Annotated in this window: 107 protein-coding genes (2 of these 107 cut by a window edge); 35 read left to right on the top strand and 72 right to left on the bottom strand. The window is 60.3% G+C overall.

What is annotated here, in order from left to right; translation table 11 throughout:
- From CAF79_RS07890 to CAF79_RS07850, 9 genes are all read right to left on the bottom strand, one after another.
- A protein-coding gene (locus tag CAF79_RS07890; RefSeq protein WP_256579247.1) for a phage tail protein crosses the window boundary here: on the bottom strand, positions 1-88 show its start. Its footprint begins 2,657 nt before the window's first position; only the first 88 of its 2,745 coding nucleotides appear in the window; it begins with the start codon at positions 86-88; the stop codon falls past the left edge of the window.
- Entirely contained in the window at positions 89-724 is a 636-nt protein-coding gene (locus CAF79_RS07885; protein WP_085697354.1) for a phage tail protein I, read from the bottom strand.
- A complete protein-coding gene (locus CAF79_RS07880) occupies positions 721-1,716 on the bottom strand; it encodes a baseplate J/gp47 family protein (RefSeq protein ID WP_085697353.1) in 996 nt (331 codons plus the stop codon). The genes CAF79_RS07885 and CAF79_RS07880 overlap by 4 nt, the downstream gene beginning before the upstream one ends.
- Positions 1,713-2,045, bottom strand: coding sequence for a phage baseplate protein (locus CAF79_RS07875; protein WP_085697352.1), 333 nt, complete (start codon positions 2,043-2,045; stop codon positions 1,713-1,715). Before CAF79_RS07875 ends, CAF79_RS07880 begins: the two co-directional genes overlap by 4 nt.
- A 14-nt stretch (positions 2,046-2,059) precedes the next feature.
- A complete protein-coding gene (locus CAF79_RS07870) occupies positions 2,060-2,668 on the bottom strand; it encodes a phage baseplate assembly protein V (protein WP_085697351.1) in 609 nt (202 codons plus the stop codon).
- Between the two features lie 3 nt (positions 2,669-2,671).
- Positions 2,672-3,193 (bottom strand): hypothetical protein, encoded by a 522-nt coding sequence (locus CAF79_RS07865; RefSeq protein ID WP_085697350.1) that lies wholly within the window; start codon positions 3,191-3,193, stop codon positions 2,672-2,674.
- A gap of 72 nt (positions 3,194-3,265) precedes the next feature.
- The gene (locus CAF79_RS07860; RefSeq protein WP_085697349.1) at positions 3,266-3,604 is read right to left on the bottom strand and encodes a phage holin family protein; all 339 of its coding nucleotides are present in this window, start codon (positions 3,602-3,604) and stop codon (positions 3,266-3,268) included.
- Between the two features lie 144 nt (positions 3,605-3,748).
- On the bottom strand, positions 3,749-4,168 hold the full coding sequence (locus CAF79_RS07855) for a tail fiber assembly protein (RefSeq protein ID WP_085697348.1): 420 nt from the start codon (positions 4,166-4,168) through the stop codon (positions 3,749-3,751).
- A gap of 554 nt (positions 4,169-4,722) precedes the next feature.
- Positions 4,723-5,457, bottom strand: a complete 735-nt coding sequence (locus tag CAF79_RS07850) for an XRE family transcriptional regulator (protein ID WP_041475154.1) — start codon at positions 5,455-5,457, stop codon at positions 4,723-4,725.
- 210 nt (positions 5,458-5,667) lie between these two features.
- Between CAF79_RS07850 and mutS the strand changes: the two genes are divergently transcribed.
- Both mutS and fdxA read left to right on the top strand, forming a co-directional pair.
- On the top strand, positions 5,668-8,250 hold the full coding sequence (gene mutS, locus CAF79_RS07845) for a DNA mismatch repair protein MutS (RefSeq protein WP_085697347.1): 2,583 nt from the start codon (positions 5,668-5,670) through the stop codon (positions 8,248-8,250).
- A gap of 163 nt (positions 8,251-8,413) precedes the next feature.
- Positions 8,414-8,737, top strand: coding sequence for a ferredoxin FdxA (fdxA, locus tag CAF79_RS07840; RefSeq protein WP_007908827.1), 324 nt, complete (start codon positions 8,414-8,416; stop codon positions 8,735-8,737).
- Between the two features lie 488 nt (positions 8,738-9,225).
- Here fdxA and rpoS read toward each other — a convergent pair whose 3' ends face one another.
- The 8 genes from rpoS to CAF79_RS07800 form a co-directional block, all read right to left on the bottom strand.
- Positions 9,226-10,233: an RNA polymerase sigma factor RpoS gene (gene rpoS, locus CAF79_RS07835; protein WP_007954831.1), complete on the bottom strand. Its 1,008-nt coding sequence runs from the start codon at positions 10,231-10,233 to the stop codon at positions 9,226-9,228.
- A 106-nt stretch (positions 10,234-10,339) separates the two neighbouring features.
- Complete coding sequence (locus CAF79_RS07830; RefSeq protein WP_085697346.1) at positions 10,340-11,221, bottom strand: peptidoglycan DD-metalloendopeptidase family protein; 882 nt, start codon at positions 11,219-11,221, stop codon at positions 10,340-10,342.
- A gap of 211 nt (positions 11,222-11,432) precedes the next feature.
- Positions 11,433-12,068 carry a protein-L-isoaspartate(D-aspartate) O-methyltransferase gene (locus CAF79_RS07825; RefSeq protein WP_170844894.1) on the bottom strand — a complete coding sequence of 212 codons (636 nt, stop codon included), beginning with the start codon at positions 12,066-12,068 and terminating at the stop codon, positions 11,433-11,435.
- 41 nt (positions 12,069-12,109) lie between these two features.
- Positions 12,110-12,859 carry a 5'/3'-nucleotidase SurE gene (gene surE / locus CAF79_RS07820; RefSeq protein WP_085697345.1) on the bottom strand — a complete coding sequence of 250 codons (750 nt, stop codon included), beginning with the start codon at positions 12,857-12,859 and terminating at the stop codon, positions 12,110-12,112.
- Positions 12,847-13,905: a tRNA pseudouridine(13) synthase TruD gene (gene truD, locus CAF79_RS07815; protein WP_011332702.1), complete on the bottom strand. Its 1,059-nt coding sequence runs from the start codon at positions 13,903-13,905 to the stop codon at positions 12,847-12,849. Before truD ends, surE begins: the two co-directional genes overlap by 13 nt.
- Positions 13,902-14,375 (bottom strand): 2-C-methyl-D-erythritol 2,4-cyclodiphosphate synthase, encoded by a 474-nt coding sequence (gene ispF, locus CAF79_RS07810; RefSeq protein WP_064593803.1) that lies wholly within the window; start codon positions 14,373-14,375, stop codon positions 13,902-13,904. Before ispF ends, truD begins: the two co-directional genes overlap by 4 nt.
- Positions 14,376-14,418: 43 nt before the next feature.
- Positions 14,419-15,264, bottom strand: coding sequence for an S-formylglutathione hydrolase (gene fghA / locus CAF79_RS07805; RefSeq protein WP_085697344.1), 846 nt, complete (start codon positions 15,262-15,264; stop codon positions 14,419-14,421).
- 55 nt (positions 15,265-15,319) lie between these two features.
- Positions 15,320-16,432 (bottom strand): S-(hydroxymethyl)glutathione dehydrogenase/class III alcohol dehydrogenase, encoded by a 1,113-nt coding sequence (locus tag CAF79_RS07800; RefSeq protein WP_085697343.1) that lies wholly within the window; start codon positions 16,430-16,432, stop codon positions 15,320-15,322.
- Positions 16,433-16,547: 115 nt separating this feature from the next.
- Between CAF79_RS07800 and CAF79_RS07795 the strand changes: the two genes are divergently transcribed.
- Positions 16,548-17,444, top strand: coding sequence for a LysR substrate-binding domain-containing protein (locus CAF79_RS07795; RefSeq protein ID WP_007954817.1), 897 nt, complete (start codon positions 16,548-16,550; stop codon positions 17,442-17,444).
- Here CAF79_RS07795 and ispD read toward each other — a convergent pair.
- From ispD to rpsB, 23 genes are all read right to left on the bottom strand, one after another.
- The gene (ispD, locus tag CAF79_RS07790) at positions 17,441-18,148 is read right to left on the bottom strand and encodes a 2-C-methyl-D-erythritol 4-phosphate cytidylyltransferase (RefSeq protein ID WP_085697342.1); all 708 of its coding nucleotides are present in this window, start codon (positions 18,146-18,148) and stop codon (positions 17,441-17,443) included. The genes CAF79_RS07795 and ispD overlap by 4 nt on opposite strands.
- A complete protein-coding gene (gene ftsB / locus CAF79_RS07785) occupies positions 18,145-18,423 on the bottom strand; it encodes a cell division protein FtsB (protein ID WP_085697341.1) in 279 nt (92 codons plus the stop codon). The genes ispD and ftsB overlap by 4 nt, the downstream gene beginning before the upstream one ends.
- 171 nt (positions 18,424-18,594) lie before the next feature.
- Positions 18,595-19,884, bottom strand: coding sequence for a phosphopyruvate hydratase (gene eno / locus CAF79_RS07780; protein WP_085697340.1), 1,290 nt, complete (start codon positions 19,882-19,884; stop codon positions 18,595-18,597).
- 156 nt (positions 19,885-20,040) lie between these two features.
- Entirely contained in the window at positions 20,041-20,886 is an 846-nt protein-coding gene (gene kdsA / locus CAF79_RS07775) for a 3-deoxy-8-phosphooctulonate synthase (RefSeq protein ID WP_085697339.1), read from the bottom strand.
- Between the two features lie 5 nt (positions 20,887-20,891).
- Positions 20,892-22,523, bottom strand: a complete 1,632-nt coding sequence (locus tag CAF79_RS07770; RefSeq protein WP_085697338.1) for a CTP synthase — start codon at positions 22,521-22,523, stop codon at positions 20,892-20,894.
- 274 nt (positions 22,524-22,797) lie between these two features.
- Complete coding sequence (gene tilS / locus CAF79_RS07765; protein ID WP_085697337.1) at positions 22,798-24,126, bottom strand: tRNA lysidine(34) synthetase TilS; 1,329 nt, start codon at positions 24,124-24,126, stop codon at positions 22,798-22,800.
- Positions 24,127-24,273: 147 nt separating this feature from the next.
- A complete protein-coding gene (locus tag CAF79_RS07760; RefSeq protein WP_064379018.1) occupies positions 24,274-25,221 on the bottom strand; it encodes an acetyl-CoA carboxylase carboxyltransferase subunit alpha in 948 nt (315 codons plus the stop codon).
- Between the two features lie 139 nt (positions 25,222-25,360).
- Complete coding sequence (gene dnaE, locus CAF79_RS07755; protein ID WP_085697336.1) at positions 25,361-28,882, bottom strand: DNA polymerase III subunit alpha; 3,522 nt, start codon at positions 28,880-28,882, stop codon at positions 25,361-25,363.
- A gap of 76 nt (positions 28,883-28,958) precedes the next feature.
- A complete protein-coding gene (rnhB, locus tag CAF79_RS07750) occupies positions 28,959-29,585 on the bottom strand; it encodes a ribonuclease HII (protein WP_139832574.1) in 627 nt (208 codons plus the stop codon).
- Between the two features lie 11 nt (positions 29,586-29,596).
- On the bottom strand, positions 29,597-30,727 hold the full coding sequence (gene lpxB, locus CAF79_RS07745) for a lipid-A-disaccharide synthase (RefSeq protein ID WP_085697334.1): 1,131 nt from the start codon (positions 30,725-30,727) through the stop codon (positions 29,597-29,599).
- Between the two features lie 2 nt (positions 30,728-30,729).
- On the bottom strand, positions 30,730-31,506 hold the full coding sequence (lpxA, locus tag CAF79_RS07740) for an acyl-ACP--UDP-N-acetylglucosamine O-acyltransferase (RefSeq protein ID WP_085697333.1): 777 nt from the start codon (positions 31,504-31,506) through the stop codon (positions 30,730-30,732).
- Positions 31,503-31,943: a 3-hydroxyacyl-ACP dehydratase FabZ gene (gene fabZ / locus CAF79_RS07735; protein ID WP_003222142.1), complete on the bottom strand. Its 441-nt coding sequence runs from the start codon at positions 31,941-31,943 to the stop codon at positions 31,503-31,505. Before fabZ ends, lpxA begins: the two co-directional genes overlap by 4 nt.
- 106 nt (positions 31,944-32,049) lie before the next feature.
- On the bottom strand, positions 32,050-33,105 hold the full coding sequence (gene lpxD / locus CAF79_RS07730; RefSeq protein WP_085697332.1) for a UDP-3-O-(3-hydroxymyristoyl)glucosamine N-acyltransferase: 1,056 nt from the start codon (positions 33,103-33,105) through the stop codon (positions 32,050-32,052).
- Between the two features lie 3 nt (positions 33,106-33,108).
- The gene (locus CAF79_RS07725; protein WP_003222140.1) at positions 33,109-33,612 is read right to left on the bottom strand and encodes an OmpH family outer membrane protein; all 504 of its coding nucleotides are present in this window, start codon (positions 33,610-33,612) and stop codon (positions 33,109-33,111) included.
- A gap of 45 nt (positions 33,613-33,657) precedes the next feature.
- The gene (bamA, locus tag CAF79_RS07720) at positions 33,658-36,033 is read right to left on the bottom strand and encodes an outer membrane protein assembly factor BamA (protein WP_085697331.1); all 2,376 of its coding nucleotides are present in this window, start codon (positions 36,031-36,033) and stop codon (positions 33,658-33,660) included.
- Between the two features lie 74 nt (positions 36,034-36,107).
- A complete protein-coding gene (gene rseP / locus CAF79_RS07715) occupies positions 36,108-37,460 on the bottom strand; it encodes a sigma E protease regulator RseP (protein ID WP_085697330.1) in 1,353 nt (450 codons plus the stop codon).
- Between the two features lie 53 nt (positions 37,461-37,513).
- Complete coding sequence (ispC, locus tag CAF79_RS07710) at positions 37,514-38,704, bottom strand: 1-deoxy-D-xylulose-5-phosphate reductoisomerase (RefSeq protein ID WP_085697329.1); 1,191 nt, start codon at positions 38,702-38,704, stop codon at positions 37,514-37,516.
- Positions 38,701-39,507, bottom strand: coding sequence for a phosphatidate cytidylyltransferase (locus CAF79_RS07705; RefSeq protein WP_007954781.1), 807 nt, complete (start codon positions 39,505-39,507; stop codon positions 38,701-38,703). Before CAF79_RS07705 ends, ispC begins: the two co-directional genes overlap by 4 nt.
- Entirely contained in the window at positions 39,507-40,262 is a 756-nt protein-coding gene (gene uppS, locus CAF79_RS07700) for a polyprenyl diphosphate synthase (protein ID WP_085697328.1), read from the bottom strand. The genes CAF79_RS07705 and uppS overlap by 1 nt, the downstream gene beginning before the upstream one ends.
- A 14-nt stretch (positions 40,263-40,276) precedes the next feature.
- A complete protein-coding gene (gene frr, locus CAF79_RS07695; protein ID WP_065259188.1) occupies positions 40,277-40,834 on the bottom strand; it encodes a ribosome recycling factor in 558 nt (185 codons plus the stop codon).
- Positions 40,831-41,574 carry a UMP kinase gene (gene pyrH / locus CAF79_RS07690; protein ID WP_011332683.1) on the bottom strand — a complete coding sequence of 248 codons (744 nt, stop codon included), beginning with the start codon at positions 41,572-41,574 and terminating at the stop codon, positions 40,831-40,833. Before pyrH ends, frr begins: the two co-directional genes overlap by 4 nt.
- Before the next feature lie 210 nt (positions 41,575-41,784).
- The gene (gene tsf / locus CAF79_RS07685; protein ID WP_085688730.1) at positions 41,785-42,648 is read right to left on the bottom strand and encodes a translation elongation factor Ts; all 864 of its coding nucleotides are present in this window, start codon (positions 42,646-42,648) and stop codon (positions 41,785-41,787) included.
- Between the two features lie 190 nt (positions 42,649-42,838).
- A complete protein-coding gene (rpsB, locus tag CAF79_RS07680; protein WP_008052780.1) occupies positions 42,839-43,576 on the bottom strand; it encodes a 30S ribosomal protein S2 in 738 nt (245 codons plus the stop codon).
- Positions 43,577-43,950: 374 nt separating this feature from the next.
- Here rpsB and map point away from each other — a divergent pair, with 374 nt between their 5' ends.
- The 4 genes from map (at position 43,951) to CAF79_RS07660 (ending at position 49,618) form a co-directional block, all read left to right on the top strand.
- Entirely contained in the window at positions 43,951-44,733 is a 783-nt protein-coding gene (gene map, locus CAF79_RS07675; RefSeq protein ID WP_039769663.1) for a type I methionyl aminopeptidase, read from the top strand.
- Between the two features lie 40 nt (positions 44,734-44,773).
- Positions 44,774-47,476 (top strand): [protein-PII] uridylyltransferase, encoded by a 2,703-nt coding sequence (locus CAF79_RS07670; protein ID WP_085697327.1) that lies wholly within the window; start codon positions 44,774-44,776, stop codon positions 47,474-47,476.
- 43 nt (positions 47,477-47,519) lie between these two features.
- On the top strand, positions 47,520-48,719 hold the full coding sequence (dapC, locus tag CAF79_RS07665) for a succinyldiaminopimelate transaminase (RefSeq protein WP_085688736.1): 1,200 nt from the start codon (positions 47,520-47,522) through the stop codon (positions 48,717-48,719).
- Between the two features lie 164 nt (positions 48,720-48,883).
- Complete coding sequence (locus tag CAF79_RS07660; RefSeq protein WP_085697326.1) at positions 48,884-49,618, top strand: peptidase M12; 735 nt, start codon at positions 48,884-48,886, stop codon at positions 49,616-49,618.
- 114 nt (positions 49,619-49,732) lie between these two features.
- On the opposite strand, the gene CAF79_RS07655 is transcribed toward CAF79_RS07660, so the two are convergent.
- Positions 49,733-51,364, bottom strand: coding sequence for a Na+/H+ antiporter (locus tag CAF79_RS07655; protein ID WP_085697325.1), 1,632 nt, complete (start codon positions 51,362-51,364; stop codon positions 49,733-49,735).
- Between the two features lie 182 nt (positions 51,365-51,546).
- On the opposite strand from CAF79_RS07655, the gene CAF79_RS07650 reads away from it, so the two are divergent.
- The 4 genes from CAF79_RS07650 (at position 51,547) to CAF79_RS07635 (ending at position 54,709) form a co-directional block, all read left to right on the top strand.
- Positions 51,547-51,909, top strand: coding sequence for an ArsC family reductase (locus CAF79_RS07650; RefSeq protein ID WP_003222107.1), 363 nt, complete (start codon positions 51,547-51,549; stop codon positions 51,907-51,909).
- A gap of 31 nt (positions 51,910-51,940) precedes the next feature.
- Positions 51,941-52,975, top strand: coding sequence for a 2,3,4,5-tetrahydropyridine-2,6-dicarboxylate N-succinyltransferase (gene dapD / locus CAF79_RS07645; RefSeq protein WP_085697324.1), 1,035 nt, complete (start codon positions 51,941-51,943; stop codon positions 52,973-52,975).
- Positions 52,976-53,099: 124 nt separating this feature from the next.
- Complete coding sequence (locus CAF79_RS07640; protein WP_085697475.1) at positions 53,100-54,305, top strand: aminotransferase class V-fold PLP-dependent enzyme; 1,206 nt, start codon at positions 53,100-53,102, stop codon at positions 54,303-54,305.
- Positions 54,302-54,709 (top strand): SufE family protein, encoded by a 408-nt coding sequence (locus CAF79_RS07635; protein ID WP_085697323.1) that lies wholly within the window; start codon positions 54,302-54,304, stop codon positions 54,707-54,709. The genes CAF79_RS07640 and CAF79_RS07635 overlap by 4 nt, the downstream gene beginning before the upstream one ends.
- Positions 54,710-54,844: 135 nt before the next feature.
- On the opposite strand, the gene tcdA is transcribed toward CAF79_RS07635, so the two are convergent.
- On the bottom strand, positions 54,845-55,663 hold the full coding sequence (gene tcdA, locus CAF79_RS07630; protein ID WP_039769652.1) for a tRNA cyclic N6-threonylcarbamoyladenosine(37) synthase TcdA: 819 nt from the start codon (positions 55,661-55,663) through the stop codon (positions 54,845-54,847).
- Positions 55,664-55,937: 274 nt separating this feature from the next.
- On the opposite strand from tcdA, the gene CAF79_RS07625 reads away from it, so the two are divergent.
- The 4 genes from CAF79_RS07625 to CAF79_RS07610 all read left to right on the top strand — a co-directional run bounded on the left by CAF79_RS07625 (position 55,938) and on the right by CAF79_RS07610 (position 61,156).
- Positions 55,938-58,529 carry a glycosyltransferase gene (locus CAF79_RS07625; RefSeq protein ID WP_085697322.1) on the top strand — a complete coding sequence of 864 codons (2,592 nt, stop codon included), beginning with the start codon at positions 55,938-55,940 and terminating at the stop codon, positions 58,527-58,529.
- Between the two features lie 212 nt (positions 58,530-58,741).
- Positions 58,742-59,893, top strand: a complete 1,152-nt coding sequence (dapE, locus tag CAF79_RS07620; RefSeq protein WP_085697321.1) for a succinyl-diaminopimelate desuccinylase — start codon at positions 58,742-58,744, stop codon at positions 59,891-59,893.
- Positions 59,893-60,702, top strand: coding sequence for a putative RNA methyltransferase (locus CAF79_RS07615; protein WP_085697320.1), 810 nt, complete (start codon positions 59,893-59,895; stop codon positions 60,700-60,702). The genes dapE and CAF79_RS07615 overlap by 1 nt, the downstream gene beginning before the upstream one ends.
- 76 nt (positions 60,703-60,778) lie before the next feature.
- The gene (locus CAF79_RS07610) at positions 60,779-61,156 is read left to right on the top strand and encodes a hypothetical protein (RefSeq protein ID WP_085697319.1); all 378 of its coding nucleotides are present in this window, start codon (positions 60,779-60,781) and stop codon (positions 61,154-61,156) included.
- A gap of 135 nt (positions 61,157-61,291) precedes the next feature.
- Here CAF79_RS07610 and CAF79_RS07605 read toward each other — a convergent pair whose 3' ends face one another.
- Complete coding sequence (locus tag CAF79_RS07605; RefSeq protein ID WP_007954750.1) at positions 61,292-61,501, bottom strand: cold shock domain-containing protein; 210 nt, start codon at positions 61,499-61,501, stop codon at positions 61,292-61,294.
- 237 nt (positions 61,502-61,738) lie between these two features.
- Between CAF79_RS07605 and plsB the strand changes: the two genes are divergently transcribed.
- The 4 genes from plsB to CAF79_RS07585 all read left to right on the top strand — a co-directional run bounded on the left by plsB (position 61,739) and on the right by CAF79_RS07585 (position 66,175).
- Positions 61,739-64,237, top strand: coding sequence for a glycerol-3-phosphate 1-O-acyltransferase PlsB (gene plsB / locus CAF79_RS07600; protein WP_085697318.1), 2,499 nt, complete (start codon positions 61,739-61,741; stop codon positions 64,235-64,237).
- Between the two features lie 92 nt (positions 64,238-64,329).
- On the top strand, positions 64,330-65,016 hold the full coding sequence (locus CAF79_RS07595) for a hypothetical protein (RefSeq protein ID WP_085697317.1): 687 nt from the start codon (positions 64,330-64,332) through the stop codon (positions 65,014-65,016).
- Between the two features lie 45 nt (positions 65,017-65,061).
- Positions 65,062-65,460 carry a YbaY family lipoprotein gene (locus CAF79_RS07590; protein ID WP_085697316.1) on the top strand — a complete coding sequence of 133 codons (399 nt, stop codon included), beginning with the start codon at positions 65,062-65,064 and terminating at the stop codon, positions 65,458-65,460.
- Positions 65,461-65,485: 25 nt separating this feature from the next.
- The gene (locus CAF79_RS07585) at positions 65,486-66,175 is read left to right on the top strand and encodes a DUF4197 domain-containing protein (protein WP_085697315.1); all 690 of its coding nucleotides are present in this window, start codon (positions 65,486-65,488) and stop codon (positions 66,173-66,175) included.
- Here the strand turns inward: CAF79_RS07585 and CAF79_RS07580 are convergent.
- From CAF79_RS07580 to CAF79_RS07570, 3 genes are all read right to left on the bottom strand, one after another.
- Positions 66,172-67,566, bottom strand: a complete 1,395-nt coding sequence (locus CAF79_RS07580; RefSeq protein WP_085697314.1) for a Fic family protein — start codon at positions 67,564-67,566, stop codon at positions 66,172-66,174. The genes CAF79_RS07585 and CAF79_RS07580 overlap by 4 nt on opposite strands.
- 223 nt (positions 67,567-67,789) lie before the next feature.
- Entirely contained in the window at positions 67,790-70,858 is a 3,069-nt protein-coding gene (locus CAF79_RS07575; protein WP_085697313.1) for an efflux RND transporter permease subunit, read from the bottom strand.
- 6 nt (positions 70,859-70,864) lie between these two features.
- Positions 70,865-71,965, bottom strand: a complete 1,101-nt coding sequence (locus CAF79_RS07570) for an efflux RND transporter periplasmic adaptor subunit (protein ID WP_085697312.1) — start codon at positions 71,963-71,965, stop codon at positions 70,865-70,867.
- A 94-nt stretch (positions 71,966-72,059) separates the two neighbouring features.
- Here CAF79_RS07570 and CAF79_RS07565 point away from each other — a divergent pair, with 94 nt between their 5' ends.
- A complete protein-coding gene (locus CAF79_RS07565; RefSeq protein ID WP_085697311.1) occupies positions 72,060-72,695 on the top strand; it encodes a TetR/AcrR family transcriptional regulator in 636 nt (211 codons plus the stop codon).
- A 61-nt stretch (positions 72,696-72,756) separates the two neighbouring features.
- Here CAF79_RS07565 and CAF79_RS07560 read toward each other — a convergent pair whose 3' ends face one another.
- The gene (locus CAF79_RS07560; RefSeq protein ID WP_085697310.1) at positions 72,757-73,539 is read right to left on the bottom strand and encodes a class I SAM-dependent methyltransferase; all 783 of its coding nucleotides are present in this window, start codon (positions 73,537-73,539) and stop codon (positions 72,757-72,759) included.
- Positions 73,540-73,632: 93 nt separating this feature from the next.
- Here CAF79_RS07560 and CAF79_RS07555 point away from each other — a divergent pair, with 93 nt between their 5' ends.
- On the top strand, positions 73,633-74,247 hold the full coding sequence (locus tag CAF79_RS07555) for an energy transducer TonB (protein ID WP_085697309.1): 615 nt from the start codon (positions 73,633-73,635) through the stop codon (positions 74,245-74,247).
- Between the two features lie 4 nt (positions 74,248-74,251).
- On the opposite strand, the gene CAF79_RS07550 is transcribed toward CAF79_RS07555, so the two are convergent.
- From CAF79_RS07550 to ppc, 7 genes are all read right to left on the bottom strand, one after another.
- Positions 74,252-74,944: an extensin family protein gene (locus tag CAF79_RS07550; protein WP_085697308.1), complete on the bottom strand. Its 693-nt coding sequence runs from the start codon at positions 74,942-74,944 to the stop codon at positions 74,252-74,254.
- A 2-nt stretch (positions 74,945-74,946) separates the two neighbouring features.
- The gene (locus CAF79_RS07545) at positions 74,947-75,783 is read right to left on the bottom strand and encodes an oxaloacetate decarboxylase (RefSeq protein WP_085697307.1); all 837 of its coding nucleotides are present in this window, start codon (positions 75,781-75,783) and stop codon (positions 74,947-74,949) included.
- 32 nt (positions 75,784-75,815) lie between these two features.
- Positions 75,816-76,676, bottom strand: a complete 861-nt coding sequence (locus CAF79_RS07540; RefSeq protein WP_085697306.1) for a DUF72 domain-containing protein — start codon at positions 76,674-76,676, stop codon at positions 75,816-75,818.
- Positions 76,676-76,984, bottom strand: coding sequence for a hypothetical protein (locus CAF79_RS07535; RefSeq protein WP_007954720.1), 309 nt, complete (start codon positions 76,982-76,984; stop codon positions 76,676-76,678). Before CAF79_RS07535 ends, CAF79_RS07540 begins: the two co-directional genes overlap by 1 nt.
- A gap of 172 nt (positions 76,985-77,156) precedes the next feature.
- On the bottom strand, positions 77,157-77,831 hold the full coding sequence (tsaB, locus tag CAF79_RS07530; protein ID WP_085697305.1) for a tRNA (adenosine(37)-N6)-threonylcarbamoyltransferase complex dimerization subunit type 1 TsaB: 675 nt from the start codon (positions 77,829-77,831) through the stop codon (positions 77,157-77,159).
- Between the two features lie 94 nt (positions 77,832-77,925).
- On the bottom strand, positions 77,926-78,576 hold the full coding sequence (adk, locus tag CAF79_RS07525) for an adenylate kinase (protein WP_085697304.1): 651 nt from the start codon (positions 78,574-78,576) through the stop codon (positions 77,926-77,928).
- A gap of 289 nt (positions 78,577-78,865) precedes the next feature.
- On the bottom strand, positions 78,866-81,496 hold the full coding sequence (gene ppc / locus CAF79_RS07520; protein ID WP_085697303.1) for a phosphoenolpyruvate carboxylase: 2,631 nt from the start codon (positions 81,494-81,496) through the stop codon (positions 78,866-78,868).
- 214 nt (positions 81,497-81,710) lie between these two features.
- On the opposite strand from ppc, the gene CAF79_RS07515 reads away from it, so the two are divergent.
- From CAF79_RS07515 to CAF79_RS28720, 4 genes are all read left to right on the top strand, one after another.
- Positions 81,711-82,055, top strand: coding sequence for a hypothetical protein (locus CAF79_RS07515; protein WP_011332654.1), 345 nt, complete (start codon positions 81,711-81,713; stop codon positions 82,053-82,055).
- Positions 82,056-82,422: 367 nt separating this feature from the next.
- Complete coding sequence (locus CAF79_RS07510; RefSeq protein WP_085697302.1) at positions 82,423-82,827, top strand: DUF4398 domain-containing protein; 405 nt, start codon at positions 82,423-82,425, stop codon at positions 82,825-82,827.
- A gap of 55 nt (positions 82,828-82,882) precedes the next feature.
- Complete coding sequence (locus CAF79_RS07505; protein ID WP_085697301.1) at positions 82,883-83,671, top strand: OmpA family protein; 789 nt, start codon at positions 82,883-82,885, stop codon at positions 83,669-83,671.
- A 306-nt stretch (positions 83,672-83,977) separates the two neighbouring features.
- On the top strand, positions 83,978-85,294 hold the full coding sequence (locus CAF79_RS28720) for a transposase (RefSeq protein ID WP_139832566.1): 1,317 nt from the start codon (positions 83,978-83,980) through the stop codon (positions 85,292-85,294).
- A 102-nt stretch (positions 85,295-85,396) separates the two neighbouring features.
- Here CAF79_RS28720 and CAF79_RS07500 read toward each other — a convergent pair whose 3' ends face one another.
- From CAF79_RS07500 to CAF79_RS07435, 15 genes are all read right to left on the bottom strand, one after another.
- The gene (locus CAF79_RS07500) at positions 85,397-85,726 is read right to left on the bottom strand and encodes a hypothetical protein (RefSeq protein ID WP_085697300.1); all 330 of its coding nucleotides are present in this window, start codon (positions 85,724-85,726) and stop codon (positions 85,397-85,399) included.
- Positions 85,723-86,637 (bottom strand): alpha/beta hydrolase, encoded by a 915-nt coding sequence (locus CAF79_RS07495; RefSeq protein ID WP_085697299.1) that lies wholly within the window; start codon positions 86,635-86,637, stop codon positions 85,723-85,725. The genes CAF79_RS07500 and CAF79_RS07495 overlap by 4 nt, the downstream gene beginning before the upstream one ends.
- A 147-nt stretch (positions 86,638-86,784) precedes the next feature.
- On the bottom strand, positions 86,785-88,062 hold the full coding sequence (locus CAF79_RS07490) for a flavohemoglobin expression-modulating QEGLA motif protein (protein WP_085688808.1): 1,278 nt from the start codon (positions 88,060-88,062) through the stop codon (positions 86,785-86,787).
- Positions 88,063-88,095: 33 nt separating this feature from the next.
- A complete protein-coding gene (locus tag CAF79_RS07485) occupies positions 88,096-88,650 on the bottom strand; it encodes a hypothetical protein (protein ID WP_085688811.1) in 555 nt (184 codons plus the stop codon).
- A gap of 69 nt (positions 88,651-88,719) precedes the next feature.
- On the bottom strand, positions 88,720-89,424 hold the full coding sequence (locus CAF79_RS07480; protein ID WP_011332647.1) for a TetR/AcrR family transcriptional regulator: 705 nt from the start codon (positions 89,422-89,424) through the stop codon (positions 88,720-88,722).
- Positions 89,425-89,542: 118 nt separating this feature from the next.
- Entirely contained in the window at positions 89,543-91,042 is a 1,500-nt protein-coding gene (gene lysS / locus CAF79_RS07475; protein WP_085697298.1) for a lysine--tRNA ligase, read from the bottom strand.
- Positions 91,043-91,111: 69 nt separating this feature from the next.
- Positions 91,112-92,207, bottom strand: a protein-coding gene (prfB, locus tag CAF79_RS28715; protein WP_139832565.1) for a peptide chain release factor 2 whose coding sequence is annotated in 2 segments (ribosomal slippage) — positions 91,112-92,134 and positions 92,136-92,207 — 1,095 coding nt in all. Because the reading frame shifts where the segments join, the coding sequence is not laid out codon by codon here.
- Between the two features lie 106 nt (positions 92,208-92,313).
- On the bottom strand, positions 92,314-93,315 hold the full coding sequence (locus CAF79_RS07470; protein WP_011332645.1) for a PleD family two-component system response regulator: 1,002 nt from the start codon (positions 93,313-93,315) through the stop codon (positions 92,314-92,316).
- 48 nt (positions 93,316-93,363) lie between these two features.
- The gene (locus tag CAF79_RS07465; protein WP_085697297.1) at positions 93,364-94,374 is read right to left on the bottom strand and encodes a chemotaxis response regulator protein-glutamate methylesterase; all 1,011 of its coding nucleotides are present in this window, start codon (positions 94,372-94,374) and stop codon (positions 93,364-93,366) included.
- Positions 94,371-96,671 carry a hybrid sensor histidine kinase/response regulator gene (locus CAF79_RS07460; RefSeq protein WP_085697296.1) on the bottom strand — a complete coding sequence of 767 codons (2,301 nt, stop codon included), beginning with the start codon at positions 96,669-96,671 and terminating at the stop codon, positions 94,371-94,373. The genes CAF79_RS07465 and CAF79_RS07460 overlap by 4 nt, the downstream gene beginning before the upstream one ends.
- Positions 96,668-97,351 (bottom strand): chemotaxis protein CheW, encoded by a 684-nt coding sequence (locus CAF79_RS07455; protein ID WP_085697295.1) that lies wholly within the window; start codon positions 97,349-97,351, stop codon positions 96,668-96,670. The genes CAF79_RS07460 and CAF79_RS07455 overlap by 4 nt, the downstream gene beginning before the upstream one ends.
- Positions 97,348-98,625, bottom strand: coding sequence for a protein-glutamate O-methyltransferase CheR (locus CAF79_RS07450; protein WP_085697294.1), 1,278 nt, complete (start codon positions 98,623-98,625; stop codon positions 97,348-97,350). Before CAF79_RS07450 ends, CAF79_RS07455 begins: the two co-directional genes overlap by 4 nt.
- A complete protein-coding gene (locus tag CAF79_RS07445) occupies positions 98,622-99,158 on the bottom strand; it encodes a chemotaxis protein CheW (RefSeq protein WP_085697293.1) in 537 nt (178 codons plus the stop codon). Before CAF79_RS07445 ends, CAF79_RS07450 begins: the two co-directional genes overlap by 4 nt.
- Entirely contained in the window at positions 99,158-100,780 is a 1,623-nt protein-coding gene (locus tag CAF79_RS07440; protein WP_085697292.1) for a methyl-accepting chemotaxis protein, read from the bottom strand. The genes CAF79_RS07445 and CAF79_RS07440 overlap by 1 nt, the downstream gene beginning before the upstream one ends.
- 260 nt (positions 100,781-101,040) lie before the next feature.
- Positions 101,041-101,763, bottom strand: coding sequence for a tellurite resistance TerB family protein (locus CAF79_RS07435; RefSeq protein WP_085697291.1), 723 nt, complete (start codon positions 101,761-101,763; stop codon positions 101,041-101,043).
- Between the two features lie 176 nt (positions 101,764-101,939).
- Between CAF79_RS07435 and CAF79_RS07430 the strand changes: the two genes are divergently transcribed.
- From CAF79_RS07430 to CAF79_RS07395, 8 genes are all read left to right on the top strand, one after another.
- Positions 101,940-102,854 carry a LysR family transcriptional regulator gene (locus CAF79_RS07430; RefSeq protein WP_085697290.1) on the top strand — a complete coding sequence of 305 codons (915 nt, stop codon included), beginning with the start codon at positions 101,940-101,942 and terminating at the stop codon, positions 102,852-102,854.
- Between the two features lie 99 nt (positions 102,855-102,953).
- The gene (locus CAF79_RS07425; RefSeq protein WP_085697289.1) at positions 102,954-104,441 is read left to right on the top strand and encodes a gamma-aminobutyraldehyde dehydrogenase; all 1,488 of its coding nucleotides are present in this window, start codon (positions 102,954-102,956) and stop codon (positions 104,439-104,441) included.
- Between the two features lie 82 nt (positions 104,442-104,523).
- Entirely contained in the window at positions 104,524-105,675 is a 1,152-nt protein-coding gene (gene ydcS, locus CAF79_RS07420; RefSeq protein ID WP_085697288.1) for a putative ABC transporter substrate-binding protein YdcS, read from the top strand.
- A 214-nt stretch (positions 105,676-105,889) separates the two neighbouring features.
- Positions 105,890-106,927 carry an ABC transporter ATP-binding protein gene (locus CAF79_RS07415; protein WP_085697287.1) on the top strand — a complete coding sequence of 346 codons (1,038 nt, stop codon included), beginning with the start codon at positions 105,890-105,892 and terminating at the stop codon, positions 106,925-106,927.
- 1 nt (position 106,928) lies between these two features.
- Entirely contained in the window at positions 106,929-107,864 is a 936-nt protein-coding gene (locus CAF79_RS07410) for an ABC transporter permease (protein ID WP_007954664.1), read from the top strand.
- Positions 107,854-108,663, top strand: coding sequence for an ABC transporter permease (locus CAF79_RS07405; RefSeq protein WP_085697286.1), 810 nt, complete (start codon positions 107,854-107,856; stop codon positions 108,661-108,663). Before CAF79_RS07410 ends, CAF79_RS07405 begins: the two co-directional genes overlap by 11 nt.
- Before the next feature lie 166 nt (positions 108,664-108,829).
- The gene (locus CAF79_RS07400) at positions 108,830-110,254 is read left to right on the top strand and encodes a gamma-aminobutyraldehyde dehydrogenase (protein ID WP_085697285.1); all 1,425 of its coding nucleotides are present in this window, start codon (positions 108,830-108,832) and stop codon (positions 110,252-110,254) included.
- Positions 110,255-110,399: 145 nt separating this feature from the next.
- Positions 110,400-111,884, top strand: coding sequence for an APC family permease (locus CAF79_RS07395; protein ID WP_085697284.1), 1,485 nt, complete (start codon positions 110,400-110,402; stop codon positions 111,882-111,884).
- A 58-nt stretch (positions 111,885-111,942) separates the two neighbouring features.
- Here CAF79_RS07395 and CAF79_RS07390 read toward each other — a convergent pair whose 3' ends face one another.
- Complete coding sequence (locus CAF79_RS07390; RefSeq protein WP_085697283.1) at positions 111,943-112,500, bottom strand: hypothetical protein; 558 nt, start codon at positions 112,498-112,500, stop codon at positions 111,943-111,945.
- A gap of 5 nt (positions 112,501-112,505) precedes the next feature.
- A complete protein-coding gene (locus tag CAF79_RS07385; protein ID WP_085697282.1) occupies positions 112,506-113,087 on the bottom strand; it encodes a ComF family protein in 582 nt (193 codons plus the stop codon).
- A gap of 345 nt (positions 113,088-113,432) precedes the next feature.
- On the opposite strand from CAF79_RS07385, the gene CAF79_RS07380 reads away from it, so the two are divergent.
- Complete coding sequence (locus tag CAF79_RS07380) at positions 113,433-113,924, top strand: Bro-N domain-containing protein (RefSeq protein WP_085697281.1); 492 nt, start codon at positions 113,433-113,435, stop codon at positions 113,922-113,924.
- 55 nt (positions 113,925-113,979) lie between these two features.
- Here CAF79_RS07380 and CAF79_RS07375 read toward each other — a convergent pair whose 3' ends face one another.
- Positions 113,980-114,165 (bottom strand): hypothetical protein, encoded by a 186-nt coding sequence (locus CAF79_RS07375; protein ID WP_007954656.1) that lies wholly within the window; start codon positions 114,163-114,165, stop codon positions 113,980-113,982.
- Positions 114,166-114,567: 402 nt separating this feature from the next.
- Between CAF79_RS07375 and CAF79_RS07370 the strand changes: the two genes are divergently transcribed.
- Positions 114,568-115,343, top strand: partial view of a glucan biosynthesis protein D gene (locus CAF79_RS07370; protein ID WP_085697280.1) — the start only. It continues 853 nt past the right edge of the window; the window shows 776 of its 1,629 coding nt (coding positions 1-776); the start codon lies at positions 114,568-114,570; the stop codon falls past the right edge of the window.

Genomic DNA, 115,343 nt, shown 5'->3' with positions numbered 1-115,343 from the left:
GCGTCAGCTTGATCGGCAGGCCCGCAGCCTTGCACGCCGTTTCGTAGGCAATCCCTGCGTTGGTGAGCAGGGTGTAATAGTCAGCCATTCAGGCCCCCTGAGGATAAATAGTGGATGTTTCGACGGTGTACAGAGCGGCCGCCATGAAGGCCTCGCCGGATGTCTCGAGCCCTTCGAGGAACACCGGATAGACCGTGGTCAGTTCGCCGCAAAAGGTCGCGGCGCCGATGACGTGATTGCCGAAGGCGCTGAGGCCGACCGACACCGACAGCACGTCCCGCTCGCTCTTGGCATCAGCCAGGCGTCGGTCGAGACGGGCGTCGATTTCTTCGCTGTAGGGTTGTTCGCTGAAGGCCCGCACGGAAAAGCTGTAAGGCTCGCCGGGCGGGGTCTGTTCGTACCAGGCGCGAATCTCGGGCCTGAGCTGCAAACCCTTGGCGGCGTTTTCCAGCGCCTTGCGAGTGCCGGCCTGGCGCGCGGTGGGCCAGGCCAGTTCGACGGTCAGGCGCTTTTCCGCTTCCGGTGCGTCGGTGCTCCATTCGGCCACTCCACGATCCGCGGCGAGATACGGCAGAAACGCGACGGGCGTAGAGGCAGGATTCATCAGTTCGGGAAACGGCGGCGCGATGCGATCAAGCAACGCGCCGAAGCCGATATCGAGCGCCCGTTCCAGCGCCGAGCTGTTGGCCGGCAGCAGAGTCGGACGCGGTGTCTGATCCGTCATAGCGTCTGCACCTCGACTTCGACTGCCGTGCAGTACGGCGCTTGAAACGCCGAGCACACAATGGGCGCCAGCGGTTCAAGGATCTGCAATTGCACGGCGCCGGCGCTGTGCAGCGTGTAGTCGATCCAGCTCGGATCGACCCGGCCTTCCAGGCGATGGCAACTGTCGGCGTAGGCTTGCAGATGTTGCTCGGCGGCGACCTTGGTCAGGCCCGAATCCGGGCCGGAATTGATCTTTGCCACGACGCGGATTGTGTAGCGCTGAATCTCGGCACCTTTGACCGTGACTTTGTCGGTTTCCGGACAAACATCGGGCCGGGCAAAGTGTTGGCGTACACCTTCGAGCAACGTCGCGGATGGCGTACCGTCGCCTTCGCGGGCAAGCACGGTGACTTGCACTTCACCCGGCGCGGTACGACGGCCATTACCGTCCTTGACCTGCGCGGCGAGGCCATCCGGGTCGAAGGTGTAAGTGACGTTTACCACGCCCGTATCGGTGGATTCGACTTTCACCGCCGGCCGCTCGCCGAGGGTGAACACCTCGCGACGGTACTGCATCCGCGAGCCGGCGGCCGGAGCGTGGGGCGCTAGGTAATAGCGCAACCGGGCGTCATCGTCGCTCTCGTAAATCGCGGGCACCGGCGGGAATGCCGCCGCGTCGCCCGGATCGAGCAATTGGCGCTCCAGGCCCATGTCCGCGAGCCGCGCATCAAGGTTGCTGCCGGTGGCCCACCACGCCAGCATCTGCTTGATCCGGGCGTTGTATTTGCGTTCATGGGTTTGCAAGCGAACGCAGAAAGCCTCGAGGGCCAACGTCAGCAACTCGCTTTCGTTGTCCAGGCTGGTCTTGAGTTTTTCCGCGCTCTGCGGCGAGCGTGCGCCGACGTACTCGATGACGAAAGTCTTGAACTCGGCGAGCAGATCCTCGAAGGCATCGACCTTGATCAAGGAGGGTTCGGCCAACTGGTTCTGGCCGGGGATCAACATGCTCATGTCACGACCTCGAAAGTCTGTTGGCGGTTTTTCCAGGTGCCGGCAAACCGCAGCAACAGACCGGCGCCCTGTCGGGTGGCGACGATCACAGCGGGCTGGAAATCGCCGATGCCGTTTTGCGGGTTGTAGAACGCCTGGGCTGCGTGGCTCTGGGCGAGCAACAGAACGTCGTCGCCCAGGTTTTGCCCCAGCAACGTGGGGATCAACGAACCATAAAGGGGCCTTTTTTGCCGGGTGCCCAGCGGCGTGGTCAGGGCCCGGGTCGCGCGCTGCACGAATTGCAGCCAGTCGTCGACCGTGGCCCCGCTGTCTCTATCGATTCCGATCATGGGAAGCTCTTGATTCAGGGGCTGATGACGCGGCCCTGGTGATCCACCAACGGGCCGCTGAAGTGCACGCCCGAGGCGTCGATGGTCAGGCCGACCGAGCCCAGTTGCAGGGTGATCGCTTGCGGGGTCATCGCCAGCCGTGCCGGGCCGATGCTCAGTTCAAGCGATTCGCGAGAGCCGCTGAAGGCTGCCGGACCGTTTTGCCAGTGCAGGGTGTGCGTGGCGTCGTCGTAGCCGCTTTCGCTGCCGTCCTGATGAACACGACGCGTCAGCGTCGGTACGGTGGAGGCCGGTGGAAAACGGTCACTGTTCAGGCCGAACAACGCCACGCTCTGCGCACCGCTTTCGCCGCTGCCGTAGTTGAACAGCAGACACTGCTCACCCACCGTCGGGATCCGCGACTCGCTCTGCGCGCCGGCGCTGGGGTTGAAGAATTTGATGGCCGGGGTGAGCAGTCCACCGTGGCTGACCCGGCAGGTGTTGCTCGCGGCATCGACGTCCTGGCAGATGCCGATGCGGCAATAACTCTCGGCGCGCCGGTGCAGGTCGTCGATCTCGGCGTCCATTTCCGCCAGGCGTTCGATGATCGGGCCCAGTTGCATTCGCAGTAACGCGTCGAACATCGGTCAGGCCTCCAGCGAGGTGTATTGGTCGGGGTCGTCGATGTCGCTGACTTCCCAGGTGCGGGCGAATTTCGGCGTGCCGAGCGGGTCGTCGAGCAGGGTCGGGCCCAGGTAAAGGGTCTGATTGAACGACAGCGTCCAGGCTTTGTTTGGCTGGTCGGCGCGGATGAGCAATGACGGCATTCCATCGATGTTCATCGGCAGATCGCATTGATCGCCGGACAGGCCCCAGCGGTTGTCGGTGACCAGGTTCTTCAGGGTGGCAATGAGATCGCACGCGGCAAACGCTGTAGCGGAAACCGCCGGAATCACTTGCAGCGTCAACGTGAGCACATGAGCAATGCGCCCGTTGGCGGCGCGCTCTCCCGGTGCATTTCGCTCGATGTCGATCAGCACCCAGGCTTTGTCGCCGGGGGCCGTGAAGTCATCGTGATGACCGACCTGCACATTCAGATCGACGCTGTTACGCAAGGCTGTGGCGATTGCCGTGAACAGCTGCGAAGGCTGCTGGATCGGTGTGGGCATGCTTGACCTCCTTTTCTGATGTCCACGCGAAGTCCCGCCGCACAGCGTGCAGCGAGACAGGAAAGTGAGGGGTTATTGCGGATCGCGCGGGGGAACTTCGCAGACGCCGATGCGCTTGGCCGCCCAGCGTTCGTAAAGACCGATGGCCACGTCGGCGCCTGCCATGGCGGTCAGGCAACCGAACGCGCCAGCGGCCCAGATCGACAAGCCTGCGGCGTATAGCAGCATGATCGCCGACACGCCGCAGATCATGCAGGCGCCAGAGCGCAGGGCCAGCCGCCGCAGCAAAGGCCAGCCACGGGCGCCATCCTTGTCGGCGCGCCACATTTCGCCGGAAACCCCGCCGGCCACGGCAAGGAGGATGACCAGCCAGACAGGCATGTCCGCCAACGCTTGTTGCTCGTTTGTCATGTCACGCCTCCGTAGGTGATTGATTAGTCTTGTGTATTGAGTTCAAACGGTTTCTCTCGAGGCGGGCATTCCAAAAAGCCCGGCGCTGAGGCCGGGCTTTTCAGTAGTGCGCTCCTGATGCAACGGTTGGCCGATGCGACCGGATCAGAACGGTGCCACCGGCCAGGTAACTGTGTACGGATAGCCGGACTGTTTCGACATATCGCCCAGATCAATGCAGTACTGCTTGTAAGCCAGCAACTGAGTCTGGTCTTCAGGTGTGGCAACGCTGAGGTCGACTTTGTATTGCAGCGGATGTACCAACAGCCACTTGCTGGCAGCTGTCAGCAATTCAAGAGCGGTCTGGGCCACATCTTTTTCGAGGTCCTGGACGGTTGGCTCACTGAAGACCCAGTCAACATAATTTGTAGTTGTCGCTTTCCATCCCACCTGAACGGCGGTGTTTGCGGTGATCTCAACCCACAAACCATCCCCGTCCGTTGGGGCTACTTCAGCGTCCACAATCTGCGTGACTTTGTTGAACGGCTTCGAATAATCGGTTTTAACCAACGCATAGCGATTCATCTACTTCTCCCTTTAATAGTTACTGGCGAATATCGCCCTTGGTTCTGCTCTCCTGAACGTACGCACCATTGTCTAGAGCGGAGTAAATATCAGGCAGGCATTCCAAAAAGCCCGGCAACTCGCCGGGCTTTTCAGTAATGCGCTCCTTCGCCTTCCTTCAATCCTGTGCTCGTGAAGGAAGCTGACTTTTCGGCGCTACTGGCGCGGTACGAGTCCATTCAAATTGTTTTTCCGACCGCGGTCCCTGCCCGCCGGATAACTGCTTCTGGTGCTTTACGCTGCACACCCGGGTCAGTTGCCAACCCTCTGAACCGTTGAGGCCGGTTCATCGCTGCCTGTTCTTGTGGAACTAAAGAGCTGTTGTTGCCAGCCGCTTTGTCGAGCGGCTTGGTGGCAAGAATATGCATGGATGCATATACAGTCAATGCGTAAATGCATTTATTTATGCACAAGAAATGCGCGGATGCATGAAAGCCCCGCCGTTCAAGGGTTGGCCGGTTTTCTACAGGCGAAAAAAAACCCGCAGAGGCGGGTTTTGTCAGAAAGGAATCAGGTTACCGGGCGTACATGCCCCACCAGAAGACGTGACCGAGGATGACGATCTGCTCTTCCTGCATATCCTGGAAGCTGTAGTCCTCGTCCGGGTGTTCATCGCGATTGAAGCTGCGCAGACGGATACCGGTAGGCAGGCGATAGAGCTGCTTCACTCGCAATTGACCGTTGTGGTTGATCGCATAAAGATCGCCATCGATGATGTCGCCGATCCCGCACTTGCCGGCGTTGACCCCGACCGTGGCGCCGTCGCGCAGCACCGGCAACATGCTGTTGCCGCGTACCGTCACGCATTTGGCCTGATCGAACTGCACACCGTTATGGCGCAGGCTGCGCTTGCCGAAGCGCAGGCTGGAGCGTTCGCTCTCTTCGATGACGAATCTTCCTGATCCAGCAGCCAATTCAACCTCGCGAAGAAAGGGCACCGACACCTCGTCGTCATCGACTGGCGTGTCGTCGTCCCACAGGCTTATGTCCTTGAGTTCGGAATGCAACTCGTCGCGTCCGGCGTTGGCGGCGGGCGCAACGTCCGCGCGCCCGCGCAACTGATCGGTGCTCACGGCAAAGTATTCGGCGATCTTCGAGATGTGTTTATCCGAAGGATCGACGATCTTCCCGCTGAGAATCCGCGAGAGCGTGGATTGAGGCACGCCGGTGCGACGGTGGAGCTCCGTGGGGGAGATCCCGTGCTGGTCGAGCAGTGCTCTTAAGACGGTAGATACGTTGCGTTTTTGCATAACGCGCATAGTGCTTGAAGTTTTTCGCGAAGACAAATGCTGATTTGCATAAATCGTGCATAGTCGACCTTTTCAAGCCAGATAGCTGTCACCCGGCCGCGATGCCTGCGTCCGACAGACCGCCCATGGTAACCTTGCGCCCATCGCGGAAATGCCCGGCCACTGCCGCGCTTTTGCCCCACACCTTTGAACGAGTTGCCTGACAATCCGATGAATAAAGCCGTCTCCGACCTGTCCTCCCACACTCCGATGATGCAGCAGTACTGGCGCCTGAAGAATCAGCACCCGGACCAGCTGATGTTCTACCGCATGGGCGACTTCTACGAGATCTTCTACGAAGACGCGAAGAAGGCGGCCAAGTTGCTGGACATCACCCTGACCGCGCGCGGGCAGTCGGCAGGTCAGGCGATTCCGATGTGCGGGATTCCGTATCACGCGGCGGAAGGCTACCTGGCGAAGCTGGTCAAGCTCGGCGAATCGGTGGTGATCTGCGAGCAGGTCGGCGACCCGGCCACCAGCAAAGGTCCGGTGGAGCGCCAAGTGGTGCGGATCATCACCCCGGGCACCGTCAGCGACGAGGCGTTGCTGGATGAGCGTCGCGACAACCTGATCGCGGCGGTGCTGGGCGACGAGCGTCTGTTCGGTCTGGCGGTGCTGGACATCACCAGCGGCAACTTCACCGTGCTTGAGATCAAGGGCTGGGAAAACCTGCTGGCGGAGCTTGAGCGGGTCAACCCGGTCGAGTTGCTGATCCCGGATGACTGGCCAAAGGATCTGCCGGCGGAAAAACGCCGTGGGGTACGTCGTCGCGCACCGTGGGATTTCGAGCGCGACTCGGCGCTGAAAAGTCTCTGTCAGCAATTCTCCACCCAGGATCTGAAAGGCTTTGGCTGCGAAACCCTGACCCTGGCGATCGGCGCCGCCGGTTGCCTGCTGGCATACGCCAAAGAAACCCAGCGCACCGCCCTGCCCCACCTGCGCAGCCTGCGCCATGAACGGCTGGACGACACCGTGGTGCTGGACGGCGCCAGCCGCCGTAACCTTGAACTTGATACCAACCTGGCCGGTGGCCGCGACAACACCCTGCAATCGGTGGTCGACCGTTGCCAGACCGCCATGGGCAGCCGCTTGCTGACCCGTTGGCTCAATCGTCCGCTGCGCGACCTGACCGTGCTGCTGGCTCGCCAGACCTCGATCACTTGCCTGCTCGACCGCTATCGCTTTGAAAACCTGCAACCGCAGCTCAAGGAAATCGGCGACATCGAGCGGATCCTGGCGCGGATCGGCTTGCGCAATGCCCGCCCTCGCGATCTTGCCCGCCTGCGTGATGCACTCGGTGCGCTGCCTGAACTGCAAGCGGCGATGACCGATCTGGAAGCACCGCACCTGCAACGTCTGGCGTCCACCACCAGCACCTACCCGGAACTGGCGGCGCTGCTGGAAAAAGCCATCATCGACAATCCGCCGGCGGTCATCCGTGACGGCGGCGTGCTGAAGACCGGTTACGACAGCGAGCTCGACGAGCTGCAATCGCTGAGTGAGAACGCCGGCCAGTTCCTGATCGATCTGGAAGCCCGGGAAAAGGCGCGCACTGGCCTCGCCAACCTGAAAGTCGGCTACAACCGCATCCACGGTTACTTCATCGAACTGCCGAGCAAGCAGGCTGAATCGGCGCCGGCAGACTACATCCGCCGTCAGACCCTTAAAGGTGCCGAGCGCTTCATCACACCAGAACTGAAAGAGTTCGAAGACAAGGCGCTGTCGGCCAAGAGCCGCGCTCTGGCTCGCGAGAAGATGCTCTACGAGGCGTTGCTGGAAGATCTGATCAGCCAATTGCCGCCGCTGCAGGACACCGCTGGCGCGCTGGCCGAACTGGACGTACTGAGCAACCTCGCCGAGCGTGCGCTGAATCTCGACCTGAATTGCCCGACCTTCGTCAGCGAACCGTGCATGCGCATTTCCCAGGGTCGTCACCCGGTGGTCGAGCAAGTGCTGACCACGCCGTTCGTGGCCAACGACCTTAGCCTCGATGACAACACTCGCATGCTGGTGATCACCGGCCCGAACATGGGCGGTAAATCCACTTATATGCGCCAGACTGCACTGATCGTGCTGCTGGCACACATCGGCAGCTTCGTGCCGGCCGCCAGCTGCGAACTGTCGCTGGTGGACCGGATCTTCACCCGGATCGGTTCCAGCGATGACCTCGCCGGTGGTCGCTCGACCTTCATGGTGGAAATGAGCGAAACCGCGAACATCCTGCACAACGCCACCGAGCGCAGCCTGGTGCTGATGGACGAAGTCGGTCGCGGCACCAGCACTTTCGACGGTTTGTCGCTGGCATGGGCGGCGGCTGAGCGACTGGCTCAGCTGCGTGCCTATACTCTGTTTGCGACGCACTATTTCGAACTGACCGTGTTACCGGAGGCCGAACCGTTGGTGGCCAACGTGCACCTCAATGCGACCGAGCACAACGAACGCATCGTGTTCCTGCACCATGTGTTGCCAGGCCCAGCCAGCCAAAGCTACGGTTTGGCTGTGGCGCAACTGGCCGGTGTACCGAGCGAAGTCATCTTGCGTGCTCGCGAGCATCTGAGCCGCCTGGAAGACACCGCACTGCCCCATGAAGCGCCGAAGCCGGCAGCCAAGGGCAAACCGGCGACGCCGCAGCAGAGCGATATGTTTGCCAGCCTTCCGCATCCGGTGCTGGATGAATTGGCCAAACTGGATCTGGATGACGTCACGCCGCGTCGTGCACTCGAAATGCTCTATGCACTAAAGAACCGGATATAAGCACCGACGAACCGGATATAACGCAAACGGCTTCAAGCTGTTAGAATCTCGCGCGGTTCGGGATGCTGCTGGCTAATAGCCTGGCTGGCAGACATCGCTCCCGAACCTGGCGACCCCAACCGTGAAGGGGCAACGCTGCCGCCGCCTGAGGAGAAAATTAGAAATGACCTTCGTCGTCACCGACAACTGCATCAAGTGCAAGTACACCGACTGCGTAGAAGTCTGTCCGGTGGACTGCTTCTACGAAGGCCCGAACTTCCTGGTCATTCACCCGGACGAGTGCATCGACTGCGCCCTGTGCGAACCGGAATGCCCGGCCGTGGCCATTTTCTCCGAGGACGAAGTTCCGGAAGAAATGCAGGAATTCATTCAGCTGAACGTAGAGCTGGCCGAGATCTGGCCGAACATTACCGAGAAAAAAGAATCGCTGCCGGATGCCGAAGAGTGGGATGGCGTCAAAGGCAAGATCAAAGACCTCGAACGCTGATCTGTTCCGCGTTTTGAAGAGAAGGCCCCTCGCGGGCCTTTTTGCTTTTTCGGATTTGGCTATTTTCAGGCAAAAAAAGGGGCGGTTTGACCCGCCCACATTTTTTCCCTATTCCCTGTGTTCCTTTTCATCGTCCTGATGAATCGCGTCCTGCGATGTCCATTCCCCTCTTCCTTGAAGGGCGCGTCTATCCGTCGACACAACCCAGATACTAGAGATTTCGCCGATGGGCACAACTGGCCGCCAGCGTACTAATCCTTGGTCACAAGCCTTTAACATTGAAAAATAACCATATAAATCAATAGATTATGAATATAAAACGAGCGCTATAGCCTTCAGCGGCAGGGTAAAAATAACGAACACTTACGATACAGTCAGCAAAGGCTTACAAAGTAAACCTACAAGGCGGGAAAACCTCCCGCTTCCAGAGCGCAAATAAAAAGCCCCGAACCAGTCGGGGCTTTTTGCATAGCGGTCACGCGGGCGGCTTATTGGAACAGCGACTCGCTCGACAGGCCGTTTTTCTCGAGAATTTCCCGAAGGCGTTTGAGGCCTTCCACCTGGATCTGTCTCACCCGTTCCCGGGTCAGGCCGATCTCCAGGCCTACATCTTCCAGCGTGCTGCTCTCGTGGCCGCGCAAGCCGAAGCGGCGCACGACCACCTCGCGTTGCTTGTCGGTCAGTTCCGAGAGCCATTGATCAATGCTCTGCGACAGGTCGTCATCCTGCAGCAGTTCACATGGATCGGTCGGACGATCATCCGTCAAGGTGTCCAGCAGGGTTTTATCCGAATCCGGACCCAGCGAGACATCGACCGAAGAAACCCGCTCGTTCAGGCCCAGCATGCGCTTGACCTCGCCCACCGGTTTTTCCAGCAGGTTGGCGATTTCTTCGGGTGAGGGTTCGTGGTCGAGCTTTTGCGTCAGCTCCCGTGCGGCCCGCAGGTACACGTTGAGCTCCTTGACCACGTGGATCGGCAACCGGATGGTCCGGGTCTGATTCATGATCGCGCGTTCGATGGTCTGACGGATCCACCAGGTCGCGTAGGTCGAGAAGCGGAAGCCGCGCTCGGGATCGAACTTTTCCACCGCGCGGATCAGTCCGAGGTTGCCCTCTTCGATGAGATCCAGCAGCGACAGCCCCCGATTGACGTAACGCCGGGCGATTTTGACCACCAGCCGCAGGTTACTTTCAATCATGCGCTTGCGCCCGGCAGGGTCGCCACTTTGCGACAAGCGCGCAAAATGAACTTCTTCTTCCGGGGAGAGCAGTGGGGAAAAGCCGATTTCGTTGAGGTACAGCTGCGTGGCATCGAGTGCCCGAGTGTAATCGATGTACTTGTGTTGTTTAAGTGAAGCGGAGTGTTTGGATTTGGCACGAACGGAAGGTGGAGCAGCCCCTTCATCATTCGACATCGAATCCGAATCGATGCCGGTCTCCATCAGGAGAACCTCATCGTCGATGTCAAACTCCGGCACTTCTTTACTGAGAGCCATTGTTATAGTCCTTTGGTGAGTTCGACCCCAAGCTCAAGCGGCGCCTTTATCCTTGGCAACGCTGGAGCCTGTCCCCTCTACGTGAAGAAACAGGCTGGTCTGCAAATCAACGTCTTGGCAGGAACTGCAGCGGATCTACAGGTTTACCTTGTCGGCGAATCTCAAAATGCAGTTTCACCCGGTCTGTACCCGTTGACCCCATTTCGGCAATTGTCTGTCCGACCTTGACCTGCTGCCCCTCCCGTACCAACAGCCGACGGTTGTGTCCGTAAGCACTGACGTAGGTTTCGCTGTGTTTGATGATGACTAATTCGCCGTAGCCCCTTAAGCCACTCCCGGCGTAAACCACCGTCCCATCAGACGCAGCTAAAACAGGCTGTCCCAAATCTCCGGCGATATCAATTCCTTTATTCAAACTACCGTTTGAAGAGAATTTACCAATCAGAATGCCATTAGATGGCCATCCCCAGCCGGTCGGGGCCGGGCCCGGTGGAGGCAGTGGAGCAGGCGAGGGCTTGCTGGCGACGGACGGTACAACCGCCGTGGAAGCGGCCCCGGAACCCGTGGTTGTGGTGGTCGTCGTGCCATTTGCCTGACGCCGGATAACCGTGGTTTTGCTGGACGAAGACGCTGAAGAACCGGAGTTGCTGACGACCGCCGTCGGCGTTGAACCGGTGCGACCGTCGAAGCGAATCGTCTGACCCGGATGTATCGTGTATGGCGTAGGAATATTGTTCCGGGCGGCGAGGGCTTTGTAGTCCCAGCCGTAGCGAAAAGCGATGGAAAACAACGTATCGCCCGGACGGACTACATACTGCCCGGTCGTTACGACCGGACGTTGGGCCACCGAATTGTTGCGATCGACGACCCGGACGTTGTTCGATTTTGTGCTGGAGCAACCGACCAGCAAGGTGCTCAAGACAAGGCCAGTCACCAGGCGCTGAAAGCTCGTGTTACCCATACGCTGCGCAATGACTGTGAGACTCACCCGCCGCTCCCTTTGTGGTGGCTGAAAAATGTGGAGTGCCGATTCCGGCATGAAACTTCGCAAGTATAACGGGCGCAACCGGCTTTACCTTTATAGAAGCGCTATCGCTCGGCGCACACGTTTGCCTGTAGACGATCCATCCTGTTTAAACATTCACTGCCGCTGTAAGACAGGCACGTTCGACAGGAATTCAGCATCCTGGAACAAATGCTCAGGCCAGCGGACCGTTGAGCAATGGCACGAAACGTACCGCCCCCAAAACGTGCCGGGAGAAGCCGTTTTCTTCGCGCACGATCAGCATCAATTGCTGCACTTCACCCGAGCCGACCGGGATTACCATCCGCCCGCCCGGTGCCAGTTGATCCAGCAAAGCCTGAGGCACATCGGTCGCCACCGCAGTGACAATGATGCCGTTGTACGGCGCCAGCGCCGGCCAGCCTTCCCAGCCATCACCCCAACGAAACACTACGTTGCGCAGGTTGAGCTCGACCAGGCGTTCCTTGGCCCGATCCTGCAGCACCTTGATGCGCTCCACCGAGAACACCCGCTCGACCAGTTGCGACAGCACCGCCGTCTGATAACCGGAACCGGTGCCGATCTCCAGTACCTTATCCAGCGGCCCGGCCTCCAGCAGCAGTTCGCTCATGCGCGCCACCATATAAGGCTGGGAAATGGTCTGGTTGTTGCCGATCGGCAGTGCGGTGTCCTCGTAGGCACGGTGTGCCAGCGCTTCATCGACGAACAGGTGTCGCGGGGTCCGACGGATCACTTCCAGCACGCTGGCGTTGGAAACACCCTCTTCGTACAGACGCTGAATCAGGCGCTCTCGGGTTCGCTGGGACGTCATCCCGATGCCGCTGCGCAGCCTGTCGTCTTGTTCACGAGCCATTAATTGAGCCCCTCCAGCCAGCCGTCGAGACTTCTGAAGGCATCATTGAAGGTGCGATCGAGCTGCAACGGAGTGATGGATACGTAACCCTGCATCACCGCATGGAAATCGGTACCCGGCCCGCCGTCTTCCGCGTCACCTGCCGCCGCGATCCAGTAACCGGCCTTGCCGCGCGGATCCACGACTTTCATCGGTGCCGCCGCACGGGCGCGATGGCCGAGACGGGTCAGTTGAATGCCGCGAATGCGATCGATCGGCAGATTAGGAATGTTCACGTTCAACACCGTGCGCGGTGGCAGATCGAGCCTGGCGTGGGCTTCGACCAGTTTGCGCGCAAAGTAGGCCGCCGTAGGCAGGTTGTCGACCAGCCGCGAAACCAGCGAGAAGGCAAACGACGGGCGCTCGAGAAAGCGGCCCTCGAGGGCGGCTGCCACCGTTCCGGAATACAGCACGTCATCACCCAGGTTGGCGCCGAGGTTGATGCCCGAAACCACCATGTCCGGCACGCGTTCCAGCAAACCGTTGAGCCCCAGGTGGACGCAGTCGGTCGGCGTGCCATTGAGGCTGATAAAACCGTTGTCCAGGTATTGCGGGTGCAACGGACGGTCGAGTGTCAGCGAACTGCTGGCACCGCTCTTGTCCTGTTCCGGGGCGATAGCCACGCACTCGGTGTAATCCGCCAGCGCAGCATAAAGCGCGGCAAGACCGGGCGCAGTCACCCCATCATCGTTAGAAATCAGAATACGCATGGGCTGTCCGTCTGCCCCACCGGCACCAGATCAACGAGTTCGCGCACCAATACGGTGGCGAAGCATCCGGCCGGGAGGACGAATTCCAGTTGCAGAATGTCAGGCTCGGGATAATGCCACGTCAACCCGCCAATGGGCAGCCGCAGGATGCGACGTTCGTGGCTCATACCGGCATTAATCAACCAATCACGCAGATCCGCCTCGCGTGCGGCAATCCCCTGCTCCAGATCATGGACAACCCCTGCCGCCGGCGAGTCACCTTCGCCCCACTGCGGGCCGGTCGGGTGCAGGTCGAGAATCGCCAGACGCGGGTCACTGCACTCGGCTTCACCTGCCGGAAAAAAGCTGCGGCTGTCGGTGAACGCCAGCAGATCGCCGACCTGGGCACGTTGCCAGGTGCCATCGGCCACCCGCGCCGCGAGTACCTGATTGAACAGAAAACTGCGCGCGGTCGACAGCAGGCGCGAACGCACGTTGCGCTGCTCCGGCAGTGCCTTGCGCGCCGCCCACGAACGGGCATCGACGACATTGCCGCCATCATGGCCGAAACGCTGAGCGCCGAAGTAGTTCGGGATACCTTGTTTGGCGATCAGTTGCAGACGCTCGTCGATGGCGGCTTTGTCGCCATTGAACTGGGTCAGGCGCAAGGTGAAACCGTTGGCCGAATGCGCACCGCGTTGCAGCTTGCGCTTGTGTCGTGTGGTCTTGAGGATTTTCAGCGTATCGTTTTCCGCCGCCGACAGATCCGGATCAGCCTTGCCCGGCAGTTGCACGCTGAACCACTGGCGGGTCAGCGCCTGACGATCCTTCAGGCCGGCATAGCTGACCGTACGCAATGGCACGCCGGCAGCCTTGGCGATGCGTCGTGCCGCTTCTTCGGTGTTCAGACCGCGCTTTTCCACCCAGATCCACAGGTGCTCACCATCACCGCTGAAGGGAATGTCGAGCACTTCATCGACCTGGAAATCTTCGGCGATGGCTTTCAGTACCGCGGTGCCAAGGGCGTCACCATAGGCCCGCGGGCCAAGCAGTTGCAGTTCGTTCATGCGCGCAGCAACAAGGCAACGGAATGCACGGCAATGCCTTCTTCGCGACCGACGAAGCCGAGCTTCTCGGTGGTGGTGGCTTTCACGTTCACTTGATCCGGTTCTACTTGCAGATCCGCGGCAATCAGCGCGCGCATCGATTCGATATGGGGGGCCATTTTGGGGGCCTGAGCAACGATGGTGTTGTCGACGTTGCCGACCTTCCAGCCTTTGGCGTGGATCAGGCTGACCACATGCCGCAGCAGCACACGACTGTCGGCGCCCTTGAATTGCGGGTCGGTGTCCGGGAAATGCTTGCCGATATCACCCAGCGCAGCCGCGCCGAGCAAGGCATCGCTCAAGGCGTGCAGCAGGACGTCACCGTCGGAGTGAGCGAGCAGCCCGAAGCCGTGTGCGATTCGCACGCCGCCCAGAGTAATGAAATCGCCTTCAGCGAAACGGTGCACATCATAGCCGTGGCCAATACGCATAAAAAAACGCCCCGAATTTTGTCAGGGCGTGATTCTACCTGCATTAACCCTTCAGAGCGCGCGCGTGATGCTGCAAGTGGTCGTCAATGAAGCTCGCAATGAAGAAATAGCTGTGGTCGTAGCCCGGTTGCAGGCGCAACGTCAGCGGATGACCCGCTTGCTTTGCCGCTTGTTGCAGGGCTTCGGGTTTGAGCTGGGTGGCGAGGAAGTCGTCGCGGTCACCCTGATCAACCAGCAAAGGCAGTTTCTCGTCCGCGTCGGCGATCAGTGCACAGGCATCCCATTCGCGCCATTTCGAACGGTCTTCGCCCAGATAGCGGCTGAACGCTTTCTGACCCCACGGGCAATCCATCGGATTGTTGATCGGCGAAAACGCTGACACCGACTGGTAACGTCCCGGATTGCGCAACGCACAGACCAGCGCACCGTGACCGCCCATGGAGTGGCCGCTGATGCTGCGCTTGTCCGAGGCCGGGAAATGCGCTTCAACCAGTGAAGGCAATTCCTGCACGACATAGTCATGCATCCGATAGTGACGCGACCATGGTTCCTGCGTGGCATTCAGATAGAACCCGGCACCGAGACCGAAATCCCAGGCCCCGTCAGGATCCCCCGGTACATCCGGGCCACGCGGGCTGGTGTCCGGCGCCACGATGATCAGGCCGAGTTCGGCCGCCATACGCATCGCGCCGGCTTTCTGCATGAAGTTCTCGTCCGTGCAGGTCAGGCCCGACAGCCAGTACAGCACCGGCAACTTGCCGCCCTGCTCTGCCTGCGGCGGCAGGTACACGGCGAACACCATGTCGCAGCCCAGCACCTCGGATCGATGCCGATAGCGTTTGTGCCAGCCGCCGAAACTTTTCTGACAGGAGATGTTTTCCAGACTCATGTAGGACTCCTACGCAACCACGGCTGCACACTGGCAACCGTGGCATCGCGATTGATCAGAAATGAATGACGGTACGGATGCTCTTGCCTTCGTGCATCAGGTCGAAGGCCTTGTTGATGTCTTCCAGGCCCATGGTGTGGGTGATGAAGGTGTCCAGCGGGATTTCGCCGCTCTGTGCCATGTCGACATAGCTTGGCAATTCGGTACGGCCACGCACGCCGCCGAACGCCGAACCGCGCCAGACGCGACCGGTCACCAACTGGAATGGACGGGTGGCGATTTCCTGGCCAGCACCGGCCACGCCGATGATCACCGACTCGCCCCAGCCTTTATGGCAGCACTCGAGGGCTGCGCGCATCAGTTGCACGTTGCCGATGCATTCGAAGGAGAAGTCGACGCCGCCATCGGTCATGTCGACGATCACTTCCTGGATCGGACGATCGAAGTCTTTCGGGTTCACGCAGTCGGTGGCACCCAGTTGCTTGGCGATTTCGAACTTGGCCGGGTTGATGTCGATGGCGATGATGCGCGAAGCCTTGGCCTTCACTGCACCAATCACCGCCGACAGACCGATACCGCCGAGACCGAAGATGGCCACGGTGTCGCCCGGTTTGACCTTGGCGGTGTTGATCACCGCACCGATCCCGGTGGTCACGCCGCAACCGAGCAGGCAGACCTTTTCCAGCGGCGCATCCTTGGAGATCTTGGCCACGGAGATTTCCGGCAGCACGGTGTACTCGGAGAACGTCGAGGTACCCATGTAGTGGAAAATCGTTTGGCCCTTGTAGGAAAAGCGCGAAGTGCCGTCCGGCATCAGGCCCTTGCCCTGGGTGGTGCGAATGGCCTGACACAGGTTGGTCTTGCCCGACTTGCAGAACTTGCACTGGCCGCATTCCGGGGTGTACAGCGGAATGACGTGGTCGCCGACGGCCACGGAAGTCACGCCTTCGCCGATCGCTTCAACGATGGCGCCACCCTCGTGGCCGAGGATCGACGGGAAGATACCTTCCGGGTCAGCACCGGACAGGGTGTAAGCGTCAGTGTGGCAAACCCCGGAAGCCACCACGCGCAGCAACACTTCACCGGCCTTGGGCATGGCGACATCGACTTCTACGATTTCCAGCGGCTTCTTGGCCTCGAAGGCAACGGCGGCGCGCGACTTGATCATGCTGACTCTCCAGTGAATCCATTGAATAAAAACCAGACAAGGAGTGTAGTCCAGCGCCGCTTGATGAATAATCCGGGCAAAAGCAAAACATTATTGCCATACAGGGATAATCCCGATGTCTGAAAACCGCTGGGAAGGCATCGACGAGTTCGTCGCCGTTGCCGAATGCAGCCAATTCACCGCGGCTGCCGAACGCCTGGGCGTTTCTTCCTCGCACATCAGTCGACAAATCGTACGACTGGAAGAGCGTTTGCAGACGCGACTGCTGTACCGCAGCACCCGGCGCGTCACACTGACCGAAGCCGGCCAGACCTTCCTGCAACATTGTCAACGCCTGCAGGACGGTCGCGAAGAAGCGTTGCGCGCAGTCGGCGACCTGACCAGCGAACCCAAAGGCATGCTGCGTATGACCTGCGCCGTGGCGTATGGCGAACGCTTCATCGTGCCGCTGGTGACGCGCTTCATGGGTCACTACCCGCAACTGCGCATCGACATCGAACTGACCAACCGTCAACTCGATCTGGTGCACGAAGGCCTGGACCTGGCGATACGTCTGGGGCGTCTTCAGGATTCCCGGCTGGTGGCGACCCGACTGGCACCGCGGCGCATGTATTTGTGTGCGTCGCCCTCCTACCTGGAACGGTACGGGCGCCCACACAGCCTGTCGGAACTAGGGCGACACAATTGCCTGATCGGCAGCTCGGACATCTGGCAGCTTGAACAAAACGGGCGGGAATTTTCCCAACGGGTGCAGGGAAACTGGCGCTGCAACAGTGGGCAAGCAGTGCTGGATGCAGCCTTACAAGGCGTCGGATTGTGTCAGCTGCCGGACTATTACGTGCTGGAACATCTGCACAGCGGTGCGTTGATTTCTTTGTTGGAGGCGCATCAACCGCCGAATACGGCAGTGTGGGCGTTGTATCCACAGCAGCGGCACTTGTCGCCCAAGGTGCGCAAGCTGGTGGATTTTCTCAAGGAAGGTTTGGCCGAGCGGCCGGAGTACCGGATTTAACGACGATTGGCCCAGCGCTGGCGCAACCATTCGAGATCTTCGGGGCGGGTGACTTTCAGATTATCCGCGCGGCCTTCGATCAGGCGCGGCGCCAACCCGGCCCACTCCATCGCCGAAGCTTCATCGGTGATGACTGCATCCGCCACCAGACTGTCAGCCAAAGCCCGGTGTAAGGCACCGAGTCGGAACATCTGCGGCGTATAGGCTTGCCAGATCACGCTGCGATCCACGGTTTCCAACACTCGACCGTGTTTGTCGACCCGTTTCAGGGTGTCCTTCGCCGGCACGGCCAGCAAGCCGCCGACCGGATCGTTTGCCAGTTCAGCGAGCAGTTTGTCGAGATCGTCACGGCTCAGATTGGGCCGTGCCGCATCGTGCACCAGCACCCAATCCTCATCGTCGGCACCTTGGGCATGCAGATGAAGCAAGGCATTGAGTACCGAGCCGGAACGTTCGGCTCCACCGTCGACCCGCTGAATTCGCGGATCGCTGGCGCTGGCCAGGTTCGGCCAGTAAGGGTCATCGACGGCAAGACTGACCACCAGCCCCTTGAGGCTCGGGTGATCGAGGAAACAGCCGAGGCTGTGTTCGAGAATTGTGCGCCCGCCCAGTTGCAGATATTGCTTGGGACGGTCCGCGGCCATACGGGCACCGATGCCCGCGGCAGGAATCACGGCCCAGAAGGCCGGCAGGGAATCGATCATTGGGCCAACTGGTAAAGGGTTTCGCCGTCCTTGACCATGCCCAGTTCGTGACGAGCCCGCTCTTCAACGGTCTCCATGCCTTTCTTCAACTCGCTGACTTCAGCGTCCATCACCCGGTTGCGCTCCAGCAAGGCTTCGTTCTCGGCGTGCTGTTCAGCAATCTGCTGATTCAGCTCGGCGACTTGCGCCAGACTGCCATTGCCCACCCACAGGCGGTACTGCAGACCGGCCAGCAGCAAGAGCAAGACGAGAAACAACCAGTAAGGACTGCGCATCGAATATCAGGTATCCAGTGAAAAAAGACAGCCACGCCAAAACTTTGAAGCATCTGATAGCACGAAGCCTGGAATATCCAGGCTTGTGCATATAAGGCATCAGATTAGTGGCAAATCCATCGCTGTCACGACTTTTCCGACACAATCCGGTGTCTTTCTATCATTTACTGCTCAGCCGCGAAACTCGCTGCGACCGTTGTACTTGGCCTTGCCATTCAACTGCTCTTCGATACGCAGCAGTTGGTTGTACTTGGAAACGCGGTCGGAACGGCACAGAGAGCCGGTCTTGATCTGGCCAGCCGAAGTACCCACGGCCAGGTCGGCGATGGTCGAATCTTCGGTTTCGCCCGAACGGTGCGAGATCACGGCGGTGTAACCGGCAGCCTTGGCCATCTGGATGGCTTCCAGGGTTTCGGTCAGGGTGCCGATCTGGTTGAACTTGATCAGGATCGAGTTGGCGATCTTCTTGTCGATGCCTTCTTTCAGGATCTTGGTGTTGGTCACGAACAGGTCGTCGCCAACCAGTTGGGTCTTGGCGCCGATCTTGTCGGTGAGGATCTTCCAGCCAGCCCAATCGGACTCGTCCAGACCGTCTTCGATCGAGATGATCGGGTAACGTTCAGTCAGACCTTTGAGGTAGTCGGCGAAACCTTCAGCGGTGAACACCTGGCCTTCGCCGGACAGGTTGTACTTGCCGTCTTCGAAGAACTCGCTGGCCGCGCAGTCCAGAGCCAGAGTCACGTCGGTGCCCAGCTTGTAACCAGCGTTGGCAACGGCTTCGGAAATCACTTTCAGCGCGTCTTCGTTGGAAGCCAGGTTCGGCGCGAAACCGCCTTCGTCACCCACGGCAGTGCTCAGGCCACGGGCCTTCAGAACGGCTTTCAGGTGATGGAAAATCTCGGTGCCCATGCGCAGGCCTTCCGAGAAAGACTTGGCGCCGACCGGCTGAACCATGAATTCCTGGATGTCGACGTTGTTGTCGGCATGTTCGCCACCGTTGATGATGTTCATCATCGGAACCGGCATCGAGTAAACGCCCGGGGTGCCGTTCAGGTTGGCGATGTGAGCGTACAGCGGCAGGTCCTGATCCTGTGCAGCTGCCTTGGCCGCAGCCAGGGAGACGGCGAGGATGGCGTTGGCGCCCAGGGTCGCTTTGTTTTCAGTACCGTCCAGCTTGATCATCGCGTGATCCAGGGCTTTCTGGTCGCTTGGGTCGGTGCCCAGCAGCAGATCGCGGATCGGACCGTTGATGTTGGCTACCGCCTTGAGCACGCCCTTGCCCAGATAACGGCTCTTGTCGCCATCACGCAGCTCGAGCGCTTCACGCGAGCCAGTGGATGCACCGGACGGCGCGCAGGCGCTGCCGATGATGCCGTTGTCGAGAAGCACGTCCGCTTCCACGGTGGGATTGCCACGGGAGTCGAGAACTTCACGACCTTTGATGTCGACGATTTTTGCCATTGTTGTAAACACTCCAAAGTTGACGAAAACGACGCAGCTAGAGGAAATCTTTTTACCGTCGGCAAGTGTTGTGCAACGGGCAGCTTGCAGACGACAACGCTCATACCCGAGGGCATGAGCGACAAATCGTGCGGTACTTTACCGGAGAATTGAGGTTTACGCGGTTTCTACCGTCGGAAAACTCTTCACCAGTTCGTCCAGGGCTTTGAGCTGGGCCAGGAATGGCTCCAGTTTGTCCAGACGCAAGGCGCAAGGGCCGTCGCATTTGGCGTTGTCCGGATCCGGGTGCGCCTCGAGGAACAGGCCCGCCAGCGACTGGCTCATGCCAGCCTTGGCCAGGTCGGTGACCTGGGCGCGGCGACCGCCGGCGGAGTCGGAACGACCGCCCGGCATCTGCAGCGAATGGGTCACGTCGAAGAATACCGGGTACTCGAACTGCTTCATGATGCCGAAGCCGAGCATGTCGACCACGAGGTTGTTGTAGCCGAAGCTCGAACCGCGCTCGCAGAGGATCAACTGATCGTTACCCGCTTCCACGCACTTGTTCAGGATGTGTTTCATTTCCTGAGGTGCGAGGAACTGGGCTTTCTTGATGTTGATGACGGCATTGGTCTTGGCCATCGCGACAACCAGATCGGTCTGGCGCGACAGAAAGGCCGGCAGCTGGATGATGTCGCAGACCTCGGCGACGACTGCGGCCTGGTCAGGCTCGTGGACGTCGGTGATGATCGGCACGCCGAAGGCTTGTTTGATGTCCTGGAAGATGCGCATGCCCTCTTCCAGGCCAGGACCGCGATAGGAGGTCACAGAAGAACGGTTGGCCTTGTCGAAACTGGCCTTGAACACGTAAGGGATACCTAGTTTTTCGGTGACCCTCACATACTCTTCGCAAACCTGCATGGCCATGTCACGGCTTTCCAGCACGTTCATGCCACCGAACAGCACCATGGGCTTGTCGTTGGCAATCTCGATGTCGCCGACGCGGATGATCTTCTGTGCCATCGGGGTTACGCCTTCTTCTGATGTTGAGCCAATGCTGCTTTGACGAAGCCGCTGAACAGCGGATGGCCATCGCGTGGCGTCGAGGTGAACTCTGGGTGGAACTGGCAAGCGACGAACCATGGATGATCCGGTGCTTCGACCACTTCAACCAGCGCGGCATCGGAAGAACGACCGGAAATCTTCAGGCCGGCCTCGATGATCTGCGGCAGCAGGTTGTTGTTCACTTCGTAACGGTGACGATGACGCTCGACAATCACATCCTTGCCGTAGCAGTCGTGCACCTTGGAGCCGGGTTCGAGTAGGCATTCCTGAGCGCCGAGGCGCATGGTGCCGCCCAGGTCGGACGCTTCGGTACGCACTTCAACGGCGCCGGTGGCGTCTTCCCACTCGGTGATCAGACCGACAACCGGATGGCCGCTGGCGCGATCGAACTCGGTGGAGTTGGCATCTTTCCAGCCCAGCACGTTACGGGCGAACTCGATGACCGCCACTTGCATGCCCAGGCAGATACCCAGGTACGGAACCTTGTTTTCGCGAGCGTACTGAACGGCAGTGATCTTGCCTTCCACGCCACGCAGACCGAAGCCGCCCGGAACGAGAATCGCGTCGACGCCTTCCAGCAGCGCGGTGCCCTGGTTCTCGATGTCTTCGGAATCGATATAGCGCAGGTTGACCTTGGTACGGTTGGTGATGCCGGCGTGACTCATCGCTTCGATCAGCGATTTGTAGGCGTCCAGCAGCTCCATGTACTTGCCGACCATCGCGATGGTGACTTCGTGCTCTGGATTGAGCTTGGCATCGACGACCTTTTCCCACTCGGACAGGTCGGCGCCGTTGCATTGCAGGCCGAATCGCTCGACGACGAAATCGTCCAGACCCTGAGCGTGCAGCACGGCCGGGATCTTGTAGATGGTATCGACGTCTTCCAGGGAGATCACCGCACGTTCTTCAACGTTGGTGAACAACGCGATCTTGCGACGCGACGACACATCCACCGGATGGTCGGAACGGCAGATCAGCACGTCTGGCTGCAGACCGATCGAACGCAGCTCTTTTACCGAGTGCTGGGTTGGCTTGGTCTTGGTTTCGCCAGCGGTGGCGATGTACGGAACCAGGGTCAGGTGCATCAGCATCGCGCGCTTGGAACCGACTTCCACACGCAACTGGCGAATGGCTTCGAGGAACGGTTGCGATTCGATGTCGCCAACGGTACCGCCGATTTCCACCAGGGCCACGTCGGCATCGCCGGCACCCTTGATGATGCGACGCTTGATTTCGTCGGTGATGTGCGGAATCACCTGGATGGTTGCACCCAGGTAGTCACCACGGCGCTCTTTGCGCAGCACGTGCTCGTAGACACGGCCGGTGGTGAAGTTGTTGTTCTGGGTCATGGTCGTGCGGATGAACCGCTCGTAGTGGCCCAGGTCCAGGTCGGTCTCGGCGCCGTCGTGGGTGACGAACACTTCACCGTGCTGGAACGGGCTCATGGTGCCCGGGTCGACGTTGATGTACGGATCCAGCTTCAGCATGGTGACCTTAAGCCCCCGCGCCTCCAGGATGGCCGCCAATGAAGCCGATGCAATGCCTTTCCCCAAAGAAGAAACAACACCGCCCGTGACGAATATGTAGCGCGTCATGAAAAACCCTAGAAGTCTGCGTTAAAGCGGTCCGAGCCGCCGGGGAAAGCGAAGGAAGGCCGAAGCCCCCGATCACCTGCATTAATCACAGTGCACCTTTCAAAAAAACCGCCGCGTTGGGACAGACCGGAAGTGAAAACACCGGTACGTTGCTCGCTACACATTTTTTGGAATCGCCCAGCAAAGACTGCTTGGTAATCGGCAACTCCTGCAATTCAGGCGAATCCACAGAAGTTGTATCAAGAAGGGAGCGTAGTCTACCGGAATGCCCCCTTCATCTCAAACCTTGATCTTCGTCCGAAGGCTGCCAATGCAATCGCCAGCCTTGCAGCGCATTGCCGTCGAGCCCCGGCAGGTTCGCCACGGCGAGCAATTCTTCATCGCGAAACAGCAGCGGCAATCTGCCACGCACGAAACCCGGCACCGCGCGCTCATTGAGCAGGCGCTTGAGATCGCGATGACCGCGCCCTGCCAGATCCATCACCTCGCCGCCCTGACGGTAGCGGATTTGCAGCGGCCCCACGGGAGTCTGGCCGATGAACGTGACACGCCCGTTATGGGGCAAGCGTAGCGCTGACGACAGGTCGTGCCAGCTGCCGCTGACCACCGGCGTACGCAACCATTGCCCGCTGAGCCACCACAGACGACCGACGCTTCGGTGTAGCTCGCCATCCGCCAGACGCCACACCGGAGCGGCATCGTTACCGGCATCGCGCAGGTCGATCCAACCCGACCAATGGTCGGTATCCGGCAGTCGGGTCAGCGGCTCAAGCCAGTGACTGAGAGCGTTTCGCTGACGGGCATCGGACAAGCCCGCGATCGCCGCAAACTCCAGTGATGGCAATCCTGACCACTCGAAACCACCGGGCATGCTCGCTTGAGCCAGATCGATTTGCGCCAGCTCATCGAGCAAGCCTTGCGCCTCACGCAGATGCGCCGCACTGCGGGCCATGCTGGCGTGAGCCTGAGGCCAGCGACCAGCCAGCAGCGGTATGACCTGGTGGCGCAGGTAGTTGCGCGAAAACTGTCGATCCTGATTCGACGGATCCTCGACCCAGAGCAGGCCATGGTCCTGTGCATAGGCTTGCAGCTCTGAACGCGTGACGTCGAGCAACGGCCGAACCAGACTGCCCTGCCCCAGCGCTCGCGTGGCCGGCATTCCGGACAGCCCGCGCACACCGGCGCCACGCAGCAGGCGGAACAACAGCGTTTCGGCCTGATCGTCGCGGTGCTGGCCCGTCATCAAGACATCATTGATCCGAGTCGCCGAAGTGAATGCCGCATAACGAGCATCCCGCGCCGCACGCTCAAGGCTGGCGCCCTTTTGCACAGTCACGTGAACAATCTGCAATGGAATGCCCAAGGCATCACAGACAGCCTGGCAATGCGCCGGCCACGCATCGGCCGCGGCCTGAAGACCGTGATGAACATGGATTGCGCGTAGCGGCGGAAGGGATTCGGATTTGGCGAGAGTTGCCAGAAGGTGCAGCAGGACGGTGGAGTCGAGGCCGCCCGAGAAAGCGATACGCCAATGAGCCGCATCGAGCCAGGGCGTGAGACTGCGCAGAAGCCTGGAAGGCAAATCAATCGAGGGCTGACCCATTTTTCTACCTTTTCACAAACCAAATGTGGGAGCGGGCTTGCTCGCGAAAGCGGTGAAACAGCCAACACAGTTGTTGAATGTTACATCGCATTCGCGGGCAAGCCCGCTCCCACAGTGTTTTGCATTGTCAGCCAAAACGGCGTTCGATCAGAGGCCGTAGCTCATCAGACGATCGTAACGACGCTTGAGCAGCGCTTCGTTGTCGAACTTCTTCAGCATCGCCAGTTGCGAGCTCAGCTCGGCGCGGATCGATGCGGCGGCCGCAGCCGGGTCGCGGTGAGCGCCGCCCAGAGGCTCGCTGATCACTTTGTCGACAATGCCCAGGCCTTTCAGACGCTCGGCGGTGATACCCATCGCTTCAGCAGCATCCGGCGCCTTCTCTGCGGTTTTCCACAGAATCGAAGCGCAACCTTCCGGCGAGATCACCGCGTAAGTCGAGTACTGCAGCATGTTCAACTGGTCGCACACGCCGATCGCCAGTGCGCCGCCCGAACCACCTTCACCAATCACGGTGGCGATGATCGGGGTTTTCAGACGAGCCATGACGCGCAGGTTCCAGGCGATCGCTTCGCTCTGGTTGCGCTCTTCGGCGTCGATCCCTGGGTAGGCGCCCGGGGTGTCGATGAAGGTCAGGATCGGCATCTTGAAACGCTCGGCCATTTCCATCAGGCGGCAAGCCTTGCGGTAGCCTTCCGGACGCGGCATGCCGAAGTTGCGGCGTACCTTTTCACGCACTTCACGGCCCTTCTGGTGACCGATCACCATCACTGGCTGGTCTTCCAGACGTGCCACGCCGCCCACAATGGCTGCGTCGTCGGAGAAGTGACGGTCACCGTGCAGTTCGTCGAACTCGGTGAAGATGTGGTCGATGTAGTCCAGGGTGTAAGGACGTTTCGGGTGACGCGCCAGACGTGCGATCTGCCAGCTGGTCAGCTTGCCGAAGATGTCTTCGGTCAGCGTCTTGCTCTTGTCCTGCAGGCGGGAGATCTCATCGCCGATATTCAGCGAATTGTCATTACCGACCAAGCGCAACTCTTCGATCTTGGCTTGCAGGTCGGCGATCGGCTGTTCGAAATCTAGAAAATTCGGGTTCATAGGCGTCCGTCTTGGGTCGTGTCCCAAATGAGCTTGGGCCGGCCGGTTGTCTATTCGCGCCCTACCTTAAGGGAGAGGCGCGCTGAGGTCGAGATTAAAAATTCAGGTTGTGGGCAGGCGCTTTGATTGCACCTGCCGGTCAACGGTATTGGAGGAAGACGTTGTCTCGCCCGAACTGGTCACGCAGGGCTTGAATCAAGGCATCCGCCGGGTCGATCCGCCAGGTCTCGCCAAACTGCAGCAAGGTCTTCGCATCGGGACTGGTGTATTCCATGGTGATCGGGCACGCCCCGCGATGACGCTTGAGCAAATCACCCAACCAGCGTAGCTGATCGCCTTTAAGATCCTGGGTCTGCAACTTCAGGCGCAGACTCTCGGCGAGGTTGGTGCGCGCATCTTCCATGCTCATCACCCGCTTGACCCGCAGCCGCAGGCCACCGGAGAAGTCATCGTTGCTGACCTCACCTTCGACCACCACCATCGCATCGGTCTGAAGCAGCGATTGCGCGGAGTGAAACGCATCGGCGAACAGCGACGCCTCGATCCGCCCGGAGCGGTCGTCGAGGGTGATGAAGCCCATCTTGTCGCCCTTCTTGTTCTTCATCACCCGCAGGGCAATGATCATCCCCGCCACGGTCTGGGTGTCCCGGGCCGGTTTCAGGTCGATGATGCGCTGACGGGCAAACCGGCGGATTTCACCTTCGTATTCGTCGATCGGATGGCCGGTCAGGTACAGGCCAAGAGTGTCCTTTTCACCCTTGAGGCGTTCCTTGAGGGTCAACTCCTTGGCCTTGCGATGCAGCGCGTAAACGTCTGCGTCTTCCTCGACGAACAACCCGCCGAACAGGTCGGCATGACCACTGTCTCGGGTGCGCGCAGTCTGTTCGGCCGACTTGATGGCTTCTTCCATCGCCGCCAGCAAGACCGCGCGATTGCGGTCGATATTGGCCTGATAAGCCTTTTGCTCGTCATGGAAGAACGGACCGAGGCGATCCAGCGCGCCGCTGCGGATCAGACCGTCCAGCGTGCGCTTGTTGATGCGTTTGAGGTCGACCCGGGCGCAGAAGTCGAACAGATCCTTGAACGGACCGGCCTGACGGGCCTCGGTGATCGCCTCCACCGGGCCTTCGCCGACGCCTTTGATTGCGCCCAGACCATACACGATTCGGCCTTCGTCGTTCACCGTGAACTTGAACTCCGAAGTGTTCACGTCCGGCGCGTCGAGCCGCAGCTTCATCGTGCGCACTTCCTCGATCAAGGTCACGACCTTGTCGGTGTTGTGCATATCCGCCGACAGTACCGCAGCCATGAACGGCGCCGGGTAGTGAGCCTTCAGCCAGGCAGTCTGGTACGACACAAGACCGTAGGCGGCGGAGTGGGATTTGTTGAAGCCGTAACCGGCGAATTTCTCTACCAGGTCGAAAATGTTACCGGCCAGATCCGCGTCGATGTTGTTCTTCGCGCAACCCTCGATGAAACCGCCGCGTTGCTTGGCCATTTCCTCAGGTTTCTTTTTACCCATCGCCCGACGCAGCATGTCCGCACCACCGAGGGTGTAACCGGCCATGACCTGGGCGATCTGCATCACCTGTTCCTGATACAGGATGATGCCGTACGTCGGCGCCAGCACCGGTTGCAGGCCTTCGTACTGGTAATCCGGGTGCGGATACGCCAGTTCCGCGCGACCGTGCTTACGGTTGATGAAGTCATCCACCATGCCCGATTGCAGCGGGCCCGGACGGAACAGGGCCACCAGTGCGATCAGGTCTTCGAGGCAGTCGGGCTTGAGCTTTTTGATCAGCTCTTTCATGCCACGGGATTCAAGCTGGAACACCGCGGTGGTTTCAGCTTTTTGCAGCAGCTGATAAGTCGGCTTGTCATCGAGCGGGATGAACGCGATGTCCAGCGGTGGCTCGTTGACCTTGGCGCGGTCGCGGTTGATGGTCTTGAGCGCCCAGTCGATGATCGTCAGGGTCCGCAAGCCGAGGAAGTCGAACTTCACCAGACCCGCTGCCTCGACGTCGTCCTTGTCGAACTGGGTTACCAGACCGTCGCCGGCCTCGTCGCAATAGATCGGCGAGAAGTCGGTCAGTTTGGTCGGCGCGATCACCACACCACCGGCGTGCTTACCGACGTTACGCACCACACCTTCGAGCTTGCGTGCCATTTCCCAGATTTCCGCCGCTTCTTCATCGACCTTGATGAAGTCGCGCAGGATTTCTTCCTGTTCGTAGGCCTTTTCCAGGGTCATGCCGACTTCGAACGGAATCATCTTCGACAGGCGATCCGCCAGGCCGAACGACTTGCCCTGGGCCCGCGCAACGTCGCGGACCACAGCCTTCGCCGCCATGGAACCGAAAGTGATGATCTGGCTTACAGCGTTGCGACCGTATTTTTCGGCCACGTAATCGATCACCCGGTCGCGACCATCCATGCAGAAGTCGACGTCGAAGTCGGGCATCGATACCCGTTCCGGGTTGAGGAAACGTTCGAACAGCAAGTCATATTCCAACGGGTCGAGGTCGGTGATCTTCTGTACATAGGCCACCAGCGATCCGGCACCCGACCCCCGGCCCGGTCCCACCGGCACGCCGTTGTTCTTGGCCCACTGGATAAAGTCCATCACGATCAGGAAGTAACCGGGGAACCCCATCTGAATGATGATATCCAGCTCGAAATTCAGCCGGTCGACGTAGACCTGACGCTTGGCCTCGTAATCTTCGGTGGTGTCCTTGGGCAGCAGCACGCTGAGGCGCTCTTCCAGACCATCGAACGACACCTTGCGGAAATACTCGTCGATGGTCATGCCATCGGGGATCGGGTAGTCAGGCAGGAAGTGCTTGCCCAGCTTCACGTCGATGTTGCAGCGCTTGGCGATCTCGACGGTGTTTTCCACCGCATCCGGCAGGTCGCTGAACAGCTCGGCCATTTCCTCGGCGCTTTTCAGATACTGCTGGTCGCTGTAGTTCTTTGAACGGCGCGGATCGTCGAGGGCCCGGCCTTCGCCGATGCAGACGCGGGTTTCGTGAGCCTCGAAATCCTCCTGCTTGATGAACCGCACATCGTTGGTGGCGACCAGCGGAGCACCGAGCTTGTCGGCCAGGGCGACGGCGCCGTGCAGCTGTTCTTCATCGTTCGGACGGTTGGTGCGCTGGACTTCCAGATAAAAACGATCCGGGAACACCGCCATCCATTCGCGCGTCAGGGTTTCGGCCTCGGCGGGATTGCCGCCGATCATGGCCATGCCGATCTCGCCCTCTTTGGCGGCGGACAGCATGATCAGGCCTTCGTTGGCCTCGGCGACCCATTCGCGCTCGATGATGATCATGCCGTTGCGCTGACCTTCGATGAAGCCACGGGAAATCAGCTCGGTCAGGTTGCGATAGCCCTGGGCATTCATGACCAGCAGGCTGATGCGGCTCAGCGGACCATCGGGGTCCTTGTTCGACAGCCACAGGTCGGCGCCGCAGATCGGCTTGATCCCGGCGCCCATGGTGTTTTTATAGAACTTGACCAGCGAACACATGTTGTTCTGATCGGTCACCGCAACGGCCGGCATGCCCATGCCGGTCAGGGCCTTGACCAGCGGTTTGATCCGCACCAGCCCGTCGACCAGGGAGTATTCAGTGTGCAGGCGTAGATGAACGAATGAAGCCGGCATAGTGATCCTGTCCAGTTACATAGAGACAACAAGGCCCGGATTGTACCGGGCCTCGAATAAAACATCAGCCTCGCCGCTAAACCGGCGTCAGGCCTTCCAGCGCTTCATAAGCCTGCCGAACCGGGGCAAAAGAACGCCGATGAATCGGCGTCGGCCCCAAACGCACCAGCGCTTCCAGATGAACGGGCGTCGGGTAACCTTTGTGGCCACCGATGCCGTAACCCGGATAGATCAATTCGAACGCCGTCATCTCGCGATCGCGGCTGACCTTGGCCAGAATCGAGGCCGCGGCGATGGCCGGGACCTTGCTGTCGCCCTTGACCACCGCTTCGGAACGCATCGGCAGTTTCGGGCAGCGATTGCCATCGATCATCGCCAGTTTCGGCTGGATGTGCAGGCCGGCGACCGCGCGCTGCATGGCCAGCATGGTGGCATGAAGGATGTTCAGTTCGTCGATCTCTTCGACTTCGGCGCGGGCGATGCACCAGCTCAAAGCCTTCTCGCAGATTTCGTCGTAAAGCTTTTCGCGCTTGGCTTCGGTGAGTTTTTTCGAGTCGTTGAGACCGAGAATCGGGCGGTTCGGGTCGAGGATCACCGCCGCCGTGACGACCGCACCGCACAACGGGCCGCGACCGACTTCATCGACACCGGCCACCAGTTCTTCGACTTCGGCGACCAAGGTGAAATCCAGGCCCATCTGCATGCTTGTCTTGCTCATCGTGTTTGCCCGATCAGGTTCAGAACGGCGTCAGCCGCCTGATTGGAAGCGTCCAGGCGCAGAGTGCGATGGATCTCGTCGAAGCCACGAGTCTGCTCTTCGCCACCGTCGATCAAAGGCGACAGGGTCTGGGCAAGCGCTTCGACCGTCGCATCATCCTGCAACAATTCCGGGACCAGCAATCGCTGAGCCAGCAGGTTCGGCAGGGACACGTACGGACTCTTGACCATGCGTTTGAGAATCCAGAACGTCAGCGGCGCAAGCCGGTAGGCCACGACCATCGGACGTTTGTACAGCAGCGCTTCCAGGGTTGCCGTACCCGACGCGATCAGTACCGCATTGCAAGCTGCCAGGGCCAGATGGGATTTGCCATCGAGCAGGGTCACCGGCAGATCGCGACCGGCCAGCAGCTCTTCGAGTTGGGCACGACGCTCGGGGTTGGCGCACGGTATGACGAAACGCACGCCGGGACGCATGGCACGCAGACGTTGGGCGGTATCGAGGAACAGCGCACCCAGACGACTGACTTCGCCGCCCCGACTGCCGGGCATCAAAGCCACCAGCGGACCGTCCGGCAGACCGAGTTCGGCACGCGCCGCACTGCGATCGGCCTCCAGTGGAATGGTGTCGGCCAGCGTATGGCCGACGAACCGCACCGGTACGCCCTTCTCTTCGTAGAATCTGGCTTCGAATGGCAGCAGCGTGAGCATCAGGTCGCAGCCTTCGCGGATCTTCAGGACCCGCTTCTGCCGCCATGCCCACACCGAAGGGCTGACGTAGTGCACGGTCTTGATCCCGGCCTGACGCAGCTTGAGTTCGATATTGAGGTTGAAGTCCGGCGCATCGATGCCGATGAATACATCCGGTTTTTCAGCGATAAGCGTCGCGATCAGGTCCTTGCGGCGCTTGAGCAGTTCACGCAGCCGCCCCAGGACTTCCACCAGCCCCATGACCGACAAACGCTCCATCGGAAAATAGGAGGTCAGGCCCTCGGCCTGCATCAACGGACCGCCGACACCGATGAACTCCACCGCAGGATGCTGTGCCTTGAGGGCGCGCATCAGCCCGGCGCCCAGAATGTCACCGGAAGCCTCCCCCGCCACCAGCGCAATACGCAGATTGGCCATGGTCAGCGGGTGATGCCGCGAGTCGACGACTGGATGGAGTCACGGAACATCGCGACTTCCGGGAACTGGGCAGAGGGTTCGGCCAGTTCGGCCAGCGCCTGTTCGACTGTCAGACCCTGGCGATACACGGTTTTGTACGCGCGGCGCAGAGCGTGAATGGCGTCTTCGCTGAAACCGCGACGGCGCATGCCCTCGAAGTTCATGCTGCGCGCTTCGGCCGGGTTGCCAAATACGGTGACGAACGCTGGTACATCCTTGCCGATCGCAGTGCCCATGCCGGAAAAGCTGTGGGCGCCGATATGGCAATACTGATGCACCAGGGTGAAACCGGACAGAATCGCCCAGTCAGCGACGTGCACATGGCCGGCCAGCGCGGTGTTGTTGACCAGGATGCAGTGATTGCCGATGACGCTGTCATGGCCGATGTGGGCATAGGCCATGATCAGGTTGTGATCGCCCAGGGTCGTTTCGGACCGATCCTGAACGGTGCCACGGTGAATCGTCACGCCTTCGCGGATGACGTTGTGGTCACCAATCACCAGGCGGGTTTCTTCGCCCTTGTATTTCAGGTCCGGCGTGTCTTCGCCTACCGAGGAAAACTGGTAGATGCGGTTGTGCTTGCCGATACGGGTCGGACCTTTGAGGATCACGTGTGGCCCGATGACCGTTCCCTCGCCGATTTCCACACCTGCACCGATGATCGACCACGGGCCGACCTCGACGCCATCAGCCAGGACGGCCGACGGATCGATGATTGCGCGAGGGTCAATCAAACTCATAGCTTGCGTTCCGCACAGATGATTTCAGCCGAGCAGACCGGCTTGCCATCGACCGAAGCCTGGCATTCGAACTTCCAGATCTGACGCTTGCAACTGATGAACTTGGCTTCGAGGATCAACTGATCGCCCGGCAGCACTGGCTGGCGGAAGCGCAGTTTGTCGGAACCGACGAAGTAGTAGAGGGTGCCGTCGGCGGGTTTCACGTCAAGCATCTTGAAACCAAGGATCCCGGCAGCCTGAGCCATGGCTTCGATGATCAGCACGCCCGGCATGATCGGGTGCGCAGGGAAGTGACCATTGAAGAACGGTTCGTTGATGCTGACATTCTTGTAGGCGCGAATGCGCTTGCCTTCCGTATCCAGCTCCACTACCCGGTCCACCAGCAGGAACGGGTAACGGTGAGGCAGGTATTCGCGAATCTCGTTGATGTCCATCATTTCGGGGGGAAGCCTATGTAAAGATTGGGAGCGCGACTGACGCGCACTCCTCTAGCAAATCAAGGAGGCAGTCCAGAGGCTGTGCACACTTGATATGGAAATGGTATCAGCCTTCAGATGAAGCATTACCGTCAGGGGTCACTTCCCCGGACCGCTTTTCCAGCTGTTTCAAACGTCGCGCGATGTCATCGAGCTGACGAATACGGGCCGCGCTTTTGCGCCATTCGGCCGCAGGTTGCATAGCTGTGCCGGAAGAGTAGGCGCCCGGCTCGGTAATCGAGTGGGTCACCATGGTCATTCCGGTCAGGAATACGTTGTCGCAAATATCGATGTGCCCTACCAGGCCAACCCCCCCGGCGAGCATGCAGTGCTTGCCGATCTTGGTGCTGCCGGAAATCCCCACGCACGCGGCCATGGCGGTGTGGTCACCGACCTGCACGTTGTGGGCGATCTGAATCTGGTTGTCTAGCTTCACGCCATTGCCGATCACGGTATCGGCCAGTGCGCCGCGGTCGATGGCGGTATTCACGCCGATCTCCACATCGTCGCCGATGGTCACGCCACCGATCTGGGCGATTTTCTGCCAGATGCCCTTCTCGTTAGCAAAGCCGAAGCCTTCACCGCCAAGCACGGCACCGGACTGAATCACCACACGTTTGCCGATGCGTACGTCGTGATACAGCGTGACCCGGGGTGCCAGCCAGCCGCCCTCACCGATTTCGCTTCGGGCACCGACGACGCAATGCGCACCGAGCGTTACGTCTGCGCCGATTCGCGCACCGGACTCGATCACCACGAAGGGACCGATACTGGCGCTCGGATCGACCACGGCATCCTCGGCAATCACCGCCGTCGAGTGAACGCCGGCAGTTGCCTTGGGCTTCGGATCGAACAAATGGGAAATGCGTGCGTAAGCCAGATAAGGATCCGGCACCACCAGCGCATCACCGGCATAACTTTCGGCGTCGGCAGCCTTGAGCAACAGGGCCGCGGCTTGCGAGTTAGCCAGGTATTTACGGTATTGAGGGTTTGCCAGAAAGCTCAACTGAGCTGGGCCAGCCTCCTGCAAGGTGGCTAGCCCAGTAATTTGCTTCTCGGGGTCGCCACTCAGGGTAGCGCCGAGGAGCTCGGCCAACTGGCCGAGCTTGATGGTCACGGTCATGGGTTACTTCAGCTGATTCATGCGCTCGATAACCTGGCGCGTGATGTCGTACTGAGGTTTGACATCGATGACTGCGCCACGCTCGAACACCAGGTCAAAACCACCTTTCTTGATAACTTCTTCCACTGCGCTATCCAGTTTCGGCTTCAGTTGCTTGAGCATTTCGCGGTCGGCAACAGCCTTGGCTTCGTTCAGTTCCTTGGATTGGAACTGGAAGTCACGGGCCTTTTGCTTGAACTCGAGCTCCAGACGCTCGCGCTCGCCTTGCTGCATCTTGTCGCCACCGGCCATCAGACGGTCCTGAATGCCCTTGGCGCTGCTCTCCAGGGTCTTGAGCTTGGTCAGTTGCGGGCCGAACTTCTTCTCGGCGTCCACGGCGTATTTCTTGGCCGCGTCAGATTCCAGCAGAGCCATCTGATAGTTCAGAACAGCGATTTTCATGTCGGCAAATGCCGGACCTGCCACCAGTACGGAGGCCAGAAGAACCAATTGAGTCAACTTACGCACGATGCACTCCTACAAAATCCATTGTCGTTGTCTTGGGTCAGACGCTTAGAACGTCTGGCCGAGGGAGAATTGGAACACTTGAGTTTCAGCGTCATCCGGTTTCTTGATCGGCATCGCCAGCGCAAAACTCAGCGGGCCCAGTGCGGTGACCCAGGTTACGCCGACACCGACGGAACTGGCCATGTTGCTCAGACTGATGTCGTTGCATTGGGTGTTCGATTTCGTACCGTTGGCGTTCGTAGTATCGGAACACTTGGAGTCGAATACGTTACCGACATCCCAGAATACCGAAGTACGCAGGGAACGCTGATCCTTGACGAACGGCAGCGGGAACAGAACTTCAACACCGCCCTGGATCAGGACGTTACCACCGAACGGCAGCGGATCCTGGTCCGGGTCTCTCAGGGTGCCTGGGTTACTACCCGTACTTGGCGTGCTTCGCGGGCCAAGGGTGCTGTCTTTGAAACCACGGACCGAGTTGAAACCACCAGCATAGTAGTTTTCATAGAACGGCAAGCCGTCGGTCGAACCGTAACCGTCGCCATAACCCAGTTCGGTGTGTAGACGCAGGGTGTAGTTTTCGCTGATCGGCTGGAACAGCTGGCCACGGTAATCAAGTTTGTAGAACGACAGATCGCTGCCTGGAATGGTGGTTTCCAGCGTCAGGCTCTGGGAACGACCGCGGGTCGGCAGTACACCCTTGTTCAAGGTGGATTCGGACCAGCCGGCCGAAGCCTTGAAGTTCAGGTACTTGTCGCCTTCCTTGTTAACGAAGTCGAAAATCTCGTCAACGGTGTAGGTACCCGTCTTGATCTCGTCCTGCTGAGCGGACAGACCGAAGGTCAGACGCGAAGTCTCGCTGATCGGGTAGCCCACGTTCACGCCGGCACCCAGGCTGTCTACCGCATAGCTCGCTACGTCGACGTCGAGGTCTTTGTAGTCGGTGGTGCGGTAGAACGCGTTGTAACCCAGGCTCACGCCATCGGCGGTCCAGTAGGGGTCAACGTAGCCGAAGTTGTAGCGGCTCTGGTATTCGCTGCGGGTCAGGCCCACGCTCACACGGTTACCAGTACCGAGGAAGTTGTTCTGGGTGATCGAACCACCGAGGATCAGACCGGCGCTCTGGGCGAAACCGACGCTGGCGGTGATCGAACCGGAAGCCTGTTCTTCAACGCTGTAGTTCACGTCAACCTGGTCGTCGACACCTGGCACGGCCGGGGTCTCAACGTTGACTTCTTTAAAGAAGCCCAGACGCTCCAGACGAGTCTTGGACTGGTCGATCAGGTAGGTCGAAGCCCAGCCACCTTCCATCTGACGCATTTCACGACGCAGCACCTCGTCCTCGGACTTGGTATTGCCACGGAAATTGATGCGGTTGACGTAGGCACGCTTGCCCGGATCGACAGCAAACAGGATATCGACGGTGTGATCTTCATCGTGCGGTTGTGGCACGCCGTTGACGTTGGCGAAGGTGTAACCCTCGTTACCCAGACGACGGGTGATCAGTTCGGACGTGGTGGTCATCAGCTTGCGCGAGAACACCTGACCTTTCTGCACCAGCAAGAGCGACTTGACCTGGTCTTCAGGGACTTTCAGGTCACCGCTGAGTTTGACGTCACGAACGGTGTACTTTTCGCCTTCGTTAATGTTGACGGTGATGTAGACGTGCTTCTTGTCCGGGGTGATCGACACCTGGGTCGAAGCGATATCCATGTTGATATAGCCGCGGTCCAGGTAGTAGGAGCGCAGACGCTCCAGGTCACCGGACAGCTTTTCACGGGCGTACTTGTCGTCGTTCTTGAAGAACGACAGCCAGTTGGTGGTTTTCAGTTCGAACAGGTCGGTCAGGTCTTCCTCGGGGAAAACCGTGTTGCCTACCACATTGATGTGCTGAATGGCTGCGACGGTGCCTTCGTTGATCTTCACTTTCAGACCGACACGGTTGCGCGGCTGCGAGACCACTTCTGTATCGACGGTCGCCGAGTAACGACCTTGCGCAACATATTGACGTTGCAGCTCGTTACGAACACCTTCGAGGGTCGCGCGCTGGAAGATTTCGCCTTCGGCCAGACCGGATTGTTTGAGGCCCTTCATCAGGTCTTCGGTGGAGATCGCCTTGTTGCCTTCGATCTCGATACTGGCGACCGAGGGACGCTCGACGACAGTGATCACCAGAACGTTGCCTTCGCGGCCCAGCTGGATATCTTGAAAGAAACCGGTTTTGAACAACGCACGAGTGGATTCCACCAGGCGACGATCATCCGCCTGCTCGCCGACGTTCAACGGCAAGGCACCAAAGACGCTACCCGCGGAGACCCGCTGGAGGCCATTGACGCGAATATCAGAGATAGTGAAGGACTCGGCGTGAACTTCGGCGATCATCAATACGGTGAGAACCGCAGTTAGCAGCAGACGTTTCATGAAGTCCTTTCTTATTCCAACTGGCAATAAACAAACTGCCGCAAAATGCGGCAGATTCGCAATTCAGCGAAGCGTTACAGTCGACCCAGATCGTTGACCAGAGCAAGCAACATCACTCCGACCACCAAGCTGATACCGATCTGTATCCCCCAACCTTGCACCCGATCCGACAAGGGACGACCACGCGCCCACTCGATCAGATAAAACAACAAATGCCCCCCATCCAGTACAGGAATGGGCAGCAAATTCAGAACCCCCAGGCTAATACTCAGATAAGCAAGGAAATTCAGGAAATCAGCGACGCCCGACTGGGCAGAAGCGCCCGCCACTTTAGCAATGGTTATCGGTCCACTCAAGTTTTTTACCGAGAGCTCGCCGAAGAGCATTTTCTTCAGTGAATCCAGCGTCAGGACGCTCATGGTCCAGGTACGACGGGCACCCTCGCCAATCGCTGCCAAAGGCCCGTAACTGACCTCGCGGATCATCTCCGGCGGCCAGTCGACTGCCTTCACACCTGCCCCCAGGTAACCGCTTGGCGACTTTTTATCTCCACGCGCGGCCAGTGTCACAGGGACGTCGATTTGAACACCGTCACGCTCTACGCGCAGCACGATTTTGGTATCAGGACGCGTACGAACGGTGTCGACCACCTGTTGCCAGTCATCCAGCGCCTTGCCATCGAGCGTCAGCAGACGATCACCGGTTTTCAGTCCGGCCGCCTGGGCCGGGCCTTTCGGATCGAGTTCGGCCAGCACCGGCGGCAGGGCCGGGCGCCAAGGGCGAATACCGAGGGAGCGAATAGGATCCGGCTCATCAGCCCCCTTGAGCCATTTATCAAGTGCCAGCACCCGAGGCGAATCCGCCGTGGAACCCTGATCGCGCACCAGCAATTGCAGAGAACCGCTCTCCCCCAGTCGGCGCACCAATTGCAGGTTGACTGCAGCCCAGCCCGAGGTTGGTTCACCGTCGATCGCGACGATTTCCTGTCCCGCGCTCAGCCCGGCCGTTGCGGCGATGCTGCCCGGCTCCACCGAACCGATGACCGGGCGAATCTGTTCGCTGCCGAGCATGGCCAGCACCCAGAAGAACACCAGCGCGAGTAGAAAGTTGGCCACAGGGCCGGCCGCAACAATGGCGATGCGCTGACGAACAGACTTGCGATTGAATGACTGATGAAGCTGATCGGCCGGCACTTCGCCTTCGCGCTCATCGAGCATCTTGACGTAGCCACCCAGCGGAATGGCCGCAACCACAAATTCGGTGCCCTGCTTGTCATGCCAGCGCAACAGCGGCATGCCGAAACCCACGGAAAAACGCAGAACCTTGACGCCACAGCGACGCGCGACCCAGAAATGGCCGAATTCGTGAAAGGTGACCAGCACACCCAGAGCGATCAGGGTGCCGGCAATCATATAGAGCGCGCTCATCTACTTTCTCCGCAATCCTGTCCAGTGCCGCGTGAAGCCATGTGTTGCAAGACCTATCGGTCGTGACGCTTCAACCACTGCCCGGCCAATGCCCTGGCAGTCGCGTCAGCGGTAAACACCGCATCGAGATCGTTCAACGCCACTACCGGCTCGAGATTCAAGACTTCCTCGATGATACTCGCGATTTCCAGATAGCGAACCCGTCCGTCGAGAAACGCGGCAACCGCCACTTCATTCGCCGCATTGAGCATGGCCGGGGCGCTGTTTCCAGCCTCGGCAGCCTGGCGCGCCAGACGCAGGCACGGAAAGCGCTCTTCGTCGGGAGCTTCGAAATCCAGGCGGGCAACAGCGAACAGATCCAGCGGCGCCACGCCCGAATCAATACGCTCAGGCCAGGCCAGGGCGTTGGCAATCGGAGTGCGCATATCGGGGTTACCCAACTGCGCCAACACCGAACCGTCCACATAATCGACCAGCGAATGAATCACGCTCTGCGGATGAATCACCACCTCGACTTGCGAAGGCTTGGCATCGAACAACCAGCAGGCCTCGATCAACTCGAGCCCTTTGTTCATCATGCTGGCCGAGTCCACCGAGATCTTGCGCCCCATCGACCAGTTCGGGTGCGCACACGCCTGATCGGGTGAAACATGCGCCAGCTCGGCCATCGGCGTCTGCCGGAAAGGACCACCAGAGGCCGTCAGCAAAATCCGACGGACTCCAACGTTACTCAGCCCGCGAGCAAAGTCCTGCGGCATGCACTGAAAAATCGCGTTGTGCTCACTGTCGATCGGCAACAGGACGGAACCGCTTTTGCGCACCGCCTGCATGAACAAGGCGCCGGACATGACCAGCGCTTCCTTGTTGGCCAGAAGAATTTTCTTGCCTGCCTCGACAGCCGCCAGAGTCGGGCGCAGACCGGCAGCACCGACGATGGCGGCCATGACGGCATCCACTTCCGGCGCGGCAGCGACCTGACACAGGCCTTCCTCACCGACCAGCACCTGCGTCGACAGGCCCGCCGCACGCAAATCGTCCTGAAGATTACGAGCAGCGCTGGCTTCCGGTACTACTGCATATTTCGGGAGATGGCGAACACACAGGGCAAACAGTTCGCTCAGGCGGGTAAAACCGCTCAGGGCGAAAGCCTGATAACGCTCCGGATGCCGGGCGATGACATCCAGGGTGCTCAGACCGATCGAACCGGTCGCACCCAGGACGGTAATCTGCTGCGGGCGACTCACGACGCCGCCATCCACAACAGCACCGCGAACACCGGTATCGCCGCCGTCAGACTGTCGATGCGGTCCAGCACGCCACCATGGCCAGGCAGCAGATTGCTGCTGTCCTTGATGCCGGACTGACGCTTGAACATGCTTTCGGTGAGGTCGCCCACCACCGAGATGAAGACAATCACCGCAGCACCGATCAAGCCCTTGAACAGTTGCGCTACCGTCCAGTCACGGAACAGCGCGACCAGGGTGGTGATGACCAGACTCAGCGCCAGACCGCCATACACGCCCTCCCAGCTTTTGCCGGGACTGACTTGTGGCGCCAGCTTGCGCTTGCCGAACGCGCGACCGGAGAAATACGCCCCGATGTCAGCGCCCCAGACCAGCACCATCACAGCCATGATCAGCCAGTTGCCGAGCGGGTATTGCTTGATCTGCACCAGCCCTTGCCAGGCGGGCAACAGAATCAGCAATCCGATCACCAGTTTGCTGGCGGCACTGGACCAGCGCTCGCTGGAACGCGGGTACGTCAGCACCAGCCATGTTGCCAGTGCCCACCAGATCACCGAAGCGCCCAGCACCCATGGCGCCAGCCCCGGCAGGATGTACATGACGAACAGCATCAGCGCGACCACCGCGGCGTAGCCGACACGAAATGCCTGCGCAGTGAAGCCGGCCAGGCGCGCCCATTCCCAGGCGCCCAGGCTCACGACCAGACCGATGAACAGGGCAAAACCGGAGCCTTCGAGCAGGAAAAATCCGCCCAGAGCGATCGGCAGCAGAATCAGTGCAGTGATGATGCGTTGTTTAAGCATTAAACCCGGGCTCCAGCTTCGACCTGCTCGCTCGTTTTACCGAAACGACGCTGGCGCGAAGCGAAATCGGCCAGCGCATTGCGCATGGCTTCGTGTTTGAAGTCCGGCCAGAACAGGTCGGAGAAATACAACTCGGCGTATGCCAGCTGCCACAAGAGGAAGTTGCTGATGCGGTGCTCGCCGCCAGTGCGAATGCACAAGTCTGGCAACGGCAGATCACCGGTGACCAGACAGGTCTGCAGCAGATCCGGCGTGATGTCTTCCGGCCGCAGATGACCGGCCTGAACCTCACGCGCCAGACGCTGCGCCGCTTGCGCGATATCCCACTGACCGCCGTAGTTGGCGGCGATCTGCAGAATGAATCGGTTGGCACCGGCAGTCATCGCTTCCGCTTCACGCATGGCGGCCTGAAGCTCCGGATGGAATCGCGTTCGGTCACCGATAATGCGCAGGCTGATGTTGTTGTCGTTCAGGCGCTTGGCCTCACGACGCAGCGCCTTGAAGAACAGATCCATCAAGGCGCTGACCTCATCGGCCGGGCGCTGCCAGTTTTCACTGGAAAAGGCGAACAGGGTGAGCACCTCGACCTTGGCCTCGGCACACACCTCGATCACCGCCCGCACAGCATCCACGCCCGCTTTATGCCCGGCAACACCCGGCATAAAGCGTTTTTTTGCCCAGCGATTATTGCCATCCATGATGATCGCGACATGGCGCGGCACCGCGGACGGCGCAGTCTGCTTGGTCTTGTCCATTAAAAACTCGACCCTTAAACGGCCATCAGGTCTTTTTCTTTTTCGTCAGTCGCCTTGGTGATCTGAGCTTCGAAGTCCTTGATCAGCTTGTCGATCTCGGCACTTGCACGACGCTCTTCGTCCTCGCTGATCTCCTTGTCCTTGGACAGTTTTTTCAGCTCTCCCATGGCGTCGCGACGAATGTTGCGTACCGCAACGCGAGCGTCTTCGGCAGCGGCACGCGCCTGCTTGGTGAAGCCCTTGCGGGTTTCCTCGGTCAGTGGCGCCATCTTGATCAGCAGCAGCTCACCCAGGTTGGTCGGATTCAGGTTCAGACCGGCGCTGCCAATGGCCTTGTCGATTGCGCCGAGCATGTTGCGCTCGAACGGCACGACCTGCAGGGTCTGGTTGTCTTTCACGGTGACACTTGCAACACCGCTCAACGGAGTATCCGAACCGTAATAAGGCACCATCACGCTTCCCAGAATGCTTGGGTGGGCCTTGCCGGTACGGATCTGACCGAATGCGTGGTTCAGCGACTCCAGCGACTTGTGCATGCGCGCCTGGGCGTCTTTCTTGATTTCGTTGATCATTGTTGGACTTCCTCGATCAGAGTGCCTTCAGCGCCACCATGCACGATGTTCAGCAGGGCGCCCGGCTTGTTCATGTTGAATACCCGCAGCGGCATCTTGTGATCGCGGCACAGGCAGATAGCCGTCAGATCCATTACACCCAGCTTGCGATCCAGTACTTCATCGTATGTCAGATGATCGAACTTCTCGGCATGCGGGTCTTTGAACGGATCAGCGGTGTACACGCCATCGACCTTGGTCGCCTTGAGCACGACGTCTGCGTCGATTTCAATGGCGCGCAGGCAGGCTGCCGAATCCGTGGTAAAGAACGGATTGCCGGTACCGGCCGCGAAAATCACTACGTCTTTTGAGTTCAGGTGGCGCATGGCCTTGCGACGGTCATAGTGATCGGTCACACCGACCATGGAGATGGCCGACATCACGATGGCCGAGATATTGGCACGTTCCAGCGCGTCGCGCATGGCCAGAGCGTTCATCACAGTGGCCAGCATGCCCATGTGGTCGCCCGTGACCCGGTCCATGCCGGCCTTGCTCAGCGCTTCACCGCGGAACAGGTTGCCACCGCCGATCACCAGACCGACCTGAACGCCGATGCCGACCAGCTGGCCGACCTCCAGTGCCATGCGATCCAGCACTTTCGGATCGATCCCGAACTCTTCCGAGCCCATCAGGGCCTCGCCGCTAAGCTTGAGTAGAATGCGTTTATAGCGAGCCTGATAACCACTGCCCTGCTGAGCCATTGCGAATCTCTCCTGCGGCGTATTTTAAAAATTCTTTGCGAGCTGTTTACAGCTGGCGTTCACTCTAGCTTGGCGCTGCTTCAGCGCCATCGGAACATGGCTTTGTAAGTCAGTTCCAAGGGGAAACCAATAAAAATTGGTAACCCTATCTGAAAAGAGGCTGCGCGCGTGAGCGGGCAGCCTCTTTCGGGCGACAGTTGAAAAACCGTCTTACTGCTTGGCGGCAGCCACTTGAGCGGCAACTTCGGCAGCGAAGTCATCAACCGGCTTCTCGATGCCTTCGCCTACTTTGAAGTAAGTGAAGGAAACGATTTCAGCACCGGCTTTCTTGGCCAGCTCACCAACCTTGACTTCCGGGTTCATGACGAAAGCTTGCTCTTTCAGCGAGGCTTCGGCTTTGAACTTGGTAATACGACCGTTGATCATGTTCTCAACGATGTTTTCCGGCTTGCCAGCGATCTTGTCGGCATTCAGTTGCAGGAATACGTTCTTCTCGCGCTCGATGGCCTCGGCGGAGATTTCCGACGCGTCCAGGAACTCTGGGTTCGAAGCTGCAACGTGCATGGCGATATTCTTGGCCAGGTCGACGTCGCCGCCGTTCAGAACAACCACTGCACCAATCTTGTTGCCGTGCAGGTAAGCACCTACAACGTCACCCTCAACACGCGCCAGACGACGGATGTTGACGTTTTCGCCACACTTGGCAACCAGGGCTTCACGAGCAGCTTCGCGCGAAGCGATCAGCGGAGCCGCGTCAGTCAGCTTCTGAGCGAACGCTTCTTCAAGGCTTTCGCTGACGAAGTTCTTGAAGTCGTCCTGCAGGGCCAGGAAGTCGGTCTGCGAGTTCACTTCCAGCAGAACGGCGGACTTGCCGTCAGCCTTGACGGCGATAGCGCCTTCAGCGGCAACGTTGCCGGCTTTCTTGGCAGCCTTGATCGCGCCCGAAGCACGCATGTCATCAATGGCTTTTTCGATGTCGCCGCCAGCCTTTTCCAGGGCTTTCTTGCAATCCATCATGCCTTCGCCGGTACGCTCGCGCAGTTCTTTGACCAACGCTGCAGTAATTGCTGCCATTTTCAAATTCCTCTTGGATAGGTTTTCAACCATTCCACCCGATCGAACGGGCGTTCAATTCTTCCCGAACCACCTTGTAGCCGCTGCACGTTACAGATGCTGTAGCTGCGCTGCCGACAAATGGTTTTCGAGGTGGCAAAAAGGGGGCCAAGCCCCCTTTTTGCTTACTGAGTCAACGCCAGGGCGTCAATTACTCAGCTGCAGCCTGAGTTTCTTCAGCTGCGAATTCTACAGTACCGCCAGCAACGTTGTTGCGACCGCGGATTACTGCGTCAGCCATCGAACCCATGTACAGCTGGATAGCGCGGATTGCGTCATCGTTGCCTGGGATGATGTAGTCAACGCCTTCAGGGCTGCTGTTGGTATCGACAACGCCGATGACCGGGATGCCCAGCTTGTTGGCTTCGGTGATCGCGATGCGCTCGTGGTCAACGTCGATCACGAACAGTGCGTCTGGCAGACCGCCCATGTCCTTGATGCCGCCCAGGGAGCGGTCCAGCTTCTCAAGATCGCGAGTGCGCATCAGCGCTTCTTTCTTGGTCAGCTTGGCGAAAGTACCGTCTTCGGCTTGTACTTCAAGGTCACGCAGACGCTTGATGGAAGCACGGATGGTCTTGAAGTTGGTCAGCATGCCGCCCAACCAGCGGTGATCGACGTACGGCGAGCCGCAACGTGCTGCTTCTTCAGCAACGATCTTGCCAGCGGAACGCTTGGTGCCGACGAACAGAATCTTGTTTTTGCCCTGGGCCAGACGCTCTACGAAAGTCAGAGCTTCGTTGAACATTGGCAGGGTTTTTTCAAGGTTGATGATGTGAATCTTGTTACGCGCGCCGAAAATGTACTTGCCCATTTTCGGATTCCAGTAACGGGTTTGGTGACCGAAGTGCACACCGGCCTTCAGCATATCGCGCATGTTGACTTGGGACATGATAGTTCCTTGATAAGTCGGGTTGGGCCTCCACGTATCCCAATGACCAACCATTGATCCGAGGATCAAAGGCACCCAGGCCATCGTGTCGACACGTGTGTGGGTTAATGCTCTCGGGGCTATCCCCGGAAAGCGGCGCATTTTATACCACAGGGACGGCGCAAACGGAACCCGGAATCTGCAATCCCGTCAGCGACATGCACGCCAGCCCCTTGGAATCGGGACAATGCGCCGCATTGTATAGAGAGAAGCGATGCACGCAGGCGCAGATTTGCGCCTTCGGTCTGTTAGAATCGCGTTTTTCGGGGCCGCAATATCAGCAGCCGCGCCCCTGTTCGTATCAGCAAGCGCCGCCGAGCGCAGAGAGAGCCTGTATGACCGTCACCCTCAAAACCCCCGAGGACATCGCTGGCATGCGTGTCGCCGGCAAACTGGCCGCCGATGTGCTGGAAATGATTGCCGAGCACGTCAAGCCGGGCGTGACCACCGATGAGCTGAACCAGATCTGCCACGACTATATCGTCAACGTGCAGCAGGCCATTCCTGCCCCGCTCAACTACAAGGGCTACCCGAAGTCGATCTGCACCTCGATCAACCACGTGGTCTGCCACGGCATCCCGAACGACAAACCGTTGAAAAACGGCGACACCCTGAACATCGACGTCACCGTGATTAAAGACGGTTACCACGGCGACACCAGCCGCATGTTCCACGTCGGCACCGTGCCGGTCTGGGCCGAGCGTCTGTCCCAGGTCACCCAGGAATGCATGTACAAGGCGATCGAAATCGTCAAACCCGGCTGCCGCCTCGGCGACATCGGCGAAATCATCCAGAAGCACGCGGAAAAGAACGGCTTCTCGGTGGTGCGTGAATTCTGTGGTCACGGCATCGGCAAGGTGTTCCATGAAGAACCGCAGATCCTGCACTACGGCCGTGCCGGCACCGGCATGGAACTGAAGGCCGGCATGACTTTCACCATCGAGCCGATGATCAACCAGGGCAAGGCCGACACCAAAGTACTGGGCGACGGCTGGACCGCGATCACCAAGGATCGCAAGCTGTCGGCGCAGTGGGAACACACTTTGCTTGTTACCGACACCGGCTACGAAATCTTCACCCTGCGCAGCGACGACACCATCCCGCGCATCTCGGCCTGATCCAGACACCGTTCCCAGCCTATAGAAGGAAAGCCAATCGATGCCGCAGGTGGATCCCGAACTCTTCGACCGCGGTCAGTTCCAGGCTGAACTGGCCCTGAAAGCGAGTCCCATCGCGGCATTCAAGAAGGCGATCCGCCAGGCCCGCGAAGTGCTCGATGCACGTTTTCGCGCCGGCCGCGATATCCGGCGACTGATCGAAGATCGGGCGTGGTTCGTCGACAACATTCTGCAAAAGGCCTGGGACCAGTTCGACTGGAGCGAAGACGCCGACATCGCGCTGGTCGCGGTCGGCGGCTATGGTCGCGGTGAGTTGCACCCGTACTCCGACATCGATCTGCTGATCCTGCTGGACAGCGCCGACCACGAAATCTTCCGCGATTCCATCGAGCGCTTTCTGACGCTGCTGTGGGACATCGGCCTGGAAGTCGGTCAGAGCGTTCGCTCGGTCGACGAGTGCGCCGAAGAGGCCCGCGCCGACCTGACGGTGGTCACCAACCTGATGGAAAGCCGCACCATCTGTGGCCCCGAGCGCCTGCGCCAGCGCATGCTCGATGTCACCAGCACTGCGCACATGTGGCCGAGCAAGGATTTCTTCCTGGCCAAGCGCGCCGAGCAGAAGGCTCGCCACCACAAGTACAACGACACCGAATACAACCTGGAACCCAACGTCAAAGGCTCGCCCGGTGGACTACGGGATATTCAGACGATTCTGTGGGTGGCCCGCCGTCAGTACGGCACCCTGAACCTGCGCGCCCTGGCCGGTGAAGGGTTTCTGGTCGAAAGTGAAAACGCCTTGCTCGCGTCCTCTCAGGAATTCCTCTGGAAGGTGCGTTACGCCCTGCACATGCTCGCCGGTCGCGCCGAAGACCGCCTGCTGTTCGATCACCAGCGCACCATTGCCGGGCTGCTGGGTTTTGAAGGCGACGACGCCAAACAGGCCGTCGAAAACTTCATGCAGCAGTACTTCCGCGTTGTGATGAGCATCGCCCAGCTCAGCGACCTGATCATCCAGCACTTCGAGGAAGTCATCCTCGCGCCGGAAGACGAAGCGCCGCCGCAGCCGATCAACTCGCGCTTCCAGCTGCACGACGGCTACATCGAGGCACGCAACGACAACGTATTCCGCCGCACGCCGTTCGCCATGCTCGAGATCTTCGTGCTGATGGCCCAGCAGCCGGAGATCAAAGGCGTACGCGCCGACACCATTCGCCTGTTGCGGGAAAACCGTCACCTGATCGACGACAACTTCCGCAACGACATCCGCAACACCAGCCTATTCATCGAGCTGTTCAAATGCAAGATCGGCATCCACCGCAACCTGCGGCGGATGAACCGTTACGGCATTCTCGGGCGTTATCTGCCGGAGTTCGGCTTTATCGTCGGGCAGATGCAGCACGACCTGTTCCACATCTATACGGTCGATGCGCACACGCTGAACCTGATCAAACACCTGCGCAAACTGCAGTACTCACAGGTGTCGGAAAAATTCCCGCTGGCCGCCAAGCTCATGGCCAAATTGCCGAAACCCGAACTGATCTACATGGCGGGTCTGTATCACGACATCGGCAAGGGCCGGCACGGCGACCACTCGGATATCGGCGCAGTGGATGCCGAGGCGTTCTGCCAGCGCCACCAGCTGCCGGTGTGGGACAGCCGCCTGATCGTCTGGCTGGTGCAGAACCACTTGGTGATGTCGACCACCGCCCAGCGCAAAGACTTGTCCGATCCGCAGGTGATCCATGACTTCGCGCTGGCGGTCGGTGACGAAACTCGCCTGGACTACCTGTACGTGCTGACCGTGGCCGACATCAACGCGACCAACCCGACCCTGTGGAATTCCTGGCGTGCCAGCCTGTTGCGCCAGCTCTACACCGAAACCAAGCGCGCCCTGCGCCGTGGGCTGGAGAATCCGGTGGATCGCGAAGAGCAGATCCGCCAGACCCAGAGCGCAGCGCTGGACATCCTGGTACGCGGCGGCACCGATCCCGACGACGTCGAGCAATTGTGGGCGCAACTGGGCGACGACTACTTCCTGCGTCACACCGCCGGCGATGTGGCCTGGCACACCGACGCCATCCTCCAGCAACCGGCCGACGGCGGTCCGCTGGTGCTGATCAAGGAAACGACCCAGCGCGAATTCGAGGGCGGCACGCAGATCTTCATCTATGCGCCGGATCAGCACGACTTCTTCGCCGTGACCGTGGCCGCGATGGACCAGCTCAACCTGAACATTCACGACGCCCGGGTCATCACGTCCAGCAGTCAGTTCACCCTCGACACCTACATCGTGCTCGATACCGATGGCGACTCGATCGGCGACAATCCGGTCCGGGTCAAACAGATTCGCGAAGGCCTGACCGAAGCCCTGCGCAACCCGGCCGACTACCCGACGATCATCCAGCGTCGGGTGCCGCGCCAGCTCAAGCATTTCGCGTTCGCCCCGCAGGTGACGATCCACAACGACGCCCAGCGCCCGGTAACGGTGCTGGAACTCACTGCACCGGATCGCCCGGGCCTGCTGGCACGGGTCGGCGGGATTTTCCTCGAGTTCGACCTGTCGCTGCAGAACGCCAAGATCGCCACCCTGGGCGAGCGGGTGGAAGACGTGTTCTTCATCACCGACGCCCACAATCAACCGCTGTCCGACCCGCTGCTGTGCAGCCGCCTGCAGGATGCCATCGTCGAACAGCTGAGCGTCAATCAGGAACCCGATATCAAACTGTCGCGCATCAGCATTTGATTGCGCGCCCGGCTTCAATCGCTTTGCACGAGATCCCGCACCGATGAACAACGCTCTGTCCCAGCTTCAGCCCTACCCGTTCGAAAAGCTCCGCGCCCTGCTCGGCAGCGTCACGCCAAACCCGGACAAGCGCCCGATCGCACTGTCCATCGGCGAACCGAAGCACCGCTCGCCAAGCTTTGTCGCCGAGGCGCTGGCGAACAATCTGGATCAGATGGCGGTGTACCCGACCACTCTCGGTATCCCGGCCCTGCGCGAAGCCATCGCCGCCTGGTGCGAGCGTCGTTTCAACGTGCCGGGCGGCTGGATCGACCCGGCGCGCAACGTGCTGCCGGTCAACGGCACCCGTGAAGCACTGTTCGCCTTTACCCAGACCGTGGTCAACCGTGGCGACGACGCGCTGGTGGTCAGCCCGAATCCGTTCTATCAGATCTACGAGGGCGCGGCGTTCCTCGCCGGCGCCAAGCCGCACTACCTGCCGTGCCTGGACGAGAACGGCTTCAACCCGGACTTCGACGCGGTTTCGCCGGACATCTGGAAGCGCTGCCAGATCCTGTTCCTGTGCTCGCCGGGCAACCCGACCGGCGCGCTGATCCCGGTCGACGTGCTGAAAAAGCTGATCGCCCTGGCCGACGAATACGACTTCGTGATCGCCGCCGACGAGTGCTACAGCGAACTGTACTTCGACGAGCAGACGCCACCGCCGGGCCTGCTCAGTGCCTGCGCCGAACTGGGTCGCAAGGATTTCAAGCGTTGCGTGGTGTTCCACAGCCTGTCCAAGCGCTCGAACCTGCCGGGCCTGCGCTCGGGCTTTGTTGCCGGTGATGCCGACATCCTCAAGGGTTTCCTGCTGTATCGCACCTACCACGGTTGCGCGATGCCGGTTCAGACCCAGCTGGCCAGCGTTGCCGCGTGGAACGATGAAGTGCATGTACGCGCCAACCGTGCGTTGTATCGCGAGAAGTTCGATGCGGTGCTGGCGATCCTCAGCCCGGTGATGGACGTGCAACGCCCCGATGGCAGCTTTTACCTGTGGCCGAATGTGCAGGGCGACGATGCCGCATTCTGCCGCGATCTGTTTGCCGAAGAGCACGTGACTGTGGTGCCGGGTTCGTACCTGTCCCGTGACGTCGATGGCGTCAATCCGGGTGCCGGGCGCGTACGCATGGCGCTGGTTGCGCCGCTGGCGGAATGCGTCGAGGCTGCCGAGCGCATCCGCGACTTCGTCCTGCGCCACAAGTAATGTGTTTCGCCCGTGCCGGGCAATCCGGCACGGGCGGTCAAATATCACGCAACACTTCCTCCGTTTTTCATACCTCGCTTTTGCGCAGCCAGACGTTAGTCTTGAGCCGCGCCCTTTTGCGCATCACCTGAAATCGATCTTCAACTTCAAGGAAGAAGTGAACAATGAAAGAACTTCTGGATTGCCGACTGATTCAGTGGCCTGACGATCAGGCTGCTTACACAGCCGCCATCAACGAGAACCCGGCGAATGCCGGCACCCCAACCACACCCGGCACTCGCCGCAAACGCTCCGTGGTCGATTACTCGAAACTCTGGGCCAATGGTCGCACGTTGAAAATCGCGTTCATGGATGCACCCGATGCCGCTCGTAAAACAGGGATTATCAATGCAGCCAGCAAATGGCTGCCTTATATCAATCTCAAGTTTGAATTCGTCGACGATCTGAAGGGTGATATCCGCATCGCCACCCGAAACAATGACAACAGTTCGATGCTGGGCACCGATGCACTTCTGATTCATCCCGACCATCCGACAATGAACCTGGGCGTCACGCCGGACCATGCCGACTTCGAGGTCACCGTAATGCACGAGTTCGGCCATGCACTGGGCGCCATGCATGAGCATCAGCACCCACAAGCCAATATTCCATGGGATAAACCCAAGGTGTACGCGTTTTATCAGAATCGGGAAATGAATCCGCTGACCCGCGAACAGGTCGACTACAACCTGTTCGCGTCCTTTGATACGCGGGATGCGCTTTATCTTGCCTACGACAAGCGTTCGATCATGCATCACCCCGTATCGAACGACCTGACGATCGGCGACTGGGAAGTTCCGATAAACCGCAAGATCAGCAAAAAGGACAAACAGTTGATGAAGCTGCTTTATCCAAAATAAACCGGACCCTTGAAACGCAAAAGTTCGCCAGGCGCAACGCCTGGCGAACTTGAACTGAACCGCACCCACTGACATCGAACATCGGTCGACTGATATCCAAGGGGCGTCAGTGGCTTATTTGACCTGCCCCAGATTCGCCTCACTCAAGTCCAGCTCGCCCAGCACCTCACGCAACACGTCGTCACCAATCTGGTGCTGACGGCTGAGGCTGTACAACTCGAGGCGTTGCGCACGCAGTGCCTTGAGTCGCAGACGACGCTCCAGCAGATCCATCTGGAACGCCAGAGCCTGGGCTTCGGCCGAGTCATTGAAGACTTCCAGTTGATGGCGGTATTCGGACATGATCCGCGCCTTGAGCTCCGCTGCCAGCGCGGCTTGCGCGGCGTCCTGCGGGTTGACCTCCTCGGTCTCCAGCGCATGGATCGCCGCTTCCGCCGTCTTGCGCCAGGCGTCGCGCACTTCCTGGCGGCGCTTGTCGTCCGGGCTCTTTTCGATGCCGCGCAACAGCAAAGGCAGCGCAATACAGGCCGCCACCAGCGACAACAGGATCACCCCGGCGGCGATGAAGATCAGCAGATCGCGCTCGGGGAACGCCTCGCCACCCATCAGCATCGGTACCGACATCACACCTGCCAGGGTCACCGCCCCGCGCACGCCACCGACGGTCAGCAGCCAGCAGGACCGGGCGGTCGGTACTTGCGTCAGATCACCCTTACCGCGCAGGCGGCGCAGCAACACCGACAGACGCCAGATGCTCTGCACCCAGATGAAGCGCAACAACACCAGCGCCAGGAAAATCGCCACCACATCGAGACAGCGATAGAACAGGGTCGGCCACAATGACGTCTCGTGGCTGACCACCGCTTTAATAATGTCCGGCAGTTGCAGGCCGAGCAGCAGAAAGATCAAACCGTTGAAGGCGAACTCCAGCAACGACCAGACGCTGCGGTTGAGCAACCGGGTGCTGGTCTGGCGCGGCAGCAGATCGAGCCAGCTCTGCATCATCCCCGCCGCCACCGCCGAAAGAATGCCTGACGCGCCAAGCCGTTCGGCCAGCACGTAAGCGGCGAATGGCAGCAGCAACATGAACACCACGTGGGTCGCCGGATCGTCCCAGCCCCGGGCGATCATCCAGGCGCGCAACCGGCCGACCAGCCAGCTCAGCGCCACGCCGACCGCCAGCCCGCCGACCGCGACCAGCACGAAGGTCAGGCTGGCATTGGCCAGGGAAAACGCACCGGTGACCGCCGCTACCAGCGCGAATTTGAACGTCACCAGACCCGACGCATCGTTCATCAACGCCTCGCCCTGCAGCATGTGCATCAGCGGCGTGGGCAAGCGGTTCTGGGAAATCGCCGAGACCGCCACGGCGTCGGTCGGGGACAGCACCGCCGCCAGCGCGAAGGCCACCGGCAGCGGAATCGTCGGCAGCAACCAGTGAATGAAGTAACCGGCCCCGACCACGGTAAACAGCACCAACCCGACCGCCAGCGTGAGTACCGGGCCGCGCAAGCGCCACAGTTCACGCTTGGGCATGCGCCAGCCATCGGAAAACAGCAGCGGCGGCAAGAACAGAAACAGGAACAGTTCGGGATCAAGGGCCACGTGCAGACCGAGGGTCGGCCAGGCCAGCAAGGCACCGGCGGCGATCTGTACCAGTGGCAGCGGCAGCGGAATCACCCGTCCAACCAGGCGCGAGACACTGACCAGCATCAGCAGGATCAGGACGGTATAAGCGGTTTGCATAAAGCGGAAATCCCGGACAATCGACAGCGTTGAACTGCCATATTAGCCGCTCAGGCTGTGAATGACCGTTGCACCTATGTCGCAGGCACCCTCAGCAGAAGCAACCTCGGCGCCGCGAAACCGTCTGGTCATGGCATAATCCGACACCATTTTTTTCCAGCACCTGTAAAGGGGGCGATTCCTTGACCGTTTCAAGCAAAACGTTGCACCTTTTCGGCATCAAAGCCTGCGACACCATGAAAAAGGCGCGCACCTGGCTCGATGAACACGCTGTCAGCTATGACTTCCACGATTACAAGACCGCCGGCATTGACCGTGAGCACCTGACCCAATGGTGCGACGAGCATGGCTGGCAAACGGTGTTGAACCGCGCAGGCACGACCTTTCGCAAACTCGACGACGAACGCAAAGCCGATCTCGACCAGTCGAAAGCCATCGAGCTGATGCTCGCTCAACCCTCGATGATCAAGCGTCCGGTGCTCGATCTCGGTGACCGAACCCTGATTGGCTTCAAGCCAGATATCTACGCGGCCGCGCTCAAGTAAGCAGCCCGTCACTTTTTGTAGAGGTATTCACATGTCCAACTCCCTGTTCAGTATCGCCTTCGGCGTCGGCACCCAGAACCGTCAAGGCGCGTGGCTGGAAGTGTTCTACGCTCAGCCACTGTTGAACCCTTCGGCCGAACTGGTTGCCGCTGTTGCACCGATCCTCGGCTACACCGAAGGCAACCAGGCCATCACCTTCACCACCGCCCAGGCTGCGCAACTGGCTGAAGCCGTGAAAGGCATCGACGCGGTACAAGGCAAGCTGCTGACCCGTCTGGCTGAAAGCCACAAGCCGCTGGTCGCGACCCTGCTGGCCGAAGACACTCAGCTGACTTCCACCCCTGAGGCTTACCTGAAGCTGCACCTGCTGTCTCATCGTCTGGTCAAGCCGCACGGCGTAAGCCTGGCCGGGATCTTCCCGCTGCTGCCGAACGTGGCCTGGACCAGCCAGGGCGCCATCGACCTGAGCGAACTGGCCGAGCTGCAACTCGAAGCCCGTCTGCGTGGCGAACTGCTGGAAGTGTTCTCGGTGGACAAGTTCCCGAAAATGACCGACTACGTGGTACCGGCCGGCGTGCGTATCGCTGACGCCGCACGTCTGCGCCTGGGCGCTTATGTGGGCGAAGGCACTACCGTGATGCACGAAGGTTTCATCAACTTCAACGCCGGCACCGAAGGCCCGGGCATGATCGAAGGCCGCGTCTCCGCTGGCGTGTTCGTCGGCAAGGGTTCGGACCTGGGCGGCGGCTGCTCGACCATGGGCACCCTGTCGGGCGGCGGCAACATCGTGATCAAGGTCGGCGAAGGCTGCCTGATCGGCGCCAACGCCGGTATCGGTATCCCGTTGGGCGACCGCAACACCGTGGAGTCGGGCCTGTACGTGACCGCCGGCACCAAGGTTGCACTGCTGGACGAGCACAACAACCTGGTCAAAGTGGTCAAGGCCCGTGAACTGGCCGGTCAGACCGACCTGCTGTTCCGTCGCAATTCGGAAACCGGCGCCGTGGAGTGCAAGACCCACAAATCGGCGATCGAACTGAACGAAGCGCTGCACGCTCACAACTAAGCGCCAGAGCTCACCTGAGGAAGCCGGCCTGTTTGCCATGGCGGTCGAACGATCGCCATCGCAGGCAAACCTGCTGCCACAGGGTTCGGCGTTAACCCGCCCATCTTCACCAGGGCTTGAAACCGTGATGATTCCCTCCCCCTGGCGCGCCGATTTCCCGGCCATCGCCGCCCTGCAACGGCAAGACCAGACTTACCTGGACAACGCCGCCACCACGCAAAAACCCCAGGCCCTGCTCGATGCGCTGGCGCATTACTACGCCAATGGCGCAGCCAACGTGCACCGTGCCCAGCACCTGCCCGGCGCCCACGCCACGCAGGCGTTCGAGGACAGTCGCCTGAAGGTTGCCCAGTGGCTGAATGCCGGTGACAGCGGGCAGATCATCTTCACCCACGGCGCCACCAGTGCGCTGAACCTCCTGGCGTATGGCCTGGAACATCTTTTCCATCCGGGCGATGAAATTGTCATCAGCGCCCTGGAGCATCACGCCAACCTGCTCCCGTGGCAGCAACTGGCCCAACGTCGCGACCTGAAGCTGGTAATCCTGCCGCTGGACGATGACGGCGTGATCGACCTCGCTGCCGCCGTTCACCTGATCGGCCCGCGCACTCGTTTGCTGGCGGTCAGCCAGTTGTCCAACGTGCTTGGCGCGTGGCAACCGCTGCCGGCGCTGCTGGCGATGGCCAAGGCGCATAACGCGCTGACCGTGGTCGATGGCGCTCAAGGCGTGGTCCATGGCCGGCATGACGTGCAGGCGCTGGGTTGCGACTTTTATGTGTTTTCCAGCCACAAGCTGTACGGCCCCGATGGCCTCGGCGTGCTGTTCGGACGCAACCCGGCGCTGGAGCAACTTCGCCCGTGGCAGTTCGGTGGCGAAATGGTGCTGGAAGCCAATTACCACGACGCGCGTTTCCGCCCGGCGCCACTGGGCTTCGAGGCCGGAACGCCGCCGATTGCCAGCGTGATCGGCCTCGGTGCGACCCTCGACTATCTGGCCGGCCTTGATCAGGACGCGGTATCCGCCCACGAAGCCGCACTGCACGATTACCTGTTGCGTGGCCTCGCCGCTCGCAATGGCATTCGTCTGCTGGGCAAACCGCAGCTGGCGCTGGCCAGTTTTGTCGTCGAAGGCGTGCACAACGCCGATCTCGCGCACTTGCTGACCGAACAAGGCATCGCCGTGCGTGCCGGGCATCACTGCGCGATGCCGCTGCTCAAACGTTTCGAGCTGGCCGGGGCGATTCGTGTTTCGCTGGCGCTGTACAACGATTCCGAAGATCTGGAGCGGTTTTTTGAAGCGCTGGATCAGGCGCTAGAGTTGTTGCGATGAGCCTGCCGGTCGAAGCCGCCGAAGCGCTGCAAACGTTTCAGAACGCCGCTGGATGGGAACAGCGTGCGCGGCTGTTGATGCAGTTTGGTGATCGCCTGCCGCTGCTGAGCGACGCAGACAAATGCGAGGCCAATCGGGTGCACGGCTGTGAAAGTCAGGTGTGGCTGGTGGGCGAGTTGCGTGACGGCTGCTGGCAGTTTGCGGCCAGCAGCGATGCGCGGATGATTCGCGGGTTGGTCGCGTTGTTGCTGTTGCGGGTCAACGGCTTGACCGCTGGCGAATTGCAGCAGGTGGATCTGCCGGACTGGTTCAATCAATTGGGACTGTCGCGGCAGTTGTCGCCGTCGCGCAGCAATGGCTTGAATGCCGTGTTGCAGCGGATGCGTGAACTCGCTCTTGACTGATCGTTAACACGTCGAGGCGTCGAACCGTCTGCGTGGGAATGCCTCAACGGACGCTCCGCGCTCGGCTCTTGATTTGGGACGCGGAGCGTCCCGGGCTGCATTCCCACGCGGAGCGTGGGAACGATCGGTCACTGGTCAGGCCTGAGGCTTGACTCGATCCGCCGGGCGCCGGACACCCGCCACAATCTTGTCCACCGCCTTGGTCGCCGCGACCATGCCGAATGTCGCCGTCACCATCATCACCGCACCAAACCCGCCGGCGCAGTCCAGCTTCACGCCGTCACCGACAAAACTCTTCTGCAGGCAAATGCTGCCGTCCGGTTTCGGATAGCGCAGTTGTTCGGTGGAGAACACACACGGCACGCTGTAGTGACGGGTCACGGTACGCGAGAAGCCGTAGTCGCGGCGCAACGTCGAGCGCACTTTCGAGGCCAGCGGATCGTTGAAGGTCCGGTTGAGGTCGCAGACCTGAATCAGCGTCGGATCGATCTGCCCGCCAGCGCCGCCGGTGGTAATGATCTGGATCTTGCGGCGCTTGCACCAGGCGATCAGCGCAGCCTTGGCGTTGACGGCGTCGATGCAGTCGATCACGCAGTCGATGTTCGGCGTGATGTATTCGGCCATGGTGTCGCGGGTGACGAAGTCCGCCACCGCGTGCACCTTGCAGTCCGGGTTGATCCCGCGCAGACGCTCGGCCATCACTTCGACCTTGGGCTTGCCGACGGTGCTGTCCAGCGCGTGCAACTGACGGTTGGCGTTGCTGACGCAGACGTCGTCGAGGTCGAACAGCGAAATCTCGCCCACCCCACAACGGGCCATCGCTTCCGCCGCCCAGGAACCGACGCCGCCAACGCCGACTATCGCCACATGGGCTGCACGCAGGCGCTCAAGACCCTCGATGCCATACAAACGGGCGATGCCTGCAAACCGCGGATCTTCTGTACTCATGACCATTACCCTGAAAACCGGCGCGCATTATAGGGCCGTCGGCGGCCAAGAGCATCTTTGCGCTATGAACGGCGAACACGCCTGCTTTAATTAAGGCTGCACGTAACAAAGATTTGTCTTACACGCTGAAACGAAAGAACTTAAGTCGGGTTGGATTGCCCAACATCCGGCATTTCCCTGTCTTTTGTAGGACTCGGCGAACTGCCGGTGTAGGATGCGCGCCCTCTTGGCGTCAACCAGCCGACCCTTCGTTCCACAGCCTTTGGAACCCGACACAGCTATGTCATCGCGTAAATTTGGACTCAACCTGGTGGTGGTTCTGGCAATCGCCGCCCTGTTCACCGGTTTCTGGGCGCTGATCAATCGCCCCGTCTCCGCGCCGAACTGGCCGGAGCAGATCTCCGGTTTCTCCTATTCACCGTTCCAGCAGGGACAGTTCCCACAGAAAGATCAGTATCCGTCCGACGATGAAATGCGCCGCGACCTGGAGATCATGAGCAAGCTGACGGACAACATCCGTATCTACTCGGTCGACGGTTCTCTGCAGGACATCCCGAAACTGGCGGAAGAATTCGGTCTGCGCGTGACCCTGGGGATCTGGATCAGCCCCGACCAGGAACGCAACGAGCGGGAAATCACCCGCGCCATCGAACTGGCCAATACCTCACGCAGCGTGGTTCGCGTTGTGGTCGGCAACGAGGCGATCTTCCGCAAGGAAATCACTGCCAAAGAACTCAGCGTACTGCTCGACCGGGTGCGCGCGGCCGTGAAAGTGCCGGTGACCACCTCCGAACAGTGGCACGTCTGGGAAGAACACCCGGAGCTGGCCAAGCACGTCGACCTGATCGCCGCGCACGTTCTGCCCTACTGGGAGTTCATCCCGGTGGACAAGGCCGGGCAGTTCGTTTTCGACCGCGCCCGCGACCTGAAAAAGATGTTCCCGAAAAAACCGCTGCTGCTGTCCGAGGTGGGCTGGCCGAGCAACGGCCGCATGCGCGGTGGCGCCGATGCGTCGCCGGCGGATCAGGCGATCTACCTGCGCACTCTGGTCAACAAGCTCAACCGCCAGGGCTTCAACTACTTCGTGATCGAAGCGTTTGACCAACCCTGGAAGGCCAGCGACGAAGGTTCGGTCGGCGCTTACTGGGGCGTGTTCAACGCCGCGCGTCAGCAGAAATTCAACTTCGAAGGCCCGGTGGTGGCGATCCCGCAATGGCGCGTGCTGGCCATCGGTTCGGTGGTGCTGGCGCTGTTGTCGCTGACCCTGCTGATGATCGACGGCTCGGCCCTGCGCCAGCGCGGCCGTACCTTCCTGACCTTTATCGCGTTCCTCTGCGGTTCGGTGCTGGTGTGGATCGGTTACGACTACAGTCAGCAATACAGCACGTGGTTCAGCCTGACGGTGGGCTTCCTGCTGGCGCTCGGTGCGCTCGGGGTGTTCATCGTGCTGTTGACCGAGGCCCACGAACTGGCCGAGGCGGTGTGGATTCACAAGCGTCGCCGTGAATTCCTGCCGGTGGTCGGCGATTCGGACTACCGCCCGAAAGTCTCGATCCACGTGCCGTGCTACAACGAGCCGCCGGAGATGGTCAAACAGACCCTCGACGCCCTGGCCAACCTCGACTATCCGGACTTTGAAGTCCTGATCATCGACAACAACACCAAGGACCCGGCGGTCTGGGAACCGGTGCGCGACTACTGCGAAACCCTCGGCCCGCGCTTCAAGTTCTTCCACGTCTCGCCCCTGGCCGGTTTCAAGGGCGGCGCGCTGAACTACCTGATTCCGCACACTGCCAAGGACGCCGAAGTGATCGCGGTGATCGACTCCGACTACTGCGTGCACCCGAACTGGCTCAAGCACATGGTGCCGCACTTCGCCGACCCGAAAATCGCCGTGGTGCAGTCGCCGCAGGATTACCGCGACCAGAACGAAAGCACCTTCAAGAAGCTCTGCTATGCCGAATACAAAGGCTTCTTCCACATCGGCATGGTCACTCGCAACGATCGCGACGCGATCATCCAGCACGGCACCATGACCATGACCCGTCGTTCGGTTCTGGAAGAACTGGGCTGGGCCGACTGGTGCATCTGCGAAGACGCCGAACTCGGTCTGCGGGTATTCGAAAAAGGCCTGTCGGCGGCGTACTACCACGACAGTTACGGCAAGGGTCTGATGCCGGACACCTTCATTGACTTCAAGAAGCAGCGTTTCCGCTGGGCCTATGGTGCGATCCAGATCATCAAGCGTCACACCCGCAGCCTGCTGCGCGGCAAGGACACCGAACTGACTCGCGGCCAGCGCTACCACTTCCTCGCGGGCTGGCTGCCATGGGTCGCGGACGGCATGAACATCTTCTTCACCGTCGGCGCACTGTTGTGGTCGGCGGCGATGATCATCGTGCCGCAACGGGTCGACCCGCCGCTGCTGATCTTCGCGATTCCGCCGCTGGCGCTGTTCGTGTTCAAGGTCGGCAAGATCATCTTCCTCTACCGTCGCGCCGTGGGCGTGAACCTGAAGGATGCGTTCTGCGCGGCACTGGCTGGTCTGGCGTTGTCACACACCATCGCCAAAGCGGTGCTGTACGGCTTCTTCACCAGCAGCATTCCGTTCTTCCGCACCCCGAAAAACGCTGACAATCATGGCTTCTGGGTGGCGATTTCCGAGGCCCGGGAAGAGCTGTTCATCATGCTGCTGTTGTGGGGCGCGGCGCTGGGGATCTTCCTGGTGCAGGGCATTCCGAGCAACGACATGCGCTTCTGGGTGGCCATGCTGCTGGTGCAGTCGCTGCCGTACGTGGCGGCGCTGATCATGGCGTTCCTGTCGTCGCTGCCAAAACCTGCGGCTGCGCCTGAACCGGCACCGGTGGTCTAAATCCTTGCGGATGCACTAAACGGCGGCCAATGGTCGCCGTTTTGCTTTAAGATAACCGCCATTTTGCAGGGCCAAGGCCCCGATGGCCTGCCACTAGACCTGTGGGAGCGAGCTTGCTCGCGATGAGTCCGTCACATTCAACACTTATGTTGAACAGGACATCGTCATCGCGAGCAAGCTCGCTCCCACATTTACAGCATCCGGAGTTTTCCATGACGGCCCACGCCGACCTTTCGCCGACCCTCCAACTCGCCATCGACCTGATCCGCCGTCCGTCCGTGACGCCGGTCGACGCCGATTGCCAGAAGCAGATGATGCAGCGCCTGGGCGATGCCGGTTTCCAATTGGAACCGATGCGCATCGAAGATGTGGATAACTTCTGGGCGACTCACGGCACAGGCGACGGCCCGGTGCTGTGCTTCGCCGGTCACACCGACGTGGTGCCGACCGGCCCGGTGACCGCCTGGCAGATCGACCCGTTCAACGCGGTGATCGACGAGCACGGCATGCTCTGCGGCCGTGGCGCGGCGGACATGAAAGGCAGCCTGGCCTCGATGACTGTGGCAGCCGAGCGTTTTGTCGCCGACTACCCGGATCACAAGGGCAAGGTCGCGTTCCTGATCACTAGCGACGAAGAAGGCCCGGCGCATCACGGCACCAAGGCGGTGGTGGAACGTCTGGCAGCCCGTAACGAGCGACTGGACTGGTGCATCGTCGGCGAGCCATCGAGCACCACGCTGGTGGGCGACGTGGTGAAGAACGGTCGTCGCGGCTCCCTCGGCGCCAAACTGACCGTGCGCGGCGTGCAGGGCCACGTGGCCTATCCGCACCTGGCGAAGAATCCGATCCACCTCGCTGCCCCGGCCCTGGCCGAACTGGCCGCCGAGCATTGGGATCACGGCAACGATTTCTTCCCGCCGACCAGTTTCCAGATTTCCAACGTCAATTCCGGCACCGGCGCGACCAACGTGATCCCGGGTGATCTGGTGGCGTTGTTCAATTTCCGTTTCTCCACCGAATCGACCGTCGAAGGCCTGCAGAAACGCGTGGCCGACATCCTCGACAAGCACGGTCTGGACTGGCATATCGACTGGGCGCTGTCCGGTCTGCCGTTCCTCACCGAGCCGGGCGCACTGCTCGACGCGGTGTCGTCGAGCATCAAACAGATCACCGGCCGCGAGACCAAGCCGTCCACCAGTGGCGGAACCTCCGACGGTCGTTTCATCGCGACCATGGGCACGCAGGTTGTCGAACTGGGCCCGGTCAACGCGACCATCCACCAGGTCAACGAGCGCGTGCTGGCGGCCGATCTCGATGTGCTGACCGAAATCTACTACCAGACCCTGATCAAGTTGCTCGCCTGATGCTCGCGTGCCCGATCTGCAGTGAACCGCTGAACGCGGTGGACAACGGCGTGGCCTGCCCCGCCGGCCACCGCTTCGACCGTGCGCGTCAGGGTTACCTGAATCTGCTGCCGGTGCAGCACAAGAACAGCCGCGATCCCGGCGACAATCAGGCGATGGTCGAGGCCCGCCGCGATTTCCTGAACGCAGGCCATTACGCGCCAGTGGCCAAACGTCTGGCGGAACTGGCGGCGAGTTATGCGCCGGCCCGTTGGGTCGACATCGGTTGTGGCGAGGGTTACTACACCGCGCAGATCGCCGAGGCTTTGCCGGACGCCGATGGCTACGCACTGGATATCTCGAAGGAAGCCGTCAAACGCGCCTGCAAACGCAATCCGGCGCTGACCTGGTTGATTGCGAGCATGGCCCGCGTGCCCTTGGCTTCCGGCAGCTGCCAGTTTCTGGCCAGCGTTTTCAGTCCGCTGGACTGGGAGGAAGCCAAGCGCCTGCTCAGCGTTGGCGGCGGCCTGATGAAAGTCGGCCCGACCAGCGGCCATCTGATGGAACTGCGCGAACGCCTGTACGACGAAGTACGCGAGTACACCGACGACAAGCACCTGGCCCTGGTGCCGGAAGGCATGGCGCTGACGCACAGTGAAACCCTGGAATTCAAACTGACGCTGGACAAGCCCGAGGATCGCGCCAACCTGCTGGCGATGACGCCCCACGGCTGGCGTGCCAGTGCCGAGCGCCGTGCGGCGGTGATCGAGCAGGCCGAGCCGTTCGTGACCACCGTATCGATGCGCTACGATTATTTCGTTCTTCAATAACTTTTGGACTCGGGCAAGTAGCCCGGGGCCGGCTAAATCCGCGAATGGATTTTTCAGACCCGCAGTGAGGACATCCATGCGCCAACCGGACATCGAGATTTACCTGAAAGACGCCGACGTCGACCACAAGGCCATTTCCGCCTGGCTGGGCGCCGCCCTTGGCCCGTGCAGCGAATGGGTACAGAAAGGCCAGACGTACAAGTGCAAGGCCGGCAACATCCCCGTGACCTGGCTGCCGAAAGCCGTGGGCAAGTGGAACAGCCTGTACCTGGAAAGCGATGCGACCCCATGGGACGACGACATTGCCTGCGCCCGCGCCGCGTTCGCCGCGCTGAACGTCGAAGTACGCTGCGCGCCGGGGACGTGGGTTGAAGAAGAAGGTGAAGAGACGGCGGATCGCTGGATCCGGATCAGCGCCGATGGTGAAGAAGAGATCACCTGGAAGACTGCGTAACAGACAATGCACAAAACCTGTGGGAGCGAGCTTGCTCGCGATGGGGCCCTTTCAGTCAACAATGATGCTGAATGTCAGCCTGCTATCGCGAGCAAGCTCGCTCCCACAGTGTTTTTGGTGTTCTGAAGATTTGCGTTACAGACCTACAACGTCTTCAGCCTGCAACCCCTTCTGCCCTTCCACCACCGCGTATTCAACCTGCTGACCCTCGGTCAGCGAACGGTGGCCTTCGCCGCGAATCGCGCGGTAGTGCACAAACACGTCCACCCCGTCTTCGCGCTGAATGAAGCCGTAGCCCTTGGCGTCGTTGAACCACTTCACGTTGCCGGTTTCACGTGTTGCCATCTGTTCATACTCCTTTTTTATTATTGAACAGGCTTTTCGCAGGAAAGCCTTTGCGGAACGTCAGCCTGCGTCCGACGTCCATAAGAGGGCCCCGGCGACAGATCGCCGAGTATATGACAGGCGGCAAAACTCTCAACAGAAGATTACTTCGCCGCTTTTTTGCCGATTTTCCATGAATCCGGCACACTATCGACCGCCCGAGCAAACGCTCGGTTTATTCACTCACGCAGAAGCCGTATGACCCGTTCCCCGTTCCGCCGTCTTGTGTTTGGCACCTTGCGCCGACTGTTGTATCTCTGGGTTCGCTCCGAGACGATCAACCAGTCGTCGTTCACCCTCAACCTCGACCGCAGTCGTCCGGTGTTCTACGTCCTGCAAAATCCATCGCTGACTGATCTGGCGGTGGTCGACACCGAGTGCACCAAGGCCGGCCTGCCGCGCCCGGTGCTGCCGGTGTCCGTGGGTTCGCTGATCGAGCCGGCGGCGTTTTTCTACCTGACGCCGGACCCGGACTGGCTCGGCCGCCAGGACAAGCGCGGCGCACCGCCGACCCTGACCCGACTGGTCAGCGCCCTCAGCCAGAACGCTGCCGAAGACGCGCAGATCATTCCGGTCAGCGTGTTCTGGGGCCAGTCGCCGGACAGCGAAAACAGCCCGTGGAAACTGCTGTTTGCCGACAGCTGGGCCGTCACCGGGCGCCTGCGTCGGCTGCTGAGCATCATGATTCTGGGGCGCAAGACCCGCGTGCAGTTCTCGGCGCCGATCCACCTGCGCGAACTGATCGAACACAACAAGGGCCACGAACGCACCGTGCGCATGGCCCAGCGGATCCTGCGGGTACACTTCCGCAACCTGAAAGCTGCGGTGATCGGCCCGGACATTTCCCACCGCCGTAACCTGGTCAAAGGCCTGCTCAACCAGCCGTTGGTCAGGCAGGCGATCCTCGACGAAGCCGAGCGCGAAAACATCTCGCCGGAAAAAGCCAAGGCCCAGGCCCTGCGCTACGGCAACGAGATTGCCTCGGACTACACCTACACTGCGATCCGTTTTCTGGAAGTGGTGCTGAGCTGGTTCTGGAACAAGATCTACGACGGGATCAAGGTCAACCACATCGAAGGCGTGCAGGCAGTCGCACAGGGCCACGAAGTGATCTACGTGCCGTGCCACCGCAGCCACATCGACTACCTGCTGCTGTCGTACTTGCTGTTTCGCAACGGCCTGACTCCGCCGCACATCGCCGCCGGGATCAACCTCAACATGCCGGTGATCGGCAGCCTGCTGCGCCGTGGCGGGGCATTCTTCATGCGCCGCACGTTCAAGGGCAATCCGCTGTATACCTCGGTGTTCAACGAATACCTGCACACCCTGTTCACCAAAGGTTTCCCGGTCGAGTATTTCGTCGAGGGCGGTCGCTCGCGCACCGGACGCATGCTGCAACCGAAAACCGGGATGCTCGCGATCACGATGCGCAGCTTCCTGCGCTCGTCGCGGATGCCGATCGTGTTCGTGCCGGTGTACATCGGTTATGAGCGGGTGCTCGAAGGCCGGACCTACCTCGGCGAACTGCGCGGCGCGAGCAAGAAGAAAGAATCGATCTTCGACATCTTCAAAGTCATTGGCGCGCTCAAGCAGCGTTTCGGCCAGGTGGCGGTGAACTTCGGCGAGCCGATCAAACTCGCGGAATTCCTCGACAGTGAACAGCCGGGCTGGCGCCAGCAGGAACTCGGCCCGCAGTTCAAACCGGCATGGCTCAACGAAACCACCAATCGTCTTGGCGAAAAAGTCGCGCAGCACTTGAACGAAGCAGCAGCGATCAACCCGGTCAACCTGGTGGCGCTGGCGCTGCTGTCGACCACTCGTCTGGCGCTGGATGATCGGGCCATGGCGCGGGTGCTGGATCTGTATCTGGCGCTGTTGCGCAAGGTCCCGTACTCGCCGCACACCACCCTGCCGGAGGGTGATGGCCGGGCATTGATCGAACACGTCAAAGACATGGATCTGCTGTCCGAGCAAAACGATGCGCTGGGCAAGATTCTCTATCTGGACGAGCAGAACGCCGTCCTGATGACCTACTACCGCAACAACGTGCTGCATATCTTCGCCCTGCCGGCGCTGCTGGCGAGCTTCTTCCAGAGCACTTCGCGCATGAGCCGCGAGCAGATCCTGCGTTACACCCGCGCGCTGTATCCGTATCTGCAAGCGGAGCTGTTCATCCGCTGGAGCCTGGACGAACTGGATGCGGTGATCGATCAGTGGCTGGAGGCTTTCGTCGAACAAGGCCTGCTGCGCTTCGAGAAAGACGTGTACCTGCGCCCGGCGCCGAGCTCGCGGCATTTCGTGCTGCTGACGTTGCTGTCGAAGAGCATTGCCCAGACCCTGCAACGCTTTTACATGACGGTTTCACTGCTGCTCAACAGCGGCCAGAACAGCATCAGCGCCGAAGAACTGGAAGACCTGTGCACAGTCATGGCCCAACGCCTGTCGATCCTGCATGGCCTGAACGCGCCGGAGTTTTTCGACAAGAGCCTGTTCCGTCACTTTATCCAGACGATGCTCGATCTTGATGTGCTGCGTCGCGACGAAGCAGGCAAGTTGAGTTATCACGAACTGCTAGGCGAACTGGCCGAGGGCGCGGCCAAACGGGTGTTGCCGGCGGAGATTCGATTGTCGATCCGCCAGGTGGCGCTACATCGCAGTGAGGATGCGGCGGAAACTGCAACCTCGCCGACTTCCTGAAACTTGAGGACAACTAACCGGAAGACCGGATCGTTTTCCAGTTAGTTGTTTTATGAATTAATGGGCTCTTTTTAATCGATAAGGAAATCGATATGAGCCTGATTGATGAATCCGCCCAGACCATCAATATAACGTTCAGCCTTCCACCTGACTTCAATGCCCCTCTCGACGGAAATAATGAAACCGTTGTCGATGTTCAACGGGTCAACCCCCGGCAAACAACAAACATCAAACACTGGCGACATCCCTCCATTGTCGGCGGCCAGTGGAACTTCCGGTTCCCGCACCGACACAGTGATATCAGCGTCAAATACCGCATCACCATCCAGTTGTTTCACAATCGACAACCCTTGCTGCTGGAGCAGGCACATTTCGTCATTGTTCATCAGGCGCCCCATCGCCAGACGCTGCATCTGAGTCCGATCGGTTACCTGTACGTTGAAGTGCAGGAACCCAAAATGATTCCCCCCGAACAGGCAATCACCATCAGCCTGCATGAAAACGAAAGTCCCGATGTCGAACTGGCGCGCGTTTCTCACGATGAGGAAACTGCCACTTCGTTTTATCTTAAATATGATCCGGAGCATGTGGTGCCCGGCAAACGGTATGCACTGACGGGAATAGAAAACAGGTATCACCAACGGCTGTCCGTATTTCCTGAAGATGTTGAACTTGTACCTGCGACACGTGCGCCCCGATCGCGCCTGTCGGGGATGATCAATCAGTGGCTGAATGAACCGTTACGTTTGCTCACTGACTCATTATCCAAAATCCGCTAGATTTCTCTGGGCGCCCCTCTGGCGCTCAAGTCTTTTGAGGTCCCCATGAAAAAACTTTCTCTTCTCGCCGCCGCCACCTTGTTGAGCGCTTGCCAATCCACCACACCGAGCGGCAAAGCGAGCCTCGACGGCGAAGTGTTCTACCTGCAGCGCATCGCCCTGCCGCCAAGTGCGACCTTGAGCGTGAGCCTGCAGGACGTTTCGCTGGCCGATGCGCCGGCCGTCGTGCTCGATGAACAGAAAGGCCCGATCAAGGGACAAGTGCCGCTGCCGTTCCATTTGAGCTACGATCCGGCCCAGGTCAAACCCGGCCACCGCTACTCGGTCAGCGCACGCATCGAAGTCAACGGCGAGCTGATGTTCATCACCACCGAAAACCATGCCGTGCAGCTCGATGGCAAGGATCCCCAGCCGCTGAAGATCCGCGTCGACGCTGCCCGCTAACGCACCCATGAATAAGGAAGCCTTCATGCTCCGCCCTACCCTTCGCTTCGCCGGCCTGTGCGCGGGCCTGATGATCTCCGCCAGCGCCATGGCCCTGTCCCTCAGCGACCTGTCGCAAGGCGACGCCACCGGCGGCCTCAAGGATGCCCTGACCCAGGGCGCGCAACTGGCCGTCAAACAACTCGGCACTCCGGGCGGCTTCAGCAACAATCCGGACGTGAAGATCGAACTGCCGGGCAAACTCGGCAAAGTCGCCGGCAAGATGAAAGCCTTCGGCATGGGCGCCCAGGTCGAGGAACTGGAAACCGCCATGAACAAGGCTGCGGAAACCGCCGTCACCCAGGCCCAGCCGATCCTCGTCGACGCCGTGAAGAAAATGAGCGTGGAAGACGCCAAAGGCATCCTCAGCGGCGGCAACGACTCCGCCACCCGATACCTGGACAAATCCAGCCGCGAACAGATCCGCACCAAGTTCCTGCCCATCGTCAAACAGGCGACCGACAAAGTCGGCGTAGCCCAGAAATACAACGCCTTCGCCGGCCAGGCCGCAACCTTCGGGGTGGTCGATGCGAAGAGCGCCAACATCGAAAGCTACGTGACCGAACAAGCGCTGAACGGCCTGTTCGAGATGATTGGCAAACAGGAAGAAACCATCCGCAAGAACCCGGCTGCTGCCGCGACGAGTCTGGCGAAAAAAGTGTTCGGTACCCTCTAAACCGGCACCACACGGGAGTGAGCTTTTTCACTCCCGTTGTTCAATCCGTCGCCAGCAGACACACGTAAAAAGTACACCCACTCGCGTCCCATTTTTTTCTTCTCGAAAACCTGCAGTTCAACCAACCCGCTCAACGTCAACACCGCTGTGTTGTAGGCACAACCAAGATGCTCCTTGACGTTCCCCGCCGTAAATTCCTTCGCCACCCCGCTCCTGGCCACCTGATAAATCGACCGCTGTCGCTCAGTCAGCCGATCAAAAAAGCCCGAACAGGTCAGCCAGCGTTCGAAGCCTTCGCTGTACGCCACACTCTTGCGGTACACATCGGTAAAACCCTCCACCGCCCGCAAAATCACCGAACACTGAAACTCGATGAAGTACGTCAGGTCGAGCTCATCAGCCTCGCTGTGCAAATACGACCGCCCGTACTTTACCGGCGCGTTGCGCAGTAAAAGACTGATCGCGATATAGTGAAACGCCGAAAACTCGTGCTTGAACATGAACCAGTAAAACAGCGCCCTGGCGACCCGCCCGTTGCCATCGCGAAAGGGATGTTCATAGCCCAGGGCAAAGTGCAGCGTGATCGCCTTAATCAGCGGATGCAGGTAGTTTTTTTGTCGAGGTGAGCCCTGTGGTTGATTGATCCACTGCGAGAGCAAATCCAGTCGCCTCACCAATCCGACCGCAGGCGGTGGCGAGTGCACGGTATTCCCTTCGCCGTCCTGCACCACCACTTCATCGTTCGTCCTGAAAAGCCCGGGGTCATACTGCTCGTCATCAATACCCTCGACACCGACCCGATGCATCGACGCAATCAACTCCACGCTCAAAGGTTCGTAACGTTTTTCCCAGGCGAAATTCATCATCCGGTAATTACCCATGACCATCCGCTCATCCGGCGTACGCGGCTGACGCCGTTGCTTGAGCATGTCCTTGGCGACACGAGTGGTGGTCGCGGCGCCCTCCAGCTGACTGCTACTGATCGCCTCATCCTCGATCAAATCGTTGAGCAGATAACTGAAATGCGCCCGCTCGCCTATCTGGCTGGTCATGTATTCCAGCGATGCCGTCGTGGTTTGCCGATCAACCACTGAAAGGGCCTTCTGCGCGGTTGGCGTCGGCACAAACTTCCCCCACTGCGCCGGCTCCCCCAGAGGCAGAAGATGAATGTACTGAGCGGCCCGCGCCTTCTTGACCAGCGCCCAACACAAACGCGAATCCAGCCCGCTGGCCCAGCGATACCGCAAATCCTCAAAAGGCAGATACCGTCCCTGATCATCCAGCGGCTTGAGCAGCGCAAGATAATCCGCCAGACGCTGCTTGTGAGGCGGTCGCATCAATAACTCAAAGACCGGATCGGCCCGACCCTTCAATACTGGCGGTTTCTTCATCAACGCTGCTCAACCAAGGCTGAAAAACAGCATCGAGTACAGCACCGCCCACACAGCGACTCAATATCGGAGGCTTCTGGAAAACTTGTAGGAGGCGTCGCAGAGTCCTACACCATTGTTTTGCTCAGCTGTCAGGCTGACATCGCCAGCAGGCCAGCTACGACAGGATTGAGTCCAACCGATAGATCATGGTCGGCAGACAGGCCGCCACGCTCAAAAGGTTTCAGGACTCCTTACGCACCCTGAACCAAGCCGCATACAACGCCGGCAAAAACAAAAGCGTCAGAGCAGTAGCAACAATCAACCCGCCCATGATCGCCACCGCCATCGGCCCGAAGAACACACTGCGTGAAAGCGGAATCATCGCCAGCACCGCCGCCAGCGCCGTCAACACAATCGGCCGGAACCGCCGCACGGTCGCCTCGATGATCGCCTGCCAGGGCTTGAGACCCGCCGCAATATCCTGCTCGATCTGATCCACCAGAATCACCGAGTTACGCATGATCATCCCCGACAACGCGATCGTCCCGAGCATCGCCACAAACCCGAACGGCTGACGGAACACCAGCAGAAACAGCGTCACCCCGATCAACCCCAAAGGCGCGGTCAGAAACACCATCGCCGTGCGTGAGAAACTGCGCAGCTGCACCATCAGCAACGTCAACACCACGACAATGAACATCGGCACACCGGCGTTCACCGACTTCTGCCCCCGTTCCGAATCTTCCACCGTACCGCCGACATCCAGCAGATAGCCGTCCGGCAATTGGGCACGGATCGGATCAAGCGTCGGCATGATCTGCTTCACCAGCGTCGCCGGCTGCTCCTTGCCATAGATGTCCGCGCGCACGGTCACGTTCGGCAAGCGATTGCGGTGCCAGATGATGCCTTCCTCGAAGCCATATTCCAGCGTGGCGATCTGCGACAGCGCGACGCTGCGACCGTTGTCGGTCGGCACCGCCAGACTGGGCAGCAACGACAGCTCGGTGCGCTCGTGCACGGTGCCGCGCAGGAGGATTTCGATCAGTTCGTTGTCCTCGCGATACTGGCTGACGCTGGAACCGGTCAGCGAACTCTGGAGGAATTTCGCGAGATTTGCCGTGCTCACGCCCAGCGCCCGCGCGCGATCCTGATCGATGTTCAGATACACGACCTTGCTCGGTTCTTCCCAGTCCAGATGCACGTTCACCACATGCGGATTCTCACGCACCTTGGCCGCGACTTTCCGGGCCAGCGCACGAACTTCTTCAATGTGCTCGCCGGTGACGCGGAACTGCACCGGATAGCCAACCGGAGGACCGTTTTCCAGGCGCGTGACCCGCGAGCGCAGGGCCGGGAACTGCTCGTTCAAGGTGTCGATCAGCCACTTGCGCAGCGCTTCGCGCTCCTCGATGGTTTTCGCCAACACGACGAACTGAGCAAAACTCGCCGCCGGCAGTTGTTGATCCAGCGGCAGGTAGAAACGCGGCGAACCGGTGCCGACGTAAGCGACATAGTTGTCGATGCCGGCGTGATCCTTGAGCATCGCTTCCAGGCGTTTGACCTCACCCGTGGTATTGGCCAGCGAGGCGCCTTCGGCAAGTTTCAAATCGACCATCAACTCCAGTCGCCCGGAAGCCGGGAAGAATTGCTGTGGCACGAACCGGAACAACGCCACCGAAGCCACGAACAGCAGCACGGTGAGCACGATCACGGTTTTGCGCCGACGCACGCACCACTCCACCAGACGCCGCACCCGTTGATAGAACGGAGTGCCATAGGGGTCAGCATGGCCGTCAGCCGTCCCGTGTTTGGCCGCATGAATTTTCGCCAGGTCCGGCAGGAGCTTTTCTCCCAGATATGGCACGAACACCACAGCCGCCACCCACGATGCGAGCAAAGCGATGGTCACCACTTGGAAGATCGAGCGAGTGTATTCGCCGGTGCCGGACTGCGCCGTGGCAATCGGCAGAAATCCTGCGGCGGTGATCAGCGTACCGGTGAGCATCGGGAACGCGGTGCTGGTCCAGGCATAACTGGCAGCCTTGATCCGGTCGAAACCCTGCTCCATTTTGATCGCCATCATTTCCACGGCGATGATCGCGTCGTCCACCAGCAAACCCAGCGCCAGCACCAGCGCGCCGAGGGAAATCTTGTGCAGGCCGATGCCGAGGTAATACATGCAGGCGAACGTCATCGCCAGTACCAGCGGAATCGTCAGCGCCACCACCATGCCGGTGCGCACGCCGAGGGAGAAGAAGCTCACCAGCAATACGATGGCCAACGCCTCGACCAGCACCTGGACGAACTCGCCGACACCGGTTTTCACGGCTGCGGGCTGATCGGAGACCTTGCGCAACTGCATGCCGGCCGGGAGGTTTTTCTGGATTCGGGCGAACTCGATTTCCAGGGCCTTGCCCAGCACCAGAATGTCGCCGCCGTCCTTCATCGCCACCGCAAGACCGATGGCGTCTTCACCCATGAAGCGCATGCGCGGCGCCGGAGGATCGTTGAAACCGCGCCGAACATCGGCGACATCGGAAATGCGGAACGTACGATCACCGACCCGGATCGGGAAGTTCCTGATCTCCTCGACTGTCTGAAAATTTCCTGAAACCCGCAGCTGCAATCGCTCGCTGCCGGTTTCGAAGAAGCCGGCGGTGGACACCGCATTCTGTTCTTCCAGCGCCTGCTGCACGGCTGCCAGCGGCAAGCCGAGGGTGGCGAGTTTGACGTTGGACAGCTCGACCCAGATCTTCTCGTCCTGCAAACCGAGCAGATCGACCTTGCCCACATCCTTGACCCGTTGCAGCTGGATCTGGATGCGATCGGCGTAATCCTTTAACACCGCGTAGTCGAAACCGTCACCGGTCAGCGCATAGATATTGCCGAAGGTGGTGCCGAACTCATCGTTGAAAAACGGTCCCTGAATGCCCGGCGGCAAGGTCTGGCGAATATCGCTGACCTTCTTGCGCACCTGATACCAAAGATCGGGAATCTCCACCGAATGCATCGAGTCACGGGCGATGAACGTGACCTGGGATTCACCGGGGCGCGAGAACGAAACAATTCGCTCGTACTCACCGGTTTCCATCAGTTTCTTTTCGATGCGCTCGGTGACCTGACGCGAGACCTCCTGGGCCGTGGCGCCCGGCCAACGGGTCTGGATCACCATGGCCTTGAAGGTGAACGGCGGATCTTCACTCTGGCCGAGCTTGGTGTAGGACAAGGCGCCGACGATCGCCAGCAAAAGCATCAGGAACAGTACGATCTGACGATTGCGCAACGCCCAGGCGGAAAGATTGAAACCCATCGGGGATTACTCCTTGTCCGCCAGATTGACCACGCGGTTGGAGCGATCCACCGGACGCACCTGCTGACCTTCCAGCAGCACATGGACGCCAGCGGCGACCACCCAGTCGCTGGCGTTCAGGCCTTCGAGCACGGGCACGGTTTTCTCACCGAACGGGCCGGTGCGCACCGGAGTCTTTTTCAAAGTGTTGTTGGCGCTGACGACCCAGACGTAGGTCGCGCCGTTTTCGGCGGTCAGCGCCGAGAGCGGCACCGACAGCGGGATGACATCGGCGGTCTGCACGAAAACCCGGGCGCTCTGGCCCAGTTCTGCCGGGACTTTGCCGGAGGTGAATGAAATGCGTGCAGCGAAGGTGCGGGATTTCGGATCGGCGGCCGGCGACAGTTCGCGGATCTGCCCGGCGAAGCGCTGGTTCTGTTGCGTCCACAGTTCCACCGAGACTGGCTGGCCGACCTTGAAGCGACCGAAGCTCTGCTCCGGCAGGCTGATCAGCACTTCACGCTCGCCGTCAGTGGCGAGGGTGAAAACGGTCTGTCCGGCGGCGACCACTTGCCCGACTTCCACCGAGCGTTTGGCCACCACGCCATCCTGAGGCGCGCGCAGCACGGCGTAACTGGCCTGATTGGTCGAGACGTTGAATTCGGCCTTGATCTGTTTGAGGCGGGCTTCACCGGAACGGTAGAGGTTCTCGGCATTGTCGTAGGCCGAGCGACTGACCATCTGCCGTTCCATCAGGGTCTTGTAGCGATCGCGCTCGGCGCGCACCAGGTTCAGATTGGCTTCGGCGGCCGCGACCTGAGCCCGGGTGGCTTCCAGTTGCAGGCGTACATCCTGCGGATCAAGTTCGGCGAGCGGTTGATCGGCCTTCACGCGCTGACCCTCGTCGACCAGTCGTCGGCTGACTTTGCCGCCGATGCGGAACGCAAGATCGGGTTCGTAGCGGGCGCGAACCTCGCCCGGATAACTTTCCATCGCCTGCGCCGAAGGCTCTGGCTGCACCACCATGGCCGGTCGCACGCTGACTTGCGTCACCTCTTCCTTGCCACACGCCGACAAAAAAAACGCCAGACTGACTGGCACCGCAAAGGACAACGCATGGCGGAACATGGTGAAGGACCTTTCGCTAAGGAGGCTTGGAATAATTATACTGGCCGGTATGTTATTAATAGCAAACTCACCAGTCCAGTATTAAAAGCGAAGAATGTCGAACAATCTTTCCACTCCAAACGGCCCTGGCCGACCGAAGGATCCGGCCAAGCGCCAGGCGATTCTGGAGGCGGCGAAAATCCTGTTTCTGAGTCATGGCTATGCCAACACCAGCATGGACGCGGTTGCCGCCGAGGCGGGCGTATCGAAACTGACGGTCTACAGCCATTTCAATGACAAGGAGACGCTGTTCTCTGCCGCCGTGGTGGCCAAATGCGAGGAGCAATTGCCGCCACTGTTCTTCGAATTGCCGGAAGGCATCGCGGTGGAAAATGTGTTGCTGAACATTGCGAGAGGCTTTCACCACCTTATCAACAGCGATGAATCGGTGAACCTGCATCGCCTGATCATGGCACTGGGCAGTCAGGATCCGAAGCTGTCGCTGATCTTTTTCGAGGCCGGTCCCCAGCGCATGGTGCAAGGCATGGAACGTTTGCTGCGGCGGATTCACGAAACCGGTGTGCTGAGCATCGACAACCCGCACAACGCCGCCGAGCACTTCTTTTGCCTGATCAAGGGCGCGGGGAATTTCCGGCTGTTATACGGCTGCGGAGAACCGCTGACCGGCGAGGCGGCGGAAAGTCATGTGCAGGAGGTGGTCGGGCTGTTCATGCGGGCCTATCGACCCTGATTTCCGCGGCGTCTGCACTGACGCTTTCGCTGGCAAGCCAGCGATTAGGGACGACTCGGTCTCAGGGCTTGAGCGCTTTCTTCGGGTAGATGTCGTAACGGCTGGATTTGCCATCAAGCGCATGACTCGGTTTCGGCCCTTCGATACACGGTGCCTTGCGCGGGCGCTTGACCACAACCCGATGCGTGGCCAGTGCCAACGCCGCTTCCAGCAAGGCCGGAGCATCCGGATCATCACCTACCAGCGGACGGAACAGGCGCATTTCCTTCTTCACCAGCGCAGTTTTCTCACGATGCGGGAACATCGGGTCGAGGTAGATCACCTGCGGCGGCTCGCCCTCCCAATTGCGCATCACCTCGATGGAATTGCCCTTGAGCAGCTTCATCCGCGCTACGATCGGCGCCACGTCGAAGTCTTCTGCCGCGCGGGCCAGACCATCCTCCAGCAAGGCGCCGATCAATGGCTGACGCTCGATCAGGCTCATCTCGCAGCCAAGACTGGCCAGTACGAACGCATCCTTGCCCAGCCCCGCCGTGGCGTCCAGCACACGGGGACGTACGCCCTGAGCGATGCCGACCGCCTTGGCGATCATCTGTCCGCTGCCACCGCCGTACAACCGGCGATGGGCCGCGCCACCCTCGACAAAGTCGACCCGCACCGGCCCCGGCGCATCCGGTCCCAGTTGTTGCAGCTGCAAACCCTGCTCACCGACCTGCAGGGCAAACTCGCCGTCTGCCACCTGCAACGGCAGGCCCAGGCGTTGCGCCCACTGCTCGGCCTGCGCTTCGAACGTCGGGCCGAGGGCCTCGACATGGATGCGGCAGGCCGCGGGTTGCTCAATCATGGAAAACACGCTCAAAAAAGTTAAGGATCGGCAAAAACCGCCGATAACCCAATCAACGCGCATTTTGCCAGAGCTGAGCGTCAACCGAAAAAAATGTCAGGCATTCTTCCCACATCGATTGGCTACATTTCGCCCACTGGTGATTTCAGCCGTCATAACACTCAAGCATTGGGCGGCGTCAGCCACCTGTGGCAGGATTTCTTTGCCCAGGCACTGGCCGAACAATCGAGTGATGTGGTGCCGGCCTGCGGCACTTTCCCGCCGGTTGATCTGGAAAGTCCTGAAGAACCAACCGTCGGCAGCGAACTGCACGCGCACATCATCAGCCAGCGCGAATGCGATGTGGTCGAAACCCAGGTGCGTCCTCCGGAGCCGCTGTTCCTGCCGATCGCCGAGCTCGAACTGGATCTTGCCGAGCCGTACCCTCCGTTCCCGCCAGAAGCAATCAAGACTCAGCAAAAGCAGCAGGATTTCGACAGCAGTTGGGTTCGTCCGATCGTGATCAACAACGGCCAGCCGATTCCGGAACCGGGCCCTGCCCCGCAGAAAAAGCCGCTCTACCTGCCGATTGCCGAGTTCGACCTGGATCTGCTGCAGCCTTACCCGCCGTTCCCGCCGGAAGAAATCGTCGAGCAGCAGAAAGCCCTGGACTTCGATAACGGCTGGGTGCGCCCGATCGTTCAGCAGAACCTGCGCATCGCCGCCTGATCCCTCAGCGACACACGCTCCAGCGCCCGACATCGACATGAAAGTGATTGCGATGGGCTGCGTTGTAGTCCGGACTCAACACCACACTGAACGCCTCGCAGGCACCGTCGCGCACCTGACGTAGAAACTGCGCGTCCTGGTTTTGCTTCGGCCAGTCCTTGAGCACGCTGATCACGCGACCATCCGCGAGGCGCAAGCCGGCGATGTCCAGCGCATCGGCGCTGGCATGGCGGCTGAGTGCACCGCTCTCGCGGTTGTAGATATTGCGACAAGCGAAGCTGCCGAGGTGATCGACTCGAGCCACAGATTGACCGTAGGCCTGCTGCGCCGCCGGTTGCAGCGTATGGCGCTCGAACAGCGCAAACGCCACCGCCAAGGGACAACTGGCGAGAAAGCTGCTGCTGAGCGCCACCCCGCCGCCCTGCACGCGCAAAGCACCGATCAGCGGACATTTGGCGTCGGGACTGTCGACCTGTGGTGAAACCCGCAGGCCGGAGCTGACCAGCGCCTGCTCGCACAAGGCCGGATCGCTGCGCAGGCGCATCAACTTGTAGCCCGTGAGCCAGTTGGGCGTCGCCTGCACGTCCAGTGGCGCCCACGGGTTCCACTGCGGCGGCACATCAAGCCAACCGCGCCAGACGCCGATCAGGCTGCCACCGATGATCAGCAGCACGGTCAACAGCGTCCAGCGCCCCATGCTCACCCCTTGAACAATTGATTGGCTTTGGCGTACGGCATCGAACGGGAGGTGAAGGTGAACGTGCCGGACTGCTGGATTTCTTCCGCCGCGCGGTAAAACTCACCCAACGCCGCCAGGGCCAGCGCCGATCCGGTGCTGATCCGCTTCACGCCCATTTCTTCGAGCTGCTGCACCGTCAGTTTCAAGCCGCCGGACATCAGCACATTGACCGGTTTCGGCGCCACCGCGCGCACCACCGCCAGAACTTCTTCGGCGGTACGCAGGCCCGGCGCGTACAGCACGTCGGCACCGGCTTCGGCGAAGGCCTGCAAGCGGCGGATGGTGTCGTTGATATCGGGATTGCCATGCAGATAGTTTTCCGCACGGGCGGTCAGCATGAAGGGAAACGGCAAGGTGCGCACGGCCGCGACGGCCGCTTCGATCCGCGCCACCGCGTGTTCGAAGCAGTAGATCGGCGAGTCTTCCCGGCCGGTGGCATCCTCGATCGAGCCGCCCACGGCGCCCGCCTCGGCGGCTCGGATCAGACTTTGAGCCGATTGCGCTGGAGCGTCGGCGAAACCGTTTTCCAGATCCACCGCCACCGGCAGATCGGTGGCCGCGACAATCGCCCGAACATTGGCCAGCGTATCGTCGAGGCTGAGACCGCCATCGGGTTTGGCCTGAGAAAACGCATAACCGGCGCTCGTGGTCGCCAGCGCCTGATAGCCGAGACTGGCGAGCATCTTCGCGGAACCGGCATCCCACGGATTAGGGATCACGAAAATCCCCGGGCGTTCGTGCAGGGCTTTGAAGGATTCGGCTTTACGGGCTTGTTGTTGACGGGCTTGGACGTCCATCGGCAGGCTCCTGAGCAGAAAATGAATCCGCCTCAGAGCAGGCCAAGTTGCTCGGCGGCGGGTTCTCTGTATAGCTCAGGCAAGGGGCGCAGGCCAGGCAAACGTTGCATCAGTTGTGCGTGAAAACGTTGCGCCAGCTTCGCCGCGAGGAGGTTATCGGCGGTGTGCAGGAAGATGTAGGGCGTGCGGCCCTCTTCGATCCACTCGACGATTTTCGCCACCCACGGCACCAGAAACGGATCGTTGGCCTCAAGCTCCGGGTGGCCGATGAAGCGCACCTGCGGGAATTGAGTGAATGCTGCCGGCCGCGTGGGCACGCGGGGCTTTTTCGATTGGGCGTGGATCACAGACGACTCGGTCGACAGGCAACTGAACAACGCGCGCGGGTCGAGACAGATACGCTCCACGCCACGATCCAGCAATAGCCGGTTCAGCAGTCGCTCACTCTCGCCCTTGGCGAAAAACTGTTCGTGGCGCACTTCCACCGCCAGCGGGCAATCCAGTGCATCGATAAACGCAGCGAGCTCCGGCAAGCGATGCGGAGTGAAGCTTTTCGACAGTTGCAGCCACATTGGCGAGACGCGCTCACCGAGCGGCTTGAGTAACTGGAGGAAGGTTTCAGCGGCGGTCAGTTGATCGCGCAAGTCGCCGCTGTGGCTGATGTCACCGGGAAACTTGGCGGTGAAGCGAAAATGCTCCGGCATCACCTCGGCCCAACGCTGCACGGTGGCCGGCGAGGGGCTGGCGTAGAAGGTCGTGTTGCCTTCCACCGCGTTGAAGACTTGTGAATAGAGTCCGAGGAAATCGGAGGTCTTGGCGTCTGCCGGATACAGATACTCGCGCCAGGCGTTTTCGCTCCAGGACGGGCAACCGAGGTAGTAAGGCAGATCCATCAGATGTACAGATCGAGGCCCAGCACGTCTGCATCCCAATCGACAAAACCGGCGGTGCTCAGGTAGCTGGCCAGGGCCATGGCCACGCTTTTCTTCATCGCGCGGTGATAAATCATGTCTTGTTGGCGGGCGGGCAGATTGCTCAGGCGTTGCGCGGTGGCTTTGGCGGCACGGGCGGCCAGTTGCTCTTCGGTCGGGAATTCCAGCTCGCCGTCGATATCGTCGACGGACTCATCCAGCGCCGGATTGCCTTTGCGAGGCTTGCGCTTGATAGGGTAGGAATGAGTGGAAACGCCGTCTATACGCATAAAGTCATGCTCGGTATCGATGATGGCAATTTAGCGGCACCTGACCGACTTAGCAAATCGCCGAGTGATAACTAGAACACATAAAAGACAAAAGGTTTAAAGCGCGGGGTTAGAAACGGACGATTGGCAGGAGCGGGAGAACCCTGCGGCGAATGTCACAGGGTGAATGGCCTTAGCGGGCTTTCGGGGTGGCTACCTTGTCGCGCAGGTAAACCGGCTGGGCGTCGTCAGCCGGAATCGCTTCACCGCGCTCCCAGGCAAATCGTGCCAGAGTCAGCAGGTCTTCAGCGTGGGGCAGCATGCCGGCATCGGATCCACTCAGGTTTACCGCGATGCGTTCGCCATAACCCCAGCCGGTGCCGGCACCGAACCATTCACCCGAGGCATCCTCCGGCAGCGCGGCGACTTCCGGCGGCAGCACCGCCTCGGCGCCGACCAAGCGCATCTCTCCGGCCGTCTCGCGGTAGCAGCCCCAATACACCTCATCCATGCGCGCATCGATGGCCGCCGCCACCTGGCTCACGCCGTGTTCGCGATACGCCCGTTGCGCCAGCACGGCCAGGTTCGACACCGGCAACACCGGGCGATCCAGCGCAAAGGCCAGGCCTTGCACCACACCGATGGCAATTCGCACGCCGGTGAAAGCGCCCGGGCCACGACCGAAAGCGATAGCGTCCACCGCTTGCAGGGTGGTGCCGGCGTCGGCCAGCAGTTGCTGGATCATCGGCAGCAGTTTCTGCGCATGCAGGCGCGGGATCACCTCGTAATGGCTCGTGACCTTGCCGTCATGCAGCAAGGCAACGGAGCAAGCTTCAGTCGCGGTGTCCAGGGCCAGCAAGGTGCTCATCGATGTGTCCGTAAATCAGGTGGGGAAAAAGTGCGCCAGTATAAACAACTACGGCCCGCAAGCGGGCCGTGGATGATGCAGCGGATCAGGTTTTTCAGCTCAGCGCTTCAAGCACCTTGGCGGTGATCGCTTCAACCGAACCGACGCCAGGGATGTGGCTGTACTTCGGCTTGCCACCGTTACTGGCGGACAGCTTCTGGTAGAAGTCCACCAGCGGCTTGGTCTGCGAGTGGTAGACCGACAGGCGATGACGCACGGTTTCTTCGGTGTCGTCCTTGCGCTGTACCAGCTCTTCGCCGGTGATGTCGTCTTTACCGGCAATTTTCGGCGGGTTGTAGACGATGTGGTAAACGCGGCCGCTGGCCTCGTGAACGCGACGACCGGCGATACGCTGAACGATTTCTTCGTCTTCAACGGCGATTTCGACCACGGCGTCCAGCTCGACACCGGCAGTCACCAGCGCTTCAGCCTGAGGAATGGTGCGCGGGAAGCCATCGAACAGGAAGCCCTTGGCGCAATCGGCTTGAGCGATACGGTCCTTGACCAGCGCGATGATCAGGTCATCCGACACCAGGCCACCGGCATCCATGATGCTCTTGGCCTTGATGCCCAGCTCGGTGCCGGCCTTGACCGCAGCACGCAGCATGTCGCCGGTGGAGATTTGCGGAATGCCGAATTTCTCGGTGATGAACTTAGCCTGAGTACCTTTACCGGCCCCGGGAGCTCCCAGCAGAATGACGCGCATCGATGTGCTCCTCAATTTTTTATATAAAAAACAATGGATTCGCCTCGTGGGGCCAATCTCATAAAACGGGTCGTGGCCGCCCAAACGGCCAAAGGCTGATCAAGATACACAGCAGGCTGCGCCCACACAAGACGCCAAAAGTCGGAGAAACCGGCGCCCGCCGCGACCTTGCGACGCGGTTCCCCAAGTCGCAACCCCATCATTAACTGTCGCCTGACCGCATTTTTCCCACGGTCGTCAAACGGCACCCGAGGGTTCGCCCCGGGTGCCCCGCCCCACGCAGAAAACCTTAGCCGGTATTTCGCAAACCGGCGGCAATCCCCGCCACAGACACCAGCAGCGCCTGTTCCACCGGGCTGCCCTGCTCGACATCCTGTTGCCGCGAGCGCGCCAGCAACTCGGCCTGCAATAGATGCAGCGGGTCAAGGTAGGTGTTGCGCAGACGGATGAATTCCAGGGTATCCGGACTATGTGCCAGCAGCTGCGACTGACCGGTCAGGCCGAGGACCACGGAACACGCCTGCGACAATAGGTCGCGTAAGTGCGCACCCAATGGCAGCAGGTCCGACTGCACCAGACGCTCGTCGTAGGACAGCGCAATGTCGGCATCGGCCTTGGCCAGCACCATCTCCAGCATGTCGATGCGAGTGCGGAAAAACGGCCACTGTTCGCGCATCTGCCCCAGCAACTCGCCTTCGCCGCGCTCCAGCGCCTTGCTCAAGGCGGTTTCCCAACCGAGCCAGGCCGGCAGCATCAGACGGGTCTGGGTCCAGCCGAAGATCCACGGAATCGCCCGCAGACTTTCGATGCCACCGGCGCGGCGCTTGGCCGGACGGCTGCCCAATGGCAGGCGCCCAAGCTCCTGCTCCGGGGTCGACTGGCGGAAATACTCGACGAATTGCGGATTTTCCCGAACCACCGCACGGTAGGCGGCGACGCCGTCAGCGGCCAGTTCGTCCATCAGATGCCGCCATTCAGGGGTCGGTGGCGGCGGTGGCAACAGGGTCGCTTCGAGCACTGCCGCCAGATACAGATTTAGGTTTTGTTCGGCGATGTCCGGCAGGCCGAATTTGAATCGAATCATTTCCCCCTGCTCGGTGGTGCGGAAACGTCCGGCCACCGACCCCGGCGGCTGCGACAGAATCGCCGCGTGCGCCGGACCACCGCCACGCCCCACAGTGCCACCGCGACCGTGGAACAGCAGCAGTTCGACTTGCTGCTCGCGGCAGATTTCCACCAGCCGTTCCTGCGCCCGGTACTGCGCCCACGCCGCCGCGGTGGTGCCGGCGTCCTTGGCCGAGTCGGAATAGCCGATCATCACCTCCTGCGGACCTTGCAGCCGTGCGCGATAACCCGGCAGCAGCAACAGGCGCTCGATCACCGGGCCGGCGTTGTCGAGGTCGGCGAGGGTTTCGAACAACGGCACCACACGCATCGGCCGCAATACGCCGGACTCTTTCAGCAACAATTGCACCGCCAGCACATCAGAGGCGGCGCCGGCCATGGAGATCACGTAGGAGCCCAGCGAAGCCGCCGGCGCGGCGGCAATTTCCTTGCAGGTGGCGAGCACTTCGGCGGTGTCGGCCGAGGGTCTGAAATGCGCCGGCAGCAATGGCCGACGGTTTTGCAGTTCGCGGGTCAGGAAGCTGATGCGCTGTTCCTCGTCCCACTCTTCGTATTTGCCGAGGCCGAGGTAATCGGTGATTTCGGTCATCGCTGCGCTGTGGCGCGACGAATCCTGACGCACATCGAGGCGCACCAGGAACAGGCCGAAGGTCACGGCCCGACGCAGGCAATCGAGCAGCGGCCCATCGGCGATCACGCCCATGCCGCACTCGTGCAGCGAGTTGAAACACAGCTCCAGCGGATCGAGCAGGTCGCGATTGTTGTGCAGCACATCAGCCGGGGCCGGCGTGGTGGCGGTCAGCGATGCATGGGCCCAGTTACGGGTGGCGCGCAGCCGTTCACGCAATTGCTTGAGCACCGCACGATACGGCTCGGCACTGTCGCCGGCCCGAGCCTTGAGCGCTTCGCTGGCCTGCTGCATCGACAGTTCGGCCGCCAGGTGATCGACATCCCGCAGGTACAGATCGGCCGCCATCCAGCGCGCCAGCAACAGCACTTCGCGGGTGACGGCAGCCGTCACGTTCGGGTTACCGTCACGGTCGCCGCCCATCCACGAAGCGAAGCGGATCGGCGCGGCTTCCAGTGGCAAACGCAAACCGGTGGCCGCAAACAGCGCCTGATCGGCCTTGCGCATATGGTTGGGAATCGCCTGCCACAGCGAGTGCTCGATCACCGCAAAACCCCACTTGGCTTCGTCCACCGGGGTCGGCCGGGTGCGGCGGATTTCCTCGGTGTGCCAGGCTTCAGCGATCAGGCGTTGCAGGGTGTTGTGGATGTGCTCGCGTTCGGCCGTGGTCAGGTCGCGGTGATCCTGAGCCGCCAGTTGCGCGGCAATCGCGTCGTACTTCTGGATCAGCGTGCGGCGGGCCACTTCGGTCGGGTGCGCGGTGAGCACCAGTTCGATCTCCAGCCGCGCCAGTTGCCGGGCCAGGGATTCGGCGCGGTGCCCTTCGTTGCGCAGGCGGGCGAGCAGTTCCGGCAGGACGCGGGATTCGAACGGTGCGGCCTGGGTTTCTTCGCGGCGATGGATGAGCTGGTACTGCTCGGCAATGTTCGCCAGGTTGAGAAACTGGTTGAAGGCCCGCGCCACGGGCAGCAGTTCGTCTTCGCTCAATTGATTGAGGCTGGCGCTGAGTTCGGCGTCCATCGAGCCGCGCCGGTCGGCCTTGGCGCCCTTGCGGATCTGCTCGATCTTGTCGAGAAACGCCTCGCCGTACTGGTCACGAATAGTGTTGCCCAACAGCTCACCGAGCAGGTGAACGTCTTCGCGCAAGCGTGCATCAATATCGGTCATCAGCATCTCTCCAGCAGTAATCGGTGACGGATCGCAAGTGAGTGGATGAACAGAGAGTGCCGCTCTGGAACGCTTCTTACAAGCAGACGACGAAGGGACTTTAAACCTTGAGGCTTGAAGCTAGTCTCAACAGTAAGCCCCACAACGGCTTGCCGCCGGCTGACGGCGGACACTCACCAAGACCTGCCATGAGCAGGTGCGACATGAGGTCTATATGAAAATCCGTGAACTCGCCCAGCATTGGGAAGAAACAGCCAAGGGTCGCCTGACCGATACCGGCTACACGATTCATCTGGATGTGGAAGCCGCCGCCCGGCTGGCGGCAATCGCCGAAATGTACCCCAAACGTCACGCCGAAGAACTGCTCGGCGAGCTGATCGGCGCCGCCCTCGAAGAGTTCGAAGCGAGCCTGCCATATGTGAAAGGTTCGACCGTGGTTGCCACCGACGAGGAAGGTGATCCGCTGTATGAAGATGTCGGCCCGACGCCGCGTTTTCTTGCGTTGTCACGGCGGCATTTGCATGACTTGTCGGCTGCAGCCGGCAAGCAGAAACACTGACACAACATAAATCGAAACGTGGGAGCGAGCTTGCTCGCGAAAGCGGTTTGTCAGGCACTGTAGTGGTGACTGATCCGACGCTATCGCGAGCAAGCTCGCTCCCACATTGACTGTATTCAAACTCATAAATCACACGCCTTATTACTCCCGCGCGTACCACTCTCCCCCGCCAAAGTTCCCGGTTTAGGACTTTGTCCACCTGGTCAGCATTTTTTTTGGCGATGAGCCATCTTTTCTGAACTTTTGAAAAATGCCTTCGGTCGGAACAGGTAACCACGCCTGGAACGAGCTTTTCAAAACGCACTTGCACATGACGGTTGCGGCTCCGCTACCAGGATGGATTTCGAAGCTTCCAAGGAGTTAACCAATGGAGTTGAAGACCATGAAGACCCAAACCTCGTTTTCCCACCTGCGCGGTCTGAAACTGGCCGCCCTGGCGATCGGCACCAGCTTCGTACTGGCCGGTTGCGCCGGCAATCCTCCGACCGAGCAATACGCCGTGACTCAATCGGCGGTCAACAGCGCGGTCAGCGCCGGCGGTACCGAATTCGCCGCCGTGGAAATGAAGCAGGCACAGGACAAGCTCAAACAAGCCGAAATCGCCATGCACGATAAAAAGTATGACGAAGCCCGCACCCTGGCCGAACAGGCCGAGTGGGACGCCCGCGTCGCTGAACGCAAGGCTCAGGCGATGAAAGCCGAACAAGCGGTGAAGGATTCCCAGAAAGGTGTTCAGGAACTGCGTCAGGAAAGTCAGCGCACTGTGCAGTAAGCGCGCATCCCGACCGCAAGGCTGAAACTCTTATCGATAGAAAGGACGAACGATTATGCGTAAACAACTGATGATCCCCGCTCTTCTGGCCGCAAGCGTTGCCCTGGCTGCCTGCTCGACACCGCCGAACCCGAATCTGGAACAGGCGCGCACCAACTACGCCGGCCTGCAGGCCAACCCGCAGGCCAGCAAGGTCGCGGCGCTGGAAACCAAGGACGCCAGTGATTATCTGGACAAGGCCGACAAGGCTTATCTGGACAAGGAAGATCAGCGCAAGGTCGACCAACTGGCCTACCTGACCAACCAGCGCGTGGAAGTGGCCAAGCAGACTATCGCCCTGCGTACTGCTGAGAACAATCTGAAGAACGCCGCCGCCCAACGTGCCCAGGCCCGTCTGGATGCTCGCGATCAGCAGATCAAACAGCTGCAGGAAAGCCTCAACGCCAAGCAGACCGATCGCGGTACGCTGGTGACCTTCGGTGACGTGCTGTTCGCCACCAACAAGGCCGATCTGAAATCCAGCGGTCTGGTGAACATCAATAAACTGGCGCAGTTCCTCCAGGAAAACCCTGATCGCAAAGTGATCGTCGAGGGTTATACCGACAGCACCGGTTCGGCGAACTACAACCAGTCGTTGTCCGAGCGTCGTGCCACTTCCGTACAGGTCGCACTGATCAAGATGGGCGTCGATCCGTCGCGAATCGTGACTCAGGGCTATGGCAAGGAATACCCGGTGGCGGATAACGGCAGCGTTTCGGGCCGTGCAATGAACCGTCGGGTGGAGGTGACCATTTCCAACGACAACCAGCCAGTGATGCCGCGTTCGGCGGTTAGCGCCAAATAATTCGCGAAGCAACATGAAAGCCCCGCCGGATCTGCTCCGACGGGGCTTTTTTTTGCAGCGGAGATTGACTACCACTCGTCTTGACCTGTCATTTATAACAGTAGGCGAAACAAATGAGTGCGCGTAACACTTTAGCTCCAAACCAAATGCTGGAAATCAAGGAGCGTTACCATGCGAACTCGGGCCTTTCTGACAACACTGTGTGCAGCCATGCTCCTGGCAGGCTGCGTAGCACCACCATCGAACGCCTCAACTGCAAATGATTTTGGGTATGACGAACGAGATTCCATCCCAAATGAGGTTCCATTGCCTGAACCGGAAGTCAATCAGCGTCCGGTAGTGGGAACCAAAACACTACTGGTCACCGTAACCCATTGGCAGGATGGCGACGCTCTGGATTTTCCATTGATCAGGCAACATACAGTTTCTACGGATCCCAACGCACTGCCGGCTTACATTCACGCAGCCTCGAACGGAAAGCTCACACTCACCGGACAGATCATTGAGCATACATCCGGCCCTCGCCCTGAACTATGCACATTCAAACCCGGAGACTCGGCACCAATGCCGATTAACCTGGCAGATTCAGAGGGGATAAAAGCCGCGCAGGCGCACGGACTGGACGCTAATAACTACGATTACCGCATCAGCGTAATTGACTGTGGCGGGTCAGCTTCAGCCTGGACACCCGGGAAATTCATTGGTGTATATGGACAATCGGGAGGCCCTCACGTTTACAAGCATGAATTCGGGCACAATCTTGGATACAGCCATGGAAGCACCTACATCAAGTGCCCAAAACACGGCGATACCGTATTAGCCCCACTGGAAATGGCCCCCATTGAGTGTGCGGTGATTGGCTATGGCGACAGTGGTGACTCTGTCTCTGGGGGTGGAACCCTCTATCCCGCCAACAATCGGTGGTACTCGGGATGGCTGGACAACTCACAGGTGGCAGTCATCGAACGCAGCGGCCTTTATCGCTTGGCAAAACTGGGCGATGCCGGACCTCAGCTTTATCTCATCAATCGACCTGAAACCACTCCGGCACAATTGGCGTTGGAATACCGAAAACCCACTCCATTCGATAATTTTCCTGCAACCGATAACCGGGTAAACGGCGTTTGGGTGAGATACACCACGATGGGGGGCACAGTTTTAAACACCCAGCTCGATGGTACACCGGAAACAGCCACGACGGATGATCCGACATTACTCCCCGGCAAGACTCTAAGAGATCCAGGGGTAGGTATCACCGTTACAACATGTAGTGCAGATTCGCAGGGTGCGACAATTGCCGTCGCTGTAAATCATGAGACGGCGCCTAAATGCACATCACCACTTCCGTTACCCCAAATTACATCCCCGGCCTTAGAGGGGCCAGCTGCTCCAAATCCGATTAATTTCTCAGGGAAGGGTATTCCTGGCGCAACAACAAAGATCTCCTACCAAAAAAGCGGTGAAAATACCTCTCATGAACTAACAGTCATCGCTGATGCGCTAGGTAACTGGAAAACTAACTTCCCTCATTTATCACCAGGGAAATATATTGCAGTTATATATCATCAGGTAAGCAGTACCTTTGCACCACCAAGAATAGGATCTTTTGACGTAGCCCCTTGAGCTTCCAATTCGCCAACTGTTCTTTGTAAGCAGCATTGTAAAAACACGGGCGCCTCCTGATTTTTCATCTGAAAAAGGGAAGGCGCCCGTACAGACCCTGTTTTACTGCGCCAGCTTCTGCGGCGTCTCCTGCCCCATGCACCGCACGGCTTTCTTGCGGTCGTTGACCAGCACGCCAGTCAGCCCCTTTTGCTCGGTATCAAACAACACCAACACCCCATCAATGCACTGCGCCACTTGCGCCGCTGGCTCCAGGGAAACTTTGTAGTCTTCGCCGGGAATGGTCTTGAGCATGGTGAATTCGTTGAGCAGCAACGCATCCTCGGGTTTGGCGAAGTGCAGGTAGCCATACCACCACAGGGCACCGACGGTGCCGAGGATGCTGCAGATACCGGTGATGATCAGCGGGATGGCGTTGCGTTCTTCAGTCATTGCGGACTCTCTGGTGGTTCGTCTTCAGAATTCGGAGGTGTCGGATAATTCGGGATCTCGCCGAGGCGGCGCAAGCCGTTGAAATGCTCGGGGTCGTCGAGGTAGCGCAGCATCACCTGGCGCCACACCGGGTCGCCGAAGGTCTGCACATGCCCGCCCCGGGTCAGCTGCAGCACGCGCGGTGGCGGCGCAGCTTGATACAGACGGATGCCGTTGGAAAGGGGCACCAGCGGATCGTCGAGGCTGTGAAAGATCAGTTTCGGCACGCCGTTGAGCTGCGGCATGGCGTTGATCGCGCTGTCGCCATCCGGCACCAGCCACGACAGCGGCACCTGAAATGGCCAGGTCAGCCACGACGTGCTGAGGGCGTACTGGCCGACGCTGCGGTAACTGGCGGGCACACCGTCGAGCACCAAGGCCTTGAGCTGATTTTGTCTTTCCGGATGTTGCACCAGCCAATGCACGGCCATCGCCCCACCGAGGCTTTGGCCCAGCAGCACCAGCGGTTTGCCTTTGACTTCCGGCGCCTTGTCCAGCCAGGCGAAGGCGGCATCGATGTCCTGATAGATCGCCGGCAGGCTCGGCTCGCCTTCGGACAGGCCGTAACCGCGATAGTCCACCAGCAGCACTTGATAACCGTTTTTCGGCAGCCACCAACTCCCGCCCAGATGCATCGGCAGGTTGCCGCCATTGCCGTGCAGGTGCAGGACCGTGCCCTTGATCTCGACACCGGGTTTGGCCGGCAGCCACCAGGCATTCAGCTTGAGGCCGTCGGCGGTGGTCAGAGTGACGGTGCGGTATTCGAGTTTGGCCTTTTCCGGCGTGAAGATCTGGCCCGGCTCTGGATAGAACAGCAAGGAGCTGCAACCGCCGAGGGTCAAAAGCAGGCAAAGGATGCCGAGGATTCTCATCCGGTGAAACCTCGCAAAAACAGGGTGGGAATGCATTCCAATGTGGGAGCGAGCTTGCTCGCGAATGCTATCTAACATTCAACTCACGCGTTACCTGACACACCGCCTTCGCGAGCAAGCTCGCTCCCACAAAGAACATCATCGAGTTCAGAGGATATTCGAGTAGTCCGCCTCGATCCGGTCCAGGCTCAAGTGATTGAGGAAGTTGGAGAAGCACATCCACGCCGACAACGCGTTCATGTCGCGGAACTGGTCCGGCAGGTACTTGGGCGGCACCACCAGGCCTTCGTCCACCAGCTGACGCAGGGTTCGCATGTCCTCCAGCGTGGTTTTGCCGCAGAACAACAGCGGGATCTGCTCGAGCTTGCCCTTGCGCACGGCCAACTGAATGTAGTTGTAAACCATGATGAAGCCCTTGAGGTAGGACAAGTCTTTGGTGAATGGCAGACCTGTCGGCGTCGATCCACGGAAAACCCGACTGGCGTTGCCATAGCTTTCCGCCATTTCGAAGCCCTGCTCGCGGAAGAACTCGAAAATCTGCAGGAAGTCCGCGCCCTCCTCGACCATGTGGATGGCGCGGGTGCGGTTGGTCAGTTTACGCAGGCGGCTCGGGTAGGAGGCGAAGGTGATGATTTCCATCAGGATCGCCAGGCCTTCCTGAGTCACTGTCGACGAGGGCGGGCCCTTGGACAGGAAGGTGCAGATCGGCTGGTTCAAGCCGTTGAGCGTGGTGCCGACGTGCACCAGGCCTTCGTGGACTTCCAGCGCGCGCACGTCGCGGTCGTTGAACATCGCGTCGGTGCGGATCTTGATGTAGTCGGCGCCCGCCGCCGCATCGGCGACGATCCCGTCGGACTCGAACACGCGGATGGTTTCCTCGGCCTCACCGAACACCTTGTTCAGCCGGGTTTGCAGCAGGTGCACGGCGTCCTTGGCGGTGAGGACCTTCGGTTCGTCCTTCAGGTCGCCACGACCATCGATGTTGTTCAGGTAGTCGGACATCATCAGGCCGAGGTCGGCCAGCGTGGGGTCACCGGCGTGGAACGCATCCGACGCGGCGCCGTACAGTTCCTGGGAAATCAGGCCGAAGTCCTCGGTGCCGCGCGCTTCGAGCATGCGCACCACCATCCGGTATTCCTTGCACATGCGGCGCATGATCTGGCCGACCGGGTTGAACTGACCGAGCTGACGGGTGATGTCGCGCTCGATGTTCTGGAATTCCAGCTTGACCCTGCTTGAGTCGAAGGACAGCGGCCGGTTGAGGTAGTAGTCGCGATCCACCGCCGGCAATTCCTTGCCCTTGGCCTTGAGGAAACCCTTGCGAATGTTCTCGTCCCACTTGACCGCGTCGAGCACGCGGATCGGCGTCTGCGCCAGCACAATGCGATCGGACAACGTGCGTATCGTCTGCTGGTAATCGTCCACCCGAAACTCCTGTAGAAAACGTGACGTACTGGATTATTTGGCTTTGGCCTGATGCTGATAGCGCGCCGCTTCGACGAAAACGTCGGAATTGGCCGGGTCGTCGAGGTAAGCAAAGACCTTTTCAAGCGGACTGTCGACCTGCACGCCCTCGCCGTCATCGGTCTGGAAGCCTTGGCCGTCGAGGGTTTTCTGGGCGATGGCCTGGTTGATCTGCTCAAGGTCGAGGTTGTAGATCACCAGCTCGCGCTTGTCGGTGATCTCGAAACCGGCAATGGTGAAGTGCCCGCCGTATTGCGCCGGCACCTTAGCCGACAGGTACCAGCGGTTGCCATGGCGCGACACCGTGAACGGATAGGCTTCACGCTCGCGGGGTTTGGCCTTGAAGTACGCAACCGCCTGATAGCGATCGTTGCCCAGGCGCGTCAGCTCCAGATTCATCGGCTCGCCCCAGGCATTGGTGCTCGACCATTGGCCGAGCAGGCCCTTGGGCGCCGGTTCACTGGCGGGCAGCGGATCCTTGAAGGTCACCAGACATCCACTGAGCAACAGGAACGACAAGGCGATCAGCACGCCACGCCAGGCTTTCATTCGACACTCCCTAGACCCGAACTCACCAGCGAATCTGTGGGAGCGAGCTCGCTCCCACAGGGGATTGCGTTACACCGACGCGAGTACCAGGTGCATATAGCGCGTCAGAATGCCGAGCATGTCCTCTTCGGCCAAAGGCTCGGCGTCGTTGAGCAGGCCCTGATATTCCATCCGTCCGATAATCGCCGTCAACACCTTGGCATCCTGCTGCGGCTCGCGCGAGCCCAATACCTGGAACAACTGGCAGGTGCCCTGCAACAGAATCTGCTGATGGGAACGCACCAGTTCCGCCAGACGCGGGTTCAGCAATGCTTCCTGGCGGAACGCCTGTTCCGCCATCAAATGCTCGCGACGGTTGACCAGTTGCCGGTGCACGTAGTCGGCCATCAACCGGGCGATATCGTCAGCCAGTTGCGAGCGCGACTCCGGGCTGCCGTCACCGCTGACCACCATTTCGCGCAGCAGGCCTTCGTTGTTGATCCACAGCTTGGCCATGTAGGCCGCGCTGCGTTCGACGTATTGGGCGAAGGTATCGGTGAGCAGGTCATCGATGTCCTTGAAGTAATACGTGGTGGCCGACAGCGGCACTCCGGCCTCGGCCGCCACCGCCCGGTGACGCACAGCGCGCACGCCGTCGCGCACGACGATGCGCATCGCCGCATCGAGAATGTCCTGTCGACGCTGTTCACTGCCCTGCCGGCTGGCCTTGCGGCCCTGGTACTGAACACTTTCAGCGACCGCAGTGGCGATTCCCGCTGCACCCTCTTGAGCCATTGCACCGATCACGACAGGCATACCTCTGTTGTTTTCTTCAAAATTAACCATTTGATACGTTTGTACCAGACAGGCAATAAAAAGCCGCCCATTTCAGGCGGCTTTTTTATTGAAACAATTACGCTTGCGGCCGCATGTGCGGGAACAGGATCACGTCGCGGATCGACGGGGAGTTGGTCAGCAGCATCACCAGACGGTCGATGCCGATACCTTCACCGGCCGTTGGCGGCATGCCGTACTCCAGCGCGCGAACGAAGTCGGCGTCGTAGTGCATGGCTTCGTCGTCACCGGCGTCCTTGTCGGCCACCTGCGCCATGAAACGCTCGGCCTGGTCTTCCGCATCGTTGAGCTCGGAGTAGGCGTTGGCGATTTCACGGCCACCGATGAACAGCTCGAAGCGGTCGGTGACGTTCGGGTTCTCGTCGTTGCGACGGGCCAGCGGCGACACTTCGAACGGGTACTGGGTAATGAAGTGCGGCTGCTCGAGCTTGTGCTCGACCAGCTCTTCGAAAATCATCACCTGCAGCTTGCCCAGACCTTCGAAGCCCAGCACCTTGGCGCCGGCCTTCTTGGCGATGGCGCGAGCCTTGTCGATGTCGTTCAGGTCATCGGCGGTCAGGTCCGGGTTGTACTTGAGGATCGAGTCGAACACCGAGAGACGGGCGAACGGCTCGCCGAAGTGGAACACCTTGTCGCCGTACGGCACGTCGGTGCTGCCCAGAACCAGCTGCGCCAGCTCGCGGAACAGTTCTTCGGTCAGGTCCATGTTGTCTTCGTAGTCGGCGTAAGCCTGGTAGAACTCCAACATGGTGAATTCAGGGTTGTGACGAGTCGAAACGCCTTCGTTACGGAAGTTGCGGTTGATCTCGAACACTTTCTCGAAACCGCCAACCACCAGACGCTTGAGGTACAGCTCTGGCGCGATACGCAGGAACATTTCCATGTCCAGCGCGTTGTGGTGGGTTTCGAACGGCTTGGCCGCGGCGCCGCCAGGAATGGTCTGCAGCATCGGCGTTTCGACTTCGAGGAAGTCGCGCTTCATCAGGAAGCTGCGGATGTGCGCGATCACTTGCGAACGGACGCGGAAGGTCTGACGCACGTCTTCGTTGACGATCAGGTCAACGTAGCGCTGACGGTAGCGCTGTTCGGTGTCGGTCAGGCCGTGGTGCTTGTCCGGCAGCGGGCGCAGGGATTTGGTCAGCAGGCGCACGCTGGTCATCTCGACGTACAGGTCGCCCTTGCCGGAACGGGCCAGGGTGCCTTCGGCGGCGATGATGTCGCCCATGTCCCAGGTTTTCACCGCGGCCAGGGTTTCTTCAGACAAGGTTTTGCGGTTGACGTAGACCTGGATGCGACCGGTCATGTCCTGGATCACCATGAACGAGCCACGGTTGAGCATGATGCGACCTGCAACCTTGACCGGGATCGCAGCCTCTGCCAGCTCTTCCTTGGTCTTGTCCGCGTACTGCTTTTGCAACGCATCGCAGTAGTTGTCGCGGCGGAAGTCGTTCGGGAAGGCATTGCCCTTGGCGCGCTCGGCAGCAAGCTTTTCCTTGCGCAGGGCGATCAGGGAGTTTTCTTCCTGTTGCAGGGCCTGGTCGAGTTGTTGGTCGCTCATGTCTTTAAATATTCCATCACAGGTTCGTTGCCCCCGCCGGTGACGGGGGACTTGAGGTCGGGTGAAAGCTTACAGGCCCGATTTCAGGCTGGCTTCCAGGTATTCGTCGATGTCGCCGTCGAGCACCTTGTCGCAGTCGCTGCGTTCGATGTTGGTACGCAGATCCTTGATCCGCGAGGCATCGAGCACGTACGAACGGATCTGGTGACCCCAGCCGATATCCGACTTGGTGTCTTCCAGCGCCTGGGACGCGGCGGTGCGCTTCTGCATTTCCTGCTCGTACAACTTGGCCCGCAGCATTTTCATGGCGGTGTCCTTGTTGGCGTGCTGGGAACGTTCGTTCTGGCAGCTCACCACGGTGTTGGTCGGTACGTGGGTGATACGTACGGCCGAGTCGGTGGTGTTTACGTGCTGACCACCGGCACCGGAGGAACGATAGGTGTCGATCCGCAGGTCTGCCGGGTTGATTTCGATTTCCACCTTGTCGTCGATCTCTGGCGAGACGAAAACCGCGGAAAACGAGGTGTGGCGACGGTTGCCGGAGTCGAACGGGCTCTTGCGCACCAGACGGTGCACGCCGATCTCGGTTCGCAGCCAGCCGAAGGCGTATTCGCCCTTGATGTGCACGGTGGCGCCTTTGATCCCGGCGACTTCACCGGCCGACAGCTCCATGATGGTCGCGTCGAAACCGCGTTTATCGGCCCAGCGCAGGTACATGCGCAGCAGGATGTTGGCCCAGTCCTGGGCTTCGGTGCCGCCGGAACCGGCCTGGATGTCCAGGTAGGCGTTGTTCGGGTCCATCTCGCCGCTGAACATGCGACGGAATTCCAGTTTGGCCAGGGACTCTTCGAGACCCTGGAGGACTTCGACGACGTCATTCACGGCGCCTTCGTCGTTCTCTTCAACGGCCATGTCGAGCAGCTCGCGGGAATCGGCCAGGCCGGTGGCCAGCTCGTCCAGGGTGTCGACGATCTGCGCCAGCGTCGAGCGCTCGCGGCCCAGTTCCTGGGCGTATTCAGGTTTGTTCCAGACTGCAGGATCTTCAAGCTCGCGATTGACTTCGATCAGACGCTCATGCTTTTGATCGTAGTCAAAGATACCCCCGAATAGATTCGGAGCGCTCGGACAGGTCCTTGATGGTGTTCAGGATCGGGTTGATTTCCATGACGGGCAGCACTCGTTGGCGAACTTTTGAAAGCCGGCGAGTATAACGTAATCACGCTGTCACGGCAGCCCGTCTGGCGGCTCTTGAGGCGAATGAACTCAATGGTTCATTCGATCCCCACCTGATTGCGCCCGTTGTTCTTGGCCAGGTACAGGCCGCGATCCGCCGCCGAGATCAGCAACCGGCAGTCGCTGCCCGACTCCGGCACCATGGTCGCCAGACCGATGCTGATGGTCAGGCTCGAGCCTTCGGCCGGGGCATTGTGCGGAATTTTCAGCGCCGCAACCGTCTGGCGCAGCTTTTCCGCCACCAGTCGCGCCCCGCCCGGCGAGGTGTTGGGCAGCACCAGCGCAAATTCTTCGCCGCCATAACGCGCCGGCAGATCGGACGGCCGGGCACTGGCCTCGCGAATCGCCGTGGCGACCTTGCGCAGCGCTTCGTCGCCCTCGACATGGCCGAAGGTGTCGTTGTAGGACTTGAAGTAATCGACGTCGATCATCAGCAGCGACAACTGGCTCTGGTCACGCAGCGAGCGGCGCCATTCCAGTTCCAGGTATTCGTCGAAGTGCCGACGGTTGGACAGCCCGGTCAGGCCGTCGGAGTTCATCAGGCGTTGCAACACCAGGTTGGTGTCGAGCAATTGCTGCTGACTGACCCGCAATGCGCGGTAGGCCGCGTCCCGTTGCAGCAATGTCATGTAGGAGCGCGAGTGATAGCGGATACGCGCCACCAGCTCGATGTTGTCCGGCAGTTTCACCAGGTAATCGTTGGCCCCGGCGGAGAACGCCGCACTTTTGATCAGCGGGTCTTCCTTGGTCGACAGGACGATGATCGGAATGTCCTTGGTCGCCGGGTGATTGCGGTATTCGCGCACCAGACTCAGGCCGTCGAGGCCGGGCATCACCAGATCCTGGAGGATCACGGTCGGCTTGATTCGCACTGCGTGGGCCACAGCAAGATGCGGGTCGGAGCAGAAGTGGAAGTCGATGTTCTCTTCGTTCGACAGCCCACGGCGCACGGCTTCGCCGATCATCGCCTGATCGTCCACCAACAACACCATGGCGGCGTTCTCGTCGGTTTTGATGTCATCGATCTGTAAGTCATTCATGGGCGGTCACCTGAGTGCTGCGGGGGCCAGGATTGCGGACGAACATGTTCATTTGGGGAAAATCTCCAGCAATCGTGGCGCTATCTTTTCCAGTGGACGGATTTCTACGGCCGCGTCGATGGCTGCGGCAGCCTTGGGCATGCCGTACACCGCACTGCTTTGCTGATCCTGCGCGATGGTCAGATAACCCTGTTGGCGCATGAGCTTAAGCCCTTGAGCCCCGTCGCGTCCCATCCCTGTCAATAAAACCCCTACTGCGTCACCGTTCCAGTAGTTGGCGACGCTTTCGAAAAACACGTCGATCGAGGGGCGATAGATCTCGTTGACCGGCTCGGCGGTGTAGGCCAGCGTGCCGTTCTTGAGCAAACGAATATGGTGGTTGGTGCCGGCCAGCAGCACTGCGCCGGCCTGCGGCGGTTCTCCTTCGCGGGCCAGACGCACGTCCAGGCCGCTGGCGCTGGCCAGCCATTCGGCCATGCCGGCGGCGAACACCTGATCGACATGCTGCACCAGCACGATGGCCGCCGAAAAGTGGCGCGGCAGGCCTTTGAGCAGGACTTCCAGCGCCGCCGGGCCACCGGCCGAGGAGCCGATTGCCACCAGTCGCTGGCGCGAGGCGGTACTGCGTGGGGTCGCAGGTGCGGGACGCGCGCGGGCGGTTTTCTCGCCGATCAACCAGCCGATGTTGAGGATCTTGCGCAGCAGCGGCGCCGCCGCTTCCTGAGGATTGCCGCCGCCGATGGCCGGGGTGTCGACCACGTCCAGCGCGCCGTGGCCCATGGCTTCAAACACCCGGTGCACGTTCTGCTGGCGGTCCACGGTGACGATAACAATCGCGCAAGGGCTCTCGGCCATGATCCGGCGGGTGGCCTCGACGCCATCCATCACCGGCATGATCAGGTCCATCAGGATCAGGTCGGGAGTGTTTTGCGCGCACAGGCGCACCGCTTCGGCGCCGTTGCCGGCGACCCACACCACCTGATGCGCCGGCTCGAAGGCCAGTGCGCGGCGCAGGGCCTCCACCGCCAAAGGCATGTCGTTGACAATTGCGATCTTCATGCCCGCGCTCCTCCGATGAGCTCAACCACCGCGTCAAGCAAGGCGTCGTCATGAAAACTGGCCTTGGCCAGATAATAGTCGGCGCCGGCGTCCAGTCCACGGCGGCGGTCTTCCTCGCGATCCTTGTAGGAAACAACCATCACCGGCAGCGATTGCAGACGGTTGTCCCGGCGCAGCAGCGACACCAGTTCGATGCCGTCCATGCGCGGCATGTCGATGTCGGTGATCAGCAGATCGAAATCCTCTGAGCGCAGGGCGTTCCAGCCGTCCATGCCGTCCACCGCAACGGCCACGTCGTAGCCGCGATTGAGCAGCAGCTTGCGTTGCAGTTCGCGCACGGTCAGCGAGTCATCGACCACCAGAATCCGCTTGCGCGCGGCTTCTGCGGCCTGATTGCCGTGGCGTGCGATGCGCTCCAGACGCCCGGTGTTGAGCAGTTTGTCCACCGAACGCAGCATGTCTTCGACGTCGACAATCAGCACCACCGAGCCATCGTCGAGCAAGGCCCCGGCGGAAATGTCCTGCACCTTGCCCAGCCGCTCGTCCAGCGGCAGCACCACCAGCGTGCGCTCGCCGATGAAGCGTTCGACCGCCACGCCGTAGATCGCATCGCGCTCGCGGATCACCACGACTTTCAAGGTGTCGCCGCTGTTCTGGCTGGCCGGACGCTGCAATAACTGACTGGCCGCAACCAGCCCGACATGTCGACCTTCGTGCCAGAAATGCTGGCGGCCTTCGACCTGCACAATGTCGTCCGGCGCCAGATCGCACATGCGTTCGATGTGCGCCAGCGGGAAGGCGTAGGCCTCGTCGCCGACTTCCACCACCAGGCTGCGCACCACCGACAGGGTCAGCGGCACTTCCAGATGGAAGCGACTGCCCTCGCCCGCCGTCTGCTCCAGCACCACCGCGCCGCGCAACTGGCGGACCATGTGCTGAACGGCATCGAGGCCGACGCCGCGCCCGGACACTTCGGTGACCTTGTCTCGCAGGCTGAAGCCCGGCAGAAACAGGAAGGTCAGCAGTTCTTCTTCACTCAACTGAGCGGCGGTTTCCGCTGGAGACAACTGGCGTTCGACGATGCTGCGGCGGACTTTTTCCAGATCCACGCCGTTGCCGTCGTCGCTCAATTCCAGCACCAGCAGACCGGCCTGATGCGAGGCGCGCAGACGAATCAGCCCTTCCTCGGACTTGCCTTTGAGCAGGCGCTCCTGCGGAGTTTCAATGCCGTGATCGACTGCATTGCGCAGCAGGTGCGTCAGCGGTGCTTCGAGTTTTTCCAGTACATCGCGATCGACCTGAGTCTTCTCACCCTCGATTTCCAACCGCACCTGTTTACCGAGGCTGCGACCGAGGTCGCGGACCATCCGCACCTGCCCCGACAACACATCGGCGAATGGCCGCATGCGGCAGGCCAGGGCGGTGTCGTAAAGCACTTGTGCGCGCTGACTGGCTTGCCAGGCAAACTCGTCGAGCTCGGCGTTTTTCTCTGCCAGCAACTGCTGGGATTCGGCGAGCAAACGGCGCGCGTCTTCCAGTGCCTCTTGAGCTTCAAGGCTCAGGGCATGTTCCTTGAGATGAACGTTGAGACTTTCCAGCGCCCGCAGGCCGTTGTTCTGCATGCGCTTGAGGCGCTGCATGGTGGCCAGGTGCGGTTTGAGGCGCTGGGTTTCCACCAGGGATTTGCTCGACAGATCGAGCAGGCTGTTCAAGCGTTCGGCGGTGACCCGCAGCACCCGCTCGCCGCCCTCAGTGGTGCGTTTGCTCTTGCGCGGCGCGGGCGCAGGCTCCGGCTCGGCCACCTCGGCGGGGGTTTCAACGGGCGCGGACTCAGCCACCGGCGGTGGCTGAATCTGCAACTCGGCCATCGGTGGCGCACTTGGAACCGCAGGGACCACTGCCGGCGCCGTCGGATCGAGCAACCCGCCCATCAATGCCACGTAAGCCTCGATGTCCGCCGGTTGCGGGCCGTTGGCCGGTGTAGCAATGCGCATCAGCAAATCGGTGCCCTGCAACAGCGCGTCGATATGTTCCGGGCGCAGGAACAACCGTCCTTCCTGGGCGCTGACCAGACAATCCTCCATCACGTGGGCGACGCTGACGCCGCTGTCGATGCCGACGATCCGCGCCGCGCCTTTCAACGAGTGCGCCGCGCGCATGCACGATTCGAGCTGATCGGCCTGAGTCGGGTTGCGCTCAAGCGCCAGTAGCCCGGCGCTGAGCACCTGGGTCTGGGCTTCGGCTTCGAGGCTGAACAGCTCGAGCAGGGAGGCGTCGCGCATTTGCTCGGGGGTCATGTGAGGCTCCGGGAGACGGCGGACAACAGCTGTTCTTCATCCAGCCAACGTAGACTGCGACCTTTGAAAGGCAGCACGCCTCGGGTGTATTTGGCGCTGGCCTGTGCGCCGGACCGCGACGCGGCGTCGAGGATGCGCTCGTCGATGGCGTGAATCCCGTCGACTTCGTCCACCGGCACCACCACCGGCCCGCCCTGGGCCGCGATGATCAGCATGCGCGGCATGATCCGCGCGCCGGTCGCCGGAGCCGCATTGCTGTCGAGGTCGAGCAGTTCGACCAGCGACAGGCACGCCACCAGCGCACCGCGCACGTTCGCCACACCGAGCAAGGCCCGGGAGCGCTGGTGCGGCAGCGAGTGAATCGCCTGCAACGGCGCGACCTCCACCAGACTGCGGGTGGCCAGGCCGAGCCATTCTTCGCCAAGGCGGAACATCAGCAGCGAACGGGTCTTCAGCTCGGTTTCAACCTGGGTCGCCACCGGATCGCGCTCGTCCTGCTGCAACGCATAGCGGTCGAGCAGGCGCGTGGCGGCGGCGGAATACACCGAGCAATTGCGGCAATGGATGTGCTCGTCCAGCAGCGGACAGGACTTGTCGCCGTGAATGCCGATGCGGTTCCAGCAATCGTCGATGGCCCGGGCGTCTTCGTGGGTGACATTCAAGGTGTCGGACGGGATCATCGTTTACGCTCACTGTCGGCGGTGCGGTCGCTGCGGGCGGCGCGCTCCTGCAATCGTCTGGCACCGGCCGCGTCGCCCTGGGCCTGCAGCAGCGCGGCCAGGTGCATCAGGGCTTCAGGGTGTTGCGGTTCGAGGTACAGCGCCTTGCGGTAAAAACCCTGGGCTTCGAGGGCGCTGCCGGCGACATCGCTCAGCAGGCCGAGCCAGTAAAACACCTGGGCCACCGGCTCGTGGCTGCGCAAATACTGTTCGCATGCGGCACGGGCGTCGGCGCTTTTGCCTTCGTTGGCCAGGGCGGCGATGTTGGCCAGCAGCGTTGCGGCGTCGGGATTGTTGCTTTTAGCCGTCGCGGGCAAAGGCGTCACGCCCGCAAACGGGCGGTTGCGCACCGGCGGCGGTGGCGTGCTGCGTACCGGTTGGCGCACAGGCAACGGCACGGGAATCGCGGTCGGCATCGGCAACGGTTCGGGTTGTGGATCGCTGTGACGGCTGAAGGCAAACGACTGCGGGATCCCGATCGATCGCATGCCCAGCCGCCCGAGCAGACTGCCCTCGGCCGGGCCGATAAACAGCACGCCATCAACATGGGTCAGGCGCTTGAGCACCGCGAATACCTGCTGCTGGGTCGGCTGATCGAAATAGATCAGCAGGTTGCGGCAGAACACGAAATCGAACGGCGGCTCGTTGACCAGCAATGACGGATCGAGCACGTTGCCGACATGCAGGCGTACCTGCTCGCGGACGATTTCATTCACCCGATAGCCCTCGTTCTCGGCAAAAAAATGCCGCTCGCGAAAGTCCAGTTCCTGACCGCGAAACGAGTTCTTGCCGTACAGCGCCCGCCGCGCCTTGTCCACCGACAAGGGGCTGACGTCCATGCCATCGACCTTGAACTGATGGGGCTTGAGGCCGGCGTCGAGCAAAGCCATGGCAATCGAATAGGGTTCTTCACCGGTGGAACACGGCAGGCTGAGGATGCGCAGCGCGCGCATGTTGTTCAGTTCACCCAGGCGTTTGCGCGCCAGTTTGCCCAGTGTGGCGAAGGATTCCGGGTAACGGAAAAACCAGGTTTCGGGGACGATTACCGCTTCGATCAACGCCTGCTGTTCATCCCGAGAGCCTAGCAAGGTCTGCCAGTACTCATTGGCATTCACCGTTTGCGACAGGGTGATGCGCTGGCGTACAGCCCGCTCGATGATCGCCGGGCCGACCGAGGCGACGTCAAGGCCGATGCGTTCCTTGAGGAAATCGAAGAAGCGCTGGTCGCTGCTCATGGCTGCTCCTCAAGCTGCGCCGGATCCAGCGGCGGCGACGGGAACAGCAGCGTGCGCACCGACTCGTCAAGCAAGTCGTTGACCCGCACCCACTGCACCAGCCCTTGCGCGTCTTCACGCACCGGACCCAGGTACGGCGCCTGACGATTGTCGAGGCCGTACGGCTGAAAATCATCCGGGTTGCAACGCAAGGTGTCGGTGGCCTGTTCGAGGATCAGGCCCAGCCAGTGCGACGGCTGCGATTCATCCGCGCGGTAATGCACCAGCACCAGCCGTGTGCTGGTGCGCGCTTGCGCAGGATGGCCGAACGTCAGGGCACTGAGGTCGATCACCGGCACCACCGTGCCGCGATAGGCGAACACCCCTGCCACCCAGTGCGGCGCCCGGGCAATCGGCTTCAACGGCAGGCGCGGCAGCACTTCGGCCACTTCCGTGGCGCGCAAGGCGTAGCGTTCGCTGCCGATGCGAAACAGCAGGAACAGCGCCTGCTTCGCCACCGGTGCAGCGCTGCGTTTGGCGGTGATTTCGCTCATCAGACTTTGAATCGCGAAACGCCGCTGCGCAGGCCCACGGCCACCTGGCTCAGTTCGTCGATGGCGAAACTGGCCTGACGCAACGACTCGACCGTCTGGCTGCTGGCATCACCCAGCTGCACCAGCGCATGGTTGATCTGTTCGGCGCCGGTGGCCTGGGCCTGCATGCCTTCATTGACCATCAACACCCGCGGCGCCAGCGCCTGCACCTGATGGATGATCTGCGACAGCTGCTCGCCGACCTGCTGCACTTCGGCCATGCCGCGACGCACTTCCTCGGAGAACTTGTCCATGCCCATCACCCCGGCGGACACCGCCGACTGGATCTCGCGGACCATCTGTTCGATGTCGTAAGTCGCGACAGCGGTCTGGTCCGCCAGACGCCGCACTTCGGTGGCGACCACGGCAAAACCGCGACCGTATTCGCCGGCCTTCTCCGCTTCGATCGCAGCGTTCAGGGACAGCAGGTTGGTCTGGTCGGCGACCTTGACGATGGTCACCACCACCTGATTGATGTTGCCGGCCTTCTCGTTGAGGATCGCCAGTTTGGCGTTCACCAGATCTGCCGCGCCCATCACCGAGTGCATGGTGTCTTCCATGCGTGCCAGGCCTTGCTGCCCGGAGCCGGCCAGCACCGAGGCCTGATCGGCGGCGGTGGAGACTTCGGTCATGGTGCGCACCAGGTCGCGGGAAGTCGCCGCGATCTCGCGCGACGTTGCGCCGATTTCAGTGGTGGTCGCGGCGGTTTCGGTGGCGGTGGCCTGCTGTTGTTTGGAGGTGGCGGCAATTTCGGTCACCGACGTGGTGACCTGCACCGACGAGCGCTGGGCCTGGGACACCAGCGAAGTGAGCTCGGTCATCATGTCGTTGAAGCCGGTTTCCACCGCGCCGAACTCGTCCTTGCGCTCGAGATTCAAGCGGCTGCTCAGGTCGCCGGTGCGCATGATGTCGAGGATCTGCACGATGCGGTTCATCGGCGCCATGATTGCGCGCATCAGCAACAGACCGCAGAGGCCGGCAGCCAGCACAGCCACCAGCAGCGAGACGAACATGCTGACTTTGGCCGCTGCCACAGCCTCGTCAATGTTGGCCATGGCCTGGTCGGCGACTCGCTTGTTCTCGCCGATGATGTCGTTGAGTTTCATCCGGCCCGAGTACCAGGTCGGTGTCAGTTGCTCGTTGAACAGTTTGACGGCTTCGGCTTCAAGATTGCGTTTGTGCAGATCAAGCACGGCGTCCTGAATCTTCATGTAGGAGTCGTGATACTTCTCGAACGCTGCGAATTCGAGCTTGTCCTCGTCCGTAACGACCGTGTTGCGGTAATTGGCCATCTGCTCCTGAAGTCGGGATTCGAAAGCCTTGTAATCGGCCGCATCTTCACTGCTGATGCCCTGCCCTTCCTTGAGCCCCAACAGTTCCTGGGTCTGCAGATAACTGTCGACCCACGCGCCACGAATCATCGAGCTGTAATAGACGCCGGGAATCGCGTCGTCACGGACGCTGTTTTCACTGGCTTCGATCTTCAACAACCGTGAATACGAGACGACCACCATCAACAGCATGATGGCGATAATCACCGCAAAGCTCGCCAAAATGCGTTGGCGCAACGTCCAGTTCTTCACAGTCAGTCCTCAGGGCCAGATCGAAATTGCGGGGGAGTATAGCTGAGGGCGGTGTTTCATTTATAAGACGGTTTGCCGCGCTCAGGCCTTCCGGTAGTCAACGGGGTGGGCTCTGGACAGGGACTTTCAAGGAATCGGAGGGTGGCGTGCCAGTGACGCAATGGCAAAAAGGGGCGATGAATTGGTCATTTCAGCTGCTGCAACGAAAGAACCCGCCATCCTGTGCGGGATTGCGGGTTCTGATATCGCTGACACCGGTTTTACTGGGTAGCTACGCGAACCTGCTTCTCAAGCTCCACCTTCAACCCCGGCTCCAGCTTCAACTGCTTCGCCAGCTCATCCAGATACGCCTTCTCCATAAAGTTCTCCTCATCCACCATCATCACGCTCGCCACGTACATCTCGGCGGCCATCTCCGGTGTGCTCGCTGCACGGGCGACGTCGGTGGGGTCGAGGGGTTTGTTGAGTTCGGCGTGGAGCCAGTGTTTGAGTTCCTGATCGTTGTCGAGTCTGGTGAATTCGCCTTCGATCAGTTGGCGTTCGCGGTCGTCGATGTGGCCGTCGGCCTTGGCGGCGGCGACCAGGGCTTTGAGGATGGCCTGGCTGTGTTGTTCGACTTGCGCCGGTGGCAGGCGATCGACGGTTTGCGGTTCGTTTTGTGGAGCGGTGCCTTTCTGGGCGTTCCAGTTGCCGTAGGCTTTGTAGGCGATTACGCCCAGTGCAGCGAGGCCGCCGTAGAGGGCGACTTTACCGCCAACCTTGCGGGCCTTTTTGCTGCCCAGCAGCAGGCCCATGGCGCCGGCCGCCAGGGCTCCGCCGCCTGTGCCTGAGAGCAAACCGCCGAGTGCGCCATTACCGGAAGATCCGCCCAGCAAGCCGCCCAAGCCACCGGCAGCCGGTTTGTTCTGCGCCCCGCCCGCCTTGTTCTGCAGCAGATCCTGGCCGGACTTGAGGAGTTGATCGAGCAATCCACGGGTGTTCATGTTCCGTCTCCAAACTGGTTTTATCCGGATCAATAAGGCCCTCAGCCTAGTTCGAAAGTGCCCGTCACTCGGGTGCGAGTGTGCTTCCAGATGTTGCCTGGCCCGGAGCAGCCATTCGCGAAAATAGATATACACTCGGGGCAATCTATAAAAACCGCCCACCGGGTAAAACGTCCATGATGACCTTGCGTCAGATCCGCCATTTCATCGCCGTGGCCGAGACCGGCTCGATCTCCGCCGCCGCGCAAACCGCATTCATTTCCCAATCGACCCTGACCCTGGCCATCCAGCAACTGGAGGAAGAAATCGGGGTCAGTCTGTTCAACCGCCACGCCAAGGGCATGACCCTTACCCATCAGGGCCACCAGTTCCTGCGCCAGGCGCACTTGATTCTGGCCACCGTGGACAACGCCAAACGCAGCCTGCAACAAAGCACCGATCAGGTCGCAGGGCAGTTGATTGTCGGCGTGACCAGCCTGGTGGCCGGTTATTACCTGGCGGATTTGCTCACTCGTTTCCAGCGCGCCTATCCCAACGTCGAGATACGGGTGATGGAGGACGAACGGCCGTACATCGAGCATCTGCTGGTCAGCGGCGAGATCGATGTCGGTGTGCTGATTCTCTCCAACCTCGAAGACCGCCACGCCTTGCAGACCGAAGTACTGACCCACTCGCCGCACCGTTTGTGGCTGCCGGCCCAGCATCCGCTGCTGGAACACGACAGCATCAACCTCGCCGATGTTGCCCGGGAGCCGTTGATTCAGCTGAACGTCGACGAGATGGATCGCAATGCCCAACGCCTGTGGCGCGGCGCCGGGCTGCAACCGAAGATCACCCTCAGAACCGCGTCCACCGAGGCAGTGCGAAGTCTGGTGGCGGCGGGTCTCGGCGTTTCGATCCAGCCGGACATGACCTACCGCCCATGGTCGCTGGAAGGCGACATCATCGAGGCCCGGCCGATTGCCGACCTCAGCCAGACCCTCGACGTCGGTCTGGCCTGGCGTCGCGGCACTGCGCGCCCCTCGCTGGTCGATCCGTTTCTGACCGTGGCCCGCGAGCAGCCTCACGGTGGACGCAAGCCATCTATTTAATCGAATGCCACCTTCAGTATTTAGAATTTGTCGACCCCGGAGCCGCGCACTAGTCTTGCTGCATCGATAAGACGGTCGGCTCCCGGAACAGGGAGCAACATGGCCATACAAGAAAAGAGATCACGGAAAATGGCTGGCGCGCAGACCCACATGCACACCGCGTTGCTGATCGACGGCGAACTGGTCACCGGCCAGGGTTTTGTCGAACCGATCCTCAACCCGGCCACCGGCGAAGTCCTGACCCAGATCGCCGAAGCCAGCACCGAGCAAGTTGAAGCCGCCATCCTCGCCGCCCACCGCGCCTTTGCCGAGTGGTCGCGCACCACCCCGCAACAACGCTCGAATCTCCTGCTGGAAATCGCCAACGCCGTCGAAAAACACGCCGACCACCTCGCCCGCCTCGAAGCACTGAACTGCGGCAAGCCGCTGCATCTGGCGCGGCAGGATGATTTGACCGCGACCGTCGATGTGTTCCGCTTCTTCGCCGGCGCCGTACGCTGCCAGACCGGCCAGCTCAGCGGCGAATACGTGCCGGGCTACACCAGCATGGTGCGTCGCGATCCGATTGGCGTCGTCGCGTCGATTGCGCCGTGGAACTACCCGATCATGATGGCCGCGTGGAAAATCGCCCCGGCCCTCGCCGCCGGCAATACGCTGGTGTTCAAGCCGTCCGAGCACACGCCGCTGTCGATCCTGGCGCTGGCTCCGGCACTGGCCGAAATCCTGCCGCGCGGAGTGATCAACATCGTCTGCGGCGGCGGAGAAGGCGTTGGCAGTCATCTGGTCGGGCATCCGAAAGTGCGCATGGTGTCGCTGACCGGCGATATCGTCACCGGCCAGAAAATCCTCCAGGCCGCCGCCAAAACCCTCAAACGCACGCACCTCGAACTCGGCGGCAAGGCTCCGGTAATCGTCTGCAACGATGCCGACATTAAAGCCGTGGTCGAAGGCGTGCGCACTTATGGTTATTACAACGCCGGGCAGGATTGCACGGCGGCTTGCCGGATCTACGCCCAGGCCGGGATTCACGACAAATTGGTGGCCGAACTTGGCGCGGCGGTCAGCAGCCTGCGTTTCGCCGGCAAGCGTGACGCCGACAACGAAATCGGCCCGCTGATCAGCACGCGCCAGCGCGACCGCGTGGCCAGCTTCGTCGAACGCGCCCTCGGTCAGCCGCACATCGAGCGGGTCACAGGCGCAGCGGTGCATTCGGGTGCCGGGTTCTTCTATCAACCCACCCTGCTGGCAGGTTGCAAACAGAGCGATGAAATCGTCCAGCGCGAAGTGTTCGGCCCGGTGGTGACCGTGACCCGCTTCGACGAACTGGCGCAAGCGGTGGACTGGGCCAACGACTCGGAATACGGCCTCGCCTCGTCGGTGTGGACCCAGAATCTGGACAAGGCGATGCAGGTCGCCGCGCGCCTGCAATACGGCTGCACCTGGATCAACAGCCATTTCATGCTGGTCAGCGAAATGCCCCACGGCGGCCTGAAACGCTCCGGTTACGGCAAAGACTTATCCAGCGATTCGCTACAGGACTACAGCGTGGTGCGGCACATCATGGCCCGCCACGGCCAGCATCTCTGACTACGCTAATAACAAGCCGCTGACGGCATGCTTCACCGCGTTCACAACTGCCCCGACCATAATTTAAAGAAGAGGGTTCACCATGTTCGTGCACAAGACCGCACTGCTCAGTGCAATCACCACGGCCCTGCTGGCCAGCGCCAGCCTGCAGGCCGCCGAGCCGCTGAAAGCCGTCGGCGCCGGCGAAGGCCAGCTGGATATCGTCGCCTGGCCCGGCTACATCGAACGCGGTGAAAGCGACAAGGCCTACGACTGGGTGACCGGTTTCGAGAAGGAAACCGGCTGCAAGGTCAATGTGAAAACCGCCGCCACCTCCGACGAAATGGTCAGCCTGATGGCCAAGGGTGGTTACGACCTGGTGACCGCGTCGGGCGATGCGTCGCTGCGGTTGATCGTCGGCAAGCGTGTGCAACCGATCAACACCGCGTTGATCCCGAACTGGAAATCCCTCGACCCGCGCCTGAAAGACGCGCCGTGGTACGTGGTCAACAACCAGACCTACGGCACCCCGTACCAGTGGGGCCCGAACGTGTTGATGTACAACACCCATGTGTTCAAGACCGCCCCGACCAGCTGGAACGTGGTGTTCGAGGAACAGAACCTGCCCGACGGCAAGCCGAACAAGGGTCGCGTGCAAGCCTACGACGGCCCGATCTACATCGCCGATGCGGCGCTGTACCTGAAATCCACCAAGCCTGAGCTGGGGATCAAGGATCCGTATCAACTCACTGAAGATCAGTACAAGGCTGTGCTGGAACTGTTGCGCGCGCAGCAGAAGCTGATCCACCGCTACTGGCACGACACCACGGTGCAGATGAGCGACTTCAAGAACGAAGGCGTGGTGGCGTCCAGCGCCTGGCCGTATCTGGTCAACGGTCTGATCAACGACAAACAGCCGATCGCTTCGACCGTGCCGAAAGAAGGCGCCACCGGCTGGGCCGACACCACCATGCTGCACACCGAGGCCAAGCACCCGAACTGCGCGTACAAGTGGATGGACTGGTCGCTGCAACCGAAAGTCCAGGGTGATGTGGCGGCGTGGTTTGGTTCGTTGCCAGCGGTTCCGGCGGCGTGTCAGGGCAGTGAGTTGCTCGGCGCTGAAGGCTGCAAGACCAACGGGTTTGACCAGTTCGACAAAATCGCCTTCTGGAAAACTCCGCAGGCCGAGGGTGGGAAGTTTGTGCCGTACAGCCGGTGGACGCAGGACTACATTGCGATCATGGGCGGTAGGTAATCGATCTTTCCTGTGGGAGCGAGCTTGCTCGCGAAGTGGGTATCACATCCAACATTGCAGGTGACTGACCCACCGTTTTCGCGAGCAAGCTCGCTCCCACATGAGATCACCGCCAATACCGCGATCTCACCTGGCAACAGATAACCGTTGTTCGTTTTTCAGAAGTCCAGGCAGGGCCGCTGCGACGGCCCTCGCCTTTTTGGAGCACCGCACCATGACGCTTGCAGTCCAGTTCACCAACGTTTCCCGGCAGTTCGGCGAAGTGAAGGCCGTTGACCGGGTTTCCATCGATATCCAGGACGGCGAGTTCTTTTCCATGCTCGGCCCCTCCGGCTCGGGCAAGACCACGTGCCTGCGCCTGATCGCCGGGTTCGAGCAACCGAGCGCGGGCTCGATCCGCATTCACGGCGCCGAAGCCGCCGGTCTGCCGCCCTATCAGCGCGACGTCAACACGGTGTTTCAGGATTACGCGCTGTTCCCGCACATGAACGTGCTGGACAACGTCGCCTACGGTTTGAAAGTCAAAGGCGTGAACAAGAACGAGCGCCACAAGCGTGCCGAAGAAGCGTTGGACATGGTCGCCCTCGGCGGCTACGGCGCACGCAAACCGGTGCAGTTGTCCGGCGGTCAGCGCCAGCGTGTCGCCCTCGCCCGCGCGTTGGTCAATCGCCCGCGAGTGCTGTTGCTCGACGAGCCGTTGGGCGCTCTCGACTTGAAGCTGCGCGAACAGATGCAGAGCGAACTGAAGAAGCTGCAACGCCAGCTCGGCATCACCTTCATCTTCGTCACCCACGATCAGACTGAAGCGCTGTCGATGTCCGACCGCGTGGCCGTGTTCAACAAGGGTCGCATCGAACAGGTCGACACGCCGCGCACTCTGTACATGAAACCCACCACGACCTTCGTCGCCGAATTCGTCGGCACCTCGAACGTGATTCGCGGTGATCTGGCGCGCCAGCTCAGCGGCCATCCGCAGCCGTTTTCGATCCGCCCGGAACACGTGCGTTTCGCCGAAGGCCCGCTGGCCAGCCATGAAATCGAAGTCAGCGGTCTGCTGCACGACATCCAGTATCAGGGCAGCGCCACGCGCTACGAACTGAAACTGGAAAACGGCCAGACCCTGAGCATCAGTCAGGCTAACAATCAGTGGATCGACAGCAGCGCGCAGCACCAGACCGGTCAGCGCATCAGCGCACGCTGGGCGCGGGAAGCGATGATTGCGCTGCACGACACCGTTGCGAGCGAGGTGTGACATGACCGCCCTCGCCCTCCCTCAATCGGCGCCGTTGCGCAGGTTTTCCAACCTGCTCTATCGCAAACCGAATTTGTATCTGTCGATGCTGCTGGTGCCGCCGCTGCTGTGGTTCGGCGCAATCTATCTGGGCTCGCTGCTGGTGCTGTTGTGGCAAGGTTTCTACACCTTCGACGACTTCACCATGGCGGTCACGCCCGACCTGACCCTGGCCAACTTCGCCGCACTGTTCCAGCCATCGAACTTCGACATCATCCTGCGCACGCTGAGCATGGCCGTCGTGGTGTCGATCGCCAGCGCCATCGTCGCGTTCCCGATTGCCTACTACATGGCGCGTTACACCACCGGCAAGACCAAGGCGTTTTTCTACATCGCCGTGATGATGCCGATGTGGGCCAGTTACATCGTCAAGGCCTACGCCTGGACGTTGCTGCTGGCCAAGGGCGGCGTGGCGCAGTGGTTCGTTCAGCACCTGGGGCTGGAGCCGGTGCTGCAGTTCATTCTGGGGATTCCCGGGGTCGGCGGCAGCACCTTGTCGACCTCGCATCTGGGGCGGTTCATGGTGTTCGTCTACATCTGGCTGCCGTTCATGATCCTGCCGATCCAGGCCTCGCTGGAGCGTCTGCCGCCATCGTTGCTGCAAGCCTCCGCCGACCTCGGGGCCAAGCCGCGCCAAACCTTCATGCAAGTGATTCTGCCGCTGTCGGTGCCGGGGATTGCTGCCGGTTCCATCTTCACGTTCTCGCTGACCCTGGGCGACTTCATCGTGCCGCAACTGGTGGGCCCGCCGGGCTACTTCGTCGGCAGCATGGTCTACGCGCAGCAAGGCGCGATCGGCAACATGCCGATGGCTGCGGCGTTCACGCTGGTGCCGATCGTGCTGATCGCCATTTACCTGTCCATCGTCAAACGACTGGGGGCCTTCGATGCACTCTGAAAAAGCATCTCTCGGTTTGCGCATCGCAGCCTGGGGCGGGTTGGTGTTTTTGCACTTCCCGATCCTGATCATCTTCCTCTACGCCTTCAACACCGAAGACGCAGCGTTCAGCTTTCCACCGAAAGGCTTCACGCTGCACTGGTTCAGCGTGGCGTTTTCGCGGCCCGACGTGCTGGAAGCGATCAAGCTGTCGTTGCAGATCGCGGCCATTGCCACGCTGATCGCCATGGTGCTCGGCACCCTCGCTTCCGCCGCGCTCTACCGCCGGGACTTCTTCGGCAAACAAGGCATTTCGCTGATGCTGATCCTGCCGATTGCGCTGCCGGGGATCATCACCGGGATCGCGCTGCTGGCGACCTTCAAGACACTGGGGATCGAGCCGGGGATGTTCACCATCATCGTCGGTCACGCGACCTTCTGCGTGGTGATCGTCTACAACAACGTCATCGCCCGTTTGCGCCGCACCTCGCACAGTCTGATCGAGGCGTCGATGGATCTTGGCGCAGACGGCTGGCAGACCTTCCGCTACATCATCCTGCCGAACCTCGGCTCGGCGCTGCTCGCCGGCGGCATGCTCGCGTTTGCGCTGTCGTTCGACGAAATCATCGTCACCACTTTCACCGCCGGGCATGAACGCACCTTGCCGCTGTGGTTGCTCAATCAGTTGAGCCGCCCACGGGACGTGCCGGTGACCAACGTCGTGGCGATGCTCGTGATGCTGGTGACCATGCTGCCGATCCTCGGCGCCTACTACCTGACCCGTGGTGGCGAGAGCGTGGCCGGCAGCGGCGGCAAATGAACTCATAACAGACACCACTTTCCCCTGTGGGAGCGAGCTTGCTCGCGAAGAGGCCATGACATCCAACATTGATGTCGACTGGCACACCGCTTTCGCGAGCAAGCTCGCTCCCACAGTTTCAATTCGGTTCAAGCAGAAAAATAAAAGTGCTAGTGAGGACAACAACATGCAAACCAAACTCTTGATCAACGGCCAACTGGTCAACGGCGAAGGCCCGGCGCAACCGGTGCTCAACCCGGCGCGTGGCGAAGTGCTGGTGGAAATCAACGAGGCCACCGAGGCCCAGGTCGATGCCGCCGTGCGCGCCGCCGACAGTGCCTTCGCCGAATGGTCGCAGACCACGCCGAAAGACCGTTCGCTGTTGTTGCTCAAACTCGCCGACGCCATCGAAGCCCACGGCGAAGAACTGGCGAAACTGGAATCCGACAACTGCGGCAAACCCTACAGCGCCGCGCTGAACGACGAGATCCCGGCGATTGCCGACGTGTTCCGTTTCTTCGCCGGCGCCAGCCGTTGCATGAGCGGTTCGGCCGGTGGCGAATACCTGCCCGGCCACACCTCGATGATCCGCCGCGACCCGGTGGGCGTGATCGCCTCCATCGCGCCGTGGAACTACCCGCTGATGATGGTCGCCTGGAAAATCGCCCCGGCCCTCGCCGCCGGTAATACCGTGGTGCTCAAGCCGTCGGAACAAACCCCGCTGACCGCGTTGCGTCTGGCCGAACTGGCGTCGGATATTTTTCCGGCCGGTGTACTCAATCTGGTGTTCGGTCGTGGGCCGAGCGTGGGCAGCCCGTTGGTGACCCATCCGAAAGTGCGCATGGTCTCGCTGACCGGCTCCATAGCGACCGGCTCGAACATCATTTCCAGCACCGCCGACAGCGTCAAACGCATGCACATGGAACTGGGCGGCAAGGCTCCGGTGATCATCTTTGACGACGCCGATATCGACGCCGCCGTCGAAGGCATTCGTACTTTCGGCTTCTACAACGCCGGCCAGGATTGCACCGCTGCGTGCCGGATCTACGCGCAGCAAGGCATTTACGACAAGTTCGTCGAGAAGCTCGGCGCGGCGGTCAGCAGCATCAAGTACGGCTTGCAGGATGATCCGTCGACCGAGCTGGGGCCGCTGATCACCGCCCAGCATCGCGACCGCGTGGCCGGGTTTGTCGAGCGCGCCGTGGCGCAACCGCACATCCGTTTGATCACCGGCGGCAAGGCTGTCGAAGGCAATGGTTTCTTCTTCGAACCGACCGTTCTGGCCGACGCCCAGCAGGACGACGAAATCGTCCGCCGCGAAGTGTTCGGGCCGGTGGTGTCGGTGACTCAATTCACCGATGAAGCCCAGGCGCTGGAATGGGCCAACGATTCGGACTACGGCCTGGCGTCCTCGGTATGGACGGCGGATGTAGGACGCGCCCATCGCCTGTCCGCACGCTTGCAGTACGGCTGCACCTGGGTGAACACGCACTTCATGCTTGTCAGCGAAATGCCCCACGGCGGTCAGAAACTGTCCGGCTACGGCAAGGACATGTCCATGTACGGGCTGGAGGACTACACCACGGTTCGGCATGTGATGTTCAAGCACTAAAGGCATCCCCCCGGTTTCATGGCAGAAGCCGGTTATCCGCACCACAAGGCATTCAAAACAATAACTACCGATCCGGGCGGAGCTCACCAAGCCCCGCCACGGTTTCGGCCATCCGAAATCTGCCGATTTCACGGAGCAAACACACATGAGTGCATCACCCGATCTCTCAGCCGCCGTTGCCGACAGCGATGCCGAACAACTGCGCCAACTGGGCTACACCTCCAACTTCAACCGCAGCATGAGCCTGTGGGAAAACTTCGCGCTGGGCTTCACCTATCTTTCACCGGTCGTAGGGGTTTATACCCTGTTCGGCCTGTGCCTGGCCGCTGGCGGGCCACCGATGTTCTGGGCCTATTTGCTGGTCGGTTGCGGGCAATTGCTGGTGTGCCTGATCTTCGGCGAAGTGGTGTCGCAGTTCCCGATTTCCGGAGGTGTCTACCCTTGGGCGCGGCGTCTGGTGGGCAAGAAATGGGCGTGGATGGTCGGCTGGATCTACTCCATCGCCCTGTGCGTAACCATCGCCGCCGTTGCGGTCGGCGCCGGCCCGTACCTCGCGGCCATGCTGGGATTTGAACCGAGCAACAACACCAACATCGTCATCGCCCTGGTGCTGACGCTGTTCGCCACACTGGTCAACCTCAGCGGCACCCAAGTGCTGGCGCGGATCGCCATGTTCGGCTTCCTCTGCGAATTGGTGGGTGCGGTGATCGTCGGCGTGTACCTGCTGATTTTCGAGCGTCACCAGCCGATCAGCGTGCTGTTCAACACCTTCGATATCAGCGTCGACGGCTCCTACCTGCCGGCCTTCCTCACCGCTTCGTTGGCGGGGATGTTCCTTTACTACGGCTTCGAGGCCTGCGGTGATGTAGCCGAAGAAACCCCGAACCCGAGCAAGAAAATCCCGGTGGCCATGCGCATGACCATCTACATCGGCGGCATCGCGGCGATGTTCGCTTGCCTGGCGCTGATTCTCGCCGTGCCGGACATGCAAGCGGTGATCAACGGCACCGACAAGGATCCGGTCACCACCATCCTCAACAACGCCTTCGGCCCGGTCGGTTCGAAAGTGGTGATGGGCGTGGTGATGATTTCCTTCATCTCTTGCGTCATCAGCCTGCAAGCGGCGGCGAGTCGTCTGCTGTATTCCTACGCCCGCGATGAAATGGTCATCGGCAGCCGATTGCTGAAAAAGATTTCTCCTACGACCCAGGTTCCGGTCGCTGCGTTGTTCGTGTCCGGCGTACTGCCCGGCCTGATCATCGCCCTCGGCTTCTTCCTGCAAGACGCCGTGGCCACCATCGTCAGCTTCGCCGCCATCGGCATTTACCTCGCGTTCCAGATGATCGTCCTCGCCGCCCTGTACGCCCGCAGCAAAGGCTGGAAACCCAGCGGCAAATTCACCCTCGGCGCCTGGGGCTGGCCGGTGAACATCGGCGCGCTGGTGTACGGCGTCGGCGCAATCATCAACATGGCCTGGCCCCGCACGCCGGATGCCGCGTGGTACATCAACTACGCGATGGTGCTGAGCACGGCGATCGTGGTTGGGCTGGGGCTGGTTTACATGTGGATTGGCAAGCCGTATGACCATGGGAAGGCGCCGGCCGGGGATGCCTGGAAGGTGAGTCGCTAAAAACGTTTGGCCCCGGCACCGATAGAGTGCCGGGGTTCAAGAAAGCCGACGCAAAACATCAAAACAAAAGTTCGCACTGATCGTATTTCAGCGAGGAAATACGATCGAACAATTTGATTTTTTCGTTGGCTTTTTGCTTGGCGTGATCAGACATGAATGCAATCAACTCTTCGAGCTGATTGACGTCTCCCACCACTTTGAATTCCTTCTCCTTGTTGACGAAGACAAGGGACTTCTTCTTTCTCGACAACAGTTCTATGACGTTGCTGAGCGTACCGGTGCTCTTCGCATCCCATATCATCAAGCCGTAGTCAGCGGCTTCGGCCATCACCACGTCTTTCTCGGTGAAGAAGGCCCTCGATCCTTTGGAATGTTTGGAGTCCACTGTTCTGGCGGGCCACTGTCCAAGGTTGTTCCGCGGCGCTGGACCGCTACAGAACACAGTGGTTCTGGATCGTTCGAGACTCAGCAGATACTCCTGAATGGAGGTATCGGCGCCACCTGCATCACCAACGACCACCTCGAATTCAGACGCAACGATATTACTGATACGCTCCTTAACCTTCGGATCAAGGTTCTTGATATTGATAGAGCCAGCAATAAATACAGTCGTCATTGAATTCACTTCCAGGTTAGCGCCGCTACGTAGATCTTCCCCACCTTCGGATATTCACGCAAGACAGCACAAGCCGCGTCCATCGACGCTCCGCTGTCAAACAAATCATCTACGACCAAAACATTCCAGCATCCCTCTGTCGTAATTTCGTCATTGACGCTAAAACTGTTTCCAATCGCAGCAACCTTGTCTGCTTTGGAGTGCAAATCCTTGAGTGACTTTCCCGTAGTCGCTTTTCGAAGCAAATCCGAGAAAACCGGCCGCCTGACAATTCGCCCCAACTCCAGAGCGACCTCAGTTACCGGTTGTCGCTGACGGATATTTGAAGCAGGCATGGGCAGCACAAATCCTACTTGATCCAACATAGGGAACACATTTGTCGCTACCGCTTGGGCCAGTGGGCCGACCTGAGTCCAATCCTTCTGGTATTTGAGCTGGTAGGTCGCCTCACCAATCTCTGTGCGCTGATTATCGAAACATGGGTGTCCGCGATCATCGTTGCCGAGGAAGGTACTACTTACCATGTGCTTGTCCAGTACCCATCCCTGATCCCATGGGCCGTTGATCTGTTTGAGGGACACCTTCATTGAATTCTCCATTATTCACAAAAATCCTTTGGGCCCAGTGACCAAGGGCCGAGCATTCGGGGGATGCCTGAGATTCAAATAAATAAAGGAAAAATCATGCTTCAGGTGCAGTCTGGCTGGCGGCCATACAAAAACAGGCATTTCCTACAGACGCTACCTTCGAGAAAGATCTTCGATTCCTACAACAAGCGTCGATTAACCGGGCTTGGCACCATAAGCACCTGACCGATACGCTTCTTTTCGGCAGCGAAGTCAGCAGCCCGGTGTCGAAGCCGGAACAAAGTCAAAATGGCGCAACCGCACTCATTCGAGTGGCGGCTCTATTCTCAATATTGGAGTCGACGAATGCCCAATCAAACTCAAAATCCCTCTAAAGATCATCCTTACTTCATCCCCACCGTATTCACCCGCCACAACCGCTTCCTCCACGCTCTCCTGCTCGATCACCAAGCCTGGTTCTGCGCTCAAGATCTGGGCCGCATGATGGGCCATCCTTTGAACCCACGCGTCACGCTCAAACTCGACCCCGACCAACGCCGTACCGTCCGCCTGCGCAAGTACGGCAAAGTTGTCGAGACGCCAATGGTCAGCGAATCCGGCATGTACGCGCTGCTGGTTCACCATTTCATCCCGGAAAACCGCAACCTGCGCCAATGGCTGAGTAATGAGGTGATTCCCATTTTGCGAGAAACCAGCTCAGCGACAGCGGAAAACTGCCCGAGCCTGAGCTCCGTGCATTGGGCCGGCGTCACCGTACCGCTGCTGCACTGGCAACAACAGGCCTGGGTGAAATGGCGGGACATGCCTGAGTTGATGCTGGCACAGCGTCCCCGGTAAACCTCAAGAATGAAAAAGGGGCGGACTTCACAGTCCGCCCCTTTGGTTTTTCACTTCAAAACCGCGAAACACTCCTCATCGCATCCACCAGATACCGCATCGCAATCCGATCGCTCTCCGACAACTCGCGGTAACGCTCCACCAGTTTCAGTTCATCAGGACTGAGCCGGCGTCTTCGCCGGACGTTGGTGAGGCAGGGAAAGATGCCCAACATTTCGGTGATGCCTTGTCCTTTTGTCATGGACGATGTCCTTTTCCAGTACGTCAGAAATTTTCGAAAACCGCATCGCCCCGCTCCTTAAGCAGCGATTTGAGCCCTGCCGGTCGGATGGGTCATGACCGGCGATGCCCATAGAATAGAAATTAAATCGGCGCTGAAAAGCTGTTTTTAGAGTAATTAGTCGAAAAAAGCAGATATGCCCTATAAATCAGAAAAGGCTGTGGGATAAGTAACCGTAACGTCTTGTTTCATTGAGAGGCTAGCGCCGTGCTATCAGGGAATTTTGCAAAATCAGCGAACGGATTAAGCTAGCGCGCATCTGTTACTAGTCCGTAGCGTTTGGCCGAAGGCTTGTCCGAACCGTAATTTCTGATCCAGTACGTGCCAGGAAGGGCGCGGGATTGTCCACGACAGGTTGTATCTATGCACCGCAGGAATTTGCTCAAAGCGTCCATGGCCATTGCGGCTTACACCGGCCTATCCGCCTCGGGCCTGCTCGCTGCTCGCGCATGGGCCGCCTCTGGCGGTGCCGCCGACGGTGAAGCCCAGGCCTTCGACTTTGAAACGCTGAAGCGCCAGGCCAAGCAACTGGCCGGCAGCGCGTATCAGGACACCAAACAGGTGCTGCCGCCGACCCTGGCGACCATGACCCCGCAGAACTTCAACGCGATCCGCTACGACGGCGAGCATTCGCTGTGGAAGGAAAACAAGGGTCAGCTCGATGTGCAGTTTTTCCACGTCGGCATGGGTTTCCGCCAACCAGTGCGCATGTACAGCGTCGATCCCAAGACGCGCATGGCGCGCGAGGTGCATTTCCGCCCTCAGCTGTTCAACTACGAAAACACTTCGGTCGATACCCAGCAGCTCAAGGGCGACCTGGGTTTTGCCGGCTTCAAGCTGTTCAAGGCGCCGGAACTGGATCGGCATGACGTGGTGTCGTTCCTCGGCGCCAGCTACTTCCGCGCGGTGGATGCCACTGGCCAATATGGCCTCTCCGCCCGTGGCCTGGCCGTCGACACCTACGCCAAGAAACGCGAAGAATTCCCTGACTTCACCAAGTTCTGGTTCGAGACCCCGGATCAGAACGCGACCCGCTTCGTGGTCTACGCCCTGCTCGACTCGCCGAGCGCGACCGGCGCCTATCGCTTCGACATCGATTGCCAGGCCGAGCGCGTGGTGATGGAGATCGACGCCCACAT

The organism is Pseudomonas sp. B26(2017), from assembly GCF_002113045.1.
Classification (GTDB): domain Bacteria; phylum Pseudomonadota; class Gammaproteobacteria; order Pseudomonadales; family Pseudomonadaceae; genus Aquipseudomonas.
This window is presented reverse-complemented; position numbering and strand designations above follow the sequence as displayed.

Excerpts from the sequence above, each read along its gene's own strand:
- tsaB (WP_085697305.1), bottom strand. The coding sequence starts at position 77,831 with ATGAGCACCTTGCTGGCCCTGGACACCGCGACTGAAGCTTGCTCCGTT.
- pyrH (WP_011332683.1), bottom strand. The coding sequence starts at position 41,574 with ATGGCTCAGCAGGGCAGTGGTTATCAGGCTCGCTATAAACGCATTCTA.
- tcdA (WP_039769652.1), bottom strand. The coding sequence starts at position 55,663 with ATGGTCATGAGTACAGAAGATCCGCGGTTTGCAGGCATCGCCCGTTTG.
- truD (WP_011332702.1), bottom strand. The coding sequence starts at position 13,905 with ATGAACGAACTGCAACTGCTTGGCCCGCGGGCCTATGGTGACGCCCTT.
- ydcS (WP_085697288.1), top strand. The coding sequence starts at position 104,524 with ATGTTCGTGCACAAGACCGCACTGCTCAGTGCAATCACCACGGCCCTG.
- lpxD (WP_085697332.1), bottom strand. The coding sequence starts at position 33,105 with ATGACCGTGACCATCAAGCTCGGCCAGTTGGCCGAGCTCCTCGGCGCT.
- tilS (WP_085697337.1), bottom strand. The coding sequence starts at position 24,126 with ATGGGTCAGCCCTCGATTGATTTGCCTTCCAGGCTTCTGCGCAGTCTC.
- CAF79_RS07670 (WP_085697327.1), top strand. The coding sequence starts at position 44,774 with ATGCCGCAGGTGGATCCCGAACTCTTCGACCGCGGTCAGTTCCAGGCT.
- rpoS (WP_007954831.1), bottom strand. The coding sequence starts at position 10,233 with ATGGCTCTCAGTAAAGAAGTGCCGGAGTTTGACATCGACGATGAGGTT.
- CAF79_RS07385 (WP_085697282.1), bottom strand. The coding sequence starts at position 113,087 with ATGAAGGTGTCCCTCAAACAGATCAACGGCCCATGGGATCAGGGATGG.
- lpxB (WP_085697334.1), bottom strand. The coding sequence starts at position 30,727 with ATGGCCAATCTGCGTATTGCGCTGGTGGCGGGGGAGGCTTCCGGTGAC.
- CAF79_RS07465 (WP_085697297.1), bottom strand. The coding sequence starts at position 94,374 with ATGAAGATCGCAATTGTCAACGACATGCCTTTGGCGGTGGAGGCCCTG.
- fdxA (WP_007908827.1), top strand. The coding sequence starts at position 8,414 with ATGACCTTCGTCGTCACCGACAACTGCATCAAGTGCAAGTACACCGAC.
- CAF79_RS07395 (WP_085697284.1), top strand. The coding sequence starts at position 110,400 with ATGAGTGCATCACCCGATCTCTCAGCCGCCGTTGCCGACAGCGATGCC.
- fghA (WP_085697344.1), bottom strand. The coding sequence starts at position 15,264 with ATGAGTCTGGAAAACATCTCCTGTCAGAAAAGTTTCGGCGGCTGGCAC.
- CAF79_RS07535 (WP_007954720.1), bottom strand. The coding sequence starts at position 76,984 with ATGCGTATAGACGGCGTTTCCACTCATTCCTACCCTATCAAGCGCAAG.
- CAF79_RS07800 (WP_085697343.1), bottom strand. The coding sequence starts at position 16,432 with ATGATCAAGTCGCGCGCCGCCGTTGCCTTCGAGGCCAAGAAGCCGCTG.
- tsf (WP_085688730.1), bottom strand. The coding sequence starts at position 42,648 with ATGGCAGCAATTACTGCAGCGTTGGTCAAAGAACTGCGCGAGCGTACC.
- rnhB (WP_139832574.1), bottom strand. The coding sequence starts at position 29,585 with ATGCAGATGGGCCTGGATTTCACCTTGGTCGCCGAAGTCGAAGAACTG.
- CAF79_RS07405 (WP_085697286.1), top strand. The coding sequence starts at position 107,854 with ATGCACTCTGAAAAAGCATCTCTCGGTTTGCGCATCGCAGCCTGGGGC.
- CAF79_RS07450 (WP_085697294.1), bottom strand. The coding sequence starts at position 98,625 with ATGAGCAGCGACCAGCGCTTCTTCGATTTCCTCAAGGAACGCATCGGC.
- CAF79_RS07390 (WP_085697283.1), bottom strand. The coding sequence starts at position 112,500 with ATGACGACTGTATTTATTGCTGGCTCTATCAATATCAAGAACCTTGAT.
- CAF79_RS07590 (WP_085697316.1), top strand. The coding sequence starts at position 65,062 with ATGAAAAAACTTTCTCTTCTCGCCGCCGCCACCTTGTTGAGCGCTTGC.
- CAF79_RS07435 (WP_085697291.1), bottom strand. The coding sequence starts at position 101,763 with ATGAACACCCGTGGATTGCTCGATCAACTCCTCAAGTCCGGCCAGGAT.
- ispD (WP_085697342.1), bottom strand. The coding sequence starts at position 18,148 with ATGATCGATTCCCTGCCGGCCTTCTGGGCCGTGATTCCTGCCGCGGGC.
- adk (WP_085697304.1), bottom strand. The coding sequence starts at position 78,576 with ATGCGCGTCATTCTGCTGGGAGCTCCCGGGGCCGGTAAAGGTACTCAG.
- CAF79_RS07470 (WP_011332645.1), bottom strand. The coding sequence starts at position 93,315 with ATGAATGACTTACAGATCGATGACATCAAAACCGACGAGAACGCCGCC.
- CAF79_RS07480 (WP_011332647.1), bottom strand. The coding sequence starts at position 89,424 with ATGGCTCAAGAGGGTGCAGCGGGAATCGCCACTGCGGTCGCTGAAAGT.
- fabZ (WP_003222142.1), bottom strand. The coding sequence starts at position 31,943 with ATGATGGACATCAACGAGATTCGCGAATACCTGCCTCACCGTTACCCG.
- CAF79_RS07515 (WP_011332654.1), top strand. The coding sequence starts at position 81,711 with ATGAAAATCCGTGAACTCGCCCAGCATTGGGAAGAAACAGCCAAGGGT.
- uppS (WP_085697328.1), bottom strand. The coding sequence starts at position 40,262 with ATGGACAAGACCAAGCAGACTGCGCCGTCCGCGGTGCCGCGCCATGTC.
- lpxA (WP_085697333.1), bottom strand. The coding sequence starts at position 31,506 with ATGAGTTTGATTGACCCTCGCGCAATCATCGATCCGTCGGCCGTCCTG.
- CAF79_RS07595 (WP_085697317.1), top strand. The coding sequence starts at position 64,330 with ATGAGCCTGATTGATGAATCCGCCCAGACCATCAATATAACGTTCAGC.
- CAF79_RS07610 (WP_085697319.1), top strand. The coding sequence starts at position 60,779 with ATGCGCCAACCGGACATCGAGATTTACCTGAAAGACGCCGACGTCGAC.
- dapD (WP_085697324.1), top strand. The coding sequence starts at position 51,941 with ATGTCCAACTCCCTGTTCAGTATCGCCTTCGGCGTCGGCACCCAGAAC.
- CAF79_RS07575 (WP_085697313.1), bottom strand. The coding sequence starts at position 70,858 with ATGGGTTTCAATCTTTCCGCCTGGGCGTTGCGCAATCGTCAGATCGTA.
- CAF79_RS07445 (WP_085697293.1), bottom strand. The coding sequence starts at position 99,158 with ATGAGCGAAATCACCGCCAAACGCAGCGCTGCACCGGTGGCGAAGCAG.
- CAF79_RS07430 (WP_085697290.1), top strand. The coding sequence starts at position 101,940 with ATGATGACCTTGCGTCAGATCCGCCATTTCATCGCCGTGGCCGAGACC.
- CAF79_RS07660 (WP_085697326.1), top strand. The coding sequence starts at position 48,884 with ATGAAAGAACTTCTGGATTGCCGACTGATTCAGTGGCCTGACGATCAG.
- CAF79_RS07400 (WP_085697285.1), top strand. The coding sequence starts at position 108,830 with ATGCAAACCAAACTCTTGATCAACGGCCAACTGGTCAACGGCGAAGGC.
- rseP (WP_085697330.1), bottom strand. The coding sequence starts at position 37,460 with ATGAGCGCGCTCTATATGATTGCCGGCACCCTGATCGCTCTGGGTGTG.
- CAF79_RS07655 (WP_085697325.1), bottom strand. The coding sequence starts at position 51,364 with ATGCAAACCGCTTATACCGTCCTGATCCTGCTGATGCTGGTCAGTGTC.
- CAF79_RS07380 (WP_085697281.1), top strand. The coding sequence starts at position 113,433 with ATGCCCAATCAAACTCAAAATCCCTCTAAAGATCATCCTTACTTCATC.
- rpsB (WP_008052780.1), bottom strand. The coding sequence starts at position 43,576 with ATGTCCCAAGTCAACATGCGCGATATGCTGAAGGCCGGTGTGCACTTC.
- CAF79_RS07880 (WP_085697353.1), bottom strand. The coding sequence starts at position 1,716 with ATGAGCATGTTGATCCCCGGCCAGAACCAGTTGGCCGAACCCTCCTTG.
- dapC (WP_085688736.1), top strand. The coding sequence starts at position 47,520 with ATGAACAACGCTCTGTCCCAGCTTCAGCCCTACCCGTTCGAAAAGCTC.
- kdsA (WP_085697339.1), bottom strand. The coding sequence starts at position 20,886 with ATGGCACAGAAGATCATCCGCGTCGGCGACATCGAGATTGCCAACGAC.
- bamA (WP_085697331.1), bottom strand. The coding sequence starts at position 36,033 with ATGAAACGTCTGCTGCTAACTGCGGTTCTCACCGTATTGATGATCGCC.
- CAF79_RS07850 (WP_041475154.1), bottom strand. The coding sequence starts at position 5,457 with ATGCAAAAACGCAACGTATCTACCGTCTTAAGAGCACTGCTCGACCAG.
- CAF79_RS07555 (WP_085697309.1), top strand. The coding sequence starts at position 73,633 with ATGTCAGGCATTCTTCCCACATCGATTGGCTACATTTCGCCCACTGGT.
- CAF79_RS07705 (WP_007954781.1), bottom strand. The coding sequence starts at position 39,507 with ATGCTTAAACAACGCATCATCACTGCACTGATTCTGCTGCCGATCGCT.
- CAF79_RS07425 (WP_085697289.1), top strand. The coding sequence starts at position 102,954 with ATGGCCATACAAGAAAAGAGATCACGGAAAATGGCTGGCGCGCAGACC.
- CAF79_RS07570 (WP_085697312.1), bottom strand. The coding sequence starts at position 71,965 with ATGTTCCGCCATGCGTTGTCCTTTGCGGTGCCAGTCAGTCTGGCGTTT.
- surE (WP_085697345.1), bottom strand. The coding sequence starts at position 12,859 with ATGCGTATTCTGATTTCTAACGATGATGGGGTGACTGCGCCCGGTCTT.
- CAF79_RS07855 (WP_085697348.1), bottom strand. The coding sequence starts at position 4,168 with ATGAATCGCTATGCGTTGGTTAAAACCGATTATTCGAAGCCGTTCAAC.
- CAF79_RS07795 (WP_007954817.1), top strand. The coding sequence starts at position 16,548 with ATGTCTGAAAACCGCTGGGAAGGCATCGACGAGTTCGTCGCCGTTGCC.
- plsB (WP_085697318.1), top strand. The coding sequence starts at position 61,739 with ATGACCCGTTCCCCGTTCCGCCGTCTTGTGTTTGGCACCTTGCGCCGA.
- lysS (WP_085697298.1), bottom strand. The coding sequence starts at position 91,042 with ATGAGCGACCAACAACTCGACCAGGCCCTGCAACAGGAAGAAAACTCC.
- CAF79_RS07860 (WP_085697349.1), bottom strand. The coding sequence starts at position 3,604 with ATGACAAACGAGCAACAAGCGTTGGCGGACATGCCTGTCTGGCTGGTC.
- CAF79_RS07615 (WP_085697320.1), top strand. The coding sequence starts at position 59,893 with ATGCTCGCGTGCCCGATCTGCAGTGAACCGCTGAACGCGGTGGACAAC.
- CAF79_RS07770 (WP_085697338.1), bottom strand. The coding sequence starts at position 22,523 with ATGACGCGCTACATATTCGTCACGGGCGGTGTTGTTTCTTCTTTGGGG.
- map (WP_039769663.1), top strand. The coding sequence starts at position 43,951 with ATGACCGTCACCCTCAAAACCCCCGAGGACATCGCTGGCATGCGTGTC.
- CAF79_RS07410 (WP_007954664.1), top strand. The coding sequence starts at position 106,929 with ATGACCGCCCTCGCCCTCCCTCAATCGGCGCCGTTGCGCAGGTTTTCC.
- CAF79_RS07875 (WP_085697352.1), bottom strand. The coding sequence starts at position 2,045 with ATGATCGGAATCGATAGAGACAGCGGGGCCACGGTCGACGACTGGCTG.
- ftsB (WP_085697341.1), bottom strand. The coding sequence starts at position 18,423 with ATGCGCAGTCCTTACTGGTTGTTTCTCGTCTTGCTCTTGCTGCTGGCC.
- CAF79_RS07455 (WP_085697295.1), bottom strand. The coding sequence starts at position 97,351 with ATGATCCCGTCCGACACCTTGAATGTCACCCACGAAGACGCCCGGGCC.
- CAF79_RS07585 (WP_085697315.1), top strand. The coding sequence starts at position 65,486 with ATGCTCCGCCCTACCCTTCGCTTCGCCGGCCTGTGCGCGGGCCTGATG.
- CAF79_RS07865 (WP_085697350.1), bottom strand. The coding sequence starts at position 3,193 with ATGCCCACACCGATCCAGCAGCCTTCGCAGCTGTTCACGGCAATCGCC.
- CAF79_RS07505 (WP_085697301.1), top strand. The coding sequence starts at position 82,883 with ATGCGTAAACAACTGATGATCCCCGCTCTTCTGGCCGCAAGCGTTGCC.
- CAF79_RS07885 (WP_085697354.1), bottom strand. The coding sequence starts at position 724 with ATGACGGATCAGACACCGCGTCCGACTCTGCTGCCGGCCAACAGCTCG.
- ispF (WP_064593803.1), bottom strand. The coding sequence starts at position 14,375 with ATGCGTATTGGCCACGGCTATGATGTGCACCGTTTCGCTGAAGGCGAT.
- CAF79_RS07495 (WP_085697299.1), bottom strand. The coding sequence starts at position 86,637 with ATGAGAATCCTCGGCATCCTTTGCCTGCTTTTGACCCTCGGCGGTTGC.
- CAF79_RS07825 (WP_170844894.1), bottom strand. The coding sequence starts at position 12,068 with ATGACGTCCCAGCGAACCCGAGAGCGCCTGATTCAGCGTCTGTACGAA.
- CAF79_RS07510 (WP_085697302.1), top strand. The coding sequence starts at position 82,423 with ATGGAGTTGAAGACCATGAAGACCCAAACCTCGTTTTCCCACCTGCGC.
- CAF79_RS07415 (WP_085697287.1), top strand. The coding sequence starts at position 105,890 with ATGACGCTTGCAGTCCAGTTCACCAACGTTTCCCGGCAGTTCGGCGAA.
- CAF79_RS07540 (WP_085697306.1), bottom strand. The coding sequence starts at position 76,676 with ATGGATCTGCCTTACTACCTCGGTTGCCCGTCCTGGAGCGAAAACGCC.
- CAF79_RS07760 (WP_064379018.1), bottom strand. The coding sequence starts at position 25,221 with ATGAACCCGAATTTTCTAGATTTCGAACAGCCGATCGCCGACCTGCAA.
- CAF79_RS07605 (WP_007954750.1), bottom strand. The coding sequence starts at position 61,501 with ATGGCAACACGTGAAACCGGCAACGTGAAGTGGTTCAACGACGCCAAG.
- CAF79_RS07460 (WP_085697296.1), bottom strand. The coding sequence starts at position 96,671 with ATGACCCCCGAGCAAATGCGCGACGCCTCCCTGCTCGAGCTGTTCAGC.
- CAF79_RS07870 (WP_085697351.1), bottom strand. The coding sequence starts at position 2,668 with ATGTTCGACGCGTTACTGCGAATGCAACTGGGCCCGATCATCGAACGC.
- CAF79_RS07565 (WP_085697311.1), top strand. The coding sequence starts at position 72,060 with ATGTCGAACAATCTTTCCACTCCAAACGGCCCTGGCCGACCGAAGGAT.
- CAF79_RS07550 (WP_085697308.1), bottom strand. The coding sequence starts at position 74,944 with ATGGGGCGCTGGACGCTGTTGACCGTGCTGCTGATCATCGGTGGCAGC.
- CAF79_RS07500 (WP_085697300.1), bottom strand. The coding sequence starts at position 85,726 with ATGACTGAAGAACGCAACGCCATCCCGCTGATCATCACCGGTATCTGC.
- CAF79_RS07485 (WP_085688811.1), bottom strand. The coding sequence starts at position 88,650 with ATGAAAGCCTGGCGTGGCGTGCTGATCGCCTTGTCGTTCCTGTTGCTC.
- CAF79_RS07635 (WP_085697323.1), top strand. The coding sequence starts at position 54,302 with ATGAGCCTGCCGGTCGAAGCCGCCGAAGCGCTGCAAACGTTTCAGAAC.
- CAF79_RS07545 (WP_085697307.1), bottom strand. The coding sequence starts at position 75,783 with ATGGACGTCCAAGCCCGTCAACAACAAGCCCGTAAAGCCGAATCCTTC.
- dnaE (WP_085697336.1), bottom strand. The coding sequence starts at position 28,882 with ATGCCGGCTTCATTCGTTCATCTACGCCTGCACACTGAATACTCCCTG.
- CAF79_RS07580 (WP_085697314.1), bottom strand. The coding sequence starts at position 67,566 with ATGAAGAAACCGCCAGTATTGAAGGGTCGGGCCGATCCGGTCTTTGAG.
- mutS (WP_085697347.1), top strand. The coding sequence starts at position 5,668 with ATGAATAAAGCCGTCTCCGACCTGTCCTCCCACACTCCGATGATGCAG.
- CAF79_RS07625 (WP_085697322.1), top strand. The coding sequence starts at position 55,938 with ATGTCATCGCGTAAATTTGGACTCAACCTGGTGGTGGTTCTGGCAATC.
- dapE (WP_085697321.1), top strand. The coding sequence starts at position 58,742 with ATGACGGCCCACGCCGACCTTTCGCCGACCCTCCAACTCGCCATCGAC.
- frr (WP_065259188.1), bottom strand. The coding sequence starts at position 40,834 with ATGATCAACGAAATCAAGAAAGACGCCCAGGCGCGCATGCACAAGTCG.
- CAF79_RS07375 (WP_007954656.1), bottom strand. The coding sequence starts at position 114,165 with ATGACAAAAGGACAAGGCATCACCGAAATGTTGGGCATCTTTCCCTGC.
- CAF79_RS07560 (WP_085697310.1), bottom strand. The coding sequence starts at position 73,539 with ATGATTGAGCAACCCGCGGCCTGCCGCATCCATGTCGAGGCCCTCGGC.
- eno (WP_085697340.1), bottom strand. The coding sequence starts at position 19,884 with ATGGCAAAAATCGTCGACATCAAAGGTCGTGAAGTTCTCGACTCCCGT.
- ppc (WP_085697303.1), bottom strand. The coding sequence starts at position 81,496 with ATGACCGATATTGATGCACGCTTGCGCGAAGACGTTCACCTGCTCGGT.